Genomic DNA, 114198 nt, shown 5'->3' with positions numbered 1-114198 from the left:
CGTCACAGGACTCGAGACAGATGACCCAGGTTACCAACACCCCTTACGGAGCCCTCGAAGTCGGGCAGACCGCCAGCTACAGCAAAACTGTCGAAGAGCGTGATATTCAGCTGTTTGCCGAGATGTCCGGCGACCACAATCCGGTGCACCTCGATGCCGAGTTCGCTGCAGCCACCATGTTCAAGGAGCGCATCGCTCACGGCATGTTCAGCGGCGCCCTGATCAGCGCTGCAGTTGCCTGCGAATTGCCTGGGCCGGGTACTATCTATCTCGGTCAGCAAATGAGCTTCCAGAAGCCGGTGAAGATCGGCGATACCCTGACCGTACGCCTGGAAATCCTCGAGAAGCTGCCGAAATTCCGTGTGCGCATCGCCACTCGGGTGTTCAACCAGCGTGATGAGTTGGTGGTGGATGGCGAGGCCGAGATCCTCGCTCCGCGCAAGCAGCAGACCGTGACATTGCCGAAGTTGCCGGCGATCAGCATTGGCTGATATTTTGGGGGCAAGCGTCGAGCGCTGACTGTGGCGAGGGAGCTTGCTGTGGCGAGGGGGCTTGCCCCCGTTGGGCTGCGAAGCGGCCCCAAAACCATCCACCGAGGTGTTACAGGTAAACCGCATTTACCGGATTACGACTGCTGCGCCCGAACGCGGACCGGCCGAGCGGGAGCAAGCTCCCTCGCCACAATGAATCACTGTGCTTCAACTACCTGCTCCCCTCCTGCACCTGCACACTCGCGGTCATCCCCGCGCTCAGATTGATCCCCTCAGGCAGTTTGTCGAACTTGATCCGCACCGGGATCCGCTGCGCCAGACGTACCCAGTTGAAGGTCGGTTCCACTTCTGCCAGCAGTTGCGCATCCGGTGTGGCGTTGCGGTCGGTGATGCCGCGGCTGACGCTTTCGACATGCCCTTGCAACGCTTCGCCGGCACTCATCAGCCAGACTTTGACCGGGTCACCGACCCGAATTCGCGGTAACTTGGTCTCTTCGAAATAGGCTTGCACGTAGAAGGTCGAATCATCGATCAAGGCCATCACCGGCTGTCCGGCATTCACGTAGTTGCCTTCAGCCAGGCGCAGGTTGGTGATGTGTCCGCTGCGTGGGGCATGCACCTGACTGCGGGCCAGATTGAGTTCGGCGACCTTGGCTTCAGCCTGGGCCTGGCGCAGTTCTCCCCGGGCAATTCCGGCGTTGATCTGCGCGTTCTCGCGCAGTTCGGCACTGATCGCCTGCGGGCCGAGACTGGCGCGGCGACTCGCTTCATGCTCACGCAAACTGAGTTGCTGTTGACGGGTCTGCACCACCGCCTGGGCTTTTTCCAGGGCCGCTTCGAAACGCTCGCGGTCGATACTTAACAGCACATCGCCGGCTTTTACCTGTTGGTTATCGTAGGCCTTGAGCTGGCGCACCCAACCAGAAACGTCCGGCGCGACAATCACTACGTCGGCACGAATCTTCGCATCCCGGGTCCAGGGCGTGAGCATATAGTACTGCCACAGATGGAAGCCGGCGAACAGCGCCACAGCCACCAGGCACAGGGTAATAGCGACACGTACCGATGTACGCATGGGCAACTCCTTATAAGGGTCCGAGGATGACGGTGACCAGGGTCAATACACAGACGTACAAGGCACAATCGAATAGTGCTTCGTGCCAGATCCAGCGTCCCAACGGCGTGACGCGCAGCAACATGCGCAACGCCCCCGTCAGCAACAAGGCCAGCACGACATATATCAGAAATGGACTGAGCAGGATCCCGCCCAGCGACCACTCACGCAACCCCATGGTTTTCCTCCTGCTGGCGACACCAGTTGCGCCAACTGTTATGCAATTGCAGCACCGCGCCTTCGGCCAGTTTCAGCGCATCGCTGGGCGGCAAGGCTTGCAGGGCTTTGAGTAACGCCGCACCGGGTTGCGCGAGTGCATCGGCGCGGCTCGCGGCCGGACCTTGCTGCAGCAGGCTTTCAAGCTGCTGAAGATAATTTCGCTGCTGCCTGCTGACCGGCACCTGCGCCACAGCCAGACTCAAGCGCAAATGCAGCAGTTCATCGCCGATATCCAACCCGAGCAAACCGTCATCCCAGCGGCTGCGGGCCTGTTGCGGTAATTCCGGGTAATGCCGCGCCAGTTGCAGCAGCCGATCGGCCATGCGCCCGCCGAACCAGCTTTCGGCACCACGCAGGTTACGTCGGGTCAACCGCACGAGATCGTCGAGGGTCGCGGCCAGCAATCGCCGACCATGCCACGCCGGGTCACGCAGGATCAGCAGATGGAAGGCCAGCACCGCTGCGCCGACTCCGAGCAATATCGCCTGGGCGCTGTTCAAGAAGGTCGCGACATCAAACTTCATCGCGTTCAACGGCGACACCAGCACCACAAAGTGCAAACAAAAGGAGGTGGCCGTCGCGCCGATCTGTGGCTTGGCCATACCCAGTGCGCCGAAGAACAGCGGCACGCCCATGGCCATGCACAGCATCGGGAACCCGCTCCATTGCGGCAGCAGGATTTCACCGACGACAAAGGCCACGGGTATCGCCAGCAGGATCCCGCGCAAAAAACTCATGCCGATCTGCGCGCCATTTTCGCGGCTGGCAAACAGGCTGCAGACCACACAGGTCAACAGCATCGCCCCCGATGCAGCCGGCCAGGCAGTCGCCAGCCAGAAGCAGGCGACGGTTAAAAAGGCCAGGGCACTGCGAACCCCGAACACCAGCGCCAGTGCAAGGTCGCGATGGGGAGCCAGGCTGTTGGGTTGCTCGCTCGGCTTGCTGCCCTCCTCCACCGAACGCAACGCCAGCCCCGCTCCCAACGCGGTATCCAGCAGCAAGGCCAGGCGCGCCAGGCAATAACTTTGTGCCGGGCTGATCTGCGGGTCATGGGCGGCGTCCAACAGCCGCGGGCGCAAGGATTGCAGAGCCGAGGCACCCGAGACATCCAGCGCCTGTTGCACTTCATTCAACCAGGGCGCCAGTTGCGCGGCTTCGTGCTCGTCCAGTTGCCGCCACTGGCGGCGCGCCGAACGGGCAATCCGCAGCAGCATCAACAGCTTCTGACTCAAGCCGCTGATGGCCCGCGCACGCTGGCGACCCAGGCCGCCCTCGAACCAGGCATGCTCGCGCTGAGCATCCACCGCGACGATCCGCCCGAGAATTTCCAACAATCCTCTACGCGCCTGAGCATCGCCGGCCAAGGTTGCACGAGCGGCGTGCAAGCCACTCTGCCAGGCCGTGCGTGCTTGATCGGCCAGTTGCCGTTCGACTCGCATCGGCCAGAGCAAAGCGCTGCTGGCGGTGGCGCAGACAATCCCGAGACTGATTTCCGTGCAGCGCGCCACAGCCTGATCGAACACCGTCAACGGATGAGTCAGTGCCGGCAAGGCAATGATCGCCACGGTGTAACCGGCCAGCACAAAAGAATAGGACCAGGCGCTGCGCAGCAAGGTCGAACTGGCCGTGCACAGGCCCAGCCACAGCGCCAGCGCCAGCAAAAACAACCAGGGAGTCTGGGCAAAAAAGCCCATGAACACCACTGACATGAAGGTTCCAACCAGGGTGCCCACCAACCGGGCCAGCCCCTTCTGCACCACCATGCCAGACAGCGGCTGCGCGACGATAATCGCCGTCATCAAGGCCCAGGCCGGTTGCTCCAGCCCCCAGCGCAACGCCAGCCACAGCGCCAGGCCAGCGCCGAGCACAGTTTTGATCGCGAATTGCAGCGCGGGAAGGTCAGGTGCAAGCAGAGCCTGCAAGGTCATACGCACGGAAGGAACCCTTGAAACGACAACGTAACGATAGCCGGGATAAGCGCGGGGATGGGACGAGACAATTATTAGCTAGCTAACTAATGCTAGTCCAGCGCTAATTCCGATTCATAAAAAAACGCCAGACTGGCTGGCGTTTTTTCTCGGCAAACAGCGCTTACGAACGGGCTCGCGCCTGATTGCGCAGGGCTTTTACCTGGTCGTGGTTGCGTTGCACTCCATGGTATTGGCGTTCTACCAGATCCCGAATGCCCACCAGGTTATGTTTGTTGATGGTTTCCAACGCGCTTTTGTAAGCCTTCAACGCATGGTCTTCACCGCGTTCGGCTTCGTTAAGCACAGCCTCTTCGTCCTTGCCGGTGACCAGCGACTTGAGGTCGACCCAACGGCGGTGCAGATCGCCGCTGACACTGGTAGACATTTCCGGATCACCACCCATCGAGCGCACGGCGGTCTGCAATTCAGCAGCGGCAGTGGCGCAGTCGGACGAACGTTGGACGAACAGCGCTTTGAGTTCTGGATTCTTGATGTCTTCAGCACAGGTCTTGAAGCCCTCCTGTCCATCCTTGCTGGTCTCAATCAAATCGTTTAAAACTGAAATCGCTTCTTTATTCATGTCGGTCATTTTTCAATTCCTTCCAGGTTGAGAGAGGTGCAATAGCCGTTGCATCTCGCATGCCAGCCCGGATTGGATTTTTTATGGTTGTTTTTCAAATAGTTAATTTTTAGGGGTGATCTGTATCCGCGTTATTTGCATGATCTGTCATTTGGCCTGCATGCAGAATGCCTGTATTTTCCAAGACGTTGAATCAAGACGGCTGTGCCATGAATCCCGAAAAGCTTGAACTGCTGGTCACTCGCGAAATGCCCTTTGGCAAATACAAGGGCCGCATCATTGCCGACCTCCCTGGTCAGTACCTCAACTGGTTTGCTCGCGAAGGTTTCCCTCATGGTGAATTAGGCGGATTGTTGGCCTTGATGCAGGAGATCGATCACAACGGCTTGTCCGACCTGCTCGACCCGTTGCGCGTCAAGCACGGCAAACCCAAACCGCGTCACTGAGCGAGTCAACCATGCCCGAGTACCCCTGCCACGCCCACGATGAAGCTTTTTGGAGCACGTTCGCCCATCGTTTCGAAGTCGAGCCAGGCCCCATTAACCTGGAAAACGGTTACTTCGGGCGCATGAGCCGCACCGTGGTCGATGAATACCAGCGCAATATCGCCTTCATCAACCGCAGCAACTCGGTGCATGTGCGCCAGCAATTCGATCAAATCGAAAGTGTGCAGATTCGCGAGCAACTGGCCGAGTTGCTGGGGGTAGTCCCCAATGCGGTCGCCTTTACCCGCTGCGCCTCGGATGCCCTGCAATCGCTGATTCGCAACTACAACGCCTTGCAACCGGGCGACCAAGTGCTGCTCAGCGACCTGGAGTACGGCACGGTCAAAGGCGCGATGCGCTGGCTGGCGCGCCATCGCGGGGTAGAAGTGATCGAGATCGAACATCGCCACCCCGCCAGCTTCGACAGCTTGCTGGCGAGCTACCGCGAGGCTTTCGTGCGCTACCCGCGCTTGAAGCTGATGGCGCTGACCCATGTGACCCACCGCACCGGGCTGGTCATGCCGGTCCAGGCGATTGCCGCGGCGGCGCGCGAACATGGGGTCGATGTGATCCTCGATGGTGCCCACGCCTTCGGCCAGATCGAGTTCGACCTCGAGGAGCTGGGTATTTCCTTTGCCGGTTTCAATCTGCAGAAATGGATCGGCTCGCCACTAACCCTGGGCTTTCTCTATATCGCCCCGCAACGTCTGGCCGACATTGATCCGGATATGGGGGAAAGTCATTTCCCGATCTCCGACATCCGTTCACGCACCGCCCACAGCACGCCCAATATTCCGGCGCTGCTGACCCTGCCGCTGGTGTTTGAGGAACATCAAATCATGGGCGGTTCGGCCGCCAAAGGCGCGCGGCTGAATTATCTGCGCAATTTGTGGGTGAACAAAGTTCGCGAGCTGCCGGGCATTGAAGTGATGACCCCGGACGACCCGCGACTGTATTGCGGCATCACCTCAATGCGCTTCACTCGACACCCTGATCAGCAAGCGATGGTCGAACGGCTGCTCAACGACTACAACCTGTTTACCGTGGTGCGCAGCGGCTCGGCATGCGGCCCGTGCATTCGGATAACACCAGGGTTTACCACTAGCGCGGCGGATATGCGGTTGTTGGCAAAAGCGCTCATTGAACTGATGTAGGAGCAGCCGGGCGGCGTTCCGTTTGCTCGCGATGAACTCAAGGGCGGCGCGTTTATTCAGAATGCACGCGTTATCGTTAACGTCCATCGCGACCAAGCTCGCTCCTACAATAGAGACCGGATCGCTGCCAGGCCCCTAATCTGCAGGCAAAAAAAACGGCGCACTGACCAAGTGCGCCGTAAAGCCGTAGAACAACAACGATTTTTCAGTAAAATCCAATCAGTCCAGCAGAGCCAATGCCTCGGCGGTGCACTCCTGGATCCGGGCCCAGTCGCCGTTCCTGATCCACTCGGGATCCAGCATCCAGCTACCACCGACGCACATCACGTTCTTCAACGCCATGTAGCTTTTGATATTGGCCGGGGTAACGCCGCCAGTCGGGCAGAAGCGCACTTCGCCGAACGGACCGCCAAGGGCCTTGATCGCTGCGACGCCGCCGCTGACTTCCGCCGGAAACAGCTTGAAGCGACGGTAACCCAGTGCGTAGCCTTCCATGATCCCGGAAGCGTTGCTGATCCCCGGCAACAATGGAATCGGGCTGTCGACGCTGGCTTCGAGCAAGTCGCGAGTAATGCCTGGAGTGACAATGAATTGCGAGCCGGCCGCTTCAGCAGCGGCAAGCATGGTGCGATCAAGCACGGTGCCAGCACCAGTGACCAACTCTGGACGCTGCTCGCGCAGTAGCTGAATCGCCTTGAGGCCGAACTGCGAACGCAGAGTCACTTCCAGGGCAGTCAAACCACCAGCGGCCAGCGCATCGGCCAGAGGCAGAATGTCTTGCTCGCGGGCGATGGTGATCACCGGCAGAATCCGCGCCTTGGCGCAGAGACTGTCGATCAGGGCAACTTTGTCCGCCATGGAAACGGTCGGGAGTGGGTTTTTCATAGCGGCTGATCCTTGGCTTATGGGCACCAGTAAATCTCTAACGTAGGTTGCAAAAACGCGCGAATCGGCAATTCGGCGACATCGTCGCCGGCCAGTGCGGCACTCAGGGTGGTCAGTTTGGACTGACCGGATATCGACAGAACGGTGGTCTTGGCCGAGGCCAGTAGCGCACGGCTCATGCTCAGGCGCTGATGGGGCACGGTCGGCGCCAGCATTGGCCAGCAACGGCGTGAACCATCAGGCTTGAGCGCTTCTTCCAGGTTCGGGCTGTTGGGGAACAGCGAGGCGGTATGCCCATCGTCGCCCATGCCCAATATCAGGACGTCGATCGAAGGCAATTCAGCCAGCAGGCGATCGGCGTGCTCGGCAGCCTGTTCAAGATTGGCGGCTGCGCTATAAAGGCTGAGGAACTGCGCCTTGGCCGCCGGACCTTGCAACAGATAACGTTTGAGCAGACCGGCATTGCTGTCGGCATGTTCCACCGGTACCCAGCGTTCATCAGCCAGGCTGACGACCACGTTGGACCAGTCCAGCGACTGCTTGGCCAGATGCTGGAAAAACGCCACCGGGCTGCGCCCGCCAGACACCACCAGCACCGCCGTGCCGCGCTCGCTGATAGCGTCGCTTAGGTGCTTGGCCACCTTCAGTGCCAGGCCTTCGGCCAGCAGCACCGGGCTGCGGAACTCATGGGCGCTGACGCCCTGAGGCAGTTTCAATTCAGATATCGCCATACCACGACCTCCCATCTCGCGTAATCAGTGCAATCGAGCTCATCGGCCCCCAGGACCCGGCCGCGTACGGCTTGGGCGCATCACCGGACTTCTTCCAGCCGGCGATCAACTGGTCACACCATTTCCACGCGGCTTCGATTTCATCTTTACGGACAAACAGGTTCTGATTGCCACGCATTACTTCCAGCAACAACCGCTCGTAGGCATCGGGAATCCGTGCACTGCGGTAGGTGTCGGAAAAATTCAGCTGCAACGGACCGCTGCGCAGCTGCATGCCCTTGTCCAGGCCTTGTTCCTTGGTCATCACCCGCAGGGAAATACCTTCGTCCGGTTGCAGGCGGATGATCAGTTTGTTGCTGATCTGCAGGCGCTGCTCGGGGGCGAAGATGTAGTGCGACGGTTCCTTGAAGTGGATGACGATCTGCGACAGCTTCTGCGGCATGCGTTTGCCAGTACGCAGATAAAACGGCACCCCGGCCCAACGCCAGTTGCGAATGTCGGCACGCAGCGCGACGAAGGTTTCGGTATCACTCTGGGTGTTGGAGTTTTCTTCCTCCAGGTAACCCGGTACCGATTTTCCTTCGCTGTAGCCGGCGATGTACTGGCCGCGCACTACTTGGGTAGTCAGGCCTTCCGGGCTGATCGGCGCCAGGGCCTTGAGCACCTTTACTTTCTCGTCACGGATACTGTCGGCGGACAGGTCGGCCGGCGGGTCCATGGCGATCAGGCAGAGCAGTTGCAGCAGGTGATTCTGGATCATGTCCCGCAGCTGGCCAGCCTTGTCGAAGTAGCCCCAACGGCCTTCGATACCAACCTTCTCGGCCACGGTAATTTCGACGTGGGAGATATAATTCTGGTTCCACTGGGTTTCGAACAGACTGTTGGCAAAGCGCAGGGCGATCAGGTTCTGTACCGTCTCTTTGCCCAGATAGTGGTCGATCCGGTAGGTGCGGTTTTCCGGGAAGTACTGCGCCACCGCATCATTGACCTTGCGCGACGACTCGAGATCGGAGCCGATGGGCTTTTCCAGCACCACGCGGGTGTTCTCGGTCAGGCCGACCTTCGACAGGTTCTCGCAGATTGCCCCGTAGACCGCCGCCGGAGTGGCGAAGTAGGCAATCACTCGCTGCGCGCTTCCAGCCTGCTCGGCCAGGGCGACATAATCGTCAGCCTTGAGGAAGTCGACATGCAGGTAACTCAGGCGCGCCAGGAAGCGTTCAGCCAAGGCTTCGTCGAATTCCTTGGCATCTACATAACGGCGCAGTTCGGCCGCGATAAGGGCCAGATGCTGCTGCTCGCTGCCAGGCTCACGGGCCAGCGCGATAATCCGCGAGTCCTCGTGCAGCAGGCCAGCGCCATCGAGCTGATACAAGGCAGGAAACAACTTACGAAGCGCCAGATCGCCAAGGGCGCCGAACAGGGCAAAGGTGCAAGGTTCAACCGTAATCGAAGGCATGATGTTTGTTCTTTTATCAAGTTAAGCTACAAATACCTTTTTTTTAGGCATCACTCAAGGGAAAATGTAGTAATAACCACAACATTTACTCAAAATATAGATTCCGAGTGGTGGTAGGTCGAGGCCATCAGTAGGATAGGCCACCGCCAAGGGCCAATTCAAAGGCCCAATTTGCATAGCCGACCAAGGAAATCCGAATGGACCGCGTGCGAAATCTCCTGGAAACGATCCAGAAACGCCTCGAAGATTTGAACAAGGCTGAACGTAAAGTCGCCGAAGTCATCCTGCTCAATCCGCAGCAAGCGACCCGCTTCAGCATCGCCGCCCTCGCCCAGGCCGCTTCGGTCAGCGAACCGACGGTCAACCGTTTCTGCCGCTCGTTCGGCGTCAGCGGTTACCCGGAACTCAAGCTGCAGCTGGCCCAGAGCCTGGCCAGCGGCGCGGCCTATGTCAGCCGTGCGGTGGAGGCGGATGACAACCCTGAAGCCTATACCCAGAAGATCTTCGGCAGCGCCATCGCGTCCCTGGACAGCGCCTGCCAGGCGCTGGACCCGAACCTGATCAGTCGCGCCGTCGACTTGTTGATCCAGGCCCGGCAGATCCACTTCTTCGGCCTCGGCGCTTCCGCCCCGGTGGCCCTGGATGCCCAGCACAAGTTCTTCCGTTTCAACCTGGCCGTCACCGCCCATGCCGACGTGCTGATGCAGCGGATGATTGCCTCGGTGGCGCATACCGGCGAATTGTTCGTGATCATTTCCTACACCGGCCGCACCCGCGAACTGGTGGAAGTGGCGCGCATTGCCCGGGAGAACGGCGCTTCGGTACTCGGCCTGACCGCCGCCGGCTCGCCCTTGGCCAAGGCCAGCACCCTGAGCCTGAACATCCCGCTGCCGGAAGATACCGACATCTATATGCCAATGACCTCGCGGATCATCCAGCTCACGGTGCTCGACGTACTGGCCACCGGCATGACCTTGCGCCGCGGCGTGGATTTCCAGCCGCACCTGCGCAAGATCAAGGAAAGCCTCAACGCCAGCCGGTATCCGATTGGGGATGAGTTTAATTAAGCCGAAAGCTTCATTGGCTGTTATGGCCGCAGCACCGCAGATTGTGGCCTAAGCCCCGACTCTCGCCTGCAAACTCAAATGCGCCCTCTCCCCCGGTGCCAGGCTGAGGCTGTCGGTCCCGCCCCGGGCCGCTTCGACGCAGACGAAGCCTGCAACCTCGTTCCAATTCACCCCCAGCAACGGCCTCGGCCCGGGGTGCCAGACTACGGTATCGGCGCTGTCGCCGGTATCGATGCATAACTCGCGCTGCCAGGCGTGATCGATCAGCTGCAATTCGCCTTCATGTTGGAATACTCGCTGGCAACCGCCCTCGACCCGCAACTCGCCCTTTTGCAGGCAAGCCTGGCGGCTTAATTGGTCGTAACCTTGCACGCCGTCGAGCCCAGACAGCGCTACCTCAGCAACGTCACCAATACGCCAGTAGGCGTGCAACCCATGACTCAACTGGCACGGCAGGCTGTCCTGATGCTCGGTGCTCAGGCGCAAGTCCAGGCTTTCACCCAGGTGTGCGTGCAAATCCACTTGCCAGTCGCACAGCTGCAATTGCCAGTGCAGGCGTACCCCGTCGTCTTCATTGCTGCTGTCGAGCAGCTTCCAGTCGATCAAGCGCGCCCAGCCATGGGAAGGCCAGGCGTTTTCGCTGGGATGACGGCCATACCAGGGCCAGCACACCGGCACGCCACCACGGATCGCCCCGACCTGCGGCCACTTCGCCGCACACCAGAGCCAGGGCTTCTGCCTGCGCGGTTGGAAGTGCAGCAATTGCGCGCCCTGCCGGCTGAACACCGCTTGGCACAGCGGATGATCGATCACCAGCACATCACGCGCCTGATAACGCTCCCAGGCAAAGGTCGGGCGCTCGCGCAGGGAGGTAAAAAAGCGTTGTAGCGGGTGCTCATGCATGTGCCGCGGTCCTGAAAATCATTTGCCCTACCAGTTGAAATCATTTGTGGCGAGGGAGCTTGCTGTGGCGAGGGGGCTTGTCGGAACGCCGCATCGCCCCGTTCGGCTGCGCAGCAGTCGTAAACCGGTACATTCTGTTTACCTGAAACACCGCGGTGATTGGTTTTGGGGCTGCTTCGCAGCCCAGCGGGGGCAAGCCCCCTCGCCACAGAAAGCCCCTCATTTCCACCGTAAGCACCCTGCGCAAGTCCCCAAAAAAAAACGGACAGCCTGGGCCATCCGTAAAATGCGCACATAGAGACGGAGCTTATCGCAAGAGCGTTAGAACACCGACTGAATTTTCAGGCCGGCGACGATCGCGTCGTCGACCTGGTCAACACCGCCCGGGTGTTTGATGTATTGCAGGTTGGGACGCACGGTCAGCCAGTTGGTGACGTGGAAACCGTAGTTGATCTCGGCGTTGTACTCGGTGTCCCGGACAGGCATGAAGCTCGGGTTGTCATAGTCGTCGATCCCGTTGACGGCGTTGATCAGCTTGGTATTTTTCTGCACATCTTCATTGACGTGGATGCGAGCGATACCGATGCCCACGTCGTCTTTCGGACGTGCATTGAACGGACCTTTATAGACCAGCATCAGCTGCTGGTAGTTGTCGACGACGTTGGTGTCCTTGTCGTGGAAGGTGGCGTTGGCGGCGATGTTCAGGCCGCGGCTCTTGTCACCGTTGTGATCGGTGAGTTGCTGCTGCGCCACGAACCAGTAGCCGGACTTGCTGCTGTGGCTGCGATAGGCATTGCCGCTCGTTGCCGCGTCCTGACCATTGGAGTCCTTCAAGACATCATTGGCCTTGGCGGTGCTTTTGTAATAACCGACGCGGTACTCGCCCGGCAGGCTGTTGACGTCAGGTGACCAGACCAGCTCGACCGGAATGATGGTGCCTGCGGTACCACTGCCGCTGAGTTTGAAGCCGTTGCCGGTTTCCAGTTGCGACGGGTTCTGGTTGTACGCACCGATTTGCGCGTAAAGCTCAGGGGTGATGTTGTACTTCACACGGATCGCCGCCTGGCTGACGGGCCAGTTGTACCAGATGTCGCCGACCCAGTTACCCACTTGCGAGCCACAGAACGCCAGGTTCTGGAAGTCGCACGGGAAGGTGTTGAAGTCTTCGCCTTCACCGAAATAGCCGGCCTTGACGTCGAGCTTGCCGTCGAAGTATTTCTGCTTGACCCACAACTGAGTCAGCCGCCAGGTCTGCCCACGACCCCAGACTTCCTGGGAAGAACTGAGAGTACCCGCACGCGGATCGCCGATACGGTCGTTGGAAATGTTGCGACCGCTACGCTCGGTAATCGCCAGTTTGAATTCGGCGTCGTTCCAGCCGAAGATTTTTTCCAGATCCAGTTTCGCGCCAATGGCAAACTGGTCGCTGTATCGTGCAGTGGTGTCGTCGTTGTAACCGCCCTTGAGATTGGAACCGACCTCGCCCACGTACTCCAGCGTGAAGTCGTAGCCCGCTTCGATCAGCTTGGTCCGCTCGCCCCCCCAGTCACCTGTCATCCATTGTGACTCGGAGCTGAACGCCTCAGCAGCATGCACGCTGCCTGCCAGACTCATCAGCGCAATCGCTGACAATTGGCAGATGAGCTGAGCGTTGTTCTTCTTCATCATCCCTACATCCTCGTTTTATTGTTATTAGCTGTTTTTTTCTAACGCGGTTTACATCGGTTGCGGCGGGCGCCGCATACCCCCTGTGGGAGCGAGCTTGCTCGCGATGAGGCCAGCACATTCAGCATCACTGTTGACTGTCACACCGCTATCGCGAGCAAGCTCGCTCCCACATTTTTTGATCTTCAGCGGCCTTTGAATTGCGCAACGTTGGCGGCTCGGGCCTCGGCTTTCGGTTGACCGGCAGCCCCCAGGCGTTCTCCGGTCTTGGCGTCGAACAGCAATACTTTGGAAGGATCGAATTGCAGGGTCAGGGTCTCGCCGACAGCGGGCGCGACGTCCGGCGCGAGGCGGCAACAGACCTTGGTTTCGTTGAGGTTGACGAACACCAGGGTGTCCGGCCCGGTGGGCTCGGTGACCTGGACTTCGGCGCGAATGGTCGGCAGACCATTGGGCTCGCTCGGCGCCAGGACGATCTGCTCCGGGCGCATGCCGAGGATCACTTCGCGATCTTCGAGGCCGGCGTCCTGCATGCCCAGCGGCAGCTCGCAGCGCGCCTGACCGCTGTCGAGCAACGCCAGCAGGCGGCCTTCCTTGCGCTGCAACCGCAGCGGGATAAAGTTCATCGGCGGCGAGCCGATAAAGCTGGCGACGAACAGGTTGGCCGGGTTGTTGTAGATGTCTTTCGGCGTACCGAATTGCTGAATGATCCCGTCCTTCATCACCGCCACCTTGTCGCCCAGGGTCATGGCTTCGATCTGGTCGTGGGTCACGTAGACCGTGGTGGTCTTCAGACGTTGGTGCATCAGTTTCATTTCGGTGCGCATCTCGACCCGCAGCTTGGCGTCGAGGTTGGACAGCGGTTCGTCAAACAGATAAATCTTCGGCCGCCGGGCCAGCGCCCGGCCCATGGCCACCCGCTGTTGCTGGCCACCGGAAAGCTGACCGGGCTTGCGCCCGAGCAGGTGTTCGATTTGCAGCAGCTTGGCGACGCGGGCGACTTCTTCTTCGATCTCGGCCGCCGGCATTTTGCGAATTTTCAAACCGAAGGCGATGTTGTCGCGCACGCTCATGGTCGGGTACAGCGCATAGGACTGAAAGACCATGGCGATGTCGCGATCTTTCGGGCTCATGCCGCTGATGTCGGAGTCGTCCACCAGGATCGAGCCGCCGCTGATGTTTTCCAGGCCGGCGATGCAGTTCATCAAGGTCGACTTGCCGCAGCCGGACGGGCCGACGAGGATCAGGAACTCCCCGTCATCGATCTTCAGTTCGATGTTTTTCAGGGTGTCCGGCAAACCGCTGCCGTAGGTTTTGTTGACGTTGCGTAATTCGAGAGTTGCCATGTTCTACCCCTTGACCGCGCCGGACGTCAGCCCACGCAGGAAATACTTGCCAGCGAATATGTAGACCAGCAGTGTCGGCAGCCCGGCGATCATCGCCGCTGCCATATCAACGTTGTATTCCTTGGCCCCGGTGCTGGTGTTGACCAGGTTGTTCAGGGCCACGGTGATCGGTTGCGCATCGCCGCTGGCGAATACCACCCCGAACAGGAAGTCGTTCCAGATCTGGGTGAACTGCCAGATCAGGCAGACCATGATGATCGGCACCGACATCGGCAGCAGGATCCGCCCGAAAATGGTGAAGAACCCCGCGCCATCCAGCCGCGCCGCCTTGACCAGCGCATCGGGGATGCTCACGTAGTAGTTGCGGAAGAACAGCGTGGTGAACGCCAGGCCGTAGACCACGTGCACCAGCACCAGACCCGTAGTGGTGTTCGCCAGGCCGAGCTTGCCGACGGTGAACGAGGCCGGCAGCAGCACGGTCTGGAACGGCAGGAAGCAACCGAACAGCAACAGTCCGAAGAACAGCTGCGAGCCACGGAAGCGCCACATCGACAACACGTAGCCGTTCATCGCACCGATGAAGGTCGAGATCAACACCGCCGGAACGGTGATTTTCACCGAGTTCCAGAAGTAGCCGCCGACCGTGTCCCAGGCCTTGATCCAGCCAATGCCGTCGATCACTTGCGGCCAGCTCAGGAGGTTGCCGGTGCGGATGTCTTCGGGGCTCTTGAAGCTGGTCAGCAGCATCACCACCAGCGGGATCAAGTACACCGCGGCAGCCAGCAACAAGGTCGCATAGATGGCCACGCGGCTCAGGCTCAGGGCCGGTTTGCCAAGCTGATTACTCATGGCGCTTACCTCGCAATTCGGAGTACAGGTACGGCACCAGAATCGCCAGGATCGCGCCGAGCATCATCATCGCGCTGGCTGAACCGATGCCCATCTGGCCACGGCTGAAGGTGAAGGAATACATGAACATCGCCGGCAAATCAGAGGAGTAACCCGGACCGCCAGCGGTCATCGCCGCCACCAGATCGAAACTCTTGATCGCAATGTGCGCGAGGATCATGAAGGCGCTGAAAAACACCGGACGCAGGCTTGGCAGAACGATGCGCAAATAGATGGTCGGCAGGCTCGCACCATCGACCTGGGCGGCGCGGATGATCGACTGATCGACCCCGCGCAGTCCGGCCAGGAACATCGCCATGACAAAGCCCGAGGCCTGCCAGACCGCGGCGATCACCAGGCAATAGACGACCCGATCCTGATCCACCAGCCAGTCCAGGCGAAAGCCTTCCCATCCCCAATCGCGCATCATTTTGTCCAGCCCCAGGCCCGGGTTGAGCAGCCACTTCCAGGCGGTACCGGTGACGATCATCGACAGCGCCATCGGGTACAGGTAGATGGTGCGGATGAAGCCTTCCTTGCGAATCCGCTGGTCCAGCAGCACCGCGAGAAACACCCCGAGCACCAGGCTGATACCGATAAACATCCCACCGAAGACCGCGAGGTTTTTGCTCGCGACCCACCAGCGATCGTTGTCCAGCAGGCGAATGTATTGCTGCAGGCCGACCCACTTGTAGCTCGGCATAAAGCTGGAGTTGGTGAAGGACAGAATGAACGTCCAGATTATGTAACCGTAGAAACCGACCAGCACGATCAGCATACTTGGCGCCAGCACCAACTTGGGTAGCCAACGCTGCAGTGCATCGAACGGTGAGGTTTTGCGCATTACCGCCACAGAGCTCATCGGAAATGTCCAGGTGAAGAAGTGAAATCCAGACCGAGCGCCTCCAGCGACATGGGCCGGGGCTCATGCCGTACAGGCAACGGTGAGGGGTTGGCCGCAGGCGTGCCTGCGGCGGGTGCAGCTGCTACAGAGCGGCTTTGATCGCCGACGACATCTGCTTGCCGGCCTTGGCCGGGTCGGCATTCTTGTCGCTCATGAAGTTGGTCACCACGTCAAAGATCGCGCCCTGTACCGCCAGGCTCGTGGCCATGTTGTGGGCCATGCTCGGCTCCAGCTTGCCGTTCTTGTCCGCTTCGGCGAAGTCCTTCGCCGACGCCTGGCCACAGGCGTCGAACTTGCTCATGTCGAGGTCGTTGCGCACCGGGATCGAGCCTTTGTTCTGGTTGAACACGTACTGGAATTCAGGCTCCAGAGCGATCTTCGCCACGTCGTTTTGCGCCGCGATATTGCCCGGGGTGTTGTTCTTCGCCGACAGTTTGAACATCGCCAGGGAGTCGATGTTGTAGGTGTAGCTGCCTTGGGTACCGGGGAACGGCACGCACTGGTAGTCCTTGCCGGCGACCTTGTCGGCCGCGGTCCATTCGCTCTTGGCCCAATCGCCCATGATTTGCATGCCGGCCTTGCCGTTGATGACTTCGGCAGCGGCGATGTTCCAGTCACGCCCGGCGCGGTTTTCGTCCATGTAACCGCCGACTTTTTTCAGGGCGGTGAAGACTTCAACCATCTTCTGGCCGCTCAGGGTTTTCTCGTCGAGGTCGATGAAGGCTTTCTTGTAGCCATCGGCGCCCATGATACTCAGCACCAGGTTTTCGAACACCGTGCTGTCCTGCCAAGGCTGACCGCCGTGGGCCAGCGGGATGAAACCGGCGGCCCTGAGCTTGTCGCCAGCGGCATAGAATTCTTCGAGGGTGGTCGGGGCTTTGTCGATGCCGGCTTTTTTGAAGACTTCAGGATTGATCCACAGCCAGTTGACCCGGTGAATGTTCACCGGCACTGCGACGTAGTGCCCGTCGTATTTCATGGTGTCGGAAACGGTTTTGGAGAGCAGCTTGTCCCAGTTGTTCTGGCTGGAGACTTCATCGAGGTTGGTCAGCAGACCCAGTGCGCCCCACTCTTGCAGGTCCGGACCTTTGATCTGTGCGGCAGAAGGCGGGTTGCCAGAGACAGCGCGGGTTTTCAGCACGGTCATGGCCGCGGCACCGCCACCACCGGCGACAGCGCTGTCCTTCCATTCATAGCCGTCTTTTTCCACAAGATTTTCCAGGACTTTGACAGCTTTGGCTTCGCCACCCGAGGTCCACCAGTGCACAACTTCCACCGTGCCTTTGGCATCGGCAGCAAGGGCGCTGAGAGGAAACAACGAGGCGAGAGAAATGACAGTGGCGAGGCGAGTGATCGCATTCATCGGAGTACCTTTCTTGTTGTTATGCATGCAAGTCTGGTGCTTGCGCTGCATAGGATTTTAACCAGGACTTTGGCCTTCGCAGGTAACGAAGGGACGCGTAAATGTCACCACATGGTTACACAGCCGCGCTCCCGGAAAACTGCGCCAAAGCCGTGGCCATGCTTGGCGCCAGCGGCAAGCGGGGCAGCAGGACAGCTTGCCAGGCGTGATAGAGATCGGGCTTGCCGGCCCAGATATCGGCGCTGGGCCGGTTCTGTGGGTCCAGTTCGTGATGCCAGCTGCCGTTGACCCGGTCGATCAAGCGGCTTTCGCTGAACTCCCAGAAGAGCCGATACCAGGTTTCGTAACGCTGATCCCCGGTGCGCTTGAGCAAGGCGCTGGCGGCGGCGCTGGCTTCGCAATGGGTCCAGTGCAAGCGCTGGCGAACCACCGGGCGCTTGTCCCAGCCCAAGGTGTAGACGATGCCCGGTGCGCCATCGACCTCCCAGCCATGAAGGCAGTTGTTCTCGAACAGTTTTTGCGCGTCGATCAGCAACCAGCCGGGCGTCAGCATGCCGGCCTGCACCCGTGCCGCCTCGAGGTGCAAGAGCAGGCGTGACCATTCAAAACCATGGCCGGGCGTCGTGCCATAGGGCCGAAAACCGTCGGCCGGGTTGTCCTGGTTGTACTCGCGCAGCGGCTGCCAGTGACGGTCGAAATGTTCGACTACCAGGAACTGGTTGTCGGCAGCGTGGCCATGAATCACTCGCTCGACGATGCGCAAGGCGCGGTCCAGCCAGCGGTTGTCCTGGGTGATATCCGCCAGGGCCAAAAAGGCTTCGGTTGCGTGCATATTGCTGTTGGCGCCGCGATAAGCCTCCTCGAAGCTCCAGTCGCGACTGAAGGATTCGCCCATGGCGCCCTCCTCCTCGCTCCAGAAATGCTCATCGATCACTTTTATCGCATCCGCCAGCAAAGCCTGTGCACCTGGGCGCCCGGCGACTACCGCAGAGCTGGCGGCCAGTGCAATAAAGGCATGCAGGTAGGCGGCTTTATCCGTGTTGCCGTCGCGGTGGAACGGCGCGGCAAACCATCCACCGTGTTCGGTGTCACGCAGCGGTCCGCTCAGGGCGGCAATGCCGTGGTCGATCAACCCGGCAAACCCGGGAATGCCCTGGATGTGCGCCATGGCAAAGCTGTGGGTCATGCGCGCGGTGTTCATGGTATCGGCTTGGGCATCGGCCGGCAGGCAGCCCAGATAGTCGAGATTGCCGAAGCCTTCGGCGACCTTCGAAGCCTTGGCAAATGTCAGCAGACGCTGGCCTTCGGCGGCGAGCCAGGCGTGGTGGGCAGGTGCGTTCAACCAGCTGCCGGACGCAGGATAAGTGGTGTCCATAGGGTGCCTTTTTTTGTTGTTATGACTGACTGGAGTCTAAACAAGGCTGGGTGGGATGCAGGTAACGAAGGACCGGTGAAATGTCACCGATCAGTGACATAAGATCAAAAGATCAAAAGATCGCAGCCTTCGGCAGCTCCTACAGGGTGTACGCCGTTCCAATGTAGGAGCTGCCGCAGGCTACGATCTTTTCGGCGCGACGCGATATCAGGTCAATCCACCGAACGCGGCAAATGCAAGGTCACCCGCAACCCGCCTTCGCGCAGATTCTGCAAGCTCACTTCGCCGCCATGGCTGTGAGCAATGTTGCGGGCGATGCCCAGTCCCAGACCGTAACCCTGCTGTTGCCCGGCCAGACGAAAGTGCGGTTCGAAGCACTGTTCCAGGCGCTGTTCGGGGACTCCGGGGCCTTCGTCATCCACATGCAGGATAAACGCACTGTCATCGTCGTCGATGTGCAGATGAGCCTTCTGCCCATACTTCAGGGCGTTGTCGATCAGGTTGCCGATGCAACGCTTGAGCGCCAGCGGCTTGCCGGGATAGCTGGCCAGCGCCCGCCCCTGCTGAGTCACCCGGCCATTGCCGTCGGGTGCCAGATAGGGCTCGACCAGGCAATCGAGCACATGATTGAGGTCCACCGGCTCGATGTTTTCATGAATATCGGTGTCCTTGACGCATTGCAGCGCGCCTTTGACCAGCAACTCCAGTTCATCGAGGTCGCGACCGAATTTGGCTTGCAACTGTTCATCTTCCAGCAGTTCGACCCGCAGCCGCAGACGGGTGATCGGCGTGCGCAAATCATGGGAAATGGCGCTGAACAACTGGCTGCGTTCGGTCAGGTAGCGACTGATGCGCTCGCGCATGGCATTGAACGCACGGCCGACCTCGACCACTTCGCTGCCACCACCCTGCGCCACCGGTTCGACTTCGGCGCCCAGTGACATATCCCGTGCAGCCCGCGCCAGGCGCTTGAGCGGCCGACTCTGCCAGTGCACCAGCAGGCCGATAAACAGCAGCAGGAAACCGCTGGTCAGCACAATAAACCACACCTGCTGCGACGGCAGTCCTTGCTCTTCGAGGCTGGTGTAGGGTTCGGGCAACAGCGAGGCGATGTACAGCCATTCGCCTGGGGCCAACTGGATTTGCGTCACCAGCACCGGAGGGTTCACCGGCTCCAGGGTCAACGCGTAATGGGCCCAGGAGCGCGGTAACTCATCGAGCTTCAAACCACCGTTGAAGATTCGCAGGTCCTCGGCGCTGACGAATCGCACCGAGATATCGGCTTCATTGCCCAGGGACTGGCGCAGCACCTCTTCCACCGCCTTGAGCACCGCCTGCTTGCGCGGCGTCGGCGGCAGCACCTCCATGCCCAACGGCTTGTCATTGAGGGTCACAACGAAACGCGTACCGCCCATGCTGCGCAACTGGTCGAGGACCAATGGCCGGTAAGCCACTGGCAAGGAGCGGAAGTAACTGACGCTGGCGGTCATCGAATGGGCCAGGCTACGGGCGCTGGTGACCAGGCCTTCAAGCTGGGTGGCACGCAGTTGCGAGACCCAGATCACGCTCGACAGGGCCTGCGCGAACAGCACCGCAAGCAAGGTCAGCAGCAGCATTCGCCCCAGCAACGAGCGCGGCATTGGCACGCGCCGGGCGATCCAGCTGAAGAATTCAGTGACCATTGCTGGCAACCACATTGGCAGCCAATTGATAACCGCTGCCGCGCACCGTGCGGATCAAGCGTGGCGGTTTGTCGGTGTCGCGCAAGCGCTGGCGCAAGCGGCTGACCGCCATGTCGACGATCCGGTCCAGGGGCATCAGATCGCGGCCGCGGGTAGCGTTGCCGATGGTGTCGCGGTCGAGGATTTCCTGGGGGTGATCGAGGAATAGTTTCAGCAAGGCAAAATCGGCGCCGGACAAAATCACTTCTTCGCCGTCGTTATGAAACAGCCGATGACTGACCATATCCAGGCGCCACTCATCGAAAGACAACACCTCGCCGCCGGAGCGCTCCTGGCCGAACTGGGCCCGGCGCAGCAGTGCCTTGATCCGCGCCTGCAGCTCCCGAGGGCTGAAAGGTTTGCCAAGGTAGTCGTCGGCCCCCAGCTCCAGACCTATTACCCGGTCGGCTTCGTCGGAACTGGCGGTGAGCATGATGATCGGCACCTGGGACTGACGCGGGTGCTGGCGAATCCAGCGGCACAGGCTGAAGCCGTCTTCGTCCGGCAGCATCACGTCGAGGATCACCAGGTCGCTCGGCGCCTCGTTCAAGGCCTGGCGAAACCCGGCACCGTCGGGCGTGGTCCGTACCTGAAAACCGGCGCGACTGAGATAGGTGTCCAGCAACTCGCGTATCTCTTGATCGTCATCGACCAACAAAATCGACTTGTTGACTGAGCTCACGGGGGTCGTCCTTGTTGTTATGGATGAAGCGGATTATGCCTGAGTGGAAATCTACGGCGAATGAGCTTTTGTGGCGAGGGGGCTTGCCCCCGTTCGGCTGCGAAGCAGCCGTAAATTCTGCAACCGAGTATTGTCAGATAAAACTCGGTCGCAGGCTTTGGGACCGCTTCGCGCTCCAGCGGGGGCAAGCCCCCTCGCCACAGGACTCATTTCAATCAGGCAACCGCCTGCTCCAGCGCCACACCCGCGCCGGTCAATCCGGAGTACGGTGCCGTCACCAGCCACACCGGAATACCCTTGAAGTAATCGCTCATGCAACCCTTGTCGACGAAGCAACGGGCAAACCCGCTCTCCAGGAAGAACTCGGCAAACCGCGGAACCACCCCTCCGACGATATACACCCCGCCCCGCCCACCGCAGGTCAACACGTTGTTGCCGGCGACTCGGCCGAGCCAGCAGCAGAACTGCTCCAGCACTTCCAGGGCAATCGGATCCCCCGCCAGCCCGGCAGCGGTGATTGCTTCTGGCGTGTCGAGCACCGGCGCATGCCCATCCACCGCGCAAATCGCCCGATAGACCCGCGGCAATCCGCTGCCGCTCAGCGCCGTTTCAGCGCTGACATGCCCGATCTCATTGAAGATGTGTTGCCACAACTGGGTTTCCCGCGGACTGCTCAATGGCAAATCGACGTGTCCGCCTTCACCCGGTAGCGCCATCCAGCGACCTTCGCCCAGATCCAGCAAAGTGCCAACACCCAAACCAGTCCCGGGCCCCATCACCACCGCCGGGCGCAATGGCTCGGGAGTCCCTTCGCAGACCACTCGAAACTCGTCCGGCTGCAAACGGGTCATGCCCAGGGCCATGGCCGAGAAGTCGTTGACCAGCAACAGCTGATCGACCTGCAAGGTCTGGCAGAAGGCTTTGCGACTCAGCCGCCAGTGATTGTTGGTGAAGCGAAACTCATCGCCACCCACGGGCCCGGCCACCGACAGGCAAACCGACCCAATCGAACCGGGCGGCAAGCCCAGCCCGTTCAGATAGACGCCAATAGCCGCTTCCGGGTTGGCGTAATCTGCCGTCGCCAACACCTGGATCGACTCCAGGCGCTGGTCCTTCCACAACGCAAAACGCGCATTGGTTCCGCCAATGTCACCGACCAGCGCTAACTTCACTTAAGGGTCTCCAGTGCAGAGGTAAAGGCGCTGGCGCCCTGCTCTGCCGAACTGAAGGCCATGCGCATGAAGCCAAACAACTCACGACCGCAGCCGATGCCGTTATCCAGCAGGCCCTTGGCGGGCTCACGGGCGGCGAATTCATCGGCGTCCACCATAAGCTGCAAGGTGCCGTTGACGCCATCGACCCGGATGATATCGCCATCGAGTACCCGCGCCAGCGCGCCGCCGACAAAGGCTTCGGGGCAGACGTGAATCGCTGCCGGGATCTTCCCGGAAGCGCCGGACATGCGCCCGTCGGTGACCAGCGCGACCTTGAAGCCACGGTCCTGCAGCACTCCGAGGAACGGCGTCATCTTGTGCAGTTCCGGCATGCCATTGGAACGTGGCCCCTGGAAGCGCATCACCGCGACAAAGTCCTTCTCCAACAGACCGGCCTTAAAGGCATCGGCCAGGTCCTGCTGATCCTGGAACACCACCGCCGGCGCTTCGACGATCTGATGCTCCGGTGCAACCGCCGAGACCTTCATCACGCCGCGACCAAGGTTACCTTCCATCACCCGCAGACCGCCCTCTGGCGAGAACGCCCGAGCCACCGGTCGCAAAATGTTTTCATCGAGGCTTTCGATCGGACCTTCACGCCAGACCAGCTCACCGTTCTCCAGGAACGGCTCCTGGATGTAGCGGCTCAGGCCATGGCCGGCCACGGTGTTGACGTTTTCGTGGAGCAGACCGGCTTCGAGCAGTTCGCGAATCAGGAACGACATACCCCCGGCCGCCTGGAAGTGGTTGATGTCGGCCTTGCCGTTCGGGTAGACGTGGGACAGGGTCGGCACCACCTCGGAGAGGTCGGCCATGTCCTGCCAGGTCAGTTGAATGCCCGCCGCCATGGCGATCGCCGGCATGTGCAGGGTGTGGTTGGTCGAGCCGCCGGTGGCGTGCAGGGCAACGATCGAGTTGACCAGCGAACGCTCGTCGACGATTTCGCCCAGCGGCATGAAGTTGCCGCTTTGCTTGGTCAGGCGGGTGATCTGATGCGCGGCTTCGCGGGTCAGGGCATCGCGCAATGGCGTGTTCGGATTGACGAAAGAGGCGCCCGGCAGGTGCAGGCCCATGACTTCCATCAGCAACTGATTGGTGTTGGCGGTACCGTAGAAGGTGCAGGTGCCGGGGCTGTGGTAGGACTTCATCTCCGTTTCCAGCAGCTCCTCACGGCTGGCCTTGCCTTCAGCGTAGCGCTGACGGACGTCGGCTTTTTCCTTGTTGGAAATCCCCGAAACCATCGGCCCGCCCGGGACAAAGATCGTCGGCAAATGACCGAAGCGCAGCGCGCCCATCATCAGGCCGGGGACAATCTTGTCGCAGATGCCGAGCATTATCGCCGCGTCGAACATGTTGTGGGACAGCGCCACGGCGGTCGACATCGCGATCACTTCGCGGCTGGCGATACCCAGCTCCATCCCCGGCTCGCCCTGGGTCACGCCATCACACATGGCCGGCACACCGCCGGCGAACTGACCGACCGAGCCGATCTCGCGCAGTGCGTGTTTGAGTTGTTCCGGGTAGTGCTCGTACGGCTGATGCGCCGAGAGCATGTCGTTATATGACGAAACTATTGCCACGTTGGCGGCGTTCATCATTCGCAGGTTGTTTTTGTCTTCAGTGCCACAAGCGGCTACGCCGTGGGCGAAGTTGGCACATTGCAGTCTGGCGCGTTGCGGGCCATCGCTGGCGGCACTGCGAATCAAGGCCAGGTAAGCCTCACGAGTAGCGCGACTGCGGGAAATAAGCCGTTCGGTGACCTCAAGGACGCGGGGATGCATGTGTAGAACTCCAGGCTAACGGATGTGGCGACCTGATTGTCTATGCTGACTGAAGGGGTCTGCGCTTGGCATTGCAGACGTGATCTTCAATCATCCGGACCAGTTGATTCAGGTCACTCGTTGTAGATAAGACAAAATATTGCCACTAAAAAGGCTTGTTTTCTATTTTTTTACGAATAATCTTGTTATTCCAACAACAAAACGACGACAGGTGCCTTTCAAATGACTCTACGAATTGCAATCAATGGTTTTGGCCGTATTGGCCGTAATGTCCTGAGAGCACTCTATACCCAAGGTTACCGTCAGGATCTGCAGATCGTCGCCATCAACGATCTGGGGGACAGCGCGATGAATGCCCACCTGCTCAAGTACGACACCGTCCACGGCACCTTTGATGCCGATGTGCAGCACGATCAGGAAAGCCTGACCGTCAACGGTGACCGCATTGCCGTCAGCGCCATCCGCAACCCGGCCGAGCTGCCATGGGCTGCCGAGAAGATCGACGTCGTCTTCGAATGCACCGGCCTGTTCACCGATCGTGCCAAAGCCGCCGCGCATGTTACTGCCGGGGCCCGCAAAGTGATTATCTCGGCACCGGCCAAAGGTGCCGACGCCACTGTGGTTTACGGGGTCAACCACGACATTCTGCGCCAGTCGCATCAGATCATCTCCAACGCCTCCTGCACCACCAACTGCCTGGCCCCCATCGCCCAGGTGCTGCATCGCGAACTGGGCATCGAAAGCGGCTTGATGACCACCATCCACGCCTACACCAACGACCAGCACCTGACCGACGTCTATCATGTCGACCCCTATCGTGCGCGTTCGGCCACCCAGAATATGATCCCGAGCAAGACCGGCGCCGCCGAAGCGGTGGGCCTGGTGCTGCCGGAACTGGCGGGCAAACTGACCGGCATGTCGGTTCGGGTCCCGGTGATCAACGTATCGCTGGTGGACCTGACCGTGCAGCTCAAGCGCGAAGCCAGCGCCGACCAGGTCAACGCGCTGCTCAAGGAAGCCAGCCAGCACTCGAAGATCCTCGGCTACAACACCCTGCCGCTGGTCTCCAGTGACTTCAACCACAACCCGCTGTCGTCGATTTTCGATGCCAACCACACCAAGTCCAGCGGCAAGTTGCTCAAGGTGCTGGCCTGGTACGACAACGAATGGGGCTTCTCAAACCGCATGCTCGACAATTGCCTGGCGCTCTGCAACGCGGAATAAGGCGGATCCCCTGTGGAACAGCAACCGATGATCGGTATCAGCTTCACCCAGAAAACCATGACGGCGCGCAAGCGCATCGCCCTGGTCGCCCATGACCACTGCAAGGTGTTCCTGCTCGACTGGGCCGAACGGCAAAAGGACAAACTCGCCCAGCACGAACTGGTCGCCACCGGCACCACTGGCCTGCTGCTGAGCAAACGTCTGGGGCTGCCTGTAGAGAGCATGATCAGCGGCCCCTTGGGCGGCGATCAGCAGCTCGGCGCGCGGATCGCCGAGCAGCGGGTGGATATGCTGGTGTTTTTCTGGGACCCCTTCGAGCCACAACCCCACGACCCGGACATCAAGGCGCTGCTACGGGTCGCGGCGGTCTGGAACATCCCGGTGGCCTGCAATGAATGCAGCGCCGATTACCTGCTCAGCAGCCCGCTGATGGATCAGGCGCACGCGTACCGGATTCCCGATTACGAGGCTTACCTGCAGAGCCGTCAATAATTCTCTCACAAAGTAGTACTTGACCATTCGCGCAGATGATAAGAATTATCATTTACTGAAAATGGATCAGGTCCTACTGTGAGTCAATCGCGCTTCAACCACGTATTCCTCGCTCAGCGAGTTTCTCTGCCCCCGCGACCTTCGATCGCTGACAAGCCAGCGCCACTGACTCCCAGATGCCTGCACTCCAGATTGCTGCCGAATCGTTAAAAATAATACACAACCCCTTTCACGCAAACGCCCGTTCCAAAGCCTCCACAGACCTCAGCACAGAACGAAAACGCGTAAAAATTAGAAAAACGCGACATCTCCCTCTCGATTTTCGTCAATTATTTATGACAGACTGCCTACCGCTCGTCGGCCTGCTCTCATGCCAGCACCCTGCGAGCCGATGCCCCGGAGTTGGCGCTAAATGGATTTGGCCACTCGAGTCATTCGACTCATTGCTCATTCCTTGTCCATTAGCGAGATCGCCCCATGTTCGACTCTCTGTCCATCCGCCTGAAAATCGTGCTGCTGTCCGGTCTGTGCCTGCTCGGCGTGGTGGGTCTGATTGTTGGTATGAACATCTACCAGGCCAATCAGAACGATCATCTGGTCAGCGCCTCCAGCACCAAAATGCTCACCGGCAGCGTCGAGAACCTGCTCCAGGCCAAAGCGGCCGAGCAAGCAGTCCGGGTGCAGAAGACTTTCGGCGAAAGCCTGCTGGTGGTGACCGCCCTCGCCGATCAGATCAACGACCTGCGGGTCATGGCTGGCAAGCGTTCGCTGGAGTCGTCGGCGCTGCGCGAAGAACTCAACCAGAGTCTGAAAACCGCCTTCGAGCGCAACAGCAAGCTGCTGGGGATCTGGCTGGCCTTCGAACCCGACGGCCTCGACGGCAAGGACAGCGAATTCGCCAACGACGCGGCCCGCATGTCCAACGAAGTCGGGCGTTTCGCCAGCTACTGGAGCCGCTCTGGCGGCACCGGGATCAACACGATCATGGTCGAAGACGACATGACCAAAACCACCCTCAGCCTCAGCGGCACTCCATACAACAGCTGGTACACCTGCCCACGGGACAGCAAGCGCATCTGCCTGCTTGATCCGTATGCCGACACCGTCGGCGGCAAAGAGATGCTGATGACCACCATTTCCGTGCCCTTGCTGGTCAATGGCAAGGCCATCGGCGTAGTCGGTGTGGATATCGCCCTCGACTCGCTGCAAGCCGCCGCCAAGGACTCCCAGCGCGGGCTGTTCGATGGCGCCGGGCATATGTTGATCGTCTCCGGCAGCGGCGTGCTCGCCGGTTACAGCGCCGATGCCGACAAAGTCGGCAAGAGCATCGGCGAAACCCTGGGCGCAGATGGCAAGGATGTCCTGCAACTGCTGAGCAGCAACACGCCGAAAGTCCTCAAGCAAGGCGACTTGATCCGCGCCGTTTACCCGGTCAGCCCGATTGCCGACTCCAAAGCCTGGGGCGTGGTGATCGACTTGCCACAGCAGGTGCTGCTCGCCGATTCGCTGAAGCTGCAGGCTGTGCTCGACGACGCGCAAGCGAGCAGTACGCTCAAAACCTTGCTGGTGGCCGTCGGCGCCGGCCTGCTCGGGCTGCTGCTGATCTGGCTCACCGCATCGGGTGTCACCCGGCCGATCAACAGCGTCGCGCAAATGCTCAAGGCGATTGCCAGCGGCGATGGCGACCTGACCCAGCGTCTGCACTACAGCAAGAAAGATGAGCTGGGCGAACTGGTCAACTGGTTCAACCGCTTCCTCGACAAGCTGCAGCCGACCATCGCGCAGATCAAGCAAAGCATCACCGAGGCCCGCGGCACGGCCGATCAGTCCTCGGAAATCGCTCGCCAGACCAGCGAAGGCATGCAGGTGCAATTCCGCGAGATCGATCAAGTCGCCACCGCCTCCAACGAAATGAGCGCCACCGCCCACGATGTCGCCAACAGTGCGTCGAATGCCGCCAATGCGGCCAAAGGTGCCGATCAATCGGCCAGGGACGGGATGTCGATCATCGAGCGCAGCACCCGCGACATCAATCTACTGGCCGAGGAAGTCAGTAAAGCGGTGACCGAGGTCGAAGCCCTGGCAGTCAACAGCGAACAGATCGGTTCGGTGCTGGAAGTGATCCGCAGCATCGCCGAACAAACCAACCTGCTGGCGCTCAACGCGGCAATCGAAGCGGCGCGCGCCGGGGAAAGCGGTCGCGGTTTCGCGGTGGTGGCCGACGAAGTGCGCAACCTGGCCAAACGTACCCAGGACTCGGTGGAGGAAATCCGCCAGGTGATCGAGCGCATTCAAACCGGCACCCGAGGCGTGGTCGCGACCATGCATTCAAGCCAGACCCAGGCCCACAGCAACGCCGGGCAAATCCAGCAAGCGGTGCAGGCGCTGGGCAAGATCAGCGATGCGGTGACGGTCATCAGCGACATGAATCTGCAAATCGCCAGCGCCGCCGAACAGCAAAGCGCCGTGGCCGAAGAGGTCAACCGCAACGTCTCGGCGATCCGTACCGTGACCGAAACCCTGACCGAACAGGCTACCGAATCGGCGCATATCAGCAGCCAGTTGAATGCCCTGGCGACTCAGCAAATGAAATTGATGGATCAGTTTCGGGTTTAACTCTTGAAAGATCGCGGCCTTCGCAATCTGTGTCAGCCACAGACAATGCAGGAGCTGCCGAAGGCTGCGATCTTTTGATCTTCTGAACTATGATCCCTCTCTTCCCGGAGGGCCTTCGATGACCGATTTTCTGACGTCCATTCAAGCCGCACTCGGCTTGCCCCACACCCCGATTCAATTCACTTCCAGCGGCGCCCTGCCCTCGGCCTTTGCCGTGACCGATCTGGCCAGCGCCAGCATTGCCGCCGCCGGCCAGGCCGTCAGCGAGCTCTTGCACCAGCAAACCGGCCGCTTGCCTGCGCTGGAAGTCGACCGGCGCCTGGCTTCCTTTTGGTTCGCCACCTCGATCCGCCCGCAAGGCTGGAGCGTGCCGCCGTTGTGGGACTCGGTAGCCGGCGACTATGCAACGAAAGACGGCTGGATCCGCCTGCACACCAACGCGCCGCATCACCGCGCCGCTGCCGAAGCGGTACTCGGCCAGTGTGCCGACCGCGCGGCAATGGCAACCAAGGTTGGGCGATGGGCCAAAAGTGCTTTGGAACAGGCCGTTGTCGATGCCGGCGGTTGCGCGGCCGAAATGCGTTCGTGGGAACAATGGAAGGCCCATCCCCAGGGGATAGCGGTCAACGCCGAACCGCTGATGCATTTCGCCGCCAACCCCAGCCGGAACGCGAAGCCATGGCAGGGTTCGGTGGCGCAGCCGCTGGCCGGAATCAAGGTACTGGATCTGACCCGAGTCCTCGCCGGGCCGATTGCCAGCCGCTTCCTCGCCGGGCTCGGCGCCGATGTGCTGCGCGTCGATCCGCCAGACTGGAATGAGCCGGGCGTGGTCCCCGAAGTCACGTTAGGCAAACGCTGCACCCGGCTGAACCTGCATGACCCTGCTGATCGCGCGGTGTTTGAAGCGCTGCTCAAAGACGCCGATATCCTTCTGCATGGCTACCGCGCCGATGCGCTGGAACGTCTCGGTTACGGACAGATTGAACGGCAGAACTTCGCTCCGGGGTTGATCGATGTCTGTCTCAACGCCTACGGCTGGAGTGGCCCGTGGCAGAACCGCCGCGGTTTCGACAGCCTGGTGCAGATGAGCAGCGGGATTGCCGAGGCCGGCATGCGCTGGAAAAAAACCGACAAACCCACGCCGCTGCCCGTCCAGGCACTGGACCATGGCACGGGTTACCTGATGGCCGCGAGTACAATTCGGGCACTGACGGAACGTTTGAGTCACGGCCATGGGAGTTCGACGCGCCTGTCATTGGCCCGGACTGCAAAGCTGTTGGTCGAGCATGGGCAGGTGGGTATGCAGGAGCCGCTGCGTGCAGAGGATTCAGAGGATCAGGGGCTGCTGGTCGAACAGACTTCCTGGGGGCCGGCGTATCGTTTACAGGTGCCACTGAAAATCACCGGCACACCGCTGCAATGGTCTATCCCGGCCGGGGAATTGGGTTCCCATCGGCCGCAGTGGTGGTGAGCTGCAAATAGCTATCGCGAGCAAGCTCGCCCCCACAAGGTTTGCGCATATCCCTGTGGGAGCGAGCTTGCTCCGGGCGGCGATCCGACGATGACGGCCTGACAGCCAGCACCGATCCCGGAACTGCCTCAGTACGAACGGCTCAACGAAGTCCAAAGCTGCTGCGCCGCATACGCCCGCCACGGTCGCCAGGCCTCGGCTCTGTGCAACAACTGGCGGGCGGTGACCGGTCCACCTTCAAGCGCCACCAAGGCATTGATCAAGCCCACATCCCCGGACGGAAACGCATCTACCTCACGCATCTGGCGGATCGCGATGTACTGCGCCGTCCAGTCACCAATGCCGTGCAGTTCCAGCAACCGCGCAACGCCTTCGTGCAGATTCGCTTTCGGTTCGAACAACAAGGGATCATCCAGCAGCGCCTGCGCGACCCCGGACAACGTCCTGCCACGGCTTTTGGGCATGCCCAGGGCCGCCAGATCAGCCCCGGCCAATACCGCCGGTTCAGGAAAGACATGGGTCAATCCCGGCGGCTGCGGATCCGCTGAATGCAATGGCTCGCCATACTGCGCCACTAACTTGCCCGCCAGTCTGATGGCCGCACCCACTGTGATCTGCTGCCCCAACACCGCACGGATCGCCAACTCGAAACCATCCCAGGTACCGGGCAAGCGCAGGCCTGGGCGAGTAGCCGTCAATCGGGCCATCAATGGGTCTACCGCCAGTTGCTGATTGATAGTGTGCGGATCCGCCGCCAGATCGAACATCCGCTGCAAACGCAGCAGGATCTGCGGTATTGAAGCCGGATCGGCACCGCGCACCGTAGCCTCAAGCGCATCACCTGCTCCCGGCCTCACCGAAAGCACTCCATGAACACCGTTCAAACCGATGCTGCGCCAATACACCCCATCGACCACGCATTCCATCCCGGTTATGGCCCGCGCTGACAAGAAGCCCAGCATCGCCGGCCAGTCATAGGGCGGCCGATATTCCAGCAACAGCCTCATAGCGACAGCATGCCACTGGACAAACCGCGGACCGACGAAAAAACCATGTAACCCCCGATTGTTGAACCCACAGCCAAAGCGATCAGCGCGTTGAGTCGCAGCTTTTGCGCTGGTTGAGACATCCTTACTCTTGGCTCAAGTTCATTCAAGTCAGAACAATGACCGAACAGCTGGACAGTGATTTGCTGGTGACCGCCACCGACGTCAACGCGGTCTACGACCGACCCAGAAGGCCATCGCCCAGGCCCACCCGGACGAAATGGACAAGCTCGGCTTCGCCGCCGGCTCCATGGGGCCGAAGGTCCAGGCCGCTTGCGAGTTCGCCCGCAACACTGGAAAAGTAGCGGTGATCGGTTCACTCTCCGACATCGAGGCGATCGTCCAGGGCAAGGCCGGCACCCGCATCAGCACGGCGAAACCTGGCATCACCTGCGTATAAGAAAGAAACTCCGGGGGCAGATATAGGGTCTGCCCTTCCCCAATGCCTTCGAAGGAAAAACGCCAATGGCCACGTTCGAGCCCGGTCATCTGCACATGGAGCGCCACGCGCTGAACAAGGACGATGTCAGCTACAACGTGCGCATCGACTATGAAGTCACCGAAGATCCCAAGGAGGGCAAAGGGATGCTGTTCACGATGCATGGCAGCATCCAGGGCAAGGATCTGAAAGAATCATTCTTCCTGCCCAAGGATCAGGCCTACAACTTCGCCAGCAACGTCACGAAAATCGTAGAGAAGTATGGCATTCCCAAGGCGCTGAGCAGCATCGGTTCGTCACACAAGCACTACGACGCGATGTTCGAAGACCTGCGCAAGCAGCTGGACGTCAAGTCCGGGGATCCGGTGAAGCCCGAGCATCTGGAATAACACACTCTTGCCTGTGGGAGCGCCGCACCGCCGCTCCCACATTAGTTCTCCATCGCTCTGAAGACTTGCGCCGGATTTCACCTAACCCCCTCCTCCAAGGCATACTTGCCACCCTCCGCATTCCAGAATCAAAAACCGCCCCATGCGTATCCACGTCAGCTTCATCGACCGCGTCGGCATTACCCAGGAAGTCCTGGCGCTGCTGGGTGGGCGCAATCTCAATCTGGATGCGGTGGAAATGGTTCCGCCCAACGTCTACATCGACGCCCCGACCTTGAGCCCGCAGGTGCTGGACGAGTTGCGCGATGCGCTGTTCAGCGTGCACGGCGTGCAAGCGGTGAGAGTGGTCGACATCCTTCCCGGTCAGCGCCGTCATCTGCAACTCGATGCATTGCTCGCGGCGATGACCGACCCGGTGCTGGCCCTGGATAGCGCCGGTAAAGTCCTGCTGGCGAACCCGGCGCTGATTGCCTTGTACGGCCGTGAACCGGCTGGTGAGAGCGTCGCCGAACTGTTTGCCGATCCGGCGCTGCTGGATACCTTGCTCGAAAACGGATTCCGCCTGCCGTTGCGTGAGATTACCGTCAACGGCCAGACCCTGCTGCTCGATGCCACGCCGATCACTGACGCCGGCGCCTTGCTGACGCTGTACCAGCCCAATCGCATCGGTGAACGTCTGTCGGCGTTGCACCACGACCACGCCGAAGGCTTCGACGCGCTGCTCGGCGAGTCTGCGGCGATCCGTACCCTCAAGGCTCGTGCGCAACGAGTGGCGACTCTCGACGCACCGCTGCTGATCCAGGGCGAAACCGGCACCGGCAAAGAGTTAGTGGCCCGTGCCTGTCACGCCGCCAGCGCCCGCCACAGCTCGCCGTTTCTCGCGCTGAACTGCGCGGCGCTGCCGGAAAACCTCGCCGAAAGCGAACTGTTCGGCTACGCCCCCGGCGCCTTCACCGGCGCCCAGCGCGGTGGCAAGCCGGGACTGATGGAACTGGCCAACCAGGGCACGGTATTTCTCGATGAAATCGGCGAGATGTCGCCGTATCTGCAAGCCAAGCTCCTGCGCTTTCTCAACGACGGCAGCTTCAGACGCGTGGGCGGAGATCGCGAGGTCAAGGTCAACGTGCGGATCCTCAGCGCGACCCACCGTGACCTGGACAAAATGGTCAGCGAAGGCAGCTTTCGTGAAGACCTGTTCTACCGCTTGAACGTGCTCAACGTCGAAGTCCCGCCCCTGCGCGAGCGCGGCCAGGACATTCTGCTGCTGGCCCGCTACTTCATGCAGCAGGCCTGCGCACAGATCCAGCGCCCGGTCTGTCGCCTGGCCCCGGGGACCTATCCGGCGCTGCTGGGCAACCGCTGGCCGGGCAACGTAAGACAACTGCAGAACGTAATCTTCCGCGCCGCGGCGATTTGCGAAAGCAGCCTGGTGGACATTGGCGACCTGGACATTGCCGGCACCTCGGTGGCGCGTCAGAGCGACAGCGAAGTCGACAGCCTGGAACAGGCCGTGGAGGAGTTCGAGAAGACTCTGCTGGAAAAACTCTACGTCAACTACCCCTCGACCCGACAACTGGCCAGCCGCCTGCAAACCTCCCACACCGCCATCGCCCATCGATTGCGCAAGTACGGAATTCCGGGCAAAACCTGACCCCGCGCCTCCCACGCCGGCCGCATACGCCTGCAATGTTGCGGGTGTATGCAATCCCTGTAGGAGCTGCCGCAGGCTGCGATCTTTTGACTTTGTTTTTGTAGTGCCTGCGGCAAGATCGTTCCCCGTCGTACGCTCACCCCCGTAGGAGCTGCCGCAGGCTGCGATCTTTTGACTTTTTTTTTTGCGGTGCCTGCGAAAAGATCGCAGCCTATCGGCAGCTCCTACGGGTCGGGTTTCCAATTCGAGAACACCTAACCTGTTTCTAAAAGCGACCTCCATCTGTACTGAAAGCGCTACAGTGGAATGATATTGCTACACACCTCGGTAATGCCCGCTACGCAAGGCTTTGATCCACCAACACTTTTTTCTTCGCTTCCAGCTGTAGCGATTTCGCTACAGCTATCGGATCAGCTTAGCCGAGAAAAACACATAAGCCATTGATTTATAACAAATAAATAACATTGGCCGCAAAATTGCTTAGTAACCGCCCATAAAGCAGGGCTTTTGCCCGAGCATTCAATCGCGTCCACCAGACGAAAATCTGGCCCCTGAGGAATTTCCATGAGCGAATTGCGTTTTACTGAAGATCACGAATGGCTGCGCACCGAGGCCGATGGCAGCGTAACCGTAGGCATCACGGCTTTCGCGCAGAATGCGCTGGGCGACGTGGTTTTCGTGCAACTGCCGGAACTGCAGGCCTACGACAAAGGTGCAGAAGCCGCGACCGTTGAATCAGTAAAAGCTGCCAGCGGCGTGTACATGCCCCTGGACGGCGAAGTGGTCGAGACCAATCCAGCGCTTGATAGCAGCCCTGAGCTGGTCAACGAAGATCCTCTGGGCGAAGGCTGGTTCTTCCGCTTCATCCCCGCAGACGCCAGCGCTGTCGGCCAGCTGCTCGATCAAGATGCCTACGACCGTCTGATCAAAGCCAACGCCGAAGCCTGAGGAGCCTGCCATGTCCAGCACTATCAATCTGAGCACCGCCAACGAATTCATCGCGCGCCACATCGGCCCGCGCCAGGGCGATGAGCAAGCCATGCTCAACAGCCTCGGTTTCGACTCCCTCGAAGCCCTGAGCGCCAGCGTCATTCCGGACAGCATCAAGGGCACCAGCGTCCTCGGCATTGACGACGGTCTGAGCGAAGCCGACGCACTGGCCTTGATCAAAACCATCGCCGCCAAGAACCAGCTGTTCAAGACCTACATCGGCCAGGGCTACTACAACTGCCACACGCCATCGCCGATCCTGCGCAACCTGCTGGAAAACCCGGCCTGGTACACCGCCTACACCCCGTATCAACCAGAGATCTCCCAAGGTCGCCTGGAAGCGCTGCTGAATTTCCAGACGCTGATCAGCGACCTCAGCGGCCTGCCAATCGCCAACGCCTCGCTGCTCGATGAAGCCACCGCCGCTGCCGAAGCCATGACCTTCTGCAAACGCCTGAGCAAGAACAAAGGCAGCCACGCGTTCTTCGCCTCGAGCCACTGCCACCCGCAGACCCTCGATGTGCTGCGCACCCGTGCCGAGCCGTTGGGCATCGACGTAGTGGTCGGTGACGAACGCGAACTGACGGATGTCAGCGCCTACTTCGGCGCCCTGTTGCAATACCCGGCGAGCAACGGTGACCTGTTCGATTACCGCGAACTGACCGAACGCTTCCATGCCGCCAACGCTCTGGTCGCGGTGGCCGCTGACCTGCTGGCCCTGACCGTGCTGACCCCGCCGGGCGAATTCGGTGCCGACGTGGCCATCGGTAGCGCCCAACGCTTTGGCGTACCGCTGGGCTTCGGTGGCCCGCACGCGGCTTACTTCTCCACCCGCGATGCGTTCAAACGCGACATGCCGGGCCGTCTGGTCGGTGTTTCCGTGGACCGTTTCGGCAAGCCGGCCCTGCGCCTGGCCATGCAGACCCGCGAGCAACATATCCGCCGCGAGAAAGCTACCAGCAACATCTGCACTGCCCAGGTACTGCTGGCCAACATCGCCAGCATGTATGCCGTCTACCACGGCCCTAAAGGCCTGAAGCAGATCGCCAACCGTATCCATCACCTGAGCGCGATCCTCGCCAAAGGCTTGAGCGATCTGGGTCTGACGGTGGAGCAAGAGAACTTCTTCGACACCCTGACTCTGGCCACCGGCAGCCAGACCGCCGCCCTGCACGACAAGGCCCGCGCCCAGCGCATCAACCTGCGTGTAGTCGATGGCGAGCGCCTGGGTCTGTCCCTGGACGAAACCACCAGCCAAGCCGACATCGAAACCTTGTGGAGCGTGCTGGCCGACGGCAAAGCCCTGCCGGACTTCGCGGCACTGGCCGCCGCTGTCGAGAGCCGCATCCCGGCCACCCTGGTACGCCAATCGCCGATCCTCAGCCACCCGGTGTTCAACCGTTATCACTCGGAAACCGAGCTGATGCGCTACCTGCGCAAGCTCGCCGACAAGGATCTGGCACTGGATCGCACCATGATCCCGCTGGGCTCGTGCACCATGAAGCTCAACGCCGCCAGTGAAATGATCCCGGTGACCTGGGCCGAGTTCGGTGCACTGCACCCGTTCGCCCCGGCCGAGCAGAGCGCCGGCTACCAGCAATTGACTGACGAACTGGAAGCGATGCTCTGCGCCGCCACCGGTTACGACGCGATTTCCCTGCAGCCGAATGCCGGCTCCCAGGGCGAATACGCCGGCCTGCTGGCAATCCGCGCCTACCACCAGAGCCGTGGCGATGACCGACGCGATATCTGCCTGATCCCTTCATCCGCCCACGGCACCAACCCGGCCACCGCCAACATGGCCGGTATGCGCGTAGTGGTCACCGCTTGCGATGCCCGCGGCAACGTCGACATCGAAGACCTGCGTGCCAAGGCCATCGAGCACCGCGAACACCTCGCTGCGCTGATGATCACCTACCCTTCGACCCACGGCGTGTTCGAGGAAGGCATCCGCGAAATCTGCGGCATCATTCATGACAACGGCGGCCAGGTGTACATCGACGGCGCCAACATGAACGCCATGGTCGGCCTCTGCGCTCCGGGCAAGTTCGGCGGCGACGTGTCACACCTGAACCTGCACAAGACCTTCTGCATTCCACACGGCGGTGGCGGCCCGGGCGTCGGCCCGATTGGTGTGAAGTCGCACCTGACGCCATTCCTGCCAGGGCACGGCACTATGGAACGCAAGGAAGGCGCGGTCTGCGCAGCACCGTTCGGCAGCGCGAGCATTCTGCCGATCACCTGGATGTACATTCGGATGATGGGCGGCGCCGGTCTCAAGCGTGCATCGCAGCTGGCGATCCTCAATGCCAACTACATCTCCCGTCGCCTCGAAGAGCACTACCCGGTGCTGTACACCGGCAGCAACGGTCTGGTGGCCCACGAATGCATTCTCGACCTGCGCCCGCTCAAGGACAGCAGCGGCATCAGCGTCGATGACGTGGCCAAACGCCTGATCGACTTCGGCTTCCATGCACCGACCATGTCCTTCCCGGTAGCCGGCACGCTGATGATCGAGCCGACCGAAAGCGAATCCAAGGAAGAACTGGATCGCTTCTGCGAGGCGATGATCCGCATCCGCGAAGAAATCCGCGCAGTGGAAAGCGGCGCCCTGGACAAGGACGACAACCCACTGAAAAACGCTCCGCACACCGCTGCGGAAATCGTTGGCGAGTGGACTCATCCGTACAGCCGCGAGCAAGCCGTGTATCCAGTAGCCTCCTTGATCGAAGGCAAGTACTGGCCACCGGTCGGTCGGGTCGACAACGTGTTCGGCGATCGCAACCTGATCTGCGCCTGCCCGTCGATCGAAAGCTACGCTTAAACCTGTGTGGGGGCGGTTAATCCACCCCACTCAAGAACACCGCATTCCCCCCGTAGGAGCAGCCTATGGCAGCTCCTACAGGGTGCATCTCCCGTGAGATTTGCGCTAATAACAAGAAACCGGAGAACAACCATGGCTTTAAGCGTGTTCGACCTGTTCAAGATTGGCATCGGCCCCTCCAGCTCCCACACCGTCGGCCCGATGCGCGCCGCCGCGCGCTTCGCCGAAGGCTTGCGCCGTGAAGGGTTACTGTCTGCAACCACCTGCGTCAAAGTCGAGCTGTACGGCTCACTCGGCGCCACCGGCAAGGGCCACGGCAGTGACAAGGCCGTGTTACTGGGCCTGGAAGGTGAACATCCGGACACCGTGAACACCGAAACCGTCGCCGCCCGCCTGCAAGAGATTCGCGGTAGCGGACGCTTGAACCTGCTCGGTGAACACCCCATCGAATTCAATGAAAAACTCCACCTGGCAATGATCCGCAAACCGTTGGCCTATCACCCCAATGGCATGATCTTTCGAGCCTTCGATGCCGCCGGTTTGCAGATTCGCAGCCGCGAGTACTACTCCGTCGGCGGCGGCTTCGTGGTCGATGAAGACGCCGCGGGTGCTGATCGCATTGTCGAAGACGCCACACCCCTGACCTTCCCGTTCAAGAGCGCCAAGGACTTGCTCGGCCACTGCAGCACCTACGGCCTGTCCATCAGCCAGGTGATGCTGACCAACGAAAGTGCCTGGCGCCCGGAAGCGGAAACCCGCGCCGGCCTGCTGAAAATCTGGCAAGTGATGCAGGACTGCGTCGCCGCCGGCTGCCGCAACGAAGGCATCCTGCCCGGTGGTTTGAAGGTCAAGCGTCGGGCGGCAGCGCTGCATCGGCAACTGTGCAATAACCCGGAATCGGCGCTGCGGGATCCGCTCTCGGTGCTGGACTGGGTCAATCTGTACGCCCTGGCAGTCAACGAAGAAAACGCCAACGGCGGGCGCGTGGTGACTGCGCCCACTAACGGTGCAGCCGGGATCGTCCCGGCGGTGTTGCATTACTACATGCGCTTCATCCCCGGAGCCAACGAAGACGGCGTGGTGCGTTTTCTGCTCACCGCGGCGGCGATCGGCATTCTGTACAAGGAAAACGCCTCGATATCCGGCGCGGAAGTCGGCTGTCAGGGTGAGGTCGGCGTCGCCTGCTCGATGGCCGCGGGAGCACTCTGCGAAGTCCTCGGTGGCAGCGTGCAGCAGGTCGAAAACGCCGCCGAGATCGGTATGGAACACAACCTCGGGCTGACCTGCGACCCGATTGGCGGCCTGGTCCAGGTACCGTGCATTGAGCGCAACGCCATGGGCTCGGTGAAGGCCATCAATGCGGTACGCATGGCCCTGCGCGGCGACGGTCAACACTACGTCTCCCTCGACAAGGTCATCCGCACCATGCGCCAGACCGGTGCCGATATGAAAAGCAAATACAAGGAAACCGCCCGTGGCGGTTTGGCGGTCAACATTATCGAGTGCTGATGCGCATTCACCTGCATCTGCACCATTTCCAGGAGCTGAATATGTCCACCGAACAACTATTGAAAACCCCGTTGCACGCACTGCACATCGAACTCGGCGCCCGCATGGTGCCCTTCGCCGGCTACGACATGCCGGTGCAATACCCGCTGGGCGTGATGAAAGAACACCAGCACACCCGTGATCAGGCCGGGTTGTTCGATGTCTCGCACATGGGTCAGATCCGCCTGACCGGCGCCAATGCCGCCAAGGCCCTGGAGACCCTGGTGCCGGTGGACATCATCGATTTGCCGGTGGGCATGCAGCGTTATGCGATGTTCACCAATGAAAGCGGCGGCATTCTTGATGACCTGATGGTTGCCAACCTGGGCAACGACGAACTGTTCCTGGTGGTCAACGCCGCCTGCAAGGACCAGGACCTGGCGCACCTGCGCAAGCACATCGGCGATCAGTGCGAGATTCAGCCACTGTTCGAACAGCGCGCCCTACTCGCCCTGCAAGGCCCGGCAGCGGTAACAGTACTGGCGCGCCTGGCTCCAGAAGTGACGAAGATGACTTTCATGCAATTTGCCAGTGTGAAACTGCTCGGCGTCGACTGCTTCGTCAGCCGTTCCGGCTACACCGGCGAAGACGGTTTCGAAATCTCCGTACCGGCTGCCAGCGCCGAAGCACTGGCCCGTGCCTTGCTGGATGAACCAGAGGTAGCAGCGATCGGCCTGGGAGCACGCGATTCCCTGCGCCTGGAAGCCGGCCTGTGCCTTTATGGGCATGACATGAACACCGAGACCACACCTATCGAGGCCGGCCTGCTCTGGGCCATCTCCAAGCCTCGGCGTGCCGATGGTCCACGTGCCGGTGGCTTCCCCGGTGCAGAAACCGTGTTCGCTCAGCAACAAACCGGAGTGAGCCGTAAACGGGTCGGCCTGCTGCCTCAGGAACGCACACCGGTGCGTGAAGGCGCGGAAATCGTCAACGAAGCAGGCTCCGTAATCGGCTCCATCTGCAGCGGCGGTTTCGGTCCGACATTGGGCGGCCCATTGGCCATGGGTTACCTCGATAGCCAATACATAGCACTCGATACACCCGTATGGGCGATCGTTCGGGGGAAAAAGGTGCCGATGAGTGTAAGCAAAATGCCATTTGTTCCGCAGCGCTACTATCGCGGCTGATTGACTGTTTCTATAAGTAACGCGGTTGCGTCACTGTGCACTACTCTGTAACGCAACCGCCATGAAACAGTGCAGGCTTTGACTATAAGCTTCGATAATGAACTTGCCTTATAACGATCGAAAACAATTGAACAGCTCTATCGAATAAGCCGCCAGGCCCGGCCTGCAAACAGCGCCACACTGAGCAAAACCGGGGCTTCGAAGGGCTTGTTTTTCCTCCCTTAGTTGGCGTAGAGTTTCTTCACTGTGTTTGCATGGGTCGCTTGGAACCGTGACCTGGGCAGTAGCCATAAGTTTGCTACAACCCGTTCTACGTCTCTTACTTACCTGCAACCAGCCCCAGTACTCTTTCATTAGAAGGAGGCTGTCATTAATTTTTTGCGTCAAAGGAAATAAGAAATGTCCCAACGTCAGAGCGGTACCGTCAAGTGGTTTAACGACGAAAAAGGTTTTGGTTTTATCACTCCAGAGAGCGGTCCGGATCTGTTCGTCCATTTCCGCGCTATTCAGGGCAACGGCTTCAAGAGCCTGAAAGAAGGCCAAAAGGTGACGTTCGTTGCCGTGCAAGGCCAAAAAGGCATGCAGGCTGACGAAGTACAAGCAGAAGCCTGATCCCTCTGCAACAAAAAGCCCCTGATGCTGACATCAGGGGCTTTTTTGTGCGCGTAATTCCGTAAAATGGCTTCTTTTCTGCCGAGAGTCCTGTCATGTCGAAACACCTGCTAAGCCCCCAAGGCGACTTCCCCGCCGCCGGCCTGGGCCGTCGCCTGGCAGCGATGTTCTATGACTTCCTGCTGTGCACTGCCCTGCTGATCGTCACCGGGGGCATCTACAAGATGGTGCAGATGGCGATCATCGGCGAAGAAAAAATGCGCACCCTGACCGACGCCGGTGCACTGGACGGCGATCCGCTGCTTTCAACGATCCTGGTGTTTGTGCTGTTCGGGTTCTTCGCCAAATTCTGGACCTGGTCGGGCCAGACCCTTGGCATGCAGGTCTGGTGTATCCGTGTACAGAACCCCGACGGTACGGCCATCAGCCTGTGGCAGGCCTTGTTGCGCTTCGTCGTGTCCATTGCTTCGCTGCTGTGCGCAGGTCTGGGATTTATCTGGTCGCTGTTCGACAAACAGAAACGCAGCTGGCACGACATCTACTCAAACACCCAGCTGGTGCGGATTCCGAAGAAGACCAAGTAAACCTCAACACCGACTCTGCGCCCCTCTGAATTGTAGGAGCTGCCGCAGGCTGCGATCTTTTGATCTTGGTTCGCGCTACAAACACGGCGCCCCTCAGTCAGCCAAGATCGCAGCCTCGCTTCGCTCGACAGCTCCTACGGGGGGCTGGGTATTCCTCGGCTTCTGTAGGAGCTGCCGCAGGCTGCGATCTTTTGATCTTGGTTCGCGCTACAAACACGGCGCCTATCAGTCAGCCAAGATCGCAGCCTCGCTTCGCTCGACAGCTCCTACGGGGGGCTGGGTATTCCTCGGCTTCTGTAGGAGCTGCCGCAGGCTGCGATCTTATGATCTTGGTTCGCGCTACAAACACGGCGCCTATTAGTCAGCCAAGATCGCAGCCTCGCTTCGCTCGACAGCTCCTACGGGGGGCTGGGTATTCCTCGGCTTCTGTAGGAGCTGCCGCAGGCTGCGATCTTTTGATCTTGGGTCGCGCTACAAACACGGCGCCTATCAGTCAGCCAAGATCGCAGCCTCGCTTCGCTCGACAGCTCCTACGGGGGGGCTGGGTATTCCTCTGCTTCTGTAGGAGCTGCCGCAGGCTGCGATCTTTTGATCTTGGTTCGCGCTACAAACACGGCGCCTATCAGTCAGCCAAGATCGCAACCTCGCTTCGCTCGACAGCTCCTACGGGGGGCTGGGTATTCCTCGGCTTCTGTAGGAGCTGCCGCAGGCGGCGATCTTTTGATCTTGGTTCGCGCTACAAACACGGCGCCTATCAGTCAGCCAAGATCGCAGCCTCGCTTCGCTCGACAGCTCCTACGGGGGGCTGGGTATTCTTCTGCTTCTGTAGGAGCTGCCGCAGGCTGCGATCTTTTGATCTTGGTTCACGCTACAAACACGGCGCCTATCAGTCAGCCAAGATCGCAGCCTCGCTTCGCTCGACAGCTCCTACGGGGGGCTGGGTATTCCTCGGCTTCTGTAGGAGCTGCCGCAGGCTGCGATCTTTTGATCTTGGTTCGCGCTACAAACACGGCGCCTATCAGTCAGCCAAGATCGCAACCTCGCTTCGCTCGACAGCTCCTACGGCGGGCTGGGTATTCCTCGGCTTCTGTAGGAGCTGCCGCAGGCGGCGATCTTTTGATCTTGGTTCGCGCTACAAACACGGCGCCTATCAGTCAGCCAAGATCGCAACCTCGCTTCGCTCGACAGCTCCTACGGGGGGCTGGGTATTCCTCGGCTTCTGTAGGAGCTGCCGCAGGCTGCGATCTTTTGATCCTGGTTCGCGTTACAAACACGGCGCCTATTAGTCAGCCAAGATCGCAGCCTCGCTTCGCTCGACAGCTCCTACGGGAGGGCGGTGTATGTCCGCGAGAGGCAGGTCGCCTGCATAAGCGACCTGCCGGCAGATCAGGCATTCCCCGCCAGTTTCATCCGCGCCGCCTGGGTAAAGTCGAGCATGCGCTTGAGCGGCCGAATAGCCTGGGGAATCAGCGCCGGGTCGACGAAGATCTCGTTGGTACCCTCTCGCAAGCTCTTCAGCGTACGTTCAAGAGTATTCATCGCCATCCACGGGCAATGCGCGCAACTGCGGCATGACGCACCGTTACCGGCCGTTGGTGCCTCGATAAAGACCTTGTCCGGGCACAACTGCTGCATCTTGTAGAAAATGCCGCGATCGGTGGCCACGATGAACGTCTTGTTCGGCAGGCTTTGCGCAGCGGCGATCAGCTGGCTGGTCGACCCTACCGCATCGGCCAGATCGATGACCGCAGTCGGTGACTCGGGGTGAACCAGAATCGCCGCATCCGGATACAGCGCCTTCATATCTTCGAGCTGCTTGGACTTGAACTCTTCATGGACAATGCAGGCACCGTCCCAGAGCAACATGTCGGCACCGGTCTTGCGCTGGATATAAGTCCCCAGGTGCTTGTCCGGAGCCCAAAGGATGGTCTCGCCGTTATCCATCAGGCTTTCGACGATTTCCAGCGCACAGCTGGAAGTCACCACCCAGTCAGCGCGGGCTTTGACCGCAGCAGAAGTGTTGGCATAGACCACCACCGTGCGCTCGGGATGCTGATCGCAAAACGCCGAGAACTCGTCCACCGGGCAACCCAGGTCCAGCGAGCAGGTCGCCTCCAGGGTCGGCATCAGCACCCGTTTTTCCGGATTGAGGATTTTTGCGGTCTCGCCCATGAACTTCACACCGGCGACTACCACAGTCTTGGCCGGATGAGCGTTGCCGAAGCGGGCCATCTCCAGCGAATCGGAGACACAACCGCCGGTTTCTTCGGCCAGGGCCTGAATAATCGGGTCGCAATAAAAGTGGGCAACCAGCACCGCGTCCTGAGCCTTGAGCTCGGCAGCGATGGCGGCACGGTAATAAGCCTCCTCTTCGGCGCTTAGCGGCTTGGGCTGCTTGGCGTCGAGGTGAGCTTGAACCAGAAGGCGTTCGGAAATTTGCGTCATGTTCGCAAGACCTGCAGGCGCGGTTGCGCGAAAGTCGAGTATACCACCGGCTCCGGACCCATCAGGGCCCCGTCGGGAGAGTGAGTTCATCAGGCACGGACAGCGTTGAAGCTGCGCAAGGCTACAGAATATCCAGTAGATTCAAAAGATGATTCTGACCTGCGTTAAGCAGTGAAGCGCCCGGATCGGGCAAAGCTAAAATCCAGGGCAAAAAAAAATCTGGAAATCCGCATTTTCATGGGCCTTCCAGATTTTCAAACATCTACATCTAAAATGGTGGGTCGTGTGGGATTCGAACCTACGACCAATTGGTTAAAAGCCAACTGCTCTACCAACTGAGCTAACGACCCGCTGTGTGGTGACGCGTATAATACTGATTTCTAAGGATAATTCAACACCTTATTTGAGATTTCTCAAAAATAGGCTGTCGGGTCGCTGATTCCGGCTGCCGAGAAGCCCTCGGCACGCAGGCGGCAGCTATCGCATTTGCCGCAGGCCCGCCCTTTATCATCAGCCTGATAGCAGGAAACCGTCAGCCCATAGTCGACGCCCAGGCGCACACCTTCCTTGACGATCTCGGCCTTGCTGAGGTTCTGCAGCGGCGCCAGGATACGGAAGCCCTGCCCCTCTACCCCGGCCTTGGTCGCCAGGTTGGCCATGCGCTCGAAAGCCTCGACGAACTCGGGGCGGCAGTCCGGGTAACCGGAGTAATCCACCGCATTTACACCGATGAAGATGTCCCGGGCACCGAGCACTTCCGCCCAACCCAGCGCCAATGAGAGAAACACCGTATTGCGCGCCGGTACGTAAGTCACCGGAATGCCTTCACTTGGGGCCTCTGGCACATCGATAGAACTGTCGGTCAGGGCCGAGCCACCAATGCCGTTCAGATTCAGGCCAATCACCTTGTGCTCGACCACACCCAGATCCCGCGCGACCCGCGCCGCGGCATCCAGCTCTGCTCGGTGGCGCTGACCGTAGTCGAAGCTCATGGTATAGCAGCTATAGCCTTCAGCCCGAGCCATGGCCACGACAGTCGCCGAGTCCAGGCCGCCGGACAGGAGGATGACCGCACGTTTTTCTGTAGTATTCAGTTGTTCAGTCATTTCAGCGCCCCGGCTCGTCATTCCAAAGATATTTATGCAGCTGCAATTGCAGGCGCACTGGCAAGTTGTCCGCCACCACCCAATCAGCCAGATCACGAGCATTGAGATCATGGTGACTAGGGGAAAACAGAACTTCGCCGGCACGCTGATCCAGACCGTACTGAATCAGCTTGGACACAGCCCAGTCGTAGTCTTCCCGCGAGCAGATGACAAACTTCACCTGGTCGTTGGGCGTGAGCAGCTCAATGTTCTCGTAGCGGTTACGGTGCGCTTCTTTCGAACCCGGGGTTTTCAGGTCAACGACGCGGCTGACCCGAGGATCGACCGCCGAGATGTCCAGAGCACCGCTGGTCTCAAGCGACACTTCGTAACCGGCGTCGCACAACTGCTCGAGCAATGGAATGGCATTAGGTTGTGCCAGCGGCTCGCCACCGGTGACACAGACATAACGCGGATGGAAACCGGCCACTTGCTCGAGGATGTCGTCGAGCGGACGAATGGTGCCGCCAGTGAACGCGTAGGCGCTGTCGCAGTATTGGCAACGCAGCGGGCAACCGGTCAGGCGCACAAAGACAGTGGGCAGCCCGGCAGTGCGCGTTTCACCCTGCAACGAGTAAAAAACTTCGGTGATTCTCAATGTGTCTTGCATAGTCGCCACGGGCGTAACAGCTAAACAGGCTGTCCGCCTCCGTCAGGCACTTCAAGGAACCCCGCAACCGCGCGAATCCCAAAAAGCGTGTTTCATAAAAAGGGTATGAATTCTAACGAAAAAACCCGCGACAAGCGCGGGTTTCTTCAAAACCGGTCACCAGGCTTACATGCGTTGCAAGTCGCGCTGGGCCAGCTGAGCGGCGGAAGTCCCCGGATACTGGGCGACCACCTGCTGCAGAATGCCTTTGACCCTGTCGGTATGACCCAGGCGGCGCTCTACATCAGCGAGCTTGTACAGTGAATCCGGCACCTTGGGATGCTTGGGATACAGCTGACTAACCTTGGCAAACGCCTGGCCGGCACCTTGCAGGTCACCCTTGGCCAGATTCACCTCACCCAACCAGTACTGAGCGTTGCCCGCGTACTGGCTGTTCGGGTATTTGCGCAGGAATGCGGCGAAGGCCTGGCTGGCCTTGTCGAAATCCTTGGCCTTGATCAGGTCGAAGGCTGCGTCGTAATACAGCTTTTCCTTCGCCGGATCAGCCGGCTCAGTACCGGCTGCCGGAGCCTGGGTAGCAGGCGCCGCAGCTGCACCGGGGGCATTCAGATCACCACCGGCGGGAGAATTTGCAGGAGCCGCGGCAGGAGCACCGCCAGATCCAATGCGTCGATCAAGTTCCTGGTATCGCTCCAGGCTTTCTTGCTTGATGCGCGCTACATCATTTTGCAGAACTTCGATCACGCCTTGTTGGCGTTCGATTTGTTCCTGCATTTGTTGCAATTGGTTAAACAGCTCGCCCTGTGCCGAGACAGGGGCCGAAACCCCTCCCCCGGCATAGGCGCCGTTCGTACCGTAACCCGCAGGCGGATAAGTGCTCCCGCTATTGCCGGAGTTGTCCTCGACCACAGGAACCGCAGCCCCCGCCGCAAGCGGCAGGAGGCTGAGGGCCAAAACAGTTACAGCACGACGGCACGTTCGCATGACGAATTACTTACGCAGTTCGACGCGACGGTTTTGAGCCCAGGACTGCTCGTCGTTGCCGGTAGCAACTGGACGCTCTTCGCCGTAGGAAACCAGTTCCAGCTGAGCTGGGGAAACACCTTGCAGTACCAGGTAACGCTGAACGGCTTTCGCACGACGCTCGCCCAGTGCCATGTTGTACTCACGAGTACCACGTTCGTCGGTGTTGCCTTCCAGAACAACGCGAGCGCCGTTTGCTTTCAGGTCTTTGGCGTGAACGTCCAGAGCGCGCATGGCTTCTGGCTTCAGGTCCGAGCTGTCGTATTCGAAGTAGAAGGTGGTGATTGCGCGCAGAGCAGCTTCTTCGCTCAGGGAGCCATCAACAGCGCCAGTGTTAGCGCCGTAACCAGCGTTTGGATCGACAGCGCCTTCACCGGCATTGTCGCCGCCTTTGGACGAGCAACCTACAGCTACAGCCATGGCCAGGGCCAGCGCAGCAAACTTACCAAACTTCAGCATTTCCATCGTGAAACTCCTAATGAACCCCAATGTGTTAAGTACAACGTGTAGCGCCGCGTCAGTTCAGGTAAGGGGACCAGGAAGGTTCTCTGACTTCGCCTTGAGCGGTAGGAAGCGGGAGCCTTACGCGTCCATTAATGGACACGAGCATCAAGACTCCCCGGCCCTGCTGGCGGGTGGCGTAGATTACCATGGTGCCGTTGGGCGCAACAGTAGGCGACTCGTCCAGAGTGCTATCAGTGAGGATTTTTACGCTTCCGCGCTGCAAATCCTGGGCCGCAACCTTGAAATTAGTGAAGCCGTCCTGACGATGGATCATCACCAGGGTCTTTTCATCTGCCGACAGTTTAGGGTTGGCGTTGTAGTTACCGACAAAGGTCACACGCTCCGCACCGCCGCCACCTGCGCTGGTCTTGTAGATCTGCGGCTTGCCGCCACGGTCGGAGGTGAAGTAGATGGTCGAACCATCCTTACCCCAGAACGGCTCGGTGTTGATGCCCGGACCCTTGGTCACGCGGCTGATCTGCTTCGAACCCAGATTCATTACATAGATATCCGGATTGCCATCTTTGGACAGGACAAAAGCCAGTCGGGTGCCATCCGGCGACCAGGCTGGCGCGCCATTGAGGCCTTCGAAGTTAGTGATCTGCTCGCGGCGACCGGTATCGATGTGCTGAACGAAGATACGCGGGCGCTTCTGTTCGAACGAAACATAGGCGATGCGCTTGCCATCGGGGGCAAAACGCGGCGACAGGATCGGCTCGCGCGACTGCAACAAGGTCACTGCCCGCGCGCCGTCATAGTCCGAACGCTGCAAGGTGTAACGGGTGTTGTTCACTGAAAAACGCTCGGCCGTCACGTACAGCATGCGCGTCGAGAAAGCACCTTTGATGCCGGTGAGCTTCTCGAACGACTGGTCAGCGATGTAGTGAGACATGTCGCGCAACTGATCGACGCTGCCCGACACGCTGCCGGTCAGCACTTGCTGCTCGGTGGCGACGTTGAACAGGGCGTACTGCACCTGCAGGCGACCGCCCGCGGGAGTAACGCTGCCGACCATGATGTACTGGGCACCCAGGGCCTTCCAGTCGCGATAGATGACTTCGCTGGCCTGGGTCGGCAGGCTGATCATGTTCTGCTTTGGAATCGGCGAGTAGTAACCCGAGTTGCGCAGGTCGTTGCCGATGATTTCCGCCATGTCGTCCGGCAATACGCTGCCGCCCTGGTACCCGAACGGCACTACCGCGATCGGGGTTGCCCGATCACTGCCGCTGGTGACCAGAATGTTTTTTTCATCCGCCGCCGCTATCCCTGCCAGGCAGCAGATAACGACAAGCATTCCTCGAAGAAGGTTTCTCACAAGGCTAGATCCTCAGGTGTGAATGTCATCTTGAATGAACGATAGGGAGCGAAATCACTCGGCTTCATTCCCTGCATTTCTGTCAAACGTCCAATATTTTTTACCGCCGCTACAGCCGAAGCGTCGAACGGACCGTCTCCACTGGACCGGGCCACGCTGACCGAGGTCAACGTACCATCCGGCAACATGCCGATTTGCAGCACGACCGTCATGCCTTTGCGTGCCGAAGGTGGGCGAGCCCAGCCTTCCGCTGCACGAGCACGAATCAGATCATCGTAACTGCCGGCAACTTCATCGCCCTGCTCATCCGCCAAGGCTTGCTGGCGCTGCGGGGTATCGGAAAGCAAATCTGCCAGGGCCTGAGCCTTTTTATCCTCGGTGGATTTACGTGCCGCGTCCTGGGACTTTTTCTTCGCAGCATCGGCAGTAGCTTTTTTCTTCGCATCCTCGGCGACTTTCTTCTTCGCCTCGTCCGCTTCAGCTTTTTTCTTGGCGTCGTCCGCGGCTTTCTTCTTCGCGTCTTCAACAACCTTTTTCTTGGCTTCTTCAGCGGCCTTTTTCTTGGCCTCTTCTTCAGCGGCTTTCTTGGCTTCTTCTTCAGATTTCTTCTTGGCTATATCAGCCAATTGTTTCTCTTCAGCCTTTTTCGCTTCCGCAGTCTTCTTGGCATCGTCGGCTTTCTTGGCTTCATCAGCCTTCTTCGCCTCGTCGGCCTTCTTGGCTTCGTCAGACTTTTTCGCTTCCTCGGCCTTTTGAGCCGACTCTTCTTTCTTTTGTTCCGCAGCCTTTACCGCTTCTTGCTCGACCTTCTTCTGTTCCATCTGTTCGACTTCGGTCTGGCGTGCGGCGGATTTCTTCGCCTCACCGGCAATCTTCTGATTGGTCTGGGTCGTCGCCTGACTTTTCGATTTCAGCTGGTACAAGGTCGCCTGGACGATCGGCTTGGCCGGTGGCAGTTCCGGAGTGAAGGCAAAACTGACGAACAGCATGCCAAACACCAGGATATGCAGGGCAATCGCCCAGACACTAGGCCAGAAGTAGCTTTCCGAGGCGGACGGCTCTCGCATTCGCTGCATCAGGGCGCCTCGGTAATCAAGCCAACATTACCGACCCCGGCTTTCTGCAATCCACCCATGGCACCCATGACAGATCCATAATCGACGGTCTTGTCGCCACGAATAAAGACTTGGGTGCGCTTGCCGTTACCGGTGCCGGCGCTGATGATCTTCGTCACGGCGCTGGTCATCTGCGGCAAGGTCATTGCCTTGTCCTGCTGTTTTTCGGTATCGACTTCGCTGCCAAGGTTCCAGTAGTAGGTCTTGTCAGCCTTGATCGAAATGGTCAGGACCTGAGTGTTGTTGTCTTGCGGCAAGGCTTCGCTGGAAACCTTGGGCAGATCAACCTTCACGCCCTGATTGAGCATCGGTGCGGTCACCATGAAGATGACCAGCAGTACCAACATCACGTCGATGTAGGGCACCACGTTCATCTCGGCAACCGGCTTGCGCTTGCGGCGAGCTCGAGCGATTAAAGCCATTGAGGATTACCTGCTTATTCTTCGCTGGTGTGCACTTTGCGGTGCAGGATCGCCTGGAACTCGTCGGCGAAGGTGTAGTAACGGCTGATCAAGGTTTCGCCACGAGCGGCAAAACGGTTGTAGGCGATTACTGCGGGGATTGCCGCGAACAGACCAATGGCGGTGGCGATCAGCGCCTCGGCGATACCCGGAGCCACGGTGGCCAGGGTCGCTTGCTGGGCCATGGCCAGACCACGGAAGGAGTTCATGATGCCCCAGACGGTACCGAACAGGCCGATGTACGGGCTGACGGAACCGACGGTAGCGAGGAACGGCAGGCTCTGTTCGAGCTTTTCTTCTTCGCGGGAAATGGCCACGCGCATCGCACGCGCCACACCTTCCATGACCGCTTCCGGGTCAACGCCAGACTGCTGACGCAGACGGGAAAATTCCTTGAAACCGGCGCGGAAAATCTGCTCTACGCCTGAGTCCGGGTCCGGGTTGCTACCGGCCTGGCGATAGAGTTTCGACAGATCGATACCCGACCAGAAGCGCTCTTCAAAGCTCTCCAGGGCACGTCGACCGGCGCGCAGCAGGGTGCTGCGCTGAAAAATCATGATCCATGAAGTGACCGATGCAGCCACCAGGATCAGCATTACCAACTGCACAACGACGCTGGCATTGCTGACCAAGCTCCACATGGAGGTATGGTCGACGACGTTAGCTTCCACGCTTTATCTCCTGCTCTGAGTGTGTACCCGCGCCGCTCACGCGGGCAAAGGCCGCACGTAGAGCTTCGGGAATGGCCCGGGGTTTCAAACTATCGGCGCGCACACAGGCCACCAAAAACTGCCCTTCACAGAGCAGTGCATTATCCGTAGCCCGCCTGACCTGCTGCTTGAAACGCAGGCTGGCACGGTTCAATTCAATTACTTCAGCACTTACCAGAAGCTCGTCGTCCAGTCGCGCCGGCGCGTGGTACCGCGCTTCGCTGGAATGCACGACAAACAACAGGTCCTCACCGGCAAGCGTGGATTGGGCAAAGCCCAGCTCCCGGAGCCGCTCGGTTCGAGCCCGTTCCATAAACTTAAGGTAATTGACGTAATACACGATGCCGCCGGCATCGGTGTCCTCGTAATAAACGCGACAACGATGTGCGAACGACTCAAGCCCGTTTTGCGCGCGCATACTCTAGTGGTTACTCCTCAGGTTGCCAATCCGCCCAGGCAACTGTTTTTCATTCTCGAACACATTTCTCGCTAAAGAACGGTAATGCCGGCCCCCAAGGCCTGTGAACAGACCCTATGACAGCACATACCCTGAATAAATCAGTGCGCAGAGGCTATTTAATCGTCCACGGTATCGAGAAACTCGTCTACCACGGGCATATCCCCCAATCGTGACGGGATGTTAAGACCGAAGTGCAGATACGCATGCCGGGTGACTACCCGTCCTCGCGGCGTGCGCATGATATAGCCTTGCTGAATCAGATAGGGTTCGAGCACATCTTCAATGGTATGCCGCTCTTCACTGATCGCCGCTGCCAGGCTGTCCACGCCCACCGGCCCGCCATCGAACTTCTCGATCATGGTCAGCAGCAGGCGCCGATCCTGGTGGTCGAAGCCACGTTCGTCGATGTCCAGCAGGTTCAGCGCCCGGTCGGCAATCGGCTTGGTGATATGGCCATTGGCCCGCACCTCGGCAAAGTCCCGCACCCGGCGCAACAATCGGTTGGCAATCCGCGGGGTGCCGCGGGCTCGCCGAGCAATTTCAAAAGCGCCTTCGGGATCGAGCGGCAAGCCGAGAATGCTCGCCGAACGACTGACGATGGTCGCCAGATCGGCAGTGCTGTAGAACTCCAGGCGCTGGACGATACCGAAACGGTCCCGCAGCGGATTGGTCAGCATCCCGGCGCGAGTGGTCGCCCCGACCAGGGTAAACGGCGGCAGATCGAGCTTGATCGAGCGTGCAGCCGGACCTTCGCCGATCATGATATCGAGCTGAAAATCCTCCATCGCCGGGTACAGCACTTCCTCGACTATGGGCGACAGGCGATGGATTTCATCGATGAACAGCACATCGTGGGGTTCAAGATTGGTCAGCAGCGCTGCCAGGTCACCCGGACGCTCCAGCACCGGCCCCGAGGTGCTTTTGATCGATACGCCCATTTCCTGGGCAATGATGTTGGCCAGGGTGGTTTTACCCAAGCCCGGCGGACCGAAGATCAGCGTGTGGTCCAGGGACTCGTTGCGCCCACGGGCAGCCTGGATGAACAACTCCATTTGCTCGCGCACGGTCGGCTGGCCAATGTATTCGGCCAGGCTCAACGGGCGAATCGCGCGGTCCTGGACTTCCTCGCGGTCACGGCTACCCGTGGCGGCGATCAGACGATCAGCTTCAATCACTTAAATCATTCCCTTCAGGGCGCGGCGAATCATGTCTTCACTGCTCAAACCTTTATCTTTGATGGCCGATACCGCTTTACTGGCTTCCTGCGGCTTGTAGCCCAGGGAGATCAGTGCACTGACGGCATCGCTTTCGGGGCTGGCCACCAGGGAAGCCGGCGCATCAGATTGACTCGGCACCAGGGCGAACATGCTTGGCACGACTTCCCAGGCTTTGAAGCGGTCCTTGAGTTCCACCAACAGCCGCTCGGCAGTCTTCTTGCCGACCCCCGGGACCTTGGTCAACGCCGAGGTGTCCTGTGCCGAAACACAGCGCACCAACTCATCGACCTCCAGACTGGACATCAACGCCAGCGCCAGCTTCGGCCCGACGCCGTTGAGGCGGATCAGCTCACGGAAAAAATCCCGCTCGCGTTTGCCAATGAAGCCATAGAGTAACTGCGCATCCTCGCGTACGACCAAATGGGTGTGCAAGGTAATCGGCTCGCCGACCGACGGCAGTCGATAAAGGGTGGTCATGGGCACTTCCAACTCATATCCCAGACCATTTACATCAAGAATCAGGTGCGGCGGCTGTTTTTCAGCCAAGGTGCCGCGCAAGCGTCCAATCACGTTTCAGATCCTTAAGCGTTGGCCAGAGCAATGGCTGACGACCGACAGAGCAAGAGCGATACGCCGACAACACAGGCGCAAAACCCTCATTCCATAAAAATGACTGCTGATGCTATCAGAGACGCAGGCGCCCGCCACGACTGCGTGCCGTGCCCAGACCATGGGGCAACAGGCTGGAACGGGTGTGAGCATGACAAATGGCAATGGCCAGGGCGTCCGAGGCATCGATTTGCGGCTTGCTGGTCAACTTCAGCATATGCATGACCATCATCTGCACTTGCTCCTTATTCGCCGCGCCGGTCCCGGTCACCGCTTGCTTGACCTGGGTCGCGGTATATTCGGCGATTTCCAGGCTTTCCTCAGCGCCGGCAACAATGGCTGCACCGCGGGCCTGGCCGAGCTTGAGGGCCGAGTCGGCGTTGCGCGCCATAAAGACCTTTTCGATGCCCATGGTCACCGGGCCGTAGGTCTGGATCACCTCACGCACTCCGCGATAGACGATTTGCAGGCGCTCATGGAGCTCGCCGCTACCGGTGCGAATACAACCCGAGGCGATGTACACGCAGCCACGACCGGTATCGCGAACCACGCCATAACCGGTAATGCGCGAACCGGGATCGATACCAAGAATAAGAGTCATAACGCCTGCGGGTTGAGAGAGGTGTATCGGATACATATGACTGTAGACCGACACAGAACCCTGTAGGAGCGAGCTTGCTCGCGATGGGCCTGAGATCGACGCGTACTTTCAGGAAGGGCGCGTAATCGTTAACGACCATCGCGAGCAAGCTCGCTCCTACGAGGGGAGGCGGGACGATCAGCCGAGCTGCTCTGCCACCGACTCCGGAATATCCGCGTTGGAGTAGACGTTCTGCACGTCGTCCAGATCTTCCAGCATGTCGATCAGCTTGAGCACCTTCTCGGCACCGTCCAGATCCAGTTCGGCACTGGTGGTCGGCAACATGACGATTTCAGCGTCAACCGCATTGAAACCCGCAGCTTCCAGCGCGTGGCGCACGGCATAAAAGCCGGCGAACGAGGTAAAGACATCGATGGAGCCATCCTCGTTGGTCACGATGTCATCGGCGTCTGCTTCCATGGACGCTTCAATGAGCGAGTCTTCGTCGACGCCTGGAGCGAAGGAAATCTGCCCTTTGCGCTCGAACAGGTAAGCCACCGAACCGTCGGTACCGAGGTTGCCGCCGCATTTACTGAACGCATGGCGCACAGCAGCCGCGGTGCGATTACGGTTGTCGGTCATGCATTCGACCATGACCGCCACGCCGCCAGGGCCGTAGCCTTCGTAGGTCAGCTCGACCATGTCGTCGGTATCGGCCGCACCGGCACCACGGGCAACCGCGCGATCGATGATGTCGCGACTCATGTTCGCCCCCAGCGCCTTGTCCAGCGCCAGGCGTAGCCGCGGATTGGAACCCGGATCAGCACCGCCCTGACGGGCAGCAACGGTCAGTTCACGTATCCACTTGGTAAAAATCTTGCCCTTCTTGGCGTCCTGACGTTCTTTGCGGTGCTTGATGTTCGCCCACTTGGAATGACCTGCCATAACTTGCTCCAGATTCTCTTTGAAACATTGCCCGCCGCGCGGTATGCGCTGGCCAGCAAGAAAAAATCTCGTCGCTCTCTATATCAGCGAAGGCGCATCCACCCCCTGTAAAGAAGGTGCATCCGCTCTATCTATATAGAGAAGGCGCATCCAGGGATGCGCCTTGGGTCAGCCTTACTCAGCCTTTGGCTGTTCGCGCAGACGGATGTGCAGTTCGCGCAATGCCTTGGCATCCACGTGACCCGGAGCCTGAGTCATGACACAGGCAGCGCTCTGGGTTTTCGGGAACGCGATCACTTCACGGATCGACTGGGCGCCGGTCATCAGCATCACCAGACGGTCCAGACCGAAGGCCAGACCGCCGTGGGGCGGCGCGCCGTATTTCAGGGCATCGAGCAGGAAGCCGAACTTCTCTTCCTGTTCGGCTTCGCTGATACCCAGCAGGCGGAACACCGACTGTTGCATTTCCTTGCGGTGGATACGGATCGAACCGCCGCCCAACTCGGTGCCGTTCAGGACCATGTCGTAGGCACGGGACAGCGCGGTCGCCGGATTGGCTTCCAGTTCTTGCGGTGTGCACTTCGGCGCGGTGAACGGGTGATGCAAGGCGGTGAAGCTGCCGTCATCGTTTTCTTCGAACATCGGGAAGTCGACGACCCACATCGGTGCCCATTCGCAAGTGTGCAGTTTGAAATCGTTACCGACCTTGATCCGCAGCGCGCCCAGGGCTTCGCTGACGATCTTGGCTTTATCGGCGCCGAAGAACACGATGTCGCCATCGACCGCACCGACGCGATCGAGGATCACGTTGAGGTTGGCTTCAGGGATGTTCTTGACGATTGGCGACTGCAAGCCTTCGACGCCTTTGGCGCGCTCGTTGACCTTGATGTACGCCAGACCCCTGGCACCGTAGATGCCGACGAACTTGGTGTAGTCGTCGATCTTGCTGCGCGGCATGCTCGCGCCACCCGGTACACGCAGGGCTGCAACACGACATTTCGGATCGTTGGCCGGACCGCTGAACACTTTGAAATCGACGTCCTTGAGCTGATCGGCAACGTCCACCAGTTCCAGCGGGATCCGCAGGTCCGGCTTGTCGGAACCGTAACGACGCATGGCCTCGTCCCAGGTCATGTGCGGGAATTCGTCGAATTCCAGATCCAGCACTTCCTTGAACAGGTTGCGGATCATGCCTTCGGTGATGCCCATGATCTCGGATTCATCGAGGAAGCTGGTCTCGATGTCGATCTGGGTGAATTCCGGCTGACGGTCGGCACGCAGGTCTTCGTCGCGGAAGCACTTGGCGATCTGGTAGTAACGATCGAAGCCGGCCACCATCAGCAGCTGCTTGAACAACTGCGGCGATTGCGGCAAGGCGAAGAAGCTGCCGGCGTGGGTCCGGCTCGGCACCAGATAGTCACGTGCACCTTCAGGGGTGGCGCGGGTCAGGATCGGCGTCTCGACGTCGAGGAAGCCGTTCTCGTCCAGGTAACGACGGATGCTGGTAGTCATGCGCGAACGCAGACGCAGCTTCTCGAGCATTTCCGGGCGACGCAGGTCGATGAAGCGATAACGCAGGCGAGTTTCCTCACCCACGTCGGAGAACTCGTTGAGCGGGAACGGCGGGGTTTCCGCTTCGTTCAGCACTTCCAACTCGTAACCCAGCACTTCGATCATGCCCGAAGCCATGTTGGCGTTGCCGGCACCGGCCGGACGCAGGCGCACCTTGCCGGTAACCTTGACCACGTACTCGCTGCGCACACGGTCAGCAGCGGCGAAGGTTTCAGCACGATCCGGGTCGAACACCACCTGGGCCAGACCATCACGATCACGGATATCGAGGAAAATCACCCCGCCGTGGTCACGACGACGGTGGACCCATCCGCAAAGGGTAATTTCCTGACCTTCCAGGCTTTCGTTCAGTTGGCCGCAATAATGGCTGCGCATCATGATGGTGTTCGCTTCTCTTAATTCGAAATTCGGTGGAGGTCTTGCCACACCCCGGCACCTTGAGTCGGGCGCCTGATCATGGAAGAGCTCACGCGTGTCGTTCAACTAGTCAGCTTTATCGCCGCCAGCCAGATTCTTCTTCGAGCCGGTCTTGAAGTCGGTCTCGTACCAGCCGGATCCGCTGAGGCGGAAGCCTGGCATGGACAACATCTTTTTAAGCTCTGGTGCCTGGCAGGCAGGGCAGTCGACCAGCGGCGCAGCGCTGATCTTTTGAATGGCTTCCAGCTGATGACCACAGGAAGCACATTGATAATCGTACATCGGCATGGGGATTGTCTCGGCAATCAGATTACGCGCGCGCGGGCATGGGACTGCGCAGCAAAGCGCGAGATTATATCTGGTAAATCGAGCCTGTGCAGCCGTAAGACTGCACAGACCGGGCTTGATCCTCATGCGCGCCCCTGCTCACGGGCATCCCGTCAGCCGAGACTGGATGCTGGTGCAGCGAGACAAGAGCCTTTTTTCAAACTGTGCACAACGCACACGACCCTGACCAGCCCGCTGAAATTCTTTACTCCGCCATGCCGTAGATGCACCTCTCTATCGACATAGGAAAGCAGCGCACTGACCGAGCAACAATTGATCCGGGCTATTTCCGCGAGGATATCCCAATAGATCTGCTCAAGCCGCAAACAGGTCGAAAAACCATTCAAACGGATTGACCTGGAATGGGGCTGCGCCAATCCCATATTGAACTCCCGGACAAACGGGTCCACTTTTACATCTTGAAACTGAGCGATCTCCCTGACGCCCCTACCTATACATCGAGCCATGTCATTGACACTCCTTTGTCATGTCTTTCTTCAGATAAACCAGAACAATCTGCTTCCTTATAAAAGCTTAACCAGATGTTCATATCCAGATGACTTTATGACCATGCACGTAGGAGAAGCCAACAACAGTAGAGCGACTTATATCGCCGCCCTCCATTCCAAAGCCAAACATAGTCAATTATCAAACCGGACGTCTATTACTTGAGAACAGAGAATAGTGGTCCGGTCATATACACAGTTAAAACCCGGGGCAATCGCCCGCGCGGGGAGCGCTGGAGGCACTCGCCGATGACCAGGATCAGCGCGCGGGCGGTTAGCAGAAGGAAGCCGGCACGCATGAGCGGCTCACACCGTCATCCGTGCCTCAGGGTCATTTATCGTCCAGCAGCGAACGCAACATCCAGGCGGTTTTTTCATGGACTTGCATCCGCTGAGTCAACAGATCCGCCGTCGGTTCATCGCTGACTTTATCAAGCAACGGAAAAATACCGCGCGCCGTTCGCGTTACTGCCTCTTGCCCCTGGACAAGTTGCCTGATCATATCTTCAGCGCTAGGCACACCCTCTTCTTCCTTGATAGAAGAAAGTCGCGCATAAATGGCATAAGCCCCCGGCGCCGGAAAACCGAGAGCCCGAATTCGTTCGGCAATCAAATCAACCGCCAATGCCAATTCATTGTACTGCTCCTCAAACATCAAGTGCAGTGTGCGAAACATAGGGCCCGTTACATTCCAATGAAAGTTATGGGTTTTCAGATAAAGCACATAGGTATCCGATAGCAGACGTGAAAGTCCGTCCACGATTGACTTGCGATCTTCTTCGCTGATACCGATATCGATTGCCATGTTTATCCCCTTCTAGTGGTGAAATTCACCCGGCAGGTGCAGGAGCACTCTAGCAAGAGTACCGACGCCCTGCAGCCATGCATCCCTTCACGCCTGCGACCCATCCGCCCTGCAGCAACTCAATCGGCCCAGGCCAAGCCCCCCGGCAGGTTCGATTGAACTAAAAAATCTGCGGTCCGTCCGAAACCCGGAAAACCGTCTGGAACGCGCCTTCCCAAGCCCCCCGCAAGCCAGATTCTTCTGCCCGGCGATAAACCGGCACAGCTCGCCGCAGCGCTTGATTTGAGAAGGGCTGGGCTTTGCTGTTAAATAGGGGGGTGTCGATGCCGCCTATTTTTCCGGGCGCAGCGCATAGGCTGATACCGCGTACGTGTCCAGCGCCTCCTATTGTTCAGAAGCGAACCGTGCGCAATCAGCTCTTCCTGGTGATCTGTCTTAACGTGAGTTAATCAAAATGTTGAAAATCGTCCATCTGCTAACGGGCGCCGCAGCCCTGCTGCTGTCCTTTATCCCTAGCCTGCGATCCGAAGCGGTACCTTACCTGCAACAACCCGATGCGCTGTACCTGGCGTTTTTCGGCCTGCTCAACCTGACCCTCGCTCCGGTTATTCCTTACTGGAACAAAGGGCCGCGTCACCAACTGCAAAATCTGGTCAGTGCTCTACTAGTGCTGGCCGTCGTCCTGCAAATCCTCACACTGCTCGCTCCCCTGCCAGTCATTGGCGGCCAACCGGCCATTCTGGTCAGTCTTGTGACTGCCCTGATCGCTGTCCTCCTGCACCTGGCCATCAGCTTCTACACTTCTTCGCCAGTTGCCGCTTCACCTAGCTACGACATGACCAATCGCGATACCGGTACCGTCAAGTGGTTCAACACCTCTAAAGGCTTCGGTTTTATTTCCCGCGATTCCGGTGATGATATTTTCGTGCACTTCCGCGCTATCCGGGGTGAAGGGCACCGCGTTCTGGTCGAAGGCCAGCGTGTGGAGTTCTCCGTGATGAACCGGGATAAAGGCCTGCAAGCCGAAGATGTGATCGCGGCGCTGCCACGTCGCTGATTGCGCCATAAAAAAACCGCGATGCAGCCAGGCTGCTCGCGGTTTTTTATAGCCTGAAAATCGAGTGATTGGACAGTACTCAATAATGTGGCGGTGGAGCCTCTTCCTCGAAGGACTCGAACTGGCCGACCATTTCCTCCTGACGCTTGAGTAGCGCCGCCATCTGCAGTTGCAGACGCTCGACTACCCGCTGTTGCGCCACCAGCACATCGTTCAATGCCTGAATGGTGTCATCTTGAAAGGTCAGACGGCTTTCAAGATCGGTAACTCGCTCTTCCAGACTCATGATTCAGCCCTCCAGGAAGGTAAAACCTTCGGTCAACACCAGCCGCAATCGCTCACGAATAACCGCCACTTGCTCCGCACTATATGGCTTTGCCGGATGTTTTCCCCAGACCGGTGCCGGCCATGCCGCATCCTCACGCTTGCGCACGATGACATGCATGTGCAATTGACTGACCACGTTACCCAGGGTCGCCACATTCAACTTGTCCGCGTCGAACGAATCCTTGAGCGTCTCTGCCAGCGTCGTGGTTTCTTGCCATAACAGCTGTTGATCAGCCACATCTAACTGAAACAACTCACTGACATCCTCGCGGCGCGGCACCAGGATGAACCAGGGGTAATTCGAATCATTGGACAACAGCAACCGGCACAAGGAGAAATCTCCAATCGGTAGCGTGTCTTGTTGAAGTCGTGGATCTAAAGCGAACACCGTGCGCACTCCCGCTCAGCTCATCGGATTTCAGCCTGGCGCCAGTTCGATCGACTGCCCGCCAGGCGACAGAACACCAGCATACCTGCGAATGGCAATCGCTTCACGGTGAACAACGGCCACCCTTGGTGTTTTGTTGGCGAGGTCCGACCATCAGGCCACGCCACCGAAATCAGGACGCGCCAACATGGAACATTTCTCGTCGCACCGCACCATTCAATTCTGTCGATTCGCTATCCTCCCCCCAAACGCCCCTCCCATGCGGGGTCAAGTCGCTCGCCGAGCAGCGGCACTGTCTGAAACCCGCACACCAGAACAAAAGACTTGCACCAAAAACGTACAGTGCGTCTACTCTGAGTGCGCCGACCATCCGCCGTTTACTCAACAAGAGTGTGAACCGGTAACGTTTTTGGTTGTCACCCTGACTTTTCAACAGGCAACACGAGGAAAATGGCGGCGTCAAGCCCAAACAAAACGACCTTAAAACCCCGGTTTTATGAGGTTTTGGCAGCGACAGAAGCGGCAGGAGAAAAAAGAGGCAGAAGAAAAGTGGTTTGTGCACGCTTGTTGCATTCACACCCACACTGTCTCGGAGGACGCCCCAGGAAGTGGGTACCTTTAGACAAACAAGAATAGTGGCAAGGTCGCCCATGGAGGTTTCACTGTCTGGACATAGATCACATTTACCTATGCCCCAGCCTTCGAAAACAGCGCTTAAGTTGTCAGTCCCGATTGCAAAGGGGCTGTGGATTTGCGACATGGACCGAGCATTTTGCGACATGGTCGTAAAGAAGCTGAAAGGATAGATACGCAAGTATCGCCAACATTGTCAGCGTGATATAAGTTTGCGCCGACACAAAAAGAAAGAGCCGCCCGGATAATAAAACAGGCGGGACGGCAGTACTCTTCTAAAAACCAAAGGAGCAAATCACGATGCGCGTGATGAAGTGGAGCATGATCGCACTGGCTGTTTCAGCAGGCACCTCGCAGTTCGCAATCGCGTCCTCACAGGACGAATCCAAAGGCTTTGTTGAAGACAGCAGCCTGGTAGCCAAGACTCGTATCGAGTACATGAACCGTGACTTCCGCAATGGCGCCGGCAACATTGCCAAGCCAGGTGGCGGTTTCAAAAGTGGCTATCGTCAAGACACCGGTATCAGCGAACTGGTTACTTACGAGTCTGGCTTCACCCAAGGTACTGTTGGTTTTGGTCTCGACGCATTCGTAGGCGGCACTGCCAAACTGGATGGCGGCGCGGGTCGCAGTGGTAACGGCCTGTTCGCTCGCGACAGCGAAGGTCATCCTGAGGACACCCAATCCAAGGGCGGCGCAGCTGTCAAATTCCGTCTTTCCGACTCCGTGCTGAAATACGGTCGTCAATTCGTTGCCAGCCCGGTATTCGCTACCGATGACAGCCGTCTGCTGCCAGAAGTCGCTGAAGGCACCTTGCTCACCGTCAAAGAAATCAAAGGCCTGGAACTCAGCGCCGGTCGTTTCACTGCTCTGAGCTCGCAAACCGGCATGGGCAAAGACAGCATCAATGGCCCGCACAACCCAGGCTTGACCAGCGCCAACATCGCTGGCGCAACCTATCAGTTCACCGATAATTTCGTTGCCGGCATCGCTGCATCCGACGTTGATGACTACTTCAAGAAGCAATACGTCAACGCCAACTACACCTTCCCGATCAACGACGAGCAGTCGCTGAACTTCGACCTCAACGCCTACAAATCCAAAGATCAGGGTCAGGCGCTGTACGGTCCACTCGATAACAAACTGTGGAGCTTGGCAGCTGCCTACAGCCTCGGCGCGCACAAATTCACCCTGGCTCACCAGCGTTCTACCGGTGACACCAGCTACCTGTACGGCGTGGACGGTAACGGCACGATCTTCGTAGCCAACTCCATCCAGATCTCCGACTTCGTGGGTATCGACGAACGTTCCTGGCAGGGTCGCTACGACCTGAACATGAAAACCTACGGCGTTCCTGGCCTGAGCTTCATGGCTCGTTACGTGTACGGCGACAACATCAAGACGACGTCCAACACCGAAGGTAAGGAACACGAGTTCAACTTCGAAACCAAATACGTTCTGCAGGAAGGTCCGGCCAAGGATCTGTCGTTCCGTCTGCGTAGCGCAATCTATCGTGCAAACGATGCCTACAACGCCGACTACACCGCTGACAACAACGACGTACGTATCATCGTTGAATACCCGCTGAGCATCTTGTAATTCTGCGGTAATTCAATAACGTCGTAGAGCTTTGCTCTAACTAAAAACCGCTCACCTGATTCAGGTGGGCGGTTTTTTTATGGCCACTGGATTACAGTCGCGGTAAAACTGCGTAGCAAGCTAACTGAAACAACTTGTTTACCCCCTCACAGCGCGCACTTTATGCCAGGTGTTAGCCGAATCATTTAGCGAAGAACACGTTGAGGAGGGGAAAAAATCAAGGGGCTTAGGGCCCCTTGAGTTCACTGCCGATAGTTGACTGAACAGCCAACCAAGAAAAACAACCCCGTTACACAGTAGCTTCCTGAACCACCCGAATCACTCGCTGGGGAAACGGAATATCGATACCTGCGGCTTTCAACCGGTCACGGGATTTCTCATTGAACATGAACATCACATTCCAGTAATCCGCGGTTTTCACCCAGACTCGCAGGGAAACCGTAATCGAACTGTCACCCAGGGTCGAAATCACTGCCTCCGGTGCTGGATCGGCCAGCACGCGCTCATCCCTGGCCAGCTCAAGCAGGACTTCACGAGCCTTTTGCAGATCGGCCTCGTAGTCGACGCCTACATCAAACACTACCTTGCGGGTCGCCTGACGGTTGTAGTTGGTGATGATGCCGTTCGACAGATTGCCGTTTGGCACGATGACCGTCTTGTTGTCGCCGGTACGCAGCACGGTATGGAAGATCTGAATGCTGTCGACCGTACCGCTGACGCCCTGTGCTTCGATCCAGTCGCCAATGCGAAATGGACGGAACAGCAAAATCAGCACGCCGCCGGCGAAGTTCGCCAGGCTGCCTTGCAACGCCAGGCCAATCGCCAGGCCGGCCGCACCGATCGCCGCGACGAACGAGGTGGTTTCGACACCGATCATCGAGGCGACGCTGACGATCAGCAGCACCTTGAGAATGATGTTCGCCAGGCTGCTGATAAAACCCTGCAAAGCCTGATCGGCGTTGCGCATAGCCAGCAATCGGCCAACTTTATGAGTCAGGCTGTTGATTAGCCACCAACCGATCGCCAAAGTGATGACCGCCAGCAGCACACGGCTGCCGTATTCCATGATCATCGGAATCCAGGCTTGGGACGCCTTGACCAGGTTGTCCACTTCCGCATTCAAATCCATCTTTCTCTCCTGTTACCGGGTGCCCGGCTCGCAATACCGACCAACAGAACGACTGAAACCAATCGAATTCAATCGATTCTGCTATTCAACGGGTCTCGGACGCCGATAACGCCAAGAGGTTCCCGGAAAGCCGACTGGTGGCCTGTGTGGCTAGTCGCGGAAATTGTTGAACTGCAGCGGCAGGCCGAAGTCTTTGGCGCGCAGGGCGGCAATCGCGTCCTGCAAGTCGTCGCGCTTCTTGCCGGTGATCCGTACCTGCTCACCCTGAATGGCCGCCTGCACCTTAAGCTTGGCGTCCTTGACGTGAGCAACGATCTTTTTCGCCATCTCTTTATCAATGCCTTCCTTGAGGGTGGCTTCTTGCTTCATCAATTTACCGGAAGCATAAGCGTCCTTGAGTTCAAGGCATTGCACATCAATCTTGCGCTTGACCAGGGCGAGCTTGAGGATTTCGATCATGGCTTCGAGCTGAAAATCAGCTTCAGCGGTCAGGTTGACGGCCAGGTCTTTTTCCTTGAACTCGAAGCTGCCTTTGCCTTTCAAGTCATAACGACGGTCGAGTTCCTTGACGGCGTTCTCGACCGCGTTGGTGACTTCGTGTTTGTCCAGTTCGGATACCACGTCGAACGACGGCATGTTATTACTCCAATATTAGAAGGGCGCCGCTCAATAGAGATGGAGCACGCCAGGCTTGCGGTTAAAATGCGGGCTCATTATAACGGGTCTTTCCACTCCATCACTGCGAGCCTCACATGCGACTGATATTCAGAGCAAAAAACTGATGTCGACTACCTGGCACGTACTCGGCGCAGGCAGCCTCGGCACCTTGTGGGCCGCACGCCTGGCCCGGGCCGGCTTGCCCGTCAGGCTGATACTGCGCGATCAGGCACGTTTGCAGGACTACCAGGCAGCAGGTGGGCTCACGCTGGTGGAACAAGGCCAGGCTCGGCTACATGAGATCCCCGGCGAAACCGCCGACAGCGCCGGGCCCATCGCCCGTTTGCTGGTCGCCTGCAAAGCCTACGACGCCGAGAAAGCCGTCGCCCAACTGGCGTCACGCCTGACGCCCGACGCCGAAGTGATTCTGTTGCAGAACGGGCTGGGCAGCCAGGACGCCGTCGCGGCACGGGTCCCGCAGGCGCGCTGCATCTTCGCGTCCAGCACCGAAGGGGCATTTCGCGATGGCGAATGGCGCGTGGTATTTGCAGGTCATGGGTATACCTGGCTCGGTGACGCCAGCCACCCTACCCCGCCCATCTGGCTGGATGACTTGTGCCAGAGCGGCATCGCTCACGAGTGGAGCACGGATATCGTGACGCGGCTGTGGCGAAAACTCGCACTCAATTGCGCTATCAATCCGCTCACGGTACTCCACGATTGCCGCAATGGCGGTCTGCAACAGCATCACTGCGAGGTCGCGACCCTCTGCGCCGAGTTGACCGAACTGCTGGAGCGTTGCGGTCAGCCGGCAGCGGCGCTGGATCTGCAACACGAAGTGGAGCGGGTGATTCAGGCGACGGCTGCCAACTATTCGTCGATGCATCAGGACGTCGCCAATGGTCGCAGAACCGAGATCAGCTACTTGCTGGGTCATGCCTGCACGGTTGCGTCCCGCCATCAACTGACCCTGCCCCATCTCAATCAATTGCAGCAGCGACTGATCCAGCACCTGCGCACGCGCGGATTGCCCAGCGACTGAGCAGCGGCTACGCTGGCCACTTGTTCCTCTTCAGCGACGACCCCGATGCCATTGCGCCAGCGCCTTGAAAACCTGCCGGTCGGCCAGAAACTCCTCGCGGCCCTGCTGGTTCTGCTGACTACCGTGTTACTGGTCGCCAACCTGACGTTTATCAGCGCCGCCTACTGGATCTCCCAGGAGAGCATGGCACCACAGGCCCTGCAGACCATCGGCCGACTGATTTCCAATCCGAACCTGGCAGCTGATGCGCTGGATTCGCCACAAAGCGCCGAAAAGCTGCTCAATGAACTCAACAGCTATTCGCCATTACGCGCAGCGGCGGTGTATGACAGCAAAGGCAGGCGGCTGGCGCAAATGCACAGTGGCGAGCCGCTCGAGCTGCCCAGGCGCTATCGTCATATCGAAGCCTGGCAAATAACCGAATTTCGCAGCAATCAGCTGATTACCCTGCCGCGTCCCGGGCAGCCGCCGGGGCATTTGCTGTTGGTGGCCAGTAGCGAACTGCCGGTGGCTTTCTACACCGGCACCCTGACCGCCAGCCTGGGAATTCTGATCTTCAGTGTGCTGCTGTGGCTGGTGATCGCCCAGCAGATCAAACGCCTGATCACCCGACCGATCCACCAACTCGAAGAACTGTCCCGACAAGTGACCCGCGAGGAGAACTACGCTTTGCGTGCCTCTCGCGGCAACCATGACGAAATCGGCAGTCTTGCCGAAGCGTTCAACACCATGCTCTCGCGGATCGAAGCCCGGGAGCAGCAGCTCAAGCGCGCGCGGGACGACTCCCAGGCGGCCTATGACCAGGCCCAGGGCCTTGCCGAGGAAACCCGCCACACCAATCGCAAGCTGGAGCTGGAAGTCCAGGTACGGAGCAAAATCGAGAAAAAGCTCACCGGTTTCCAGAACTACCTCAACAGCATCATCGACTCGATGCCCTCGGCATTGATCGCACTGGATGAACAGCTCTACGTGACCCAATGGAATCAGGAGGCCAGCGCCCTCTCCGGAACCCGGCTGGACGAAGCCCTGAACCAACCGATCTTCCTCGCCTTCGAGCCGCTCAAACAGTTCCTGCCGCAACTCAAGGAAACCGTCGAGCAGCATACGGTGGCCAAGATCGAAAGAGTCACCTGGGTCAAGGACGATGAAGCCAAGCATTACGCACTGACCTTCTACCCCTTGATGGGCGGTGCCGGGCGTGGCGTGGTCATCCGTATCGATGACATTACCCAGCGTCTGTCCCTGGAAGAAATGATGGTGCAGTCGGAAAAAATGCTTTCGGTCGGTGGCCTTGCCGCCGGCATGGCCCACGAGATCAACAATCCGCTGGGCGCGATCCTGCACAACGTGCAGAACATTCGCCGTCGACTCTCTCCCGATCTGCCGAAAAACCTCGAACATGCCGAGCAGTTGGGCGTCGAACTGGACACCGTCAACCGCTACCTGCAAAGCCGCGAAGTGCCGCAGTTGCTCGATGGTATCCAGCAGGCCGGCGCGAGGGCGGCGAAAATCGTGACCCACATGCTCAGCTTCAGCCGCCGCAGCAATCGCCAGATGGCACCTTGCGACCTGCCGGCGTTGATCGATCAGGCAGTGGAGATTGCCAGCAACGACTTTGATCTAGCCATCGGTTTCGATTTCAAGGGCCAGGCCATCACGCGCCAGTTCGACCCCCAACTGGGCCCGGTTCCGGGCACCGCCAACGAATTGGAACAAGTGTTGCTCAACCTGCTGAAAAACGCCGCCCAGGCCATTCATCAGCGTGAAGACGACAGTGAGCCGGGGCGAATCATTTTGCGCACTCGCTTGAATCCGCCGTGGGCGGAAATCCAGGTCGAAGACAATGGTATCGGCATGAGCGAAAGCGTGCGCAAACGGACCTTCGAACCGTTCTTCACCACCAAGGAAATCGGCCAGGGTACCGGGCTGGGTCTGTCAGTTTCCTATTTCATCATCACCAATAACCACAAGGGTCAGATGGAAGTGCAATCGACCCCGGGCCAGGGCACCTGTTTTACCTTGCGCCTGCCATTGGCGGGCAACCAGCTCGCCTCCCACGAACTCAGTCAAATGGAGAGGTAAGCATGGGTTTTCGCTTGTCGAAGATTTACACACGCACCGGCGACAAAGGTGAAACCGGACTGGGCGACGGACGTCGGGTGCCGAAGGATCACCCACGGGTCGAGGCCATGGGCGAAGTCGACACCTTGAACAGTCAGTTGGGGTTGTTGCTGGCCGGATTGGCCGAGCACAGCAGCGAGTGTCCAGGATTGACCGAGGTGGTCGAAGTCCTGACGCCCTGCCAGCATCGTTTGTTCGACCTGGGTGGCGAGTTGGCGATGCCGGTGTATCAGGCCCTCGACGCGGCTGAAGTCGAACGGCTTGAGGCGGCTATCGATCTGTGGAATGAAGAACTGGGGCCTTTGAAGAATTTCATCCTGCCCGGCGGTTCTGCGCTGATTGCCCAGGCCCATATGTGCCGCAGTCTGGCCCGCAGTGCCGAGCGGCGTTGCCAGCATTTGAATGCGGTCGAGCCGCTGACCGGGGTGGGCCTGGCCTATATCAATCGGCTGTCGGACTTGCTGTTTGTTGCCGCTCGCTTGATTGCCAAGCGCCAGGGTGTGGCGGAAATTCTTTGGGAGGCGGCGGCAAAGCCCGCTTAGAGTCAGGGACAGATGTAGTGCCGGGCAGTCCGTCATCGCGAGCAAGCCCGCTCCCACAGTAGATTGAAGTCAGCCGAAAATCCCGTGGCTGACTCGGTCAAATGTGGGAGCGAGCTTGCTCGCGATGGGGCCAGTGGCTACACCCCAGAATCAAGCCTCAGGCCAGAACGCCCGAATCCCCGCCACACCTTGCGCACCGTTTTCCCAGGCACGCTGGCGCTCCGTCGGGCCGACTCCGCCGAGCAGAAACACCGGTCTGTTGAAGCCGCTGATCAACCGACTCGCTTGCTCCCAACCCAATGGCTGGGCATCTGGATGAGTCAGAGTGGGCTCAACCGGCGACAGGGTGACGAAATCCACACCCATCTCTTCGGCCAGGGCTAACTCCTCGGCGTTATGGCAGGAAGCCGCCAGCCAGCGCGATGCAGGCAATGGTCGACCGGCGCTGGCGTATTTACGCAATTGCGCAGCCGTCACGTGCCAACCGGCGGATGGGAAATCCCCCAGCCATTCGAACGGCCCCTTGAGCATCAATTGCGCCTTGCCCGCACACAAGCCCGCCGCATCCACCGCCAGATCGCGGTATTTCGGATCGTAGCCATTCGGCGCACGCAATTGAATCAGCTTTATGCCACTGGCAATGGCTTTTTGAATACCCCGTAACAAGGCCGGTGTTTCCAGCCCCTCAGGGGTGATCAAATATTCCCCGGGCAAACGCGCCGCCGCGACGATCGGCCGGTTGGCGGCCGGGAACTCATAGCCTCCCAGTTCCCGCGCCGTGACCCAAGCCAGGGGTTGGCCCTCGGCACCGTGAGGTTCACCGGTAAAAGCCGAGACTTCCCAGACATCCAGCAATACCTGCTTGTCCGGATAGTCATGCTGAACCTTGATCAATGGCCGCGCGGCGCCGAGCACGATGCCCAACTCCTCCTGCAGCTCACGGGCCAGCGCCGTTTCCACCGCCTCATCGGCCTCGACCTTGCCGCCGGGAAACTCCCAGAGACCGCCCTGATGCTGAGTATCGGCACGTCGGGCGATGAGGATTTTGCCGTCTGCGCCGCGGATAACGGCTGCTGCCACATGAACTCGTTTCACCGCACTATTTCCTCTAAACCGGCCTTCTGCCAGGCCTTGAAGGCTGGCCATTGGTAAATTGTTTCGACATACGCCGCGTCGACCGCAGGCAACGCGACTTGATAGGTCCGCAGACGCACTGCAATCGGTGCGAAAAAGGCATCCGCCAGACTCACTCGACCGAACAGAAATGGCCCCGGCTCAGTGGCGGCGGCACGGCATTCTGCCCACAGCGCCAGCATGCGTTGGATGTCAGCCTGCACTTCGGGCGGCATCGGTGACAAGGGGGCATCGTGACTCAGGTCGAACGGCATGTTGCCGCGCATCGCGAAAAAACCGCTGTGCATCTGCGCGCAAGCGGAACGCGCCTGGGCACGAGCGCCAATGTCGCGCGGCCAAAAATCGGCCTCGGGGAAGCGCTCGACCAGGTATTCGGCGATCGCCAGCGAGTCGGCAATGGTGCCGTGCTCGGTTTTCAGCAAAGGCACCTTGCCGGTCGGCGAATGCTTAAGGATCAACTGATGGGTGTCAGGCTGATTCAGTTTGATCAGCTCCTCGGTGTAGCTCGCTCCTGCCAACTCCAGCGCCAGGGCGCCGCGCAGGGACCAGGAGGAATAAAGTTTGTCGCCGATGATCAGGTGGAAGCTCATGTTCGGACACCTTCAATGTGGAAATCGCGGGGTTCCCTTGTAGGAGCGAGCTTGCTCGCGATGGAGTCAAGGGCGGCGCGTTTATTCAGAGAACACGCGTTATCGTTAACGTCCATCGCGAGCAAGCTCGCTCCTACAGGGGGATCGGATTACGTACGGTACTCGGCGTTGATCTTCACGTACTCGTGGGACAGGTCGGTGGTCCAGATGGTTTCACTGCAATCACCGCGGCCGAGTTCGATGCGAATGGTGATTTCTTCCCGCTGCATCACCGCCGCGCCCTGGGCTTCGGTGTAGGTCGCCGCACGCGCACCACGGCTGGCGATGCACACCTCGCCGAGGAACACATCGATCTTGCTCACGTCCAGATCCGGCACACCGGCACGGCCGACGGCGGCGAGAATGCGTCCCCAGTTCGGATCGGAAGCGAACAGCGCAGTTTTGATCAGCGGCGAATGGGCCACGGTGTAACCGACGTCCAGGCATTCCTGATGATTGCCGCCGCCATTGACTTCGACGGTGACGAATTTGGTCGCGCCTTCGCCGTCACGGACGATAGCCTGAGCCACTTCCATGCAGACTTCGAACACCGCTTGTTTCAACGCGGCGAACAGTGGACCGCTCGCTTCGGTGATTTCCGGCAGCGCCGCCTGGCCGGTGGCGATCAGCATGCAGCAATCGTTGGTCGAAGTGTCACCATCGATGGTGATGCGGTTGAACGACTTGTTGGCTCCATCGAGCAGCAGATTTTGCAGCACGTCACGGGAGACTTTGGCGTCGGTGGCAATGTAACCCAGCATGGTCGCCATGTTCGGGCGGATCATCCCGGCACCTTTGCTGATGCCCGTGACAGTGACGGTCACGCCGTCGTGCTGAAACTGCCGACTGGCGCCCTTGGGCAGGGTATCGGTGGTCATGATGCCAGTGGCGGCCGCGGCCCAGTTGTCCACGGACAAATCATCGAGGGCGGCCTGCAAGGCGCCTTCGATCTTCTCGACCGGCAACGGCTCGCCAATCACGCCAGTGGAGTACGGCAGCACCAGGCTGGCGTCGACACCGGTCAGCTCGGCCAGTTTGGCGCAGGTGCGCTCGGCGGCGGCCAGGCCCGGTTCACCGGTACCGGCGTTGGCATTGCCGGTATTGGTCAACAGGTAACGCACCGGACCCTGCACGCGTTGTTTGGCCAGGATCACCGGAGCGGCGCAGAACGCGTTCAGGGTGAACACGCCCGCGACCGTGGAGCCTTCGGCACAGCGCATGACCACGACATCTTTGCGCCCCGGGCGCTTGATGCCAGCCGAGGCGATACCGAGTTCAAAACCGGCAACCGGGTGCAACGTTGGCAAAGGACCAAGACCAACAGCCATGAATGCGCTCCTAAGTAAGATATCTGCGCCGCCCTCAGCGGGCGGTGTTTTCAATGGTAAAACGCCGCGACGGCTAGGCCGGTCGCGGCGCGGGTATTTCAGCGTTTGAAACGGCTATTAGTTGATTTGCCCGTGACAGTGCTTGAATTTCTTGCCCGAACCGCAGTAGCACAGTTCGTTGCGACCCAGCTTCTGTTCGTTGCGTACCGGAGCGGTGGCGAGGGCCACATCGACCTCTTCACCCAGGATTTCCGGTTGCTCCAGGCCTGGAGCCTCATCGTGCTGGAACTGCATGCGTTGAGCCAGTGCTTCGGCTTCCTGACGCAGACGGGCTTCCTCTTCGACCGGGTCTTCGCGGCGAACCTGAACGTGAGACAACACACGAATCGAGTCGCGCTTGATCGAATCCAGCAGCTCGGAGAACAGGGTGAAGGACTCGCGCTTGTATTCCTGCTTCGGGTTTTTCTGCGCATAACCGCGCAAGTGGATGCCGTGACGCAGGTGATCCATGGTCGACAGGTGGTCTTTCCACAGGTCATCGAGCACGCGCAGAACGATTTGTTTCTCGAAGCTGCGCAATGCTTCGGCACTCGCTTGCTCTTCTTTCTCGTTGTAGGCGGCCAGCAGCTCGGTCATCAGTTTCTCGCGAAGGGTTTCTTCGTAGAGATGATCGTCTTCGTCGAGCCATTGCTGGATCGGCAGCTTTACCCCGAAGTCGTTCAGCAGAGCGGCTTCCAGACCGGCCACGTCCCACTGCTCAGGCAGCGATTGCGGCGGAATGTGTGCGCTGACGGTGGCGTTGAGTACGTCCTGACGGAAGTCGGCGATGGTTTCACCGATGTTGTCCGCGGCGAGCAACGTGTTACGCATGTGATAGATCACTTTACGTTGTTCGTTGTTGACGTCGTCGAACTCGAGCAGTTGCTTACGAATGTCGAAGTTGCGGCCTTCAACCTTGCGCTGGGCCTTCTCGATGGCGTTGGTCACCATGCGGTGCTCGATCGCTTCACCGGACTGCATGCCCAGGGCTTTCATGAAGTTCTTCACCCGATCAGAGGCGAAGATGCGCATCAGGCTGTCTTCCAGCGACAGGTAGAAACGGCTGGAACCGGCGTCACCCTGACGACCGGCACGACCACGCAGCTGGTTGTCGATACGACGCGATTCGTGACGCTCGGAGGCGATCACCTGCAGGCCACCCGATTCGAGCACTTGCTGGTGACGTTTCTGCCAGTCGGCCTTGATCTGGGCGATCTGCTCAGGGGTCGGGTTTTCCAGGGAGGCAACTTCGACTTCCCAGTTGCCGCCCAACAGAATGTCGGTACCACGACCGGCCATGTTGGTGGCGATGGTCAGCGCACCCGGACGACCGGCCTGGGCAATGATCTCGGCTTCTTTTTCGTGGAACTTGGCGTTCAGAACCTTGTGTTCGATGCCTTCCTTCTGCAGCAGACCGGACATGTGCTCGGAGGTTTCGATGGTCGCGGTACCCACCAGCACCGGACGGCCCTGAGTCATGCATTCCTTGATGTCAGTGATGATCGCCGCATATTTCTCTTCGGCAGTCAGGAACACCAGGTCGTTGTAGTCTTTACGCGCCAGCGGTTTGTTCGGTGGAATGACCATCACCGCCAGGCCGTAGATCTGGTGGAATTCGAACGCTTCGGTGTCGGCCGTACCGGTCATCCCGGACAGCTTGTTGTACAGCCGGAAGTAGTTCTGGAAGGTGGTCGAGGCCAGGGTCTGGCTTTCGGCCTGGATGTTCAGACCTTCCTTGGCTTCGATGGCCTGGTGCAGGCCTTCGGACAGACGACGCCCCGGCATGGTACGTCCGGTGTGTTCGTCGACCAGAACCACCTGACCGTCCTGAACGATATATTCGACGTTGCGATTGAACAGTTTATGAGCGCGCAGACCGGCATAAACGTGAGTCAGCAGACCGAGGTTGTGCGCCGAATACAGGCTCTCGCCTTCAGCCAGCAGGCCAACGCGGGTCAGCATATCTTCGATGAATTGGTGACCGGCTTCGTTCAGCTCGACCTGACGGGTCTTCTCGTCGACGGTGTAGTGGCCGGCCTTGGTGACTTCGCCTTCCACTTCTTCAACGTGCAGTTCAAGCTGCGGGATCAGTTTGTTGATCTCGATATAGAGCTTGGAGCTGTCTTCAGCCTGACCGGAAATGATCAGCGGAGTACGGGCTTCGTCGATCAGGATCGAGTCGACTTCGTCGATTACGGCGAAATTGAGCTCACGCTGGAATTTTTCTTCCATGCTGAAAGCCATGTTGTCGCGCAGGTAGTCGAAACCGTATTCGTTGTTGGTACCGTAGGTGATGTCGGCAGCATAGGCCGAACGCTTCTCTTCCGGCGGCTGGAACGGCGTGACCACGCCGACCGTCATGCCGAGGAATTCGTAGAGCGGACGCATCCAGTTGGCGTCACGGCGGGCCAGGTAGTCGTTCACTGTTACAACGTGCACACCCTTGCCGGACAGCGCGTTCAGGTAAACAGCCAGTGTCGCCACCAGGGTCTTGCCTTCACCGGTACGCATTTCAGCGATCATGCCTTCATGCAAGGTCATGCCGCCGATCAATTGCACGTCGAAGTGGCGCATGCCCATGACACGCTTACCGGCTTCACGGGCAACCGCAAAAGCTTCAGGGAGGAGCTTGTCGAGGGTCTCACCTTTGGCTATGCGGGCCTTGAACTCGTCGGTCTTGGCGCGCAATTGCTCATCCGAAAGAGCCACCATTTGCTCTTCGAAGGCATTGACGATCTGTACCGTCTTGAGCATGCGTTTGACTTCGCGCTCGTTCTTGCTTCCAAAAAGTTTCTTTAACAAAGGCGCAAACATATCGGCAGGTTCTTCCACACATAGGGATGGAGGGCGGCCCCGTGAGTCGCCCGTGCAGCCCTCATGGCCGCATGCGAACGAGCATTCTACCCGGAAACGATGGAGAGGAAAGTGGCGTTATTCCACGATGCTGGCACAGCGCTGTGACGGGGCTCTCTTAAAATAAGGGCTTTTTGCTGAACTTCAACCCATTCAGGCAGGAAGTGACTCGATGATTTAATGGCTAAACCGCCTGCAAAAGCAATGGCGAGGCAAGCGCATCCAGTGCTTTCTGCTACCATGGCGGCTCTGTTACTTCAGGTGTCTGATCATGGCATTTCGCCCTCTTACGGCCAAAGCACCCGCCGTGTTACTTCGCGAAGCCAAGCCTTTAAAAGCCATCTTCAGCCACGCTCAACGCCTGGCTCATTTACAGCGTTTGCTTGAAAGCCAACTGCAGCCTGCCGCCCGTGAACATTGCCACGTAGCGTCCTGGCGTGAAGGCAGTTTGCTGTTGATCGTCACCGACGGTCACTGGGCGACCCGGCTGCGCTATCAGCAAAAACGTCTGCAGCGACAATTGCAAATGTTCGACGAGTTTTCCAGCCTGACGCGGATTCTGTTCAAGGTTCAGCCTCCCACGGTGCAACAAGGCGCGGTCGGCCACACCATGGACCTGTCGACCATCGCCGCGCAAACCATTCAGGCCACCGCCGACGGCATTACCGACCCCAACCTGCGCGCCGCGCTGGAGCGCCTGGCGAGTCACGCCAAGCCGCGGACCTGAGCAAAATCGCGCCCCTGTAGGAGCGAGCTTGCTCGCGATGGACTCAAGGGCGGCGCGTTTATTCAGACAACACGCGTTATCGTTAACGTCCATCGCGAGCAAGCTCGCTCCTACAAGGGTACACACCTAACGCCGCTTGCTGCCGCCCAGCAACGAGCCCATCAGGCCGCGGACCAATTGCCGCCCCAGCTGATTGGCCGCCTGGCGCATGGCTGACTTCAACGCCTGCCCGGCCGCGGTGCCGAGAAACTCCCCGGCCTTGTCGGTGAAGCTCGGTTCTTCGGCCACCGGCTTGCCCGGCACGGCTTCGGGCTCCGGGGCTAACCCTTTGCGGCTCATCAGCACTTCATAGGCCGATTCACGATCGAGCGGTTTGTCATAACGCCCGACCAATGGCGAGCTGGCAATCAAGGTGGCACGTTCGGCAGTGGTCAATGGCCCGATTCGCGACTGCGGCGGTGCCACCAGCACGCGCTGGACCATGGCCGGTGTGCCCTTGTCCTGCAAGGTGCCGACCAGGGCCTCGCCAATGCCCAGTTCCGTCAGCACCGCCAACGCATCGAAAGCCGGGTTCGGCCGGAAGCCCTCGGCCACCGCTCGCAGGGATTTCTGTTCTTTGGCAGTGAATGCCCGCAGCCCGTGCTGAATGCGCAAACCCAGCTGAGCCAATACGTCGTCCGGCAAGTCGCCCGGGGATTGGGTGACGAAATACACGCCGACTCCTTTGGAGCGAATCAAGCGTACGACCTGTTCCAAACGTTCCTGCAAAGCCCTGGGCGTGCCGGCGAACAACAAATGCGCTTCATCGAAGAACAGCGCCAGCAGCGGCTTTTCCGCATCGCCGCGCTCCGGCAGTTGCTCGAACAACTCAGCCAGCAACCACAGCAGGAAGGTCGCGTAAACCTTGGGCGCCTCATGCACCAGACGGCTGGCGTCGAGCAGATGAATCCGCCCGCGGCCGTCACCGGCTGGCCGCAGAATGTCTTCCAGTTGCAACGCCGGTTCGCCGAACAAGGCTTCTGCGCCCTGCTGTTCCAGCGTCGCGAGGCGCCGCATCAGTGCCTGGCTGGAACCGGTGGTCATCAACGCCGCGTCGTCGCCGAGCAACTCAGGATGGTCCCTGAGGTGATTGAGCAGCGCCTTGAGGTCTTTCAAGTCCAGCAGCAATAGACCTTCGCGGTCGGCCACCTTAAATGCAGCGTAAAGGGCCGACTGCTGGCTGTCGGTCAGTTCCAGCAGACTGCCGAGCAACAGCGGCCCCATTTCGCTCAGCGTGGTGCGTAGTGGATGGCCGGACTGTCCCTGGATGTCCCATAGGGTGACCGGATAGGCCTTGGGTTGGTGGCCGAGCCAGGGCATCCCGGCGATCCGTTCGGCAACTTTGTCTTGAGGATTGCCGGCAGCCCCAAGACCGCACAAATCGCCTTTGATATCGGCAGCGAACACCGCCACGCCAGCATCGCTGAAGGCTTCGGCCAGCCGTTGCAGGGTTACGGTTTTCCCCGTCCCGGTAGCACCTGCCACCAGACCGTGACGGTTCGCCAGGCGCATGGCCTGGGCAATCGGCTGGCCCTGGAGGTCAGCACCGATAACGAGTTGCGATGAATCAGGCATTTTGTCACCCATGGTTAATCTTTAGGTCTGCATGGTCGATATAGCAAAGCGAGAGACCAGAAAAGACTGAAAATGAAGTCAGATAATTCCCTAAGGAGAGGCGGAAATATCAGCTTACTTTCACCTTTGCCCACTTTGCGCGCTTTTATAACAGCGCGCCCTGGACATTAAGACCTTAGCGGACACCACAAGCCATGAACAAAAATCTGCGCTTCAGCCATAAAATCCTGCTTGCGGCCGCCCTGATTGTTATTGCCGCCTTTGCCTCTTTCACGCTGTACAACGACTATCTGCAGCGCAACGCTATTCGCCAGGACCTGGACAATGACCTGCATGAAATGGGTGATGTGACTGCCGGCAACATTCAAACCTGGCTGGCCGGGCGCATTCTGCTGATCGAGAACCTTGCCCAGAACATCGCCATCAATCCGGACCAGGCCAGCGTCGCCAGCCTGCTGGAGCAAAAAGCCCTGACGTCAACGTTCATGGCGTCTTATCTGGGCGACGCCAGCGGCAGCTTTACCATCCGCCCGGACGCGAAAATGCCCGACGGTTTCGACCCGCGTGTTCGCCCCTGGTACAAAGGTGCCGAAAACAGCGGCAGCTCGACACTGACTGAACCCTATATAGATGCAGCCACCGGCCAACTGATTATTTCCATCGCCACCGCCTCGAAAAAAGCCGGGCAAAGCGTCGGCGTGGTGGGCGGCGACCTGAGCCTGCAAACCTTGATCCAGACCCTCAACGCTCTGGACTTCGATGGCATGGGCTATGCCTTTCTGGTCAGCGGCGACGGCAAGATCCTGGTACACCCGGACAAAGCCCTGGTGATGAAAACCCTGAGCGATGTGTATCCGCGGAACACTCCACGGATCAACAGCGACTTCAGTGAAGTCGAGGTCAACGGCAAGACCCGCATCGTGACCTTCACTCCGATCAAGGGCCTGCCTTCGGTCAACTGGTACATCGGCCTGTCCGTGGACAAGGACAAGGCGTTCTCGATGCTCAGCGAGTTCCGCGCCTCGGCGATCGTCGCCACCCTGATTGCCGTGGCGATCATCATCGCCCTGCTGGGCATGCTGATTCGTATCCTGCTGCAGCCACTGCATGTCATGACCCGCGCAATGCAGGATATTGCCGACGGTGAGGGTGATCTGACCCGGCGCCTGACGATCCAGAATCAGGATGAGTTCGGCATTCTCGGCACTGCCTTCAACCGCTTCGTCGAGCGGATTCACACCTCGATCGGCGAAGTGTCCTCGGCCACCCAGCACGTCAACGAAGTGGTCTTGCGGGTCGTCAGCGCTTCCAACTCGTCGATGTACAATTCCGATCAGCAGGCCTCGCGCACCAGCAGCGTCGCCGCGGCGATCAATCAACTGGGGGCCGCCGCCCAGGAAATAGCCCAGAACGCCGCCCTCGCCTCGCAGCACTCCAGCGACGCCCGCAACCTGGCCGAAGACGGCCAGCAGGTGGTCGACAGAAGTATCAAGGCGATGAATCAGCTGTCCACCATGCTCAGCGCTTCGAGCACTAACATCGAATCGCTGAACAGCAAGACGGTGAATATCGGGCAGATTCTCGACGTCATCACCAGCATCTCGCAGCAGACCAACCTGCTGGCGCTCAACGCTGCCATCGAAGCCGCCCGCGCCGGTGAAGCCGGACGCGGCTTTGCGGTAGTCGCCGACGAAGTGCGCAACCTGGCGCATCGCACCCAGGAGTCGGCGCAACAGGTCCAGACCATGATCGAAGAGCTGCAGGTGGGGGCTCGCGAGTCGGTCGGCACCATGAGCGAAAGCCAGCGCCATAGCCAGGACAGTGTGGAAATAGCCAACCTCGCCGGTGAACGCCTGAACAGCGTGACCCAGCGCATCGGCGAGATTGACGGGATGAACCAGTCGGTGGCCACCGCCACCGAGGAACAGACTGCCGTAGTCGAATCGATCAACGTCGACATCACCGAGATCAACACCCTCAACCAGGAAGGCGTGGAAAACTTGCAGTCGACCTTGCGCGCCTGCGCGGACCTTGAGCAGCAGGCGGCGCGGTTGAAGCAACTGGTGGGCAGTTTCCGTATCTAACGTCAATCACAATACCTGTGGCGAGGGAGCTTGCTGTGGCGAGGGGGCTTGCCCCCGTTCGGCTGCGCAGCAGCCGCAAAACCTGTGACTGCGGTGTGCCTGACAAACTGTGGGTTGCAGGTTTTAGGGCCGCTGCGCGCCCCAGCGGGGGCAAGCCCCCTCGCCACAAATGCCCGCCAGACCATGGATTTCCGTTAACTGGCTGCTCCTCCCTCTCTTCCAGATACCTCCCCCCGCAAATCCTCAACCGAACATCTATCCTTCATAAAGGTCAACCCTAGGGAATACAACGGATAGGAGGGATGCTCATCGTGCATATCGCTGACATAACCATGTTCTACGCCCCTGCCAGCGGTGGCGTGCGCACTTATCTGGATGCTAAACACCGTCGCCTGGGACGTCAGCCAGGTATCCGTCACAGCTTGCTGATCCCCGGGGCGGGTCTGAGCGAGCAGGACGGGATTTACACAGTCCCCGCTCCCGCCGTGCCCTTCGGCAAAGGCTACCGCTTCCCCTGGCGTCTGGCCCCCTGGCGCAATGTCCTGCGCGCCTTGCAACCCGACTTGATCGAAGTCGGCGATCCTTATCTCACCGCCTGGGCCGCCCTCGACGCTCGGCGTCAACTGGATGTGCCGGTGATCGGCTTTTACCACTCCGATCTGCCCCTGCTGGTGAGCAACCGTATGGGTAACTGGTGCACACCGAATGTCGAAGCCTATATCCGCAAGCTCTATGGCAATTTCGATCGGGTATTGGCACCCAGCCAGGTCATGGCTGACAAGCTGATCGGATTGGGGGTGAAGAATGTTTATGTGCAGCCCCTGGGCGTGGACCTGCAAACTTTCAACCCCAGTGCCCGCGACCCGGGTTTGCGGGCTGAACTGGGTATTTGCGAAGACACCCGCCTGTTGATCTTCGCCGGCCGTGGTTCCAAGGAAAAGAACCTGCAGGTGCTGCTCAATTGCATGAAACATCTGGGTGAGCGCTATCACCTGTTGCTGGTCGGCTCGTCGATGCCTGCCGCGGTACCAGACAACGTCACGGTGATCAATGAATTCTGCCCCGCTCAGCAGGTCGCGCGGTTGATGGCCAGTTCTGACGCACTGATCCACGCCGGCGATCAGGAAACCTTCGGTCTGGTGATCCTCGAAGCCATGGCCAGTGGTATTCCAGTGGTGGCTGTAGCGGCCGGGGCGTTCAAGGAAATCGTCCCCCCGGACTGCGGCCTGCTCTGCACCCCGGACAGCCCGCAAGCCATGGCCAATGCCGTGCGCGATCTGTTCGCTCGCGGCAACACCAGCCTGGGTCAGCAAGCCCGACAGCATGTCGAACAACGTTACGCCTGGGACACAGTGGTCAGCAGCCTGTTGGAGCACTATCACGCCGTGCTCGGCGGCCAACCGCCACTGCTGGTCCATGGTTGAGCCCGTGAACACGCCCAGCCTGTTACTGGTGCTGCATGACGTCGCGCCGCAAACCTGGGTGGATTATCAACCGTTCGTCGAAGCGATCGACGCGCTGGGCAACGTGCCAATGACCTGGCTGGTAGTGCCCGACTTCCACAAGCACAACGCGCTGGATGCCCATCCGGACTTTCGTCGCCTGCTGGGCAGCCGCCTGGCCCGGGGCGATGAACTGGCGCTGCACGGCTATTTTCATTGCGATGACAGCCCGCCCCCGCAGAATCCCCGGGATTGGTTCATGCGGCGGATTTATACCCATGAGGGCGAGTTCTACGGTCTGTCGCAAAAGGCTGCCCTGGCCCGTCTGCACGCCGGGATCGAACTGTTCCAGCGCTACCACTGGCCGCTGCGGGGTTTTGTCGCCCCGGCGTGGCTGATGAGCCAGGGTACCCGCCAGGCGCTGCGTCAGTTGCCGCTCGCCTATACCAGTGATCCCCAGCATCTCTACCGCCTTCCGGACTTTACGCTGGTCGACGCCCCGGGACTGGTCTGGAGTTCGCGCAGCGCCTGGCGCCGAGGCCTGTCGAAGGTACTCAGCGAGCAACGCGAACAGCGTTGGCGGCAAGCACCGGTGATTCGCCTCGGCGTGCATCCGGTGGACCTGCGCCATGAGTTTTCCCGCAACTACTGGCTGCAGACTCTCAAGCGTTTACTGGCCGAGGGTCGCGTTCCGATGACCAAGGCCAACTGGCTGACGGCTCAAGCCAGGCTCAGCCGGTGCAACCCATGAGCAGGGCCATCTGGCTGGTCGTCGCTTTATTGTCGGCAGTGCTGATTCCGCTGCTGCTGGGAGGTAGCGATACGTGGCTGCGCATGCAGCGCTTCCCGCTCGCGCTACTGCTGACGATGCTGGGCATGATTGTGCTGTGCTGGGTGCTCAACTCATTTCGCCTGCGCCTGCTGCTGGGGGAGCAACGCGGCCGGATCGGGCGCCTGAAAGGCCTCGGAGTGGTGATGTCCGCCGAGTTCGCTTACTGCGCGACACCCGGCGGCAGTGGCGGCCCCCTGACCCTGATGGCCCTGCTGGCGCGCAATGGCGTGCGTCCGGCCCATGGCAGCGCGGTGTTTGCCATGGACCAATTGAGTGATCTGCTGTTCTTTTTCTGTGCGGTGATCGGGATTCTGTTCTACGCATTGTTCCAGAACCTCAGTCAGCGCATGGAATGGATGCTCGGCCTGAGTGCCATCTCACTATTTGCCGGCCTGTGCAGCTGCCTGATTCTGGCGCGTTACCACCGTTCATTGATCCTTTTCTGCGGCCGGGTGCTCAACCGCCTGAACGTCAAATCGCTGACCCGCCGACGCTGGGCGCGCAAACTGCTGCAGTTTCTGGCGGCCTTCAGTGTCACGCTCAAGCTGCCGTGGCAAACCCTGGCCCAGGTATTCGCCCTGACCTGCCTGCATTGGCTTTTACGCTACAGCGTGCTGTATCTGGTTCTACAAGGGTTAGGCGCAGACCTGCAATGGGCCTGGAGCTTTCTGATCCAGATGCTCGCGCTGAGCGCCGGGCAATTGAGCCTGATGCCTGGCGGCGCAGGCGCGGCGGAACTCACCTCGGCAGCGCTGCTGGCACCCATGGTGGGTAAATCGACTGCGGCGGCAGCGATTCTGATCTGGCGGGCCGTGACCTACTACTTCTACCTGTTGGCAGGTGGGCCGGTGTTTCTGCTGATGGTCGGACGACCCTTGCTGCACAAGCTGATGAAACTCAAACAGGCTTAGGGTCGGGCTTGGCCGGCGGTTCTTCCTGCAATTGGCTTCGACGGTATTCAAATCGCTAAAAGATCGCAGACTATCGGCAGCTCCCCGCCGACTACGTACGTCCGCAATGGCGCTGGCGTACGCTAATTCCGTGTAGGAGCTGCCGCAGGCTGCGATCTTTTGATCTTGATCTTCGACGGTACTCAAATCGCTGAAAGATCGCAGCCTATCGGCAGATCGTCAGAACACCACGGTCTTGTTGCCATGCACGAGCACCCGATCTTCCAGGTGATAGCGCAAGCCACGAGCCAGCACCATCTTCTCGACGTCACGACCGAAACGCACCATGTCTTCGATGCTGTCGCTATGGCTGACACGCACCACGTCCTGCTCGATGATCGGGCCGGCATCCAGCTCTTCGGTCACGTAGTGGCAGGTTGCGCCAATCAGCTTCACGCCGCGCATCGAAGCCTGGTGATACGGCTTGGCACCGACGAACGAGGGCAGGAAGCTGTGATGAATGTTGATGACCTTATGTGCATATTCCCGGCACAACTCGGGCGGCAGGATCTGCATGTAACGGGCAAGTACCACGACTTCGGCGTCATGCTGCTTGACCAGGCGCGAGACTTCGGCAAAAGCCGGCTCTTTATCCTGCGGATTCACCGGCACATGGTAATAGGGGATGCCGTGCCACTCGACCATGCTGCGCAGGTCATTGTGGTTGGAGATCACGCAGGAAATTTCGCAATCCAGTTCGTCGCTGTGCCAACGGTGCAGCAAGTCGGCCAGACAATGGGACTCACGGCTGGCCATCAACACCACGCGTTTCTTTTGCTCGGTGTCAGTGATGCGCCAGACCATGGAAAACTCTTCGGCAATCGGCGCAAACGCCTCGCGAAAAGCCTCAAGCCCAAAGGGCAGCGAGTCGGCACGAATCTCGTGACGCATGAAGAACCAACCACTGAGATTGTCCGAGTGATGGCTCGCCTCGGTGATCCAGCCACTATGGGATGCCAGAAAGTTACTGACTTTAGCAACGATACCGACGCGGTCCGGGCAAGCAATCACCAGCCGAAAAGTGCGCATGAGGGGGAAACTCCAGAACTTCGCAAAGGCGGCCATTCTAGCCATTGTGCAGCAAAACTGCAGTATCCCTGATGAGTTGATTCCGGGTCAGACCTCGATTGCCGATGAAAAGCCCGCGAGTGCCTTTCCCACAATTTGCGCAAGGCTTCTAATGTGAATATCTGTTATAAATCCATGACTTTATTTAACTGGCCCTCGGGATTCTTGCGAACCCCGCTACTTAAATTAAATAAAAGTCCGCTTTAATGTTTACTTGCTGAAACTGTCTGACTATTATTGCGGCACTGTAACCGTGTCATCCAGTGCCCAACATAAGGTAGTCCCCATGTCCTTGATCAACGAATATCGCGCCACCGAAGAAGCTATCAAAGAGCTGCAAGCCCGTTTGAAGAATCTGTCCCAAGACGACAAACTGCAAACCGAGCTGGAATTCGAAGGCAAACTGCGCACCCTGATGGGCGAATACTCCAAATCCCTGCGCGACATCATTGCACTGCTGGATCCAGACGCAAAAACCAGCAAAACCCCACGTGGCGCCGTGAAAACTACTGGCACCAAACGTGCTCGCAAGGTTAAACAATACAAAAACCCGCACAATGGCGAAGTCATTGAAACCAAAGGTGGCAACCACAAAACTCTGAAAGAGTGGAAAGCCAAGTGGGGCGGTGACGTGGTTGAAGGCTGGGCTACCCTGTTGGGCTAAGCAACAGCTGTCGTTGCGACAATCGAAAAACGCCAGCTCGCTGGCGTTTTTTTATACCTGATATTCAGTCACTGATTCATAGGTTCAATCGTTTGCGTAATGCCTGTGCATAATCGCTCCACTCATCGAGTATCTGACGCTGCCCTGCTGTCGCGGTAGTCAGGCCTTGCGCCGTGGCCTGATTAAAAGTATCCAGGGTATTGGGAGCGCCGCATTCAGGATCGGTCAAGCGTTGCTGGCAGAACAAACGCCAGCGCTCTTGCTCCTGATCATTCAAGGTGCCTGGAAAGTTACGAGCACGGTAACGGAATAATAATTCCGGCAGGCGCTCATCATCGAACGGCCATTGCTCTTGCGCCAGTTGAGCAGGGTCGGCAGTCCTGACTTGCTCGCATAACCGGCGATCGCGGTCACCAATAAAGCCATCGTATAACTGTTGCTCAGGATCCAGGCAGGGGACAAAGTCCTCGCTGGCATAAATCGTCTGGATTTTATCTCGCCAAACTTCTTGTGCGTCAGTTAGCCGCAGCGCTCTAGCCTGATACTCAGCCATGTCCAATTGCAGGCGCTGCTGATCTTCGGCGCGTAAAACAGACAACGGCGCCACCACCGGACAACGGTTGATATGAATCAGCTTGAGCGGAACCGGCAACTCGCCTTGCCCCAGATCGTCGTGGCGAGTATACAGCCGCTGACGCAAGGTTTCGGCGTCCTGATCCAATAACCCCTGGGGATCGAGATGCAGATCGCAAACAATCAAGGCATTACGGTTACGTGGATGCCAGGCCAGCGGCAGTACCACACCAATATAATGCCGGGCAGCGGAAAACCGCCCTGATATATGCACCATCGGCTGCAATAGCGTTATCTGCTCCATGACCTTTTGCTTGCTGCGCAACTGGAACAGCCAGTCATATAACTTTGGCTGTTTGCCGCGAATCAACCGCGCCAGGGCAATCGTCGCCCGCACATCGGACAAGGCATCATGGGCCTGACCATGGTCGATGCCATTGGCGGCGGTCAGGCGTTCAAGTTTGAGGGTGACACGGCCATCCTCTTCGGGCCAGACAATGCCTTGCGGCCGTAACGCATACGCAGTGCGAACCACATCGATCAGATCCCAGCGACTGTTACCGCCTTGCCACTCGCGGGCATAGGGGTCAAAAAAATTCCGGTACAGGCTATAGCGGGTCACTTCATCGTCGAAGCGCAGTGTGTTGTAGCCGGCACCACAAGTCCCGGGGGCCGCCAGTTGCCCGTGAACCCGGGTCATGAACTCGGCTTCGCTCAAGCCCTGCTCGGCCAGGCGGCTCGGGGTAATGCCGGTAATCATACTGGCCACCGGGTGCGGCAGGATATCGTCGCTCGGCTGGCAGTAGAGATTGACCGGCTCGCCTATCTCATTGAGCTCGGCATCGGTGCGGATCCCTGCCACTTGCAACGCACGGTCACAGCGCGGGTTGATGCCGGTGGTTTCATAGTCGTACCAAAAGATGGAGGTCACGGGCTATTCCTGATCTAAAGACCGGCAAAGTCTAGGCGCTCACAGGTTGGCCCGACCAGCGCTGTGTGCATTCAATCCTTACTCGCGGCATTGTTTGTTACATAGTTATGTCGTTCATCCCTCGGTCACTGCTAGCATCGGTTGAGTATTGACCCTCAACCAGGCCATCCACCAAGTAGCCCATGCGCCAGACTTCAGCACTGCCACGCAACGCCTCGCTGCACCCGCCACTGGACACCCGGTATCAGGTCGAGACGCCAGAAGGCATCGACCTGCCACTGCGTCCGGCCGGGCTGATGCCCCGCGCGCTGGCCTTCGCCATCGACCTGGGGATTCGCGGGCTGATCCTTGGCCTCCTGTTTATTGCCGTGGGGTTTCTGGGAGAGATTGGCATCGGCCTGGGCGCGATCCTGCTGTTCCTGCTCAGCTGGTGGTACATGGTGTTATTCGAAGTGCTCAACCAGGGCCGCTCGCCGGGCAAACAACTGATGGGGTTGCGGGTTATCCATGACGACGGCACGCCCATCGGCTGGAGCGCCTCCCTGACCCGTAACCTGCTGCGTTTTGTCGACATGTTGCCCTTTGGTTATTTCCTCGGTGCCCTCAGTTGCCTGCAACATCCTGCCTTCAAGCGTCTCGGCGACCTGGCAGCCGGCACCTTGGTGATCTACCGCGAACAACCGATAGCCCGTCCGCACCTCCCTCTCGCTCAACCGTTACGGCCACCCTTTGTCCTTCACCTGAATGAACAGCGCGCGGTGTTGAGCTTTGCCGAACGCCAGGGCGAACTCTCCGATGAGCGAGTCAACGAGCTGGCAGCCATCCTCGCCCAGCCATTGCAGGTCTCTGCGCCACGCGCCGTCGCCGAACTCAACGGCATCGCCCGCGGCTTGCTGGGGCCGACATGAAGCAAAGCCTTTTCGAAAGCCGCCATCAAGCCCAGTGGGATCAATTTGCCCGACGACTGGAACAGCTCGAAGGTGGCAAGGTGCAAGCCGCTGACTGCAGCGACTTCCCCAAGGAGTACCGGCGCCTTTGCCAGCACCTGGCCCTGGCCCAGGAACGTGGCTACAGCAGTTTCCTGATCGACCCGTTGCAACAGCTTGCATTACGCGGCCATCAACAACTTTACCGGCACCGCGGCCAGTTGGGTGCCGATACCCTGAGTTTCATCCTTGCCGGCTTCCCACGACTGGTCCGCGAGCAATGGCCTTTCGTACTGGTGGCCGGCCTGTTGTTTTTCGGTAGCCTGTTCGGCATTGGCATTCTGGTTTTTCTGTTCCCGGAGCTGATCTACAACCTGGTCTCCAGCGAACAGCTGGCCGAGCTGCAAAGCATGTACGACCCCGCCGCCAACCACTTGGGACGCACCGCCGAACGGGCGTCCAGTGAAGATTGGGTGATGTTCGGTTACTACATCATGCATAACATCGGCATCGCCTTTCAGACCTTCGCCAGCGGTTTGCTGTTTGGCGTGGGCAGCGTGTTTTTCCTGTTCTTCAATGGTCTGCTGATCGGCGCTATCGCCGGTCACCTGACGCACATCGGTTACGGGGAAAGCTTTTGGTCATTCGTCATCGGCCATGGCGCCTTCGAGCTCAGCGCCATTGCCCTGGCCGGGGCCGCCGGCCTGCAACTGGGCTGGGCATTGATCGCGCCGGGGCGTCTGCCACGGGGCGAAGCCCTGCGACTGGCGGCGCGCAAGAGCGTGCAGTTGATCTGCGGAGCGATGCTGTTTCTGGTGATTGCTGCCTTTATAGAAGCCTATTGGTCGTCCATGACCGAGCCCACACCCCTGATTAAATATCTGGTGGGTGCAGTCCTCTGGCTGCTGGTGGCAGCCTATCTGCTATTTGCCGGACGTACGCCCCATGCGCCTGAGTGATGCCAGCGTGGTCATCCGCCCGCGCACCAGCTGGGAAGCCATGGACCTGGGCGTACTGCTGAGCCAGGAACACCGACGCCTGCTGATGACCAGCTGGGCGATCATCACCCTGCCGGTCTTCACCCTGCTCAGCCTGCTGCTCTGGGATTCACCCAACCTCGCCTTGCTGCTGTTCTGGTGGCTGAAACCGGTGTTCGATCGTTTGCCGTTGTATATCCTGTCCAAAGCCCTGTTCGGTGAAACCCCAACGTTGAAGCAGGCGCTGGGCCAGTGGCCGCGCCTGCTCAAACCGCAACTACTGGCCAGTCTGACCTGGCGTCGCCTGAGCCTGAGCCGCAGTTTCATCATGCCGGTGGTGCAGCTTGAGGGACTGAGCGGTCAGGCGCGGCAGCAACGCTTGCTGGTCCTGCAACAACGCAATAGCGGCGCGGCACGCTGGCTGACGATTATCGGCGTGCATCTGGAGGTGGCCTGGTGGATTGGGCTGATGGTGCTGTTCTATCTGTTCCTGCCACCACAGATCGAGCTGGACTGGAGCTGGCAGACATTGATCGTCGCGGCTGAGCAGGACTGGCTGTGGCTGGAACACCTGATCAATGCGCTCTACGTATTGGTACTGATTGCCTGGGAACCCATCTACGTCGCCTGCGGCTTCAGCCTGTACCTCAATCGGCGCACCGTGCTCGAAGCCTGGGACATCGAACTGATCTTCCGACGCCTGCGCCAGCGCTTGAGTAGTGTCGCCGCGACCTTGGTGCTGGCCGGGATGATGCTGGTGCCCATGACGCAGCCGGTTTGGGCCGCTGAATCGCCCAAGGCACCGGACAGCCCGCGCTTGCTCGACCAGCCGCTGACCAGCCAGGCCTCCAGGGACAGCATCAAAGCCATTCTCGACAAGCCGCCATTCAAGAATCCGCAAACCGTTACCCGTTATCGCTTCGGCGAAGACCCTTCAGGACAGAGCAACGACCCACAAACACCCCAATGGTTGAAGGCGCTGCTCGGGATGTTCGATAGCCGCAGCTTCGGCACGCTGGCCAAGGTCATAGAGATGCTGCTGTGGGCTTGCATAACCGCTGGCATCGCCTTGCTGCTCTGGCATTACCGCGAGTGGTTGCGGGCCTTTGTCAGTCGCCGCCCGGTGCTGCGCGACCAGATCCCTCGGCCAGCCCCTGCGCAACTGTTCGGTCTGGATGTCAGCCTCGACACCCTGCCCGACGATGTCGCCGCCAGCGCCGAGCGCCTTTGGCAGACGCAGCCCCGTGAAGCCCTTGGCCTGCTTTATCGGGCATTGCTCAGCCGGCTGCTGCATGATTTTGACGTTCCGCTGAAAGCCGCCGACACCGAAGGCCAGGTGCTGGAGCGCGTCCGGCAGCTGCAGCAACCGGCCCTGCAAGCCTTCAGCCAAAACCTGACACGGCACTGGCAGAACCTGGCCTACGGTCATCGATTGCCCCCAACGCATCTGCAACAGGAACTCTGCGATACCTGGCGTGAGCTGTTCGACGCGGGGTCGCCACGATGAACCGTCGCCAGTTGTTGCTCGTCGGTTTGCTCATCAGCGGTTTGCTGATAGCACTCGGCGCCTGGCTCTACCTGAACGCCGAGCCCTATCAAGAGGTGATCGATCACGGTCCCTCCCCCGAAGCCCAGGCCAATCCATACCTGGCCGCCGAGCACTTTCTGCGCCAGCAAGGTCTGCAAGTCGCCCACGCTAACAGCCTGGATATTCTGCCGACCCTGGAGCCGCATCAACAAAGCCTGCTGTTGCTGGGCGACAGGTCAAACATGCGCCCGCGCCAGGCCGATCAGCTGCTGAACTGGGCCAGGGCCGGCGGGCGCTTGCTGTTTGTCGCCGAAGCGTTGTGGGATGAGAACACCGGCAGCAGTGGCGATCTGCTGCTCGACCGCGTGCAACTGCGCCAGCTCCTGAGCAGAGACCTTAAACAGCCGGCGTCCAAAGCCGGGAAAACCCCCTACCCCAAGCTGACCAGACTCTATCTGGAAGACGAAGACGCGCCGGCCTACGCCAGTTTCAACACCGAGTTCCATCTCGAAGACCCGAAAAACCTTGCCCAGTCCTGGGCCAACAGCGCCCTGGCCACCCATATGATGCAGCTGAACTATGGCCTCGGCTCGATCACCGTGGTCACCGACGCCGAGCTCTGGAAAACCCCGAACATCGGCCGCTACGACAATGCCTGGCTGCTTTGGTACCTGTATTCGGACACCGGCGTGACGCTGCTCTTCGACATTGACCACGACGACTTGCCGACCTTGCTGCTGCGTTACTTTCCGCAAGCATTGGTCGCGCTTGCGGCCTTGATCGGCCTGGCAATCTGGCATGTCGCCATACGTCGCGGCCCGGTGCAAGCGCCAGCGCCCAAGGCCCGCCGGCAACTCCAGGAACACCTGCGCGCCAGCGCCGATTTCCTGCTGCGGCGTAGCGGTCAACGCAGCCTGTTACAAGCGTTGCAACAAGATATCCTGCGCCGCGCCCGGGGCCGCCATCCCGGTTTTGAACAACTCGGCGTTGCCGAACAATGGCAGGTGCTCGCGCGCCTGACCCGCCAACCCACCCGCGCTATCAGTCAGGCCCTCAGCCCACGGCCAAAACAGCGGCTTTCCAGCGCTGACTTCAGTCGTCAGGTGGCCCAGCTGCAAACAATCAGGAATGCCTTATGAGCGAACAACCGACGGATGCGGGCCAGATCGAGCCCGTCAGCACCCAGGCGCATATCGCCCAGCAACGTGTGCGGGCCAGCCAACTGGCCCAGGCGGTGCGCCATGAGCTGCGCAAGGCGGTGATCGGCCAGGATGCAGTGATCGATGACGTGCTCACCGCCTTGATTGCTGGCGGCCATGTGCTGCTCGAAGGCGTGCCGGGGCTGGGCAAGACCTTATTGGTCCGCGCCCTGGCCCGCTGCTTCGGTGGTGAATTCGCGCGTATCCAGTTCACTCCGGATTTGATGCCGAGCGATGTCACCGGTCACGCGGTCTACGACATGCAAACCGAGCAATTCAAACTGCGTAAAGGCCCGCTGTTCACCAACCTGCTGCTGGCCGACGAAATCAACCGCGCCCCGGCTAAAACCCAGGCAGCGCTGCTCGAAGCCATGCAGGAACGCCAGGTCACCCTCGAAGGCCGGGCGCTGCCGATTGGCCAGCCATTCATGGTACTCGCCACGCAAAACCCCATCGAGCAAGAGGGCACCTACCCGCTACCGGAAGCCGAGCTCGATCGCTTCATGCTCAAAGTGCGCATGGACTACCCCGACGCCGAGCAGGAATTGGACATGGTCCGTCAGGTCAGCCGTTCGACCAGGGCCGACATGCTCGACGTGCAACCACTGCGCACCGTGTTGCAAGCCAAGGACGTGCTGGCCTTGCAACGCATCGCCAGCGACCTGCCGCTGGACGAACAGGTACTCGACTACGCCGTGCGGATAGCCCGCACCACCCGCAGCTGGCCCGGCCTGACCCTCGGCGCCGGCCCGCGCGCCTCGATTGCGCTGGTACGCGGCGCCCGGGCCCGGGCTTTGTTGCGCGGTGGTGAGTTCGTGATTCCGGATGACATTAAAGGTTGTGCACTGGCCGTGCTGCGCCATCGTGTACGGATCGCACCGGAACTGGATATTGAAGGGCTGGAGGTCGATCAAGTGCTCAAGCAGCTGCTCGATCAAGTCCCGGCACCGCGGTTGTGAATGCGTTGACGATAATTCGGCGTTGCGACCAGAAAGATCGCAGCCTTCGGCAGCTCCTACGGGATTTGCGTACACCTGCGATATCACCGTTGCCCACGATCGGCGTAGGAGCTGCCGCAGGCTGCGATCTTTACGGGCCCACACACGGCCTGGAACCTTGCGTGGGAATCCAACACCAATGACCCCCTCCCGCCTGCTGCTGATCTGGCTTTCGGTGCTGTTGAGCATCGGCATTGTGCTGGGCACGCTTCAGGCGCTCGGAGTCGCTGTGGCGCCAAGCCTGCACTCCATCAACTGGGCATTGCTGCTGGCCCTTCTACTACTGGCGATACTCGATGCCATCAGGCTCAAACGCCTGCCCTCGCCCCGACTTCAGCGGCAGATGCCCGGCAGCCTGGCACTGGGTCGCTGGGGTGAAGTACAGCTCGATATCCAGCACGACTATCGGCAACCGTTGAAGATGCAGTTGTTCGACCACGTACCGGACGGTCTGAGCTTCGAGAATCTGCCGCAATCGGTCGAGCTGCAACCGGGCCAGCAGAGCCGGATCGGCTACCGACTGCGCCCGCTCAAGCGCGGTCACTTCAGCTTCGAACGCTGCGAAATCAGCCTGCCCAGCCCGTTGGGCCTGTGGTCCGACCGACGTTATCTGGTCGTGACCGACAGCACCCGCGTCTACCCGGACTTCGCCCGTTTGTACGGTGCGCAGCTACTGGCCGTGGACAACTGGCTCAGCCAACTCGGTGTCCGCCAGCGTCAACGTCGCGGACTGGGCCTGGAATTCCACCAACTGCGCGAATTTCGCGAAGGCGACAGCCTGCGCCAGATCGACTGGAAAGCCACCGCCCGCCAGCGCACCCCAATTGCCCGCGAGTACCAGGACGAACGCGACCAGCAAATCATCTTCCTGCTCGACTGCGGCCGCCGCATGCGCAGCCAGGACGGCGAGCTGGCGCACTTCGACCAGGCGCTCAATGCGTGCCTGCTGCTTAGCTATGTCGCCCTGCGCCAGGGCGACGCCGTAGGCCTGAGCACTTTCGCCAGTGAGCAGCCGCGTTACCTCGCCCCGGTCAAAGGCCAGGGCCAACTCAATGTGCTGCTCAACACCGTCTACGACCTCGACAGCAGCCAACGCCCCGCCGACTACCAGGCCGCCGCCAGCCAGCTGTTGGCCCGTCAGAAACGCCGGGCCTTGGTGGTACTGGTGACCAACCTGCGGGATGAAGATGACGAAGAATTGCTGACCGCCGTCAAACGCATCGGCCGCCAGCACCGGGTACTGGTCGCCAGCTTGCGTGAGGAAGTACTCGACCGCGTGCGACAAGCGCCGGTTCAAACCTTGTCCGAAGCGCTGGCTTACTGCGGCACTGTCGATTACTTGAATGCCCGCGCCGAGCTTCATGAGCGATTGACCGCTCATGGGGTTCCGGTGCTGGATGCGCAGCCCGGTGAACTGGGGGCTGAGCTGGTGACGCGATATCTGAGCTGGAAGAAGGCCGGAGTGCTTTAAAGGGCGCGCCCGATACTGACTGGGTGTTGTTACTGGAGAAGGCGCTGAATCGCGAGCATTCGGTGAGGGTGTAAATAGCTCTTGTAGGAGCGAGCTTGCTCGCGATGGACTCAAGGGCGGCGCGTTTAATCAGAAAACACGCGTTATCGTTAACGTCCATCGCGAGCAAGCTCGCTCCTACAGGGGGACCTCCACCAGCCTTGAGAGCTATGCAGAAGCCGGCAACGGATGAAAGCTGAAGTACTGCTGCAACGCGTTGACCAGTTGCCCATATTCAGCTGGCGCCTTGAGCACGACAAAGCCCGCATCGTAATGATGGGGTGTCGAGTCTTCATGGCACCACAGGCAAGAGGCCGTAAGGTCGATCACTTGCAGACAGGTGTCGCTGGCGGGGATTTTCAGGCGCAGTTCGAAATCGGCGCCGATCATCATCGGCAACTGGCTGATGAGCATCAACCCGTCTTCGGAAACGTTGCCCAGAAAGCCAATGGGCTTGTCGGTGAGACTGTTGAATACCCTTAAAAAATACGGCAGTTGATGCCGCTCGATCCGGCGGTCCGTGAACATGCTGGATATCACTATAGAAGGTCATTAAGCATGACCGCACTAGTGCTTCGGAACGGGCCTGCCTGGCAGGCTCACTCTCCCCGGTTGCGGTGCGACAGTGGCTGTCCTGGCCTTGTCGACTACTGCTACCGGTCCCGGGTGATGCTGTCGTTCAGATAGAACGTCTCAAACGGTCTATCCAAATGTTAGCTGAATGCTCGGCGACGGCCAGTGATCAGACGACAAATGTCATCAGAAAGTGGTCGGACGGACCTGCACGGAGCTGCGGGTCGGGTAATAACCCAACGACCGCAGGGTTTCCAGCCGCGCGCGGGCGCGGAAGGCATATTCGCTGTACGGATACTGGGTGAGGATGAACTGGTAGGTCTGCGCTGCATCGATAAACAGTTTCTGACGCTCCAGGCATAGCCCGCGCATCATCGACACCTCCGGTTGGATATATCGCCGGGAGCGGCTCTCGCGCTCGACCTTGGACAGCTCGAGCATCACCTGCTCGCAATTGCCCCGGTCATAAGCGTGGTAGGCGTTGTTCAAATGATGGTCCATCGACCAACGGGTACAGCCGACGGCGCTGAGGACCAGCACAGCAATGAGCACAAATCGCATGGGGTTCTCCTGTCTTGTGCACTGTATCGACCGGCCGTCGAGAATCTTCAAGAATGTTCGTTCAAGAAACAAACGAATAAGTAGTGCACATGAACAATGACTACAACTTCGGACCATAGTAGCCTCTGGTTGCGCTTCAACTCAGGAGTCTCTGCATGTCCGTCCGTCGCACTAAAATCGTCGCTACCCTTGGCCCTGCCAGCAACTCGCCGGAAGTTCTCGAACAGCTGATTCTGGCTGGCCTGGACGTCGCCCGGCTGAATTTCTCCCACGGTACCCCCGACGAGCATAAAGCTCGCGCCAAGCTGGTGCGCTCCATTGCCGCCAAGCACGGCCGCTTCGTCGCGCTGTTGGGTGACCTGCAGGGCCCGAAAATCCGTATCGCCAAATTCGCCAACAAGCGTATCGAGCTGAAAGTCGGTGATACCTTCACCTTCTCCACCAGCCATCCGTTGACCGAAGGCACCCAGGAAGTCGTCGGTATCGACTACCCGGACCTGGTCAAGGATTGCGGCGTCGGCGACGAACTGCTGCTCGATGACGGCCGCGTAGTGATGCGCGTCGACACCGCGACCGGTGATGCGCTGCATTGCACCGTGCTGATCGGTGGCCCGCTGTCGGACCACAAAGGCATCAACCGCCGCGGTGGTGGCCTGACCGCTCCAGCCCTGACCGAGAAAGACAAGGCTGACATCAAGCTCGCCGCGGAAATGGAAGTCGATTACCTCGCCGTGTCCTTCCCGCGCGACGCTGCCGACATGGAATACGCCCGCCAACTGCGCGACGAAGCCGGCGGTACTGCCTGGCTGGTGGCGAAGATCGAGCGCGCCGAAGCCGTGGCCGACGACGAAACCCTCGACGGTCTGATCAAGGCCAGCGATGCGGTCATGGTTGCCCGTGGTGACCTCGGTGTGGAAATCGGCGACGCCGAGCTGGTGGGCATTCAGAAGAAAATCATTCTGCACGCACGCCGCCACAACAAAGCGGTAATCGTCGCGACCCAGATGATGGAGTCGATGATCCAGAACCCGATGCCGACCCGCGCCGAAGTGTCGGACGTAGCCAACGCCGTGCTCGACTACACCGACGCAGTGATGCTCTCGGCCGAAAGTGCCGCCGGCGCCTACCCGCTCGAAGCGGTCCAGGCCATGGCACGGATTTGCATCGGCGCTGAAAAGCATCCGACCAGCAAAACCTCCGGCCATCGCATCGGCCAGGTCTTCGAAAGCTGCGACCAGAGCATCGCCCTGGCGGCCATGTACACGGCCAACCACTTCCCGGGCGTGAAAGCGATCATCTCCCTGACCGAAAGTGGCTACACGCCGCTGATCATGTCGCGGATCCGCTCCTCCATCCCGATCTACGCGTTCTCCCCGCACCGCGAAACCCAGGCCCGCGCGGCCATGTTCCGCGGCGTCTACACCGTACCGTTCGACCCGGCATCGCTGCCGCCTGAGCAAGTCAGCCAGGCCGCGATCGACGAGTTGCTCAAACTCGGCGTGGTCGAGAAAGGCGACTGGGTGATCCTGACCAAGGGCGACAGCTACCACACCATCGGCGGCACCAACGGCATGAAGATTCTGCATGTCGGCGACCCGGTAGTCTGAGTCACTCGCCAATGAAAAGGCCCCGCAGTTCACGCTGCGGGGCCTTTTTCATTAATGGGATTCATATACCAGATAGCAGCCATCCAATGGAGGAACCGACAGCACCTTTAATAAGGGATTCCCCCTCACCATTGAACGTCCGTTTATGAGCTTGCAATTGAACTCAGGAGACATGGATTCAGGACAATCAATCATCGTGGCAGGTGAGCTCAATACGCGCGGACTAAGCTTGGTCGGCCGTATCAAGGAAGACGGGACACTGGACCTGACTTTCGGTACAGGTGGTTTGTCAGACACCTCAGAACCAGGAACACCTAATTACACAACAAGCGCAGCCGTCCAGATGGATAACCAAATCGTTATCGCAGGGCGAAAAGACAGCAAACCGTCAGTGAGCCGTTATCAAGCCTGAGGACGTCGATCGAAGCGTTGCTCTCGGCGTGGTCGAAGAACACGATGCGCGGTACGTTTCAAAAACCTGCGCTGAGGCCGCCAATGTCTTCACGGGCAAACCCCTTGCCTCTGTAGGAGCGAGCTTGCTCGCGATGGACTCAAGGACGGCGCGTGTATTCAGAAAGCACGCGTTATCGTTAACGCCCATCGCGAGCAAGCTCACTCCTACAGGCATTGGGGCAAGCCCACACAGTTGTGGGAGACAGATTCAAGCCTTGTTGATAAACCCCGACAACGCCGCAATCGCTTCCGGCGAGTGCAGCCGTTGGATGAACAATGCACCCTCCTGCGCAATGACCTTGCGCAGTTGTTCACGGTCCGGGGCTTTCATCAGTTGTTTACTGATCTGCACGGCGCCCGGTGCCAGTTGTTCGAAGCGCAAGGCCATCTCGCGAGCCTTGGCCAATGCGGCGGCGCCGTTGGGCAAGGCAGCAGTGGCGATGCCCCAGGCTGCAGCCTGTTCACCATTGAATCCTTCACCGAGCAGCAACAGTTCGGCGGCTTTGGCCTGACCCAGCAAGCGCGGCAGGATCAGGCTCGAACCAAACTCCGGGCACAGGCCGAGGTTGACGAACGGCATGCGTAACTTCGCCTGCGCACTGATGTAAACCAGATCGCAATGCAGCAGCAACGTAGTGCCAATCCCCACGGCGGGCCCGGCCACTGCGGCAATCACCGGTTTACGGCATTCGAGCAGGCTGCGCATGAAACGGAACACCGGGCTCTCGAGGCTGCTCGGCGGCTGCTCGAGGAAGTCGGCGATGTCATTGCCGGCGGTGAAGCATTGGTTGCTGCCGGTGATCAACACGGCGTTGATTTGCGGATCGCTATCGGCTTGTTCCAGGGCCTCGGCCAATTGGCTGTACATGGCACGGGTCAAGGCGTTTTTCTTGTCCGGGCGATTGAAGCGCAAGGTCAACAGCCCGCGTTCACGCTCCAATAGTATGGCGTCAGTCATGGTGAGTCTCAGGAAGGGGAAATCAGCGCTCAACCATGGGGCAGAAATACATCGGCCAGCAGTTGATTGCGCGGCAGCCCCGCCAGGTACAAGCGCCGGGCAAAGGCGTCGACGCTGTCGGGACCGCCGCAGAGTAAGGCCAGGGTTTGCCGGGAAACAAGCCGCAGTTGTGCCAAGGCCGCAGGCAATTCGGCCGCTGTCAGCAGCTCGATCTGAAGATTGGCATAGTTCGCCGCCAGCGCGGCCAGGGGTTTGGCCAGATAATGCTCATCCGCGTCATGGGCCAGGTGAATGATCCGGATGGCGCCCTGATGATCCTGGCGCAATGCTTCGCGCAACACACCGAACAGCGGCCCCAGGCCAGTACCGGCCGCCAGCAGCCAGAGCGGTCGAGCCTGCCAGTCCGGGTCGTAATACAAGGCGCCACCACGCAGTTCGCCGAGGCGAATCGGGTCACCGATCTTGAACTGACGGGCTGTGTCGCTGAACTCGCCGGATTGACGACAATCGAGGTGAAACTCGAGAAAGCGGTCCTCCTCCGGCAAGCTGGCCAGCGAATACGGCCGCGCCACGTTGCCCGCCCACAACACCAGATGTTGCCCGGCCTGATAACGCAAGGGGCGTTCAGGCTGCAAACGCAGGCGCAGAACACACGGGCTCAACCAGTCGGCGCCCACCACTTTTGCCGGCAAACCGTCGCGCAACGGATCGAAGATTTCGACCTGCAAGTCCTCGATCACCTGGCACTGACAGGCCAGTCGCCAGCCGCGTTGACGCTGGTCTACCGTCAGCGCATCAGGTTTTCGATCACTTGGCTCGCCCTGCAGACAATGCACCAGGCACGCGTGGCAACTGCCGGCGCGACAGCTGTATGGAACCGCGACACCGGCCTGGTTCAAGGCGTCTAGCAGGTTGCTTCCCGCTGCCACCGACCACTGTCGCTCACCGACCCGTAATTCAGGCATCGACGTTTTCCCAAGCGGCCGCGCAACGGTTGCGCCCGTCACGCTTGGCCCGATACAGCGCCTGATCCGCGCGCTGCAAGGCGTCATCCAGATCATCGCCCAGCACCAGCAAGGTCATCCCGGCTGACAGGCTCAAGCCCGGCACGCTCAAGCCGACCAATTCGACATCGGTGAAGGCGATACGCAGACGCTCGCAGCAGGAGGTCAGGCGCTCGGCATCACAATCGGGTAACAACACGACAAACTCCTCACCGCCGTAACGGGCCAGGACATCGCCATCGCGCAGACAGGCACTGGCGACGGCGGCAAAGGCCTGCAACACCTGATCGCCCGCGGCATGCCCATGGATGTCATTGATCCGTTTGAAATGATCCAGATCGATCAGCGCCAGGCCGTGGATGACATCGGCGTCCATGGTGTGCAATTCGCGGGTGGCCAGGCGCAGAAAATGCCGACGGTTGAACAACCCGGTGAGTTCGTCGGTGGCGACCAGGTCTTCGAGCTGGCGCATCATCCCGCGCAGAGTGTCCTGGTGGGCCTGCAAGGCGAAGCGCCGTTGGCGCATGCGCTGGCGTGACGCCTGGACGTAGCTGGCATAAAGGCAGAGCCACACCAGCACGATAAACAGCACACAGACTTGCAACGCCGCCAGTGTCGGGTCAGCCAGTTCGAAGCGGTAACCTTCCCAGAGATTGATCCCGGCGAAACTGAAAAACACCAGCGCCGCACAGCGCACGAATGCCCGTCGCGGCAAATGAAACAGGCCGAACAACAGGATCAGCACATAGAACACCAGGAACGCGCCGCGGGCCATGTCGAGTTGAGAGATGAACCAGGTTTGCCAGGCCAGGCCCAGTACTACTTGCACTTCGGTCAGGCTAGGGTCGGTGAAGCGCAGATTGCGCTCGCTGAGAAACACGCCAAGCACGGCAACCTGGCTGAGTACCACCAGCACCGTGGCAATCACTGCGCTGCTCATTGGCGCGCTGTAGTGTCCGCCGAGAATGGCCAGCCACAGCAGCAGCAACGCCAGCCCATAGGTGCCCGCCGCCAGGGTGAAGCGCTTGAGCAACAGACTTTGTATGGCTGTATGGGTCAATCTTTGACTCACCGTGCGAAAGGAGGCTGAACGGGTTTCCTACCCTACGGGCCATGTACCACTTTAGTGGTGTGCCTGAGAAATGACTATTGAATTTTTGGATGGCCGGGTCTGACGTATTGCTGGCGTCGAATGGACTGACGCCAAGATCAAAAGATCGCAGCCTGCGGCAGCTCCTACGGGGGATCGGCGAACCGACGGATAAACGCGGTCGGCGTAGGAGCTGGCGAAGCCTGCGATCTTTTGTCAGATACCCCGGGATCTGCTTCTGGTGGTGATATGCGACCTTCGTTTATCCACCAGCGGGTGTGCCCAAGCCTTTGGCGAGTTATACTGCCGCGCCTTTTTAGCGTCGCGCCAGCATGCCCGGCGTGCCTTAAAAGGTGTTTTCAGTGACCAGATCCACCCGACTGAAGACACCTTATTAAATGTTCCCGTCTTATAGAGGAGCGCGACTCATGACCGTGATCAAGCAAGACGACCTGATTCAGAGCGTTGCTGACGCCCTGCAATTCATTTCCTACTACCATCCCGTGGATTTCATCCAGGCCATGCACGAGGCTTACCTGCGTGAAGAGTCTCCGGCTGCCCGCGATTCCATCGCGCAAATCCTGATCAACTCGCGCATGTGTGCCACCGGCCACCGCCCGATCTGCCAGGACACCGGCATCGTCACCGTATTCGTCCGCGTGGGCATGGATGTGCGCTGGGATGGCGCGACCATGGGCCTGGACGACATGATCAACGAAGGCGTGCGTCGCGCCTACAACCTGCCGGAAAACATCCTGCGTGCTTCGATCCTTGCCGACCCGGCAGGCGCTCGCAAGAACACCAAGGACAACACCCCGGCAGTGATCCACTACTCCATCGTTCCGGGTAACACCGTTGAAGTGGACGTAGCGGCCAAGGGCGGCGGCTCCGAGAACAAGTCGAAGATGGCCATGCTCAACCCGTCCGACTCGATCGTCGACTGGGTGCTCAAGACTGTCCCGACCATGGGTGCCGGCTGGTGCCCACCGGGCATGCTCGGCATCGGTATCGGCGGCACCGCCGAGAAAGCCGCAGTGATGGCCAAGGAAGTGTTGATGGAATCCATCGACATCCACGAGCTGAAGAAACGCGGCCCGTCCAACCGTATCGAAGAGATGCGCCTGGAGCTGTTCGAGAAGGTCAATCAGCTGGGCATCGGCGCTCAGGGCCTGGGTGGCCTGACCACCGTGCTCGACGTGAAGATCATGGATTACCCGACCCACGCCGCGTCCCTGCCGGTGTGCATGATCCCGAACTGCGCCGCTACTCGTCACGCACACTTCGTGCTCGACGGTTCCGGCCCGGCGACCCTGGAAGCACCGCCGCTGGACGCCTACCCGGAAATCGTCTGGGAAGCCGGCCCGTCGGCGCGTCGGGTCAACCTCGACACCCTGACCCCGGAAGATGTGCAGAGCTGGAAGCCGGGCGAAACCGTCCTGCTCAACGGCAAGATGCTCACCGGTCGCGATGCGGCGCACAAGCGCATGGTCGAAATGCTGAACAAGGGTGAAACCTTGCCGGTAGACCTCAAGGGCCGCTTCATCTACTACGTCGGCCCGGTCGATCCGGTCCGCGAAGAAGTGGTTGGCCCAGCCGGCCCGACCACCGCAACGCGGATGGACAAGTTCACCCGGCAGATCCTCGAGCAGACCGGCCTGTTGGGCATGATCGGCAAATCCGAGCGCGGCCCGACCGCCATCGAAGCGATCAAGGACCACAAAGCCGTGTACCTGATGGCTGTTGGCGGCGCTGCCTATCTGGTAGCCCAGGCGATCAAGAAATCCCGCGTAGTGGCCTTCGCCGAACTGGGCATGGAAGCGATCTACGAGTTCGAGGTCAAAGACATGCCGGTGACCGTTGCGGTGGACAGCAAGGGTGAGTCGGTACACATCACCGGTCCTGCCATCTGGCAGAAAAAGATCAGTGACAGCCTGGCGGTAGAAGTGCAATAAGCGCTTAAACCTCCAGATACAAAAAACGGTCGGCCTGTTGTCATCAACAGCCCGACCGTTTTTTATTGTCGATCACCTTAACGACGCAACTGCGTAGCAGCTGACGAGCTCCGCGAGGCTGCGTCCGGCCGCGAAGCGGTCGTAAATCATACGCTGCGGTGCATCAGATAAACCGCATCTGTCGGACTGCGGCTGCTGCGCAGCCGAACGCAGCCTTGCAGGGCTCGTCAGCTGCTACGTGTTATGGTGCCCATCCTTATCACACCCGTTAATCCAGTATGTTCGTGACCGTTCGCTCCCTGCGCCTGACCCTCTACATCCTGCTGATTCTCGCGGGTACAGTGCTGGCTGCCGGCCTGGCCATGCGTCACTCCGAGCGCCAGGCACTGGTGGACGAGGCCGCCCTCGCCAATGAGCAACTGGCGCTGTATGCCAATTCCCTGCATACCCTGATTGAACGTTATCGCGCCTTGCCCTCCGTGCTGGCGCTGGATCCGGAGTTGAGCAGCGCATTGAAGGGGCCGGTGAGCGGCGAGCAGCAAGACGCGCTGAACCGTAAACTGGAGAAAATCAACGGCGCCGCCCAGTCGTCCACCCTGGAACTGCTGGATCGCACCGGCCTGGCCGTGGCTGCCAGCAACTGGCGCTTGCCGAGCAGCTATGTCGGTCACAATTACGGCTTCCGCCCGTATTTCAGCCAGACCCGCAGCCAGGGCACTGGGCGTTTTTACGCCGTCGGGGTGACCAGTGGAATTCCCGGATACTTTCTGTCCAGCGCGGTGACCAGCGAAAGTGGCGAGTTCCTCGGCGCCATGGTGGTGAAACTGGAGTTCCCCGAACTTGAGCGCGAATGGCGTCAGGGCAGCGACACCCTGCTGGTCAGCGACGCCCGCGGTATCGTATTTATCGCCAACCAGCCCGGCTGGCGCTATCGCAGTTTGCAGCCGTTGTCGGAAAATGATCGGGCCGAGATCAAAGCCACTCGCCAGTACGACAAGCAACCGCTGACCCCGATTGAACACCGTGCCATCCGGCACTTCGACGAGAACAGTTCCCTGGCCCGGGTCGAGGGTCCACAGGGCCCTGCGGAGTATTTGTGGGAGTCGCTGCCGTTGACCGCCGAAGGCTGGACCCTGCACTTGCTGCGGCGCCCTCAGGCCGCCCTCGAAGACAGCCGTAACGCGGGGCTGGCGGCGGCCGGGTTGTGGCTGACGTTGGTGTTCCTGCTGCTGTTTCTCAACCAGCGCTGGCGCCTGGCCAAAATGCGCCAGCGCAGTCGCGAAGAGCTCGAACAACTGGTGGAAGAACGCACCCGCGACTTGCGTACCGCCCAGGACGGTCTGGTGCAGTCGGCAAAACTCGCCGCCCTGGGGCAGATGTCCGCGGCGCTGGCCCATGAAATCAACCAGCCACTGACCGCGCAGCGCATGCAGTTGGCCACGCTGCGCCTGCTGCTGGATCATGGCCGGGTCGACGACGCCTATAAAGCCATCACCCCGCTGGATGACATGCTGACGCGCATGGCCGCACTGACCGGTCACCTCAAGACGTTCGCGCGCAAAAGCCCCAGCGGTTTGCGCGAGCGCCTGGATCTGGCAGCGGTGGTCGATCAATCCTTGCACCTGCTCGACGCGCGCATGCGCGATGAACACGTCAGCAGCGTGCTGCACCTGACCCGCCCGGCATGGGTGCGCGGCGATGCAATTCGCCTGGAGCAGGTGTTGATCAATCTGCTGCGTAACGCACTGGATGCAATGCGTGACAAACCGCTCAAGCGCCTGGAAATCCGCATCGAGGCTGATCAACAGCTGTGGCGCTTGACCGTCGCCGACAGCGGTGGCGGTATTTCTGAAGAGCATCTGGCGAATGTATTCGACCCGTTTTTCACCACCAAACCGGTGGGCGACGGCCTCGGTCTGGGGCTGGCGGTGTCGTATGCCATCGTCCACGAACACGGCGGGCGCCTGAGTGCCTGCAATCACCCGGGCGGGGCGATCTTCACCCTGACCCTGCCTATCGCTGCGCAGGAGCAAAGCCCATGTTGAACTCGGTGATTGTGGTCGACGATGAAGCCAGTATCCGCAGCGCCGTGGAGCAATGGCTGAGCCTCTCGGGCTTTGTGGTGCAGTTGTTCAGCCGCGCCGAAGAGTGCCTGGCGCAACTGCCGAGGGATTTCCCCGGAGTCATTCTCAGCGACGTACGTATGCCCGGCATGGGTGGGCTGGAGTTGCTGAGCAAAGTCCAGGCGCTGGACGCCGACCTGCCACTGATCCTGCTCACCGGCCATGGCGATGTGCCGATGGCGGTCGAGGCGATGCGCGACGGTGCCTACGACTTTCTGGAAAAACCCTTCAGCCCCGAGACCCTGCTCAGTAGCCTGCGCCGGGCGCTGGATAAACGTCGATTGGTGCTGGAAAACCGTGCGCTGCACGAACAGGCCGACAATCGGGCCAAGCTCGACGCAAGCCTGCTGGGGGTTTCCCGTGGCCTGCAAACCTTGCGCCGACAGGTGCTCGACCTCGCAGCCTTGCCGGTCAATGTGCTGATCCGCGGCGAAACCGGTAGCGGCAAGGAGCTGGTCGCCCGCTGTCTGCACGATTTCGGCCCGCGCGCCGACAAGCCGTTTGTGGCGCTGAACTGCGCGGCGATCCCCGAGCAACTGTTCGAAGCCGAGCTGTTCGGCCATGAAAGCGGCGCCTTCACCGGCGCCCAGGGCAAGCGTATCGGCAAGCTCGAATACGCCGATGGCGGCACGCTGTTTCTCGATGAAATCGAAAGCATGCCGCTGGCCCAGCAGGTCAAACTGCTGCGGGTGTTGCAGGAGCAGAAACTTGAGCGGCTGGGTTCGAACCAGAGTATCCGGGTCGACTTGCGGATCATTGCCGCGACCAAACCCGACCTGCTCGATGAAGCCCGCGCCGGACGTTTTCGCGAAGACCTGGCCTATCGACTGAACGTCGCTGAATTGCGCCTGCCGCCGTTACGCGAACGCCGCGAAGATATTCCGCTGTTGTTCGAACACTTCGCCCACAACGCCGCTGAACGACTGGGGCGCAGTTTCCCGCCCTTGAGCGGCCCGCAATTGAGCCGCCTGCTCAGCCACGACTGGCCGGGCAACGTCCGTGAACTGGCCAACGTCGCCGAGCGTCAGGTGCTTGGGCTTGGTGAGCCGGAACCTGAAGGCGCCGAACCCGGTCAGTCCCTCGCTGCACAGCAGGAGGCCTTTGAAGCCCATTGCCTCAGAGCGGCGCTGACCCGGCACAAGGGCGATATCAAGGCGGTGCTTGCCGAGCTGCAACTGCCGCGGCGGACCTTCAACGAAAAGATGCAGCGCCATGGGTTGGCGCGGGAGATGTTTTTGAAGGAGGAGTGATTCTTCTGACCTTCATTTTAGGTTGCCTGTTCTGACCCCATCGCGAGCAAGCTCGCGATTGGCCCGAACAGGCAACGACCTTCACGGATCCGTATCCGATAGGCGGATTTCCGCTCACGCCCACCCCACCAACAAGCGGATTTCCGCTCAAAAAATCACCACAACCCCTCTAAATCAAGCATCTCAATTCTGGCACAGGTCCTGCTATAGACCTGTCAGGTTGCGTTTCGACGCGCTCCACAAAAACAATGAGATGAAGGATCCTATATGGATAACTCCAATACCCTGCCTCTTGGGTCGGCGGCTGCGCCGGCGAAAGTACGAACCACTTCCAGCCGTATCAAATCGATTTTCAGCGGCTCTGTCGGCAACATGGTCGAGTGGTATGACTGGTACGTCTACGCCGCTTTCTCGCTGTACTTTGCCAAAGCCTTCTTCCCCAAGGGCGACACCACCGCACAACTACTGAACACTGCCGCGATCTTCGCCGTGGGCTTTTTGATGCGTCCGATCGGTGGCTGGCTGATGGGTCTGTACGCCGACCGCGTCGGCCGTAAAGCCGCGTTGATGGCCTCGGTGTATCTGATGTGCTTCGGCTCACTGCTGATCGCCCTGAGCCCGGGTTATGAAACCATCGGTATCGGCGCGCCGATCCTGCTGGTGTTCGCTCGCTTGCTGCAGGGCCTGTCGGTCGGCGGCGAGTACGGCACCTCGGCGACTTACCTCAGCGAAATGGCGACCAGGGAACGTCGCGGCTTCTTCTCCAGTTTCCAGTACGTGACGCTGATCTCCGGCCAGCTCATCGCCCTGGCGGTACTGATCGTGCTGCAACAGACCCTGACCACCGAACAGCTGTACGCCTGGGGCTGGCGCATCCCGTTCGCCATCGGCGCGCTGTGTGCCGTGGTCGCGCTCTACCTGCGTCGTGGCATGGAAGAAACCGAGTCGTTCACCAAGAAAGTGAAGGCAAAAGAAAGCGCAATGCGCACCTTGATGCGCCATCCGAAGGAACTGATGACCGTGGTCGGCCTGACCATGGGTGGCACCCTGGCGTTCTACACCTACACCACTTACATGCAGAAGTACCTGGTGAACACCGTCGGCATGAGCATTTCCGACTCCACCACCATCTCGGCGGCTACGCTGTTCCTGTTCATGTGTCTGCAACCCTTGGTGGGCGGGCTTTCGGATAAAGTCGGGCGGCGCCCGATCCTGATTGCCTTCGGTATTCTCGGCACCTTGTTCACCGTGCCGATCCTCACCACCCTGCACACCGTCCAGACCTGGTGGGGCGCGTTCTTCCTGATCATGGCCGCGCTGATCATCGTCAGCGGCTACACCTCGATCAACGCAGTGGTCAAAGCTGAACTGTTCCCGACCGAAATCCGCGCCCTGGGTGTCGGCCTGCCGTACGCACTGACCGTATCGATTTTCGGCGGTACCGCTGAATACATCGCGCTGTGGTTCAAGAGCATCGGCATGGAAACCGGTTACTACTGGTACGTCACCGCCTGCATCGCGGTTTCGCTGCTGGTCTACATCACCATGAAAGACACCCGCAAACACTCGCGGATCGAAACTGACTAACGCTATAACGCAACAAAAACAAGGGGCAGACCTGCAAGGGTTTGCCCCTTTTTTCATGGGTGTTGGAAAGCAGTCCCATCGATTAATGCTCGGTTAATTCCCACCGCGCATCCTCAGCATCAATCGAATTCAAGCAACGATTTACCTGGCCAGTGCAAACCGGCCAAGTAAAGCGTCCGCAGCTAACATCTATTAATTCGATAATTATTAGCGCTTATTTGCGATTTTCAATCAATTTAACAAGCGTAACATTCAATCCATACCCAACGAATACCACGCAAACAAACCGGAGTAACCGCCATGAAAACCAAATTGATCATCGCCCTGACCCTCTCCGTCCTGGCTGCCAACACCTTCGCCGCCGACGGTTATGACCGCACCATCGCTGCCGATGGCTTCGACCGCACAGGCTCTGCCACACTTGCTGCTGATGGCTTCGATCGCACAGGCTCTGCCACTGTTGCTGCTGATGGCTTCGACCGCACCGGCTCCGCCACACTCGCTGCTGACGGCTTCGACCGCACCGGTTCCGCTTCCATCAGCTAACCCATGAATGCGCGCTTACAGCCCGGCCTCGGCCGGGCTTAGTTGTTCCCACGCATGTCCGTGCGCACATTAAAAAAGCAGTGCATCAGCTCCACATGTTCCCCTCTTGACTGGAATTAACCCCCAACGCCCTGCACTATGACCGCCTCCCCTTCCACCCCGCTTCAGGAATTCGCGCGCCATGTCCGACGATATCCATTACTACGAACCTGCCCAGGGCCACGGCCTGCCCCATGACCCGTTCAATGCCATCGTCGGTCCGCGTCCTATCGGCTGGATTTCCTCGCAGGATGCCGAAGGTCGGTTGAACCTGGCGCCTTACAGCTTCTTCAACGCGTTCAACTACATTCCGCCGATCATTGGTTTTTCCAGCGTCGGGCGCAAAGACAGCCTGAATAACATCGAGCAGACCGGCGAGTTCGCCTGGAACCTGGCGACCCGCCCGTTGGCCGAGCGGATGAATCAGAGCTGCGCCATGGTTGCGCCTGAGGTGAACGAGTTCGAACTGGCCGGGCTGACGCCGGCGGCCTCGAAAGTGATCAACGTGCCCCGAGTGGCGGAAAGTCCGGTGTCCTTTGAATGCAAGGTTACGCAGATCATTCAGCTGCAACGCGCAGACAAGGAGTTGGTGCCAAGCTGGCTGATTCTCGGCGAAGTGGTCGCCGTGCATATCGCCAAGTGGCTACTCAAGGATGGGGTCTACGATACCGCCGCGGCAGAGCCGATTCTGCGCGGCGGCGGGCCGGCGGATTATTTCCAGTTGGGGCCTGAGGCCTTGTTCAAGATGTTCCGCCCGGGGGCCGTCAAATAGTTTCCCAGGACAATTCGCCGTCTTCAATCACGTCGATCAGTTGCTCGAGTCGTTGCGCAGCCGCCTGATCGGCGTCATGGGCGGTCTTGAATGTCTGACCATCGAGCACTTTATGAAAACGCGGGGCACCTGAACCGCCCAGAGCCTTGACGGCAATGGCGGCGCTGTAACCCCCTTCTCCCGGTACAACAGCGGAAACTGCTTCGAACTGCGAAAACTCTTTACGTGCCATGTCGCGGATCCTGGCCAATTTGAAAGTCGGCCATTCTAAACCTTCAACCGGCCAGCTGCTGCATCACAAGTCTGTTGTGTTGCGCGCATTCGCCGTGGACCTCAACCGCCGAGACATCACTGAAGGTGTGAAAATCCAGGCTTTTGATCACCAGTTCCTGCACCAGCTCAGCAAAGATATCCATGGTTGGGGTGCTGAAGTACTCGGTCATCGCCTGCTGGTTGACCCAGTAACCCGAGACCAGCCACAACTCCGGGTCGCACAGTGAATGTTGCAGGGTGAAGTGCAGGCAACCGGGTGCCCGACGGGTCGGCTCGATCAGACTGCTCAATCGCGCGCCCAACTCCATCGAGCGTCCGCCGCTGGCCCGAACGAAGGCCATATGACTGACGGGAATTTGCATGGACATATTCGACTCTCCCAAGATGACTCGATCAGCAGCCAATAAACCAGCTGCGACAGGATCCAAGATTAAGCGCCGGGTGCACTGGCCGTTAGTCAATTCCTGCCGGCTTGTTGCACATTCCTGCGTCAGCGTTCCCGTTGCATAGATCGGCGCAGGAGCCACGACGTGAAGATGACAGTCGTGTTTCAAGCAACTTTTTCAACGCCGAACTCTTTGTATCTACATTGTTCTTTGACTCCAGGCAGAATCAGGCAAGTTTTATGCAGCAATTGCCTACCACCCGGTCTTGCACAAACTTAAGCTGTGCCCATCCGAAAAGCCGCGCAGAGGATGCAGCCCATGTCATCACTCGATCACACACAAGCTCCACTGGACGCTGACATGGAAAAGCAGCGCGCAGAGCTCTGCACCATCATCGGTCGTAACACCGCCGAGGATGGCAACTACGCGACGGCCATCGACTCGTTGTTTCTGTCACGGCACGGCTGCTGCCACGACTTTGCTCCGGTTCTCGCACAGCCGGCGTTGTGCATCCTCGCCCAAGGGCGCAAGGAAGTTCGTCTGGCTAACGAGTACTTCAACTATGATCCGCTCAATTATCTGGTGGTTTCGGTTTCTATGCCGCTGAGCGGACGGGTGGTGGATGTTTCACCAGAACATCCGATCCTGGCGCTGCGCCTGGATATCGACCCGACAGAGATCACCGCGCTGATTGCCGATGCCGGCCCCTTGGGCGTGCCCAGCCGGCCCACCGGGCGCGGTCTCTATGTAGAGCGGCTCGACCAGCCGATGCTCGATGCGGTGCTGCGTTTGGCCCGTCTGCTCGAAAACCCGAAAGACATCGCCATGCTCGCCCCGCTGATTCGTCGAGAAATTCTTTACCGGTTGTTACGAAGCCATCAGGGCCATCGGCTGTATGAAATCGCCATCGCCAATAGCCAGAGCCACCGGATAAGCCAGGCGATCAAATGGCTCAACGGCAACTTCGAGCAGCCGTTGCGCATAGATAATCTGGCGAAAGAAGTGAACCTCAGCGTGTCGACCCTGCATCACCGGTTCAAGGCGATGACCGCCATGAGCCCGCTGCAATACCAGAAGCAACTGCGCCTCCAAGAGGCGCGCCGCTTGATGCTGGCTGAAGGGCTGGATGCGTCGGCGGCGGGCTACCGGGTGGGCTATGAAAGCCCGTCGCAATTCAGCCGTGAATACAGCCGGTTGTTTGGTGCACCGCCGTTGCGGGATCTGGCGCGGTTGCGGCTGACTGTCTAGCTGGGTTTTGCAGGGGCTGTGCCGGCCTCATCGCACACCCAACTACGCCCCCAACACCCGGCACGCCTCGGCCGGAATGGTCACCGACACCGGATTACCGATATTCAAGCCGAAGCCCTGATTCGGTGTGCTCAATGCGGTAAACGAAACCCCGGAACACTCGACCGTGGTTTCGATGGTCGCGCCGATATCCCGGACGAAGGTCACCTTGCCCAACAGGCGATTGCCCGCCGTCGCCTGGGGTTGCGAAAGCTGCAGGTCCTCGGGGCGCACCAGCATTTTGATCTTCTCGCCGACCACAATGCTGCTGCAAATCGGCACATTAATCGCGTCGCCGCCCGGCAAACTGATTTGACCATTGCCCAGCGCGGTGGCCGGGAAAATATTCCCCGAGCCGATAAAGTCGGCGACGAACTCATTGGCTGGATGCCGATAGATCTCGATCGGCGTTCCCACCTGTTGCACCCGATGCTCACCCAACACCACCACGATATCGGCCATGGTCATGGCTTCGCGTTGGTCATGGGTAACCAGGATGGTGGTGATGTTCAGGCGTTGCTGCAGTTGGCGGATTTCCACCTGCATCGATTCACGCAGTTTGGCATCCAGTGCCGACAACGGCTCATCGAGCAGGAGGATTTTTGGATGCGAGGCAATCGCCCGGGCAATCGCCACGCGCTGACGCTGGCCACCGGAGAGTTTCGACACCGGCCGGTCAACCATTTGCTGTAACTGGATCAGTTGCAGCAATTCGGTGACCCGCGCCTTTTGATCGGCCTTGCTGACCCCGCGCAGTTTCAGCGGATAGGCAATGTTCTCGCCTACAGTCATGTGCGGAAACAACGCCAGGGACTGGAAGACCATGCCAAAGTTGCGCTCGTGCGCCGGAGTATGGCCAATGTCCTCACCGTCCAGCCGGATCTCACCGCCAGACAGAGTTTCCAGCCCGGCGATCATCCGCAGCAAGGTGGTTTTGCCGCAGCCCGAAGGGCCGAGGAAACACACCAGTTTGCCCTCGGGCAAATGCAGGTTGACGTCCTTTACCGCGCACGCCGAGCCGTAATATTTCTCGACGTTTTCCAGAATCAGTCCAGTCATGTTGCACCTCAAAATCAAAAGGAAACGCCACCTTCGCCAACCAGCTTCTCCAGCGCCCAGATGAGGACGAAGTCGATCAGCACGATCAGCACGGCAAACGAGAAGACGGTCGGGTCGAGCGACGACACGGTGCGGCTGTACATCCAGATCGGCACGGTCATCACATCGATGGTGTAGAGGAAATAGGTCACGGTGAATTCATTGAACGAGACGATAAAGGCCAGCAGCATCCCGGCGAGAATCCCCGACTTCATCAACGGCACCACCACATCGACAATCGCCCGCAGCGGTGAAGCACCGAGCATTTGCGCGGCCTCCTCGACTTCGCTGCCGATGGACAACATCGCCGCCGTGCAGTTTTTCACCACGAAGGGTAGCGCGAGGATCACGTGGGCGATCACCAGCCGCGAGGTGTTCATCTGGAACGGCAGGCTGTCGAACACCAGCAGCAACGCCAGCCCCAATACCACCATCGGGAACACCAAGGGCAAAGACATAAGCTGCAGCGCGACGGCCTTGCCACGGAACTCGCAACGGGTCAGTGCATAGGCTGCCGGCACTGCGATCACGGTCGCGAAAACCATGGTCAGGCACGCCACCATCAGGCTGGTGGTCATGGCTTTGCCCAGGCTCAGCACATCGCTGCTGTCCGGCGAAACAAAGGTATTCCAGGCGGCCTTGTACCATTGCAGGCTGTAGCTGCTGGGCGGGAAGTCAAGGTTCGACGCGCCGCTGAAGGACATGACGATCATGGTCAAGATCGGCAACACCGCCAGCAGCAGAATGAAGCCTGAAAGGATCCCGGCAAACCGCCCGGTTTCGCCAGGCAGCAGCGACTGGCGCTTCTTGATTAGCGTGCTCATTGCGAAGCCTCCAGCATGCGCCGACGACGGCCCGTGATGTATTCGGAGAAGGTCATGATGACCAGCGTGGTGACGATCAACACCACCCCTGCGGCTGACGCAGCCGGCCAGTTCATCAGCGGAGCGATCTGGTCATGGACCATCACCGCGAGCATCGGCACGCGCCGACCGCCAAGTAACAAAGGCACCACGAAGCTGCTGGCGTTGTAGGCAAACACCAGGGTCGCGCCGGTGATGATTCCCGGAAAGCTCATGGGCAAGACTACCTGGCGGAACACCTGCAAGCGGCTGGCTCCAAGAGTTGCGGCAGCCTCTTCGTACGTGCGGGCGACGCCGCGCATGGCGCTGGCAATCGGCAACACCGCCAACGGGAACGCGGTCTGCACCAGCCCCATCAACACGCCGTTCTGGTTGTACAACATCATGATTGGCCGCTTGATCAGGCCCAAGCCCATCAACGCCTGGTTGAGCATCCCGCCGGGGCCGAGGATCACCAGCCAGCCGTAGCTCTGCAGCAGCAGGTTGACCAGCAACGGCAAGAGCACCGCGGCGAGAAATATCCGCCGTATAAAGGGCGAGGTCAGGCGCGACATGGTGTAAGCCACCGGGATCGCCAGCACCACCGCGATCACCGCGCTGATCAAGGCCAGGCGCAAGGTCAGCAGCAATGACTTCAGGTAATAGGGTTCCAGCAATTGGGCGTAACTGGCCAGGCTGAACCCGGTCCACTCCGCGCCCTTGGTGCCTACGCTCATGCGCAGTACCAGCAAGCTGGCGACAATCAGCACACCGAGAAACAGCATCGACGGCGACAGGAAAAACCAGGCGCGGGTCGTTGGCGACATACCACGGCGTGGGCGCTGTGCAGCGGCGCCAACGGGATGGGTCAGGGGTTGGTGTTCCATAGCAATGGTCTCGTCAATGGAAGATCAGAAATATCCGCGCGCCCAGCCCCGTAGGATCAGGAAGAAAAGATTTCCGTGTAACGACGAATCCACTGGTCATGCACCGAGGCCAGGAAGGCGTTGTCGTGCATGATCGCTTTCTCGGCAATCTGTTCCGGCGTCAGGATGTACGGGCTCTTGCGCGCTTCGGCGGAGATGATCGCCTTGGAGTTGACCGGACCGTTGTAGATGTCTTCGGCCATCTTGCCCTGTACCAGCGGGTCGAGAGAGTGGTTGATGAACGCGTAGGCCAGATCGGTATCGCCAGGACGATTTTTCGGCATTACCGAGAGCATCAGGTCGGTGTAGAAGCCTTCCTTCATGCCGAAGGTCGCACCCAGGCCGTAGGCCGGATCGCGGATCTGTTTAGGGAAAAACGCCGGGGCGTAAAGACCGCCCATATCCAGCGAACCCGTGCGGAACAGTTCGGCGATCTGATTAGGGTTTTCACCCAAGGTCACCACACGGTCCTTGAGTTCAGCGAGCTTCTTGAAGCCCGGTTCGATGTTGTGTTCGTCACCACCGGCCAGTTTGGCGGCGATGATGATCAGGTCCATGGCCTCGGTCCAGTTCGGCGGCGGCAGGAAGATGTTCGGTGCCAGGTCCGCGTCCCACAGCGCTGCATAGCTGTCCGGCGCTTCCTTTATGGTGCGGGTGCTGTAGACCAGGCTGTTGCACCACAGCAGGTAACCGATGCCGTGACCGTTGGCGCCAGTGCGGTATTTCTCCGGCACGTCGACCAGGTTGGGAATGCGGTTCAGATCGGGTTTTTCCAGCAACCCGGCGGAGGCCAGGCCTTCAGCGCCGACACCGGCCAGGGTGATGATGTCGTATTGTGGGCGATCACCACCGGCCTTGAGTTTGGCGACCATTTCCGAGGTACTGCCGGTACGGTCAGCAATGACCTTGGCGCCAGTCTTGGCTTCGAAGGTCGCGGCAATGTTGCGCAGCGCCGCCAGTCCGGTGTCGTCCGACCAGGTCAGCAGGCGCAGGGTTTTGCCCTGAAACCGCGTGTCGCTGGCGTTGGCCCGGATGAACGGCATGCTCATGGCTGCCGCAGCAACGGACGCCACTCCTACGGTTTTAATGAACTGTCTTCTGTTCAGATCATGCTCGCCCATTACGGACTCCCTTTATTGTTGTAGGTATGAGATTGGTCGCATCCAGGCGCCCGGTAATCGATCCAGCCCTGATCCCCGCCGATCACGGGGTGTAGCTGAGTCGTTGGTTCATCCTGAGGTCGCGCAGAACGCGCAACAATCGAAAATTTGTCATTGAAGCCATGTGTCCAGCGCATGCCTTGTTTCGAGGCATGCGCAGACCGTTTTCGGGCTGTCAGACCGCGCGAATCACATGCTTGATTTCCTGAAACGCCTGCAGGCCCCACGGCCCCAGTTCGCGGCCGATGCTGCTCTGCTTGTAGCCACCCCAGGCCGTCTGCGGGAAGATCACTTGCGGCGAGTTGATCCACACCAGCCCGGCCTGCAAGGCGTTGGCGACCCGCTCGGCAGCTTCGCCATCACCACTGACCACACTGGCGACCAGACCGAATTCGCTGTCGTTGGCCAGGGCTATGGCCTCTGCTTCGCTGGCAAAACTGCGTACACAGAGCACCGGGCCGAAGATCTCTTCACACCACAACGCACTGTCGAGGGGCACTTCGGTGAAGATGGTCGGCCGCAAAAAATATCCTCGCGGCAAGTTTTCTGGCCGCTCACCGCCGCAAACCAGCTTTGCACCGGCGCTCAGGCCACGATCAATGTGGCCAAGCACCCGCTGGTATTGCGCCTGATTGACCAGCGCGCCCATCTCCACTTGCGGATCGAACGGGTCGGCAACGCGAATCCCTTCGGCCCGCGCCTTGAGCCGCAGCAAAAACTCGTCCGCCAATTCATCGGCGACCAGCACCCGACTGGTGGCCGAACACATTTGCCCGGCGTTGAAGAAGCCACCACCACTGGCCAGCTCCACGGCCAGCTCGAGATCGGCATCGGCGAGCACCAGCAGCGAGGACTTGCCGCCCAGTTCCAGGCTCACGCCCTTGACGGTTTCCGCCGCCCGCTGCATGACCTGCACACCCACGGCATTGCTGCCAGTGAATGAGATCTTCGCTACCCGCGGATCGGCCGCCAGCGGTGCGCCGACCGCCAGGCCGGTACCGCAGACCAGGTTGAACACGCCGTTGGGCAAGCCGCTTTCGGCAATGATCGCCGCCAGTTCAAGCTCCGGCAGCGGTGTGACTTCCGACGGTTTGAGCACCACACAGCAACCGGCCGCCAACGCCGGAGCGAGCTTCCAGGCGGTGGTGACCATCGGGAAGTTCCACGGCACGATCAGGCCGACCACGCCGCAAGGCTCGCGGCGCACACGGGCGGCGAAATCTTCGCTTGGCAAGTCCACAGTGCGGTCTTGCTGAGCGTCCAGACCTTCGGCCAGACCGGCGTAATAGTCGAAGGTAGCGATCACGTCATCGACATCGATGGCTGCTTCGAACAAAGGCTTGCCATTGTTACTCGACTGCAACTGCATCAAGCGTTCACGATGCGCCTGCACTCCGCTGGCGATCTTGCGCAGTATCGCACCACGCTCGGCGCCGCTGGTTTTGGCCCATTGCGAAAAGGCCGCGCTGGCGGCATTGACCGCTTGATCGACCGCCTGCTCATCACCACCGCTTACGATGGCCAAGGGTTCTTCAGTGGCCGGGTTAATGACCTTCAAGTCTTCGCTGCCGGCGCGCCATTGGCCGTCGATATACAGGCCATTCAAGGTCGAAGAATTGCTCATGCCTGCACCGCCTTCATCCAGGTGGTCTGGTCGATTTCAATCAGGGTCGGACCTTGACGATCACTGGCGGCCCGCAAGGCGCTGCGCAGTTGCTCGACGCCGTCGATGGCTTCGGCGGCACAGCCCAGGGCCTTGGCCACGCCAATGAAGTCCGGGGTATAGATATCCACACCGACCGGTTCAATGGCACGGTTGACCATGTACTTTTTGATCTCTTCGTAACCTTGGTTATTCCACAGCAACACGATGATCGGCGTTTGCGCTTCCACCGCGCAGGCCAGTTCCGACAGGGTGAATTGCAATCCACCGTCACCGATCAGGCACACTACCGGGCCCCGCGCAGCGCGCTCGGAGCCACCGCCGAGCCAGGCGCCAATGGCGGCCGGCAAGGCATAGCCGAGGGTGCCGTAACCGGTGGACGAGTTGAACCAGCGGCGCGGTTGCTCAGGATTGAAGGTCAGGTTGCCGGTGTACACCGGCTGGGTCGAGTCGCCGACAAATACCGCTTCCGGCAACTCGTGCAGAACGGTCTCGAGGAACAGCGTCTGGGCGCGGGTCGGTGCGTCCCAGGTGGTCTCGAGCTCCGCACGCAAAGTGGCGGCGCGGGCCTGGCCCCAGTCGGAGCGACGCTCGGCCAAAGTGTGTCCGGCCAGTTCAGTGAGCAAGGCTTGCGCCGCCGTTTGTGCGTCGGACACCAGCGCCACTTGCGGTGGGTAGTTGCGTACGGTCTGGTCCGGGTCGATGTCGACTCGCAGCAAGGCACCAGGAATCTCGAAGCCACCGGCAAAAGTGATGTCGTAATCGGTTTCGGCC

General features: G+C 59.6%; 103 protein-coding genes, 1 tRNA gene and 3 pseudogenes (1 of these 107 cut by a window edge). 45 read left to right on the top strand and 62 right to left on the bottom strand.

Going from position 1 to position 114198, the window contains the following annotated elements; all coding sequences use genetic code 11:
• Nucleotides 1-20: 20 nt before the first annotated feature.
• Nucleotides 21-491: a MaoC family dehydratase gene (locus tag ACA064_RS06550; RefSeq protein ID WP_497672651.1), complete on the top strand. Its 471-nt coding sequence runs from the start codon at nt 21-23 to the stop codon at nt 489-491.
• Between the two features lie 211 nt (nt 492-702).
• Here ACA064_RS06550 and ACA064_RS06545 read toward each other — a convergent pair whose 3' ends face one another.
• The 4 genes from ACA064_RS06545 to ACA064_RS06530 form a co-directional block, all read right to left on the bottom strand.
• Nucleotides 703-1566, bottom strand: coding sequence for an efflux RND transporter periplasmic adaptor subunit (locus ACA064_RS06545; RefSeq protein ID WP_497672650.1), 864 nt, complete (start codon nt 1564-1566; stop codon nt 703-705).
• A 10-nt stretch (nt 1567-1576) separates the two neighbouring features.
• On the bottom strand, nt 1577-1783 hold the full coding sequence (locus ACA064_RS06540) for a DUF1656 domain-containing protein (RefSeq protein ID WP_497672649.1): 207 nt from the start codon (nt 1781-1783) through the stop codon (nt 1577-1579).
• Nucleotides 1770-3758 (bottom strand): FUSC family protein, encoded by a 1989-nt coding sequence (locus ACA064_RS06535; protein WP_497672648.1) that lies wholly within the window; start codon nt 3756-3758, stop codon nt 1770-1772. The genes ACA064_RS06540 and ACA064_RS06535 overlap by 14 nt, the downstream gene beginning before the upstream one ends.
• Before the next feature lie 157 nt (nt 3759-3915).
• Nucleotides 3916-4383: a ferritin-like domain-containing protein gene (locus tag ACA064_RS06530; RefSeq protein ID WP_497672647.1), complete on the bottom strand. Its 468-nt coding sequence runs from the start codon at nt 4381-4383 to the stop codon at nt 3916-3918.
• A gap of 200 nt (nt 4384-4583) precedes the next feature.
• Between ACA064_RS06530 and ACA064_RS06525 the strand changes: the two genes are divergently transcribed.
• Entirely contained in the window at nt 4584-4820 is a 237-nt protein-coding gene (locus ACA064_RS06525) for a DUF3820 family protein (RefSeq protein WP_419117808.1), read from the top strand.
• Nucleotides 4821-4831: 11 nt separating this feature from the next.
• Complete coding sequence (locus ACA064_RS06520; protein ID WP_497672646.1) at nt 4832-6013, top strand: aminotransferase class V-fold PLP-dependent enzyme; 1182 nt, start codon at nt 4832-4834, stop codon at nt 6011-6013.
• Nucleotides 6014-6232: 219 nt separating this feature from the next.
• Here the strand turns inward: ACA064_RS06520 and ACA064_RS06515 are convergent, their stop codons facing one another.
• The 3 genes from ACA064_RS06515 to zwf are packed head-to-tail and all read right to left on the bottom strand — an operon-like array spanning nt 6233 to nt 9085.
• Nucleotides 6233-6898: a bifunctional 4-hydroxy-2-oxoglutarate aldolase/2-dehydro-3-deoxy-phosphogluconate aldolase gene (locus tag ACA064_RS06515; RefSeq protein ID WP_497672645.1), complete on the bottom strand. Its 666-nt coding sequence runs from the start codon at nt 6896-6898 to the stop codon at nt 6233-6235.
• Nucleotides 6899-6915: 17 nt separating this feature from the next.
• On the bottom strand, nt 6916-7629 hold the full coding sequence (pgl, locus tag ACA064_RS06510; protein ID WP_497672644.1) for a 6-phosphogluconolactonase: 714 nt from the start codon (nt 7627-7629) through the stop codon (nt 6916-6918).
• The gene (zwf, locus tag ACA064_RS06505; protein WP_497672643.1) at nt 7616-9085 is read right to left on the bottom strand and encodes a glucose-6-phosphate dehydrogenase; all 1470 of its coding nucleotides are present in this window, start codon (nt 9083-9085) and stop codon (nt 7616-7618) included. Before zwf ends, pgl begins: the two co-directional genes overlap by 14 nt.
• Nucleotides 9086-9291: 206 nt before the next feature.
• On the opposite strand from zwf, the gene ACA064_RS06500 reads away from it, so the two are divergent.
• A complete protein-coding gene (locus ACA064_RS06500; RefSeq protein ID WP_497674182.1) occupies nt 9292-10152 on the top strand; it encodes a MurR/RpiR family transcriptional regulator in 861 nt (286 codons plus the stop codon).
• A 48-nt stretch (nt 10153-10200) separates the two neighbouring features.
• Here the strand turns inward: ACA064_RS06500 and ACA064_RS06495 are convergent, their stop codons facing one another.
• From ACA064_RS06495 to edd, 11 genes are all read right to left on the bottom strand, one after another.
• Nucleotides 10201-11055, bottom strand: coding sequence for a D-hexose-6-phosphate mutarotase (locus tag ACA064_RS06495; RefSeq protein ID WP_497672642.1), 855 nt, complete (start codon nt 11053-11055; stop codon nt 10201-10203).
• 321 nt (nt 11056-11376) lie between these two features.
• A complete protein-coding gene (locus ACA064_RS06490) occupies nt 11377-12723 on the bottom strand; it encodes a carbohydrate porin (protein WP_497672641.1) in 1347 nt (448 codons plus the stop codon).
• A 182-nt stretch (nt 12724-12905) separates the two neighbouring features.
• Entirely contained in the window at nt 12906-14066 is a 1161-nt protein-coding gene (locus ACA064_RS06485; RefSeq protein WP_497672640.1) for an ABC transporter ATP-binding protein, read from the bottom strand.
• Nucleotides 14067-14069: 3 nt separating this feature from the next.
• Nucleotides 14070-14915, bottom strand: a complete 846-nt coding sequence (locus tag ACA064_RS06480; RefSeq protein ID WP_150643903.1) for a carbohydrate ABC transporter permease — start codon at nt 14913-14915, stop codon at nt 14070-14072.
• Nucleotides 14908-15816 (bottom strand): carbohydrate ABC transporter permease, encoded by a 909-nt coding sequence (locus tag ACA064_RS06475; RefSeq protein ID WP_150643904.1) that lies wholly within the window; start codon nt 15814-15816, stop codon nt 14908-14910. Before ACA064_RS06475 ends, ACA064_RS06480 begins: the two co-directional genes overlap by 8 nt.
• A gap of 124 nt (nt 15817-15940) precedes the next feature.
• The gene (locus ACA064_RS06470; RefSeq protein ID WP_497672639.1) at nt 15941-17221 is read right to left on the bottom strand and encodes an ABC transporter substrate-binding protein; all 1281 of its coding nucleotides are present in this window, start codon (nt 17219-17221) and stop codon (nt 15941-15943) included.
• Between the two features lie 115 nt (nt 17222-17336).
• Nucleotides 17337-18596, bottom strand: coding sequence for a D-mannose isomerase (locus ACA064_RS06465; RefSeq protein WP_497672638.1), 1260 nt, complete (start codon nt 18594-18596; stop codon nt 17337-17339).
• Nucleotides 18597-18808: 212 nt separating this feature from the next.
• The gene (locus ACA064_RS06460) at nt 18809-20278 is read right to left on the bottom strand and encodes an ATP-binding protein (RefSeq protein ID WP_497672637.1); all 1470 of its coding nucleotides are present in this window, start codon (nt 20276-20278) and stop codon (nt 18809-18811) included.
• Complete coding sequence (locus ACA064_RS06455) at nt 20268-20999, bottom strand: response regulator (RefSeq protein ID WP_497672636.1); 732 nt, start codon at nt 20997-20999, stop codon at nt 20268-20270. Before ACA064_RS06455 ends, ACA064_RS06460 begins: the two co-directional genes overlap by 11 nt.
• 215 nt (nt 21000-21214) lie before the next feature.
• Nucleotides 21215-22171 carry a glucokinase gene (locus ACA064_RS06450; protein WP_497672635.1) on the bottom strand — a complete coding sequence of 319 codons (957 nt, stop codon included), beginning with the start codon at nt 22169-22171 and terminating at the stop codon, nt 21215-21217.
• Nucleotides 22168-23994 carry a phosphogluconate dehydratase gene (gene edd, locus ACA064_RS06445; RefSeq protein ID WP_497672634.1) on the bottom strand — a complete coding sequence of 609 codons (1827 nt, stop codon included), beginning with the start codon at nt 23992-23994 and terminating at the stop codon, nt 22168-22170. The genes ACA064_RS06450 and edd overlap by 4 nt, the downstream gene beginning before the upstream one ends.
• A 222-nt stretch (nt 23995-24216) precedes the next feature.
• On the opposite strand from edd, the gene gap reads away from it, so the two are divergent.
• The 5 genes and pseudogenes from gap (at nt 24217) to ACA064_RS06420 (ending at nt 29797) form a co-directional block, all read left to right on the top strand.
• Entirely contained in the window at nt 24217-25218 is a 1002-nt protein-coding gene (gap, locus tag ACA064_RS06440; RefSeq protein ID WP_497672633.1) for a type I glyceraldehyde-3-phosphate dehydrogenase, read from the top strand.
• Between the two features lie 27 nt (nt 25219-25245).
• Nucleotides 25246-25710, top strand: a complete 465-nt coding sequence (locus ACA064_RS06435; protein WP_497674181.1) for a methylglyoxal synthase — start codon at nt 25246-25248, stop codon at nt 25708-25710.
• A gap of 477 nt (nt 25711-26187) precedes the next feature.
• Nucleotides 26188-27468, top strand: a pseudogene (locus ACA064_RS06430) (methyl-accepting chemotaxis protein); the annotation flags it as partial.
• 102 nt (nt 27469-27570) lie between these two features.
• Nucleotides 27571-28326, top strand: coding sequence for a methyl-accepting chemotaxis protein (locus tag ACA064_RS06425; protein ID WP_497674180.1), 756 nt, complete (start codon nt 27571-27573; stop codon nt 28324-28326).
• 118 nt (nt 28327-28444) lie between these two features.
• Nucleotides 28445-29797 carry a CoA transferase gene (locus ACA064_RS06420; protein WP_497672632.1) on the top strand — a complete coding sequence of 451 codons (1353 nt, stop codon included), beginning with the start codon at nt 28445-28447 and terminating at the stop codon, nt 29795-29797.
• A 128-nt stretch (nt 29798-29925) separates the two neighbouring features.
• Here the strand turns inward: ACA064_RS06420 and ACA064_RS06415 are convergent, their stop codons facing one another.
• On the bottom strand, nt 29926-30804 hold the full coding sequence (locus tag ACA064_RS06415) for a DNA-3-methyladenine glycosylase family protein (RefSeq protein ID WP_497672631.1): 879 nt from the start codon (nt 30802-30804) through the stop codon (nt 29926-29928).
• A gap of 185 nt (nt 30805-30989) precedes the next feature.
• Between ACA064_RS06415 and ACA064_RS06410 the strand changes: the two are divergent.
• The 9 genes and pseudogenes from ACA064_RS06410 to ACA064_RS06370 all read left to right on the top strand — a co-directional run.
• A pseudogene (locus tag ACA064_RS06410) lies at nt 30990-31243 on the top strand (carbamate kinase); the annotation flags it as partial.
• 65 nt (nt 31244-31308) lie between these two features.
• The gene (locus tag ACA064_RS06405; protein ID WP_497672630.1) at nt 31309-31671 is read left to right on the top strand and encodes a DUF5064 family protein; all 363 of its coding nucleotides are present in this window, start codon (nt 31309-31311) and stop codon (nt 31669-31671) included.
• Between the two features lie 142 nt (nt 31672-31813).
• Nucleotides 31814-33322 carry a transcriptional regulator GcsR gene (gene gcsR, locus ACA064_RS06400; RefSeq protein ID WP_497672629.1) on the top strand — a complete coding sequence of 503 codons (1509 nt, stop codon included), beginning with the start codon at nt 31814-31816 and terminating at the stop codon, nt 33320-33322.
• 564 nt (nt 33323-33886) lie between these two features.
• Nucleotides 33887-34270 carry a glycine cleavage system protein GcvH gene (gene gcvH, locus ACA064_RS06395; RefSeq protein WP_497672628.1) on the top strand — a complete coding sequence of 128 codons (384 nt, stop codon included), beginning with the start codon at nt 33887-33889 and terminating at the stop codon, nt 34268-34270.
• Nucleotides 34271-34280: 10 nt separating this feature from the next.
• Nucleotides 34281-37136 (top strand): aminomethyl-transferring glycine dehydrogenase, encoded by a 2856-nt coding sequence (gene gcvP / locus ACA064_RS06390; RefSeq protein ID WP_497672627.1) that lies wholly within the window; start codon nt 34281-34283, stop codon nt 37134-37136.
• Nucleotides 37137-37268: 132 nt separating this feature from the next.
• A complete protein-coding gene (locus ACA064_RS06385) occupies nt 37269-38645 on the top strand; it encodes an L-serine ammonia-lyase (protein WP_497672626.1) in 1377 nt (458 codons plus the stop codon).
• 41 nt (nt 38646-38686) lie between these two features.
• Nucleotides 38687-39811, top strand: coding sequence for a glycine cleavage system aminomethyltransferase GcvT (gene gcvT, locus ACA064_RS06380; RefSeq protein WP_497674179.1), 1125 nt, complete (start codon nt 38687-38689; stop codon nt 39809-39811).
• 399 nt (nt 39812-40210) lie between these two features.
• Nucleotides 40211-40423 (top strand): cold-shock protein, encoded by a 213-nt coding sequence (locus tag ACA064_RS06375; protein WP_003175786.1) that lies wholly within the window; start codon nt 40211-40213, stop codon nt 40421-40423.
• 95 nt (nt 40424-40518) lie between these two features.
• Nucleotides 40519-41007 carry an RDD family protein gene (locus ACA064_RS06370; RefSeq protein WP_497672625.1) on the top strand — a complete coding sequence of 163 codons (489 nt, stop codon included), beginning with the start codon at nt 40519-40521 and terminating at the stop codon, nt 41005-41007.
• A gap of 1386 nt (nt 41008-42393) precedes the next feature.
• On the opposite strand, the gene nadA is transcribed toward ACA064_RS06370, so the two are convergent.
• From nadA to ACA064_RS06275, 19 genes are all read right to left on the bottom strand, one after another.
• On the bottom strand, nt 42394-43452 hold the full coding sequence (nadA, locus tag ACA064_RS06365) for a quinolinate synthase NadA (RefSeq protein WP_497672624.1): 1059 nt from the start codon (nt 43450-43452) through the stop codon (nt 42394-42396).
• 274 nt (nt 43453-43726) lie between these two features.
• Nucleotides 43727-43802: transfer RNA gene (locus ACA064_RS06360), tRNA-Lys, on the bottom strand.
• A 63-nt stretch (nt 43803-43865) separates the two neighbouring features.
• Entirely contained in the window at nt 43866-44558 is a 693-nt protein-coding gene (queC, locus tag ACA064_RS06355) for a 7-cyano-7-deazaguanine synthase QueC (RefSeq protein WP_497672623.1), read from the bottom strand.
• 1 nt (nt 44559) lies between these two features.
• Nucleotides 44560-45207 carry a 7-carboxy-7-deazaguanine synthase QueE gene (gene queE, locus ACA064_RS06350; protein ID WP_497672622.1) on the bottom strand — a complete coding sequence of 216 codons (648 nt, stop codon included), beginning with the start codon at nt 45205-45207 and terminating at the stop codon, nt 44560-44562.
• A gap of 165 nt (nt 45208-45372) precedes the next feature.
• Nucleotides 45373-46191, bottom strand: coding sequence for a tol-pal system protein YbgF (ybgF, locus tag ACA064_RS06345; protein WP_497672621.1), 819 nt, complete (start codon nt 46189-46191; stop codon nt 45373-45375).
• Nucleotides 46192-46197: 6 nt separating this feature from the next.
• Complete coding sequence (pal, locus tag ACA064_RS06340; RefSeq protein WP_003178634.1) at nt 46198-46695, bottom strand: peptidoglycan-associated lipoprotein Pal; 498 nt, start codon at nt 46693-46695, stop codon at nt 46198-46200.
• A gap of 52 nt (nt 46696-46747) precedes the next feature.
• Nucleotides 46748-48049, bottom strand: a complete 1302-nt coding sequence (tolB, locus tag ACA064_RS06335) for a Tol-Pal system beta propeller repeat protein TolB (RefSeq protein WP_150643024.1) — start codon at nt 48047-48049, stop codon at nt 46748-46750.
• Complete coding sequence (gene tolA / locus ACA064_RS06330) at nt 48046-49125, bottom strand: cell envelope integrity protein TolA (protein WP_497672620.1); 1080 nt, start codon at nt 49123-49125, stop codon at nt 48046-48048. The genes tolB and tolA overlap by 4 nt, the downstream gene beginning before the upstream one ends.
• Nucleotides 49125-49577, bottom strand: coding sequence for a protein TolR (gene tolR / locus ACA064_RS06325; protein WP_191624336.1), 453 nt, complete (start codon nt 49575-49577; stop codon nt 49125-49127). Before tolR ends, tolA begins: the two co-directional genes overlap by 1 nt.
• 23 nt (nt 49578-49600) lie before the next feature.
• Nucleotides 49601-50296, bottom strand: coding sequence for a protein TolQ (tolQ, locus tag ACA064_RS06320; RefSeq protein ID WP_497672619.1), 696 nt, complete (start codon nt 50294-50296; stop codon nt 49601-49603).
• Nucleotides 50286-50753 (bottom strand): tol-pal system-associated acyl-CoA thioesterase, encoded by a 468-nt coding sequence (gene ybgC / locus ACA064_RS06315; RefSeq protein ID WP_150643020.1) that lies wholly within the window; start codon nt 50751-50753, stop codon nt 50286-50288. Before ybgC ends, tolQ begins: the two co-directional genes overlap by 11 nt.
• A gap of 158 nt (nt 50754-50911) precedes the next feature.
• Nucleotides 50912-51970: a Holliday junction branch migration DNA helicase RuvB gene (gene ruvB, locus ACA064_RS06310; protein ID WP_497672618.1), complete on the bottom strand. Its 1059-nt coding sequence runs from the start codon at nt 51968-51970 to the stop codon at nt 50912-50914.
• Entirely contained in the window at nt 51971-52582 is a 612-nt protein-coding gene (ruvA, locus tag ACA064_RS06305) for a Holliday junction branch migration protein RuvA (protein WP_497672617.1), read from the bottom strand.
• Between the two features lie 115 nt (nt 52583-52697).
• Complete coding sequence (gene ruvC, locus ACA064_RS06300) at nt 52698-53222, bottom strand: crossover junction endodeoxyribonuclease RuvC (protein WP_150805154.1); 525 nt, start codon at nt 53220-53222, stop codon at nt 52698-52700.
• Between the two features lie 177 nt (nt 53223-53399).
• On the bottom strand, nt 53400-54146 hold the full coding sequence (locus ACA064_RS06295; protein ID WP_497672616.1) for a YebC/PmpR family DNA-binding transcriptional regulator: 747 nt from the start codon (nt 54144-54146) through the stop codon (nt 53400-53402).
• 174 nt (nt 54147-54320) lie between these two features.
• Nucleotides 54321-56096 carry an aspartate--tRNA ligase gene (gene aspS, locus ACA064_RS06290; protein WP_497672615.1) on the bottom strand — a complete coding sequence of 592 codons (1776 nt, stop codon included), beginning with the start codon at nt 56094-56096 and terminating at the stop codon, nt 54321-54323.
• A 105-nt stretch (nt 56097-56201) separates the two neighbouring features.
• Complete coding sequence (locus ACA064_RS06285) at nt 56202-56423, bottom strand: FmdB family zinc ribbon protein (RefSeq protein ID WP_010208103.1); 222 nt, start codon at nt 56421-56423, stop codon at nt 56202-56204.
• Nucleotides 56424-56575: 152 nt separating this feature from the next.
• A complete protein-coding gene (locus ACA064_RS06280) occupies nt 56576-56929 on the bottom strand; it encodes a ribbon-helix-helix domain-containing protein (protein ID WP_497672614.1) in 354 nt (117 codons plus the stop codon).
• A 370-nt stretch (nt 56930-57299) separates the two neighbouring features.
• Entirely contained in the window at nt 57300-57773 is a 474-nt protein-coding gene (locus ACA064_RS06275; protein WP_497672613.1) for a Dps family protein, read from the bottom strand.
• Nucleotides 57774-58227: 454 nt separating this feature from the next.
• Here ACA064_RS06275 and ACA064_RS06270 point away from each other — a divergent pair, with 454 nt between their 5' ends.
• Nucleotides 58228-58830 carry a cold-shock protein gene (locus ACA064_RS06270; protein ID WP_497672612.1) on the top strand — a complete coding sequence of 201 codons (603 nt, stop codon included), beginning with the start codon at nt 58228-58230 and terminating at the stop codon, nt 58828-58830.
• Between the two features lie 79 nt (nt 58831-58909).
• Here ACA064_RS06270 and ACA064_RS06265 read toward each other — a convergent pair whose 3' ends face one another.
• Nucleotides 58910-59116 carry a SlyX family protein gene (locus ACA064_RS06265; protein WP_497672611.1) on the bottom strand — a complete coding sequence of 69 codons (207 nt, stop codon included), beginning with the start codon at nt 59114-59116 and terminating at the stop codon, nt 58910-58912.
• A 3-nt stretch (nt 59117-59119) separates the two neighbouring features.
• Entirely contained in the window at nt 59120-59545 is a 426-nt protein-coding gene (locus ACA064_RS06260; RefSeq protein ID WP_497672610.1) for an HIT domain-containing protein, read from the bottom strand.
• Between the two features lie 933 nt (nt 59546-60478).
• On the opposite strand from ACA064_RS06260, the gene ACA064_RS06255 reads away from it, so the two are divergent.
• Nucleotides 60479-61777 carry an OprD family porin gene (locus ACA064_RS06255; RefSeq protein ID WP_497672609.1) on the top strand — a complete coding sequence of 433 codons (1299 nt, stop codon included), beginning with the start codon at nt 60479-60481 and terminating at the stop codon, nt 61775-61777.
• A 289-nt stretch (nt 61778-62066) separates the two neighbouring features.
• On the opposite strand, the gene ACA064_RS06250 is transcribed toward ACA064_RS06255, so the two are convergent.
• On the bottom strand, nt 62067-62906 hold the full coding sequence (locus tag ACA064_RS06250; protein ID WP_497672608.1) for a mechanosensitive ion channel family protein: 840 nt from the start codon (nt 62904-62906) through the stop codon (nt 62067-62069).
• 150 nt (nt 62907-63056) lie between these two features.
• Nucleotides 63057-63542: a YajQ family cyclic di-GMP-binding protein gene (locus tag ACA064_RS06245; protein WP_150805144.1), complete on the bottom strand. Its 486-nt coding sequence runs from the start codon at nt 63540-63542 to the stop codon at nt 63057-63059.
• A gap of 145 nt (nt 63543-63687) precedes the next feature.
• Here ACA064_RS06245 and ACA064_RS06240 point away from each other — a divergent pair, with 145 nt between their 5' ends.
• From ACA064_RS06240 to ACA064_RS06230, 3 genes are read left to right on the top strand one after another with little or no spacing between them, the layout of a single operon-like run.
• On the top strand, nt 63688-64605 hold the full coding sequence (locus tag ACA064_RS06240; RefSeq protein WP_497672607.1) for a putative 2-dehydropantoate 2-reductase: 918 nt from the start codon (nt 63688-63690) through the stop codon (nt 64603-64605).
• Nucleotides 64606-64650: 45 nt separating this feature from the next.
• Complete coding sequence (locus tag ACA064_RS06235; RefSeq protein WP_497672606.1) at nt 64651-66687, top strand: ATP-binding protein; 2037 nt, start codon at nt 64651-64653, stop codon at nt 66685-66687.
• A 2-nt stretch (nt 66688-66689) separates the two neighbouring features.
• Nucleotides 66690-67268, top strand: coding sequence for a cob(I)yrinic acid a,c-diamide adenosyltransferase (locus ACA064_RS06230; protein ID WP_497672605.1), 579 nt, complete (start codon nt 66690-66692; stop codon nt 67266-67268).
• Nucleotides 67269-67418: 150 nt separating this feature from the next.
• On the opposite strand, the gene ACA064_RS06225 is transcribed toward ACA064_RS06230, so the two are convergent.
• The 4 genes from ACA064_RS06225 to secA form a co-directional block, all read right to left on the bottom strand.
• Nucleotides 67419-68363: a Nudix family hydrolase gene (locus tag ACA064_RS06225; RefSeq protein ID WP_497672604.1), complete on the bottom strand. Its 945-nt coding sequence runs from the start codon at nt 68361-68363 to the stop codon at nt 67419-67421.
• Nucleotides 68360-68992: a glutathione S-transferase family protein gene (locus tag ACA064_RS06220; RefSeq protein WP_497672603.1), complete on the bottom strand. Its 633-nt coding sequence runs from the start codon at nt 68990-68992 to the stop codon at nt 68360-68362. Before ACA064_RS06220 ends, ACA064_RS06225 begins: the two co-directional genes overlap by 4 nt.
• A 149-nt stretch (nt 68993-69141) precedes the next feature.
• Entirely contained in the window at nt 69142-70359 is a 1218-nt protein-coding gene (gene argJ, locus ACA064_RS06215) for a bifunctional glutamate N-acetyltransferase/amino-acid acetyltransferase ArgJ (protein WP_497672602.1), read from the bottom strand.
• A 117-nt stretch (nt 70360-70476) separates the two neighbouring features.
• Nucleotides 70477-73212, bottom strand: a complete 2736-nt coding sequence (gene secA, locus ACA064_RS06210) for a preprotein translocase subunit SecA (protein ID WP_497672601.1) — start codon at nt 73210-73212, stop codon at nt 70477-70479.
• A 310-nt stretch (nt 73213-73522) separates the two neighbouring features.
• Here secA and ACA064_RS06205 point away from each other — a divergent pair, with 310 nt between their 5' ends.
• Nucleotides 73523-73978 carry a DUF721 domain-containing protein gene (locus tag ACA064_RS06205; protein ID WP_497672600.1) on the top strand — a complete coding sequence of 152 codons (456 nt, stop codon included), beginning with the start codon at nt 73523-73525 and terminating at the stop codon, nt 73976-73978.
• 126 nt (nt 73979-74104) lie between these two features.
• Here ACA064_RS06205 and ACA064_RS06200 read toward each other — a convergent pair whose 3' ends face one another.
• A complete protein-coding gene (locus tag ACA064_RS06200; RefSeq protein ID WP_497674178.1) occupies nt 74105-75592 on the bottom strand; it encodes a helicase HerA-like domain-containing protein in 1488 nt (495 codons plus the stop codon).
• Nucleotides 75593-75786: 194 nt separating this feature from the next.
• Between ACA064_RS06200 and ACA064_RS06195 the strand changes: the two are divergent.
• From ACA064_RS06195 to gpgF, 5 genes and pseudogenes are all read left to right on the top strand, one after another.
• Nucleotides 75787-76818, top strand: a pseudogene (locus ACA064_RS06195) (cache domain-containing protein); the annotation flags it as partial.
• Nucleotides 76819-76911: 93 nt separating this feature from the next.
• Nucleotides 76912-77676, top strand: a complete 765-nt coding sequence (locus ACA064_RS06190; RefSeq protein ID WP_497674177.1) for a methyl-accepting chemotaxis protein — start codon at nt 76912-76914, stop codon at nt 77674-77676.
• Between the two features lie 302 nt (nt 77677-77978).
• Entirely contained in the window at nt 77979-79100 is a 1122-nt protein-coding gene (gene gpgS, locus ACA064_RS06185; protein WP_497672599.1) for an N-acetylglucosaminyl phosphatidylglycerol synthase, read from the top strand.
• Nucleotides 79093-79869: an N-acetylglucosaminyl phosphatidylglycerol deacetylase gene (gene gpgD / locus ACA064_RS06180; RefSeq protein ID WP_497672598.1), complete on the top strand. Its 777-nt coding sequence runs from the start codon at nt 79093-79095 to the stop codon at nt 79867-79869. Before gpgS ends, gpgD begins: the two co-directional genes overlap by 8 nt.
• Nucleotides 79866-80861, top strand: a complete 996-nt coding sequence (gene gpgF / locus ACA064_RS06175; RefSeq protein WP_497672597.1) for a glucosaminyl phosphatidylglycerol flippase — start codon at nt 79866-79868, stop codon at nt 80859-80861. Before gpgD ends, gpgF begins: the two co-directional genes overlap by 4 nt.
• 219 nt (nt 80862-81080) lie before the next feature.
• Here the strand turns inward: gpgF and purU are convergent, their stop codons facing one another.
• Entirely contained in the window at nt 81081-81929 is an 849-nt protein-coding gene (purU, locus tag ACA064_RS06170; protein ID WP_497672596.1) for a formyltetrahydrofolate deformylase, read from the bottom strand.
• A 325-nt stretch (nt 81930-82254) separates the two neighbouring features.
• Here purU and mvaT point away from each other — a divergent pair, with 325 nt between their 5' ends.
• Nucleotides 82255-82632, top strand: a complete 378-nt coding sequence (gene mvaT / locus ACA064_RS06165) for a histone-like nucleoid-structuring protein MvaT (protein ID WP_150642992.1) — start codon at nt 82255-82257, stop codon at nt 82630-82632.
• A gap of 76 nt (nt 82633-82708) precedes the next feature.
• On the opposite strand, the gene sbcB is transcribed toward mvaT, so the two are convergent.
• Nucleotides 82709-84136: an exodeoxyribonuclease I gene (gene sbcB, locus ACA064_RS06160; protein ID WP_497672595.1), complete on the bottom strand. Its 1428-nt coding sequence runs from the start codon at nt 84134-84136 to the stop codon at nt 82709-82711.
• Nucleotides 84137-84318: 182 nt separating this feature from the next.
• Between sbcB and ACA064_RS06155 the strand changes: the two genes are divergently transcribed.
• The 6 genes from ACA064_RS06155 to ACA064_RS06130 all read left to right on the top strand — a co-directional run bounded on the left by ACA064_RS06155 (nt 84319) and on the right by ACA064_RS06130 (nt 91235).
• On the top strand, nt 84319-85044 hold the full coding sequence (locus ACA064_RS06155) for an RDD family protein (protein WP_497672594.1): 726 nt from the start codon (nt 84319-84321) through the stop codon (nt 85042-85044).
• Nucleotides 85041-86021, top strand: a complete 981-nt coding sequence (locus ACA064_RS06150) for a stage II sporulation protein M (RefSeq protein WP_497672593.1) — start codon at nt 85041-85043, stop codon at nt 86019-86021. The genes ACA064_RS06155 and ACA064_RS06150 overlap by 4 nt, the downstream gene beginning before the upstream one ends.
• A complete protein-coding gene (locus ACA064_RS06145; protein ID WP_497672592.1) occupies nt 86008-87546 on the top strand; it encodes a DUF4129 domain-containing protein in 1539 nt (512 codons plus the stop codon). The genes ACA064_RS06150 and ACA064_RS06145 overlap by 14 nt, the downstream gene beginning before the upstream one ends.
• Complete coding sequence (locus ACA064_RS06140; protein ID WP_497672591.1) at nt 87543-88706, top strand: DUF4350 domain-containing protein; 1164 nt, start codon at nt 87543-87545, stop codon at nt 88704-88706. Before ACA064_RS06145 ends, ACA064_RS06140 begins: the two co-directional genes overlap by 4 nt.
• A complete protein-coding gene (locus tag ACA064_RS06135) occupies nt 88703-89725 on the top strand; it encodes an AAA family ATPase (RefSeq protein WP_497672590.1) in 1023 nt (340 codons plus the stop codon). Before ACA064_RS06140 ends, ACA064_RS06135 begins: the two co-directional genes overlap by 4 nt.
• 178 nt (nt 89726-89903) lie before the next feature.
• A complete protein-coding gene (locus ACA064_RS06130) occupies nt 89904-91235 on the top strand; it encodes a DUF58 domain-containing protein (RefSeq protein WP_497672589.1) in 1332 nt (443 codons plus the stop codon).
• A 207-nt stretch (nt 91236-91442) separates the two neighbouring features.
• On the opposite strand, the gene ACA064_RS06125 is transcribed toward ACA064_RS06130, so the two are convergent.
• Together ACA064_RS06125 and ACA064_RS06120 are read right to left on the bottom strand one after the other, a co-directional pair.
• Nucleotides 91443-91802 carry a PilZ domain-containing protein gene (locus ACA064_RS06125; RefSeq protein WP_497672588.1) on the bottom strand — a complete coding sequence of 120 codons (360 nt, stop codon included), beginning with the start codon at nt 91800-91802 and terminating at the stop codon, nt 91443-91445.
• Between the two features lie 231 nt (nt 91803-92033).
• On the bottom strand, nt 92034-92408 hold the full coding sequence (locus tag ACA064_RS06120; protein ID WP_497672587.1) for a tetratricopeptide repeat protein: 375 nt from the start codon (nt 92406-92408) through the stop codon (nt 92034-92036).
• Nucleotides 92409-92563: 155 nt separating this feature from the next.
• Here ACA064_RS06120 and pyk point away from each other — a divergent pair, with 155 nt between their 5' ends.
• Together pyk and ACA064_RS06110 are read left to right on the top strand one after the other, a co-directional pair.
• Nucleotides 92564-94015: a pyruvate kinase gene (gene pyk / locus ACA064_RS06115; protein WP_497672586.1), complete on the top strand. Its 1452-nt coding sequence runs from the start codon at nt 92564-92566 to the stop codon at nt 94013-94015.
• A gap of 145 nt (nt 94016-94160) precedes the next feature.
• Nucleotides 94161-94427 carry a hypothetical protein gene (locus ACA064_RS06110; protein ID WP_497672585.1) on the top strand — a complete coding sequence of 89 codons (267 nt, stop codon included), beginning with the start codon at nt 94161-94163 and terminating at the stop codon, nt 94425-94427.
• A 249-nt stretch (nt 94428-94676) separates the two neighbouring features.
• Here ACA064_RS06110 and ACA064_RS06105 read toward each other — a convergent pair whose 3' ends face one another.
• The 3 genes from ACA064_RS06105 to ACA064_RS06095 are packed head-to-tail and all read right to left on the bottom strand — an operon-like array spanning nt 94677 to nt 97490.
• Nucleotides 94677-95426, bottom strand: a complete 750-nt coding sequence (locus ACA064_RS06105; RefSeq protein WP_497672584.1) for an enoyl-CoA hydratase-related protein — start codon at nt 95424-95426, stop codon at nt 94677-94679.
• 29 nt (nt 95427-95455) lie between these two features.
• Nucleotides 95456-96391 carry an iron-sulfur-binding ferredoxin reductase gene (locus ACA064_RS06100; protein WP_497672583.1) on the bottom strand — a complete coding sequence of 312 codons (936 nt, stop codon included), beginning with the start codon at nt 96389-96391 and terminating at the stop codon, nt 95456-95458.
• Nucleotides 96384-97490: a GGDEF domain-containing protein gene (locus ACA064_RS06095; protein WP_497672582.1), complete on the bottom strand. Its 1107-nt coding sequence runs from the start codon at nt 97488-97490 to the stop codon at nt 96384-96386. The genes ACA064_RS06100 and ACA064_RS06095 overlap by 8 nt, the downstream gene beginning before the upstream one ends.
• Before the next feature lie 458 nt (nt 97491-97948).
• Here ACA064_RS06095 and ACA064_RS06090 point away from each other — a divergent pair, with 458 nt between their 5' ends.
• The 6 genes from ACA064_RS06090 (at nt 97949) to ACA064_RS06065 (ending at nt 105789) form a co-directional block, all read left to right on the top strand.
• Nucleotides 97949-99472: a fumarate hydratase gene (locus ACA064_RS06090; RefSeq protein ID WP_497672581.1), complete on the top strand. Its 1524-nt coding sequence runs from the start codon at nt 97949-97951 to the stop codon at nt 99470-99472.
• A 278-nt stretch (nt 99473-99750) separates the two neighbouring features.
• Nucleotides 99751-101517, top strand: coding sequence for a sensor histidine kinase (locus tag ACA064_RS06085; RefSeq protein WP_497672580.1), 1767 nt, complete (start codon nt 99751-99753; stop codon nt 101515-101517).
• Complete coding sequence (locus tag ACA064_RS06080; RefSeq protein WP_497672579.1) at nt 101511-102845, top strand: sigma-54-dependent transcriptional regulator; 1335 nt, start codon at nt 101511-101513, stop codon at nt 102843-102845. Before ACA064_RS06085 ends, ACA064_RS06080 begins: the two co-directional genes overlap by 7 nt.
• 267 nt (nt 102846-103112) lie before the next feature.
• Nucleotides 103113-104432 carry an MFS transporter gene (locus tag ACA064_RS06075; RefSeq protein ID WP_497672578.1) on the top strand — a complete coding sequence of 440 codons (1320 nt, stop codon included), beginning with the start codon at nt 103113-103115 and terminating at the stop codon, nt 104430-104432.
• 300 nt (nt 104433-104732) lie between these two features.
• Nucleotides 104733-104978, top strand: a complete 246-nt coding sequence (locus ACA064_RS06070) for a hypothetical protein (protein WP_497672577.1) — start codon at nt 104733-104735, stop codon at nt 104976-104978.
• Nucleotides 104979-105159: 181 nt separating this feature from the next.
• A complete protein-coding gene (locus tag ACA064_RS06065; RefSeq protein ID WP_497672576.1) occupies nt 105160-105789 on the top strand; it encodes a flavin reductase family protein in 630 nt (209 codons plus the stop codon).
• On the opposite strand, the gene ACA064_RS06060 is transcribed toward ACA064_RS06065, so the two are convergent.
• Both ACA064_RS06060 and ACA064_RS06055 read right to left on the bottom strand, forming a co-directional pair.
• The gene (locus tag ACA064_RS06060) at nt 105782-106021 is read right to left on the bottom strand and encodes a hypothetical protein (protein ID WP_497672575.1); all 240 of its coding nucleotides are present in this window, start codon (nt 106019-106021) and stop codon (nt 105782-105784) included. The genes ACA064_RS06065 and ACA064_RS06060 overlap by 8 nt on opposite strands.
• Nucleotides 106022-106064: 43 nt before the next feature.
• Nucleotides 106065-106430, bottom strand: a complete 366-nt coding sequence (locus ACA064_RS06055; RefSeq protein ID WP_497672574.1) for a putative quinol monooxygenase — start codon at nt 106428-106430, stop codon at nt 106065-106067.
• 336 nt (nt 106431-106766) lie between these two features.
• Between ACA064_RS06055 and ACA064_RS06050 the strand changes: the two genes are divergently transcribed.
• Nucleotides 106767-107696 (top strand): AraC family transcriptional regulator, encoded by a 930-nt coding sequence (locus ACA064_RS06050; protein WP_497672573.1) that lies wholly within the window; start codon nt 106767-106769, stop codon nt 107694-107696.
• Nucleotides 107697-107738: 42 nt separating this feature from the next.
• Here ACA064_RS06050 and ACA064_RS06045 read toward each other — a convergent pair whose 3' ends face one another.
• The 6 genes from ACA064_RS06045 to ACA064_RS06020 form a co-directional block, all read right to left on the bottom strand.
• Complete coding sequence (locus ACA064_RS06045; protein WP_497672572.1) at nt 107739-108794, bottom strand: ABC transporter ATP-binding protein; 1056 nt, start codon at nt 108792-108794, stop codon at nt 107739-107741.
• A 14-nt stretch (nt 108795-108808) separates the two neighbouring features.
• Nucleotides 108809-109657 (bottom strand): ABC transporter permease, encoded by an 849-nt coding sequence (locus ACA064_RS06040; RefSeq protein ID WP_497672571.1) that lies wholly within the window; start codon nt 109655-109657, stop codon nt 108809-108811.
• Entirely contained in the window at nt 109654-110562 is a 909-nt protein-coding gene (locus ACA064_RS06035; protein WP_497672570.1) for an ABC transporter permease, read from the bottom strand. The genes ACA064_RS06040 and ACA064_RS06035 overlap by 4 nt, the downstream gene beginning before the upstream one ends.
• Before the next feature lie 56 nt (nt 110563-110618).
• Nucleotides 110619-111722 (bottom strand): ABC transporter substrate-binding protein, encoded by a 1104-nt coding sequence (locus ACA064_RS06030; RefSeq protein ID WP_497672569.1) that lies wholly within the window; start codon nt 111720-111722, stop codon nt 110619-110621.
• A 214-nt stretch (nt 111723-111936) separates the two neighbouring features.
• Nucleotides 111937-113385, bottom strand: a complete 1449-nt coding sequence (locus ACA064_RS06025; RefSeq protein ID WP_497672568.1) for an aldehyde dehydrogenase family protein — start codon at nt 113383-113385, stop codon at nt 111937-111939.
• A protein-coding gene (locus tag ACA064_RS06020; RefSeq protein WP_497672567.1) for a 5-guanidino-2-oxopentanoate decarboxylase crosses the window boundary here: on the bottom strand, nt 113382-114198 show its 3' portion. It continues 821 nt past the right edge of the window; 817 of the gene's 1638 nt are visible here — the last part of the coding sequence; the start codon falls outside the window, past its right edge — the gene reads right to left on this strand; it ends in the stop codon at nt 113382-113384. Before ACA064_RS06020 ends, ACA064_RS06025 begins: the two co-directional genes overlap by 4 nt.

It is taken from the genome of Pseudomonas sp. LBUM1658, assembly GCF_059716055.1.
Note: the sequence above shows the minus strand (reverse complement) of the source record. Positions and strands in the feature narration are given on the sequence as shown.

Excerpts from the sequence above, each read along its gene's own strand:
- ACA064_RS06550 (WP_497672651.1), top strand. The coding sequence starts at position 21 with ATGACCCAGGTTACCAACACCCCTTACGGAGCCCTCGAAGTCGGGCAG.
- ACA064_RS06545 (WP_497672650.1), bottom strand. The coding sequence starts at position 1,566 with ATGCGTACATCGGTACGTGTCGCTATTACCCTGTGCCTGGTGGCTGTG.
- ACA064_RS06540 (WP_497672649.1), bottom strand. The coding sequence starts at position 1,783 with ATGGGGTTGCGTGAGTGGTCGCTGGGCGGGATCCTGCTCAGTCCATTT.
- ACA064_RS06530 (WP_497672647.1), bottom strand. The coding sequence starts at position 4,383 with ATGACCGACATGAATAAAGAAGCGATTTCAGTTTTAAACGATTTGATT.
- ACA064_RS06525 (WP_419117808.1), top strand. The coding sequence starts at position 4,584 with ATGAATCCCGAAAAGCTTGAACTGCTGGTCACTCGCGAAATGCCCTTT.
- ACA064_RS06520 (WP_497672646.1), top strand. The coding sequence starts at position 4,832 with ATGCCCGAGTACCCCTGCCACGCCCACGATGAAGCTTTTTGGAGCACG.
- ACA064_RS06515 (WP_497672645.1), bottom strand. The coding sequence starts at position 6,898 with ATGAAAAACCCACTCCCGACCGTTTCCATGGCGGACAAAGTTGCCCTG.
- pgl (WP_497672644.1), bottom strand. The coding sequence starts at position 7,629 with ATGGCGATATCTGAATTGAAACTGCCTCAGGGCGTCAGCGCCCATGAG.
- zwf (WP_497672643.1), bottom strand. The coding sequence starts at position 9,085 with ATGCCTTCGATTACGGTTGAACCTTGCACCTTTGCCCTGTTCGGCGCC.
- ACA064_RS06495 (WP_497672642.1), bottom strand. The coding sequence starts at position 11,055 with ATGCATGAGCACCCGCTACAACGCTTTTTTACCTCCCTGCGCGAGCGC.
- ACA064_RS06490 (WP_497672641.1), bottom strand. The coding sequence starts at position 12,723 with ATGATGAAGAAGAACAACGCTCAGCTCATCTGCCAATTGTCAGCGATT.
- ACA064_RS06485 (WP_497672640.1), bottom strand. The coding sequence starts at position 14,066 with ATGGCAACTCTCGAATTACGCAACGTCAACAAAACCTACGGCAGCGGT.
- ACA064_RS06480 (WP_150643903.1), bottom strand. The coding sequence starts at position 14,915 with ATGAGTAATCAGCTTGGCAAACCGGCCCTGAGCCTGAGCCGCGTGGCC.
- ACA064_RS06475 (WP_150643904.1), bottom strand. The coding sequence starts at position 15,816 with ATGAGCTCTGTGGCGGTAATGCGCAAAACCTCACCGTTCGATGCACTG.
- ACA064_RS06470 (WP_497672639.1), bottom strand. The coding sequence starts at position 17,221 with ATGAATGCGATCACTCGCCTCGCCACTGTCATTTCTCTCGCCTCGTTG.
- ACA064_RS06465 (WP_497672638.1), bottom strand. The coding sequence starts at position 18,596 with ATGGACACCACTTATCCTGCGTCCGGCAGCTGGTTGAACGCACCTGCC.
- ACA064_RS06460 (WP_497672637.1), bottom strand. The coding sequence starts at position 20,278 with ATGGTCACTGAATTCTTCAGCTGGATCGCCCGGCGCGTGCCAATGCCG.
- edd (WP_497672634.1), bottom strand. The coding sequence starts at position 23,994 with ATGCATCCCCGCGTCCTTGAGGTCACCGAACGGCTTATTTCCCGCAGT.
- gap (WP_497672633.1), top strand. The coding sequence starts at position 24,217 with ATGACTCTACGAATTGCAATCAATGGTTTTGGCCGTATTGGCCGTAAT.
- ACA064_RS06435 (WP_497674181.1), top strand. The coding sequence starts at position 25,246 with ATGATCGGTATCAGCTTCACCCAGAAAACCATGACGGCGCGCAAGCGC.
- ACA064_RS06425 (WP_497674180.1), top strand. The coding sequence starts at position 27,571 with ATGCAGGTGCAATTCCGCGAGATCGATCAAGTCGCCACCGCCTCCAAC.
- ACA064_RS06420 (WP_497672632.1), top strand. The coding sequence starts at position 28,445 with ATGACCGATTTTCTGACGTCCATTCAAGCCGCACTCGGCTTGCCCCAC.
- ACA064_RS06415 (WP_497672631.1), bottom strand. The coding sequence starts at position 30,804 with ATGAGGCTGTTGCTGGAATATCGGCCGCCCTATGACTGGCCGGCGATG.
- ACA064_RS06405 (WP_497672630.1), top strand. The coding sequence starts at position 31,309 with ATGGCCACGTTCGAGCCCGGTCATCTGCACATGGAGCGCCACGCGCTG.
- gcsR (WP_497672629.1), top strand. The coding sequence starts at position 31,814 with ATGCGTATCCACGTCAGCTTCATCGACCGCGTCGGCATTACCCAGGAA.
- gcvH (WP_497672628.1), top strand. The coding sequence starts at position 33,887 with ATGAGCGAATTGCGTTTTACTGAAGATCACGAATGGCTGCGCACCGAG.
- gcvP (WP_497672627.1), top strand. The coding sequence starts at position 34,281 with ATGTCCAGCACTATCAATCTGAGCACCGCCAACGAATTCATCGCGCGC.
- ACA064_RS06385 (WP_497672626.1), top strand. The coding sequence starts at position 37,269 with ATGGCTTTAAGCGTGTTCGACCTGTTCAAGATTGGCATCGGCCCCTCC.
- gcvT (WP_497674179.1), top strand. The coding sequence starts at position 38,687 with ATGTCCACCGAACAACTATTGAAAACCCCGTTGCACGCACTGCACATC.
- ACA064_RS06375 (WP_003175786.1), top strand. The coding sequence starts at position 40,211 with ATGTCCCAACGTCAGAGCGGTACCGTCAAGTGGTTTAACGACGAAAAA.
- ACA064_RS06370 (WP_497672625.1), top strand. The coding sequence starts at position 40,519 with ATGTCGAAACACCTGCTAAGCCCCCAAGGCGACTTCCCCGCCGCCGGC.
- nadA (WP_497672624.1), bottom strand. The coding sequence starts at position 43,452 with ATGACGCAAATTTCCGAACGCCTTCTGGTTCAAGCTCACCTCGACGCC.
- queC (WP_497672623.1), bottom strand. The coding sequence starts at position 44,558 with ATGACTGAACAACTGAATACTACAGAAAAACGTGCGGTCATCCTCCTG.
- queE (WP_497672622.1), bottom strand. The coding sequence starts at position 45,207 with ATGCAAGACACATTGAGAATCACCGAAGTTTTTTACTCGTTGCAGGGT.
- ybgF (WP_497672621.1), bottom strand. The coding sequence starts at position 46,191 with ATGCGAACGTGCCGTCGTGCTGTAACTGTTTTGGCCCTCAGCCTCCTG.
- pal (WP_003178634.1), bottom strand. The coding sequence starts at position 46,695 with ATGGAAATGCTGAAGTTTGGTAAGTTTGCTGCGCTGGCCCTGGCCATG.
- tolA (WP_497672620.1), bottom strand. The coding sequence starts at position 49,125 with ATGCAGCGAATGCGAGAGCCGTCCGCCTCGGAAAGCTACTTCTGGCCT.
- ybgC (WP_150643020.1), bottom strand. The coding sequence starts at position 50,753 with ATGCGCGCGCAAAACGGGCTTGAGTCGTTCGCACATCGTTGTCGCGTT.
- ruvC (WP_150805154.1), bottom strand. The coding sequence starts at position 53,222 with ATGACTCTTATTCTTGGTATCGATCCCGGTTCGCGCATTACCGGTTAT.
- ACA064_RS06295 (WP_497672616.1), bottom strand. The coding sequence starts at position 54,146 with ATGGCAGGTCATTCCAAGTGGGCGAACATCAAGCACCGCAAAGAACGT.
- aspS (WP_497672615.1), bottom strand. The coding sequence starts at position 56,096 with ATGATGCGCAGCCATTATTGCGGCCAACTGAACGAAAGCCTGGAAGGT.
- ACA064_RS06285 (WP_010208103.1), bottom strand. The coding sequence starts at position 56,423 with ATGCCGATGTACGATTATCAATGTGCTTCCTGTGGTCATCAGCTGGAA.
- ACA064_RS06280 (WP_497672614.1), bottom strand. The coding sequence starts at position 56,929 with ATGGCTCGATGTATAGGTAGGGGCGTCAGGGAGATCGCTCAGTTTCAA.
- ACA064_RS06275 (WP_497672613.1), bottom strand. The coding sequence starts at position 57,773 with ATGGCAATCGATATCGGTATCAGCGAAGAAGATCGCAAGTCAATCGTG.
- ACA064_RS06270 (WP_497672612.1), top strand. The coding sequence starts at position 58,228 with ATGTTGAAAATCGTCCATCTGCTAACGGGCGCCGCAGCCCTGCTGCTG.
- ACA064_RS06265 (WP_497672611.1), bottom strand. The coding sequence starts at position 59,116 with ATGAGTCTGGAAGAGCGAGTTACCGATCTTGAAAGCCGTCTGACCTTT.
- ACA064_RS06255 (WP_497672609.1), top strand. The coding sequence starts at position 60,479 with ATGCGCGTGATGAAGTGGAGCATGATCGCACTGGCTGTTTCAGCAGGC.
- ACA064_RS06250 (WP_497672608.1), bottom strand. The coding sequence starts at position 62,906 with ATGGATTTGAATGCGGAAGTGGACAACCTGGTCAAGGCGTCCCAAGCC.
- ACA064_RS06245 (WP_150805144.1), bottom strand. The coding sequence starts at position 63,542 with ATGCCGTCGTTCGACGTGGTATCCGAACTGGACAAACACGAAGTCACC.
- ACA064_RS06240 (WP_497672607.1), top strand. The coding sequence starts at position 63,688 with ATGTCGACTACCTGGCACGTACTCGGCGCAGGCAGCCTCGGCACCTTG.
- ACA064_RS06235 (WP_497672606.1), top strand. The coding sequence starts at position 64,651 with ATGCCATTGCGCCAGCGCCTTGAAAACCTGCCGGTCGGCCAGAAACTC.
- ACA064_RS06230 (WP_497672605.1), top strand. The coding sequence starts at position 66,690 with ATGGGTTTTCGCTTGTCGAAGATTTACACACGCACCGGCGACAAAGGT.
- ACA064_RS06220 (WP_497672603.1), bottom strand. The coding sequence starts at position 68,992 with ATGAGCTTCCACCTGATCATCGGCGACAAACTTTATTCCTCCTGGTCC.
- argJ (WP_497672602.1), bottom strand. The coding sequence starts at position 70,359 with ATGGCTGTTGGTCTTGGTCCTTTGCCAACGTTGCACCCGGTTGCCGGT.
- secA (WP_497672601.1), bottom strand. The coding sequence starts at position 73,212 with ATGTTTGCGCCTTTGTTAAAGAAACTTTTTGGAAGCAAGAACGAGCGC.
- ACA064_RS06205 (WP_497672600.1), top strand. The coding sequence starts at position 73,523 with ATGGCATTTCGCCCTCTTACGGCCAAAGCACCCGCCGTGTTACTTCGC.
- ACA064_RS06200 (WP_497674178.1), bottom strand. The coding sequence starts at position 75,592 with ATGCCTGATTCATCGCAACTCGTTATCGGTGCTGACCTCCAGGGCCAG.
- ACA064_RS06190 (WP_497674177.1), top strand. The coding sequence starts at position 76,912 with ATGTACAATTCCGATCAGCAGGCCTCGCGCACCAGCAGCGTCGCCGCG.
- gpgS (WP_497672599.1), top strand. The coding sequence starts at position 77,979 with ATGCTCATCGTGCATATCGCTGACATAACCATGTTCTACGCCCCTGCC.
- gpgD (WP_497672598.1), top strand. The coding sequence starts at position 79,093 with ATGGTTGAGCCCGTGAACACGCCCAGCCTGTTACTGGTGCTGCATGAC.
- gpgF (WP_497672597.1), top strand. The coding sequence starts at position 79,866 with ATGAGCAGGGCCATCTGGCTGGTCGTCGCTTTATTGTCGGCAGTGCTG.
- purU (WP_497672596.1), bottom strand. The coding sequence starts at position 81,929 with ATGCGCACTTTTCGGCTGGTGATTGCTTGCCCGGACCGCGTCGGTATC.
- mvaT (WP_150642992.1), top strand. The coding sequence starts at position 82,255 with ATGTCCTTGATCAACGAATATCGCGCCACCGAAGAAGCTATCAAAGAG.
- ACA064_RS06155 (WP_497672594.1), top strand. The coding sequence starts at position 84,319 with ATGCGCCAGACTTCAGCACTGCCACGCAACGCCTCGCTGCACCCGCCA.
- ACA064_RS06150 (WP_497672593.1), top strand. The coding sequence starts at position 85,041 with ATGAAGCAAAGCCTTTTCGAAAGCCGCCATCAAGCCCAGTGGGATCAA.
- ACA064_RS06145 (WP_497672592.1), top strand. The coding sequence starts at position 86,008 with ATGCGCCTGAGTGATGCCAGCGTGGTCATCCGCCCGCGCACCAGCTGG.
- ACA064_RS06140 (WP_497672591.1), top strand. The coding sequence starts at position 87,543 with ATGAACCGTCGCCAGTTGTTGCTCGTCGGTTTGCTCATCAGCGGTTTG.
- ACA064_RS06135 (WP_497672590.1), top strand. The coding sequence starts at position 88,703 with ATGAGCGAACAACCGACGGATGCGGGCCAGATCGAGCCCGTCAGCACC.
- ACA064_RS06130 (WP_497672589.1), top strand. The coding sequence starts at position 89,904 with ATGACCCCCTCCCGCCTGCTGCTGATCTGGCTTTCGGTGCTGTTGAGC.
- ACA064_RS06125 (WP_497672588.1), bottom strand. The coding sequence starts at position 91,802 with ATGTTCACGGACCGCCGGATCGAGCGGCATCAACTGCCGTATTTTTTA.
- ACA064_RS06120 (WP_497672587.1), bottom strand. The coding sequence starts at position 92,408 with ATGCGATTTGTGCTCATTGCTGTGCTGGTCCTCAGCGCCGTCGGCTGT.
- pyk (WP_497672586.1), top strand. The coding sequence starts at position 92,564 with ATGTCCGTCCGTCGCACTAAAATCGTCGCTACCCTTGGCCCTGCCAGC.
- ACA064_RS06110 (WP_497672585.1), top strand. The coding sequence starts at position 94,161 with ATGAGCTTGCAATTGAACTCAGGAGACATGGATTCAGGACAATCAATC.
- ACA064_RS06105 (WP_497672584.1), bottom strand. The coding sequence starts at position 95,426 with ATGACTGACGCCATACTATTGGAGCGTGAACGCGGGCTGTTGACCTTG.
- ACA064_RS06100 (WP_497672583.1), bottom strand. The coding sequence starts at position 96,391 with ATGCCTGAATTACGGGTCGGTGAGCGACAGTGGTCGGTGGCAGCGGGA.
- ACA064_RS06090 (WP_497672581.1), top strand. The coding sequence starts at position 97,949 with ATGACCGTGATCAAGCAAGACGACCTGATTCAGAGCGTTGCTGACGCC.
- ACA064_RS06085 (WP_497672580.1), top strand. The coding sequence starts at position 99,751 with ATGTTCGTGACCGTTCGCTCCCTGCGCCTGACCCTCTACATCCTGCTG.
- ACA064_RS06080 (WP_497672579.1), top strand. The coding sequence starts at position 101,511 with ATGTTGAACTCGGTGATTGTGGTCGACGATGAAGCCAGTATCCGCAGC.
- ACA064_RS06075 (WP_497672578.1), top strand. The coding sequence starts at position 103,113 with ATGGATAACTCCAATACCCTGCCTCTTGGGTCGGCGGCTGCGCCGGCG.
- ACA064_RS06070 (WP_497672577.1), top strand. The coding sequence starts at position 104,733 with ATGAAAACCAAATTGATCATCGCCCTGACCCTCTCCGTCCTGGCTGCC.
- ACA064_RS06065 (WP_497672576.1), top strand. The coding sequence starts at position 105,160 with ATGTCCGACGATATCCATTACTACGAACCTGCCCAGGGCCACGGCCTG.
- ACA064_RS06060 (WP_497672575.1), bottom strand. The coding sequence starts at position 106,021 with ATGGCACGTAAAGAGTTTTCGCAGTTCGAAGCAGTTTCCGCTGTTGTA.
- ACA064_RS06055 (WP_497672574.1), bottom strand. The coding sequence starts at position 106,430 with ATGTCCATGCAAATTCCCGTCAGTCATATGGCCTTCGTTCGGGCCAGC.
- ACA064_RS06050 (WP_497672573.1), top strand. The coding sequence starts at position 106,767 with ATGTCATCACTCGATCACACACAAGCTCCACTGGACGCTGACATGGAA.
- ACA064_RS06045 (WP_497672572.1), bottom strand. The coding sequence starts at position 108,794 with ATGACTGGACTGATTCTGGAAAACGTCGAGAAATATTACGGCTCGGCG.
- ACA064_RS06040 (WP_497672571.1), bottom strand. The coding sequence starts at position 109,657 with ATGAGCACGCTAATCAAGAAGCGCCAGTCGCTGCTGCCTGGCGAAACC.
- ACA064_RS06035 (WP_497672570.1), bottom strand. The coding sequence starts at position 110,562 with ATGGAACACCAACCCCTGACCCATCCCGTTGGCGCCGCTGCACAGCGC.
- ACA064_RS06030 (WP_497672569.1), bottom strand. The coding sequence starts at position 111,722 with ATGGGCGAGCATGATCTGAACAGAAGACAGTTCATTAAAACCGTAGGA.
- ACA064_RS06025 (WP_497672568.1), bottom strand. The coding sequence starts at position 113,385 with ATGAGCAATTCTTCGACCTTGAATGGCCTGTATATCGACGGCCAATGG.